103 protein-coding genes, 9 tRNA genes and 2 pseudogenes (1 of these 114 running past the window's edge) are annotated in these 115,343 nt (G+C 59.7%); 39 read left to right on the forward strand and 75 right to left on the reverse strand.

The genetic code is table 11. From position 1 onward, the window contains the following. Window positions 1-168: 168 nt before the first annotated feature. Window positions 169-1,866 carry a sulfatase-like hydrolase/transferase gene (locus CXF97_RS19095; RefSeq protein ID WP_101159858.1) on the reverse strand — a complete coding sequence of 566 codons (1,698 nt, stop codon included), beginning with the start codon at window positions 1,864-1,866 and terminating at the stop codon, window positions 169-171. Between the two features lie 387 nt (window positions 1,867-2,253). On the opposite strand from CXF97_RS19095, the gene CXF97_RS19100 reads away from it, so the two are divergent. The 16 genes from CXF97_RS19100 to CXF97_RS19175 are packed head-to-tail and all read left to right on the forward strand — an operon-like array spanning window position 2,254 to window position 20,113. After that, entirely contained in the window at window positions 2,254-3,606 is a 1,353-nt protein-coding gene (locus tag CXF97_RS19100; RefSeq protein WP_101159859.1) for a UDP-glucose/GDP-mannose dehydrogenase family protein, read from the forward strand. Then, the gene (locus tag CXF97_RS19105) at window positions 3,603-4,637 is read left to right on the forward strand and encodes an NAD-dependent epimerase (protein WP_101159863.1); all 1,035 of its coding nucleotides are present in this window, start codon (window positions 3,603-3,605) and stop codon (window positions 4,635-4,637) included. Before CXF97_RS19100 ends, CXF97_RS19105 begins: the two co-directional genes overlap by 4 nt. 14 nt (window positions 4,638-4,651) lie before the next feature. Continuing rightward, window positions 4,652-5,398: a sugar transferase gene (locus CXF97_RS19110; protein ID WP_101159864.1), complete on the forward strand. Its 747-nt coding sequence runs from the start codon at window positions 4,652-4,654 to the stop codon at window positions 5,396-5,398. Next, window positions 5,398-6,045, forward strand: a complete 648-nt coding sequence (locus CXF97_RS19115) for a CpsD/CapB family tyrosine-protein kinase (RefSeq protein ID WP_101159865.1) — start codon at window positions 5,398-5,400, stop codon at window positions 6,043-6,045. The genes CXF97_RS19110 and CXF97_RS19115 overlap by 1 nt, the downstream gene beginning before the upstream one ends. A 21-nt stretch (window positions 6,046-6,066) precedes the next feature. Then, window positions 6,067-7,089, forward strand: coding sequence for a polysaccharide biosynthesis/export family protein (locus tag CXF97_RS19120; protein WP_101159866.1), 1,023 nt, complete (start codon window positions 6,067-6,069; stop codon window positions 7,087-7,089). A gap of 16 nt (window positions 7,090-7,105) precedes the next feature. Beyond that, window positions 7,106-8,698 (forward strand): Wzz/FepE/Etk N-terminal domain-containing protein, encoded by a 1,593-nt coding sequence (locus CXF97_RS19125; protein ID WP_101159867.1) that lies wholly within the window; start codon window positions 7,106-7,108, stop codon window positions 8,696-8,698. Continuing rightward, entirely contained in the window at window positions 8,695-9,786 is a 1,092-nt protein-coding gene (locus tag CXF97_RS19130) for a glycosyltransferase family 4 protein (protein WP_101159868.1), read from the forward strand. The genes CXF97_RS19125 and CXF97_RS19130 overlap by 4 nt, the downstream gene beginning before the upstream one ends. Then, window positions 9,783-11,150: an O-antigen ligase gene (locus CXF97_RS19135; RefSeq protein WP_101159869.1), complete on the forward strand. Its 1,368-nt coding sequence runs from the start codon at window positions 9,783-9,785 to the stop codon at window positions 11,148-11,150. The genes CXF97_RS19130 and CXF97_RS19135 overlap by 4 nt, the downstream gene beginning before the upstream one ends. Next, window positions 11,147-12,115 carry a glycosyltransferase gene (locus CXF97_RS19140; protein ID WP_101159870.1) on the forward strand — a complete coding sequence of 323 codons (969 nt, stop codon included), beginning with the start codon at window positions 11,147-11,149 and terminating at the stop codon, window positions 12,113-12,115. Before CXF97_RS19135 ends, CXF97_RS19140 begins: the two co-directional genes overlap by 4 nt. Then, complete coding sequence (locus tag CXF97_RS19145) at window positions 12,108-13,244, forward strand: glycosyltransferase (RefSeq protein WP_101159872.1); 1,137 nt, start codon at window positions 12,108-12,110, stop codon at window positions 13,242-13,244. The genes CXF97_RS19140 and CXF97_RS19145 overlap by 8 nt, the downstream gene beginning before the upstream one ends. Window positions 13,245-13,257: 13 nt before the next feature. Next, window positions 13,258-14,259, forward strand: a complete 1,002-nt coding sequence (locus CXF97_RS19150) for a polysaccharide deacetylase family protein (protein ID WP_101159874.1) — start codon at window positions 13,258-13,260, stop codon at window positions 14,257-14,259. Then, window positions 14,256-15,563 (forward strand): oligosaccharide flippase family protein, encoded by a 1,308-nt coding sequence (locus tag CXF97_RS19155; protein WP_101159875.1) that lies wholly within the window; start codon window positions 14,256-14,258, stop codon window positions 15,561-15,563. The genes CXF97_RS19150 and CXF97_RS19155 overlap by 4 nt, the downstream gene beginning before the upstream one ends. Beyond that, on the forward strand, window positions 15,560-17,479 hold the full coding sequence (locus CXF97_RS19160; protein ID WP_101159876.1) for a hypothetical protein: 1,920 nt from the start codon (window positions 15,560-15,562) through the stop codon (window positions 17,477-17,479). The genes CXF97_RS19155 and CXF97_RS19160 overlap by 4 nt, the downstream gene beginning before the upstream one ends. A 60-nt stretch (window positions 17,480-17,539) precedes the next feature. After that, window positions 17,540-18,229, forward strand: a complete 690-nt coding sequence (locus CXF97_RS19165) for a GNAT family N-acetyltransferase (RefSeq protein WP_101159877.1) — start codon at window positions 17,540-17,542, stop codon at window positions 18,227-18,229. 4 nt (window positions 18,230-18,233) lie between these two features. After that, entirely contained in the window at window positions 18,234-19,424 is a 1,191-nt protein-coding gene (locus CXF97_RS19170) for a GNAT family N-acetyltransferase (RefSeq protein WP_101159878.1), read from the forward strand. Next, complete coding sequence (locus CXF97_RS19175; protein ID WP_101159879.1) at window positions 19,421-20,113, forward strand: N-acetyltransferase; 693 nt, start codon at window positions 19,421-19,423, stop codon at window positions 20,111-20,113. Before CXF97_RS19170 ends, CXF97_RS19175 begins: the two co-directional genes overlap by 4 nt. Before the next feature lie 136 nt (window positions 20,114-20,249). Here CXF97_RS19175 and CXF97_RS19180 read toward each other — a convergent pair. Both CXF97_RS19180 and CXF97_RS19185 read right to left on the reverse strand, forming a co-directional pair. Then, window positions 20,250-21,047 (reverse strand): annotated as a pseudogene (locus tag CXF97_RS19180) (methyltransferase domain-containing protein). Window positions 21,048-21,178: 131 nt separating this feature from the next. Next, window positions 21,179-22,078: a LysR family transcriptional regulator gene (locus tag CXF97_RS19185; protein WP_101159880.1), complete on the reverse strand. Its 900-nt coding sequence runs from the start codon at window positions 22,076-22,078 to the stop codon at window positions 21,179-21,181. A gap of 233 nt (window positions 22,079-22,311) precedes the next feature. Here CXF97_RS19185 and CXF97_RS19190 point away from each other — a divergent pair, with 233 nt between their 5' ends. Together CXF97_RS19190 and CXF97_RS19195 are read left to right on the forward strand one after the other, a co-directional pair. Continuing rightward, window positions 22,312-23,331 (forward strand): alpha/beta hydrolase, encoded by a 1,020-nt coding sequence (locus CXF97_RS19190; protein ID WP_101159881.1) that lies wholly within the window; start codon window positions 22,312-22,314, stop codon window positions 23,329-23,331. Between the two features lie 108 nt (window positions 23,332-23,439). Further along, on the forward strand, window positions 23,440-24,867 hold the full coding sequence (locus CXF97_RS19195; RefSeq protein ID WP_101159883.1) for a mechanosensitive ion channel family protein: 1,428 nt from the start codon (window positions 23,440-23,442) through the stop codon (window positions 24,865-24,867). Between the two features lie 46 nt (window positions 24,868-24,913). Here CXF97_RS19195 and ycaC read toward each other — a convergent pair whose 3' ends face one another. The 5 genes from ycaC to CXF97_RS19220 form a co-directional block, all read right to left on the reverse strand. Then, window positions 24,914-25,537 carry an isochorismate family cysteine hydrolase YcaC gene (gene ycaC / locus CXF97_RS19200; protein WP_016774080.1) on the reverse strand — a complete coding sequence of 208 codons (624 nt, stop codon included), beginning with the start codon at window positions 25,535-25,537 and terminating at the stop codon, window positions 24,914-24,916. A gap of 69 nt (window positions 25,538-25,606) precedes the next feature. Continuing rightward, window positions 25,607-27,445: an amidohydrolase gene (locus CXF97_RS19205; RefSeq protein WP_101159884.1), complete on the reverse strand. Its 1,839-nt coding sequence runs from the start codon at window positions 27,443-27,445 to the stop codon at window positions 25,607-25,609. Between the two features lie 41 nt (window positions 27,446-27,486). Next, complete coding sequence (locus CXF97_RS19210; protein ID WP_101159885.1) at window positions 27,487-28,113, reverse strand: antibiotic biosynthesis monooxygenase; 627 nt, start codon at window positions 28,111-28,113, stop codon at window positions 27,487-27,489. Then, a complete protein-coding gene (locus tag CXF97_RS19215) occupies window positions 28,106-28,519 on the reverse strand; it encodes a DoxX family protein (RefSeq protein WP_101159886.1) in 414 nt (137 codons plus the stop codon). The genes CXF97_RS19210 and CXF97_RS19215 overlap by 8 nt, the downstream gene beginning before the upstream one ends. 321 nt (window positions 28,520-28,840) lie before the next feature. Beyond that, window positions 28,841-29,764, reverse strand: a complete 924-nt coding sequence (locus tag CXF97_RS19220; protein ID WP_101159888.1) for a LysR substrate-binding domain-containing protein — start codon at window positions 29,762-29,764, stop codon at window positions 28,841-28,843. Between the two features lie 348 nt (window positions 29,765-30,112). Between CXF97_RS19220 and CXF97_RS19225 the strand changes: the two genes are divergently transcribed. Continuing rightward, entirely contained in the window at window positions 30,113-30,544 is a 432-nt protein-coding gene (locus tag CXF97_RS19225; RefSeq protein ID WP_101159889.1) for a helix-turn-helix domain-containing protein, read from the forward strand. Between the two features lie 134 nt (window positions 30,545-30,678). Further along, window positions 30,679-33,516 (forward strand): winged helix-turn-helix domain-containing protein, encoded by a 2,838-nt coding sequence (locus CXF97_RS19230; protein ID WP_101159890.1) that lies wholly within the window; start codon window positions 30,679-30,681, stop codon window positions 33,514-33,516. On the opposite strand, the gene CXF97_RS19235 is transcribed toward CXF97_RS19230, so the two are convergent. Both CXF97_RS19235 and CXF97_RS19240 read right to left on the reverse strand, forming a co-directional pair. Beyond that, complete coding sequence (locus CXF97_RS19235) at window positions 33,481-34,953, reverse strand: winged helix-turn-helix domain-containing protein (protein WP_101160139.1); 1,473 nt, start codon at window positions 34,951-34,953, stop codon at window positions 33,481-33,483. The two genes, CXF97_RS19230 and CXF97_RS19235, sit on opposite strands and share 36 nt — an antisense overlap. A 90-nt stretch (window positions 34,954-35,043) precedes the next feature. After that, complete coding sequence (locus CXF97_RS19240) at window positions 35,044-35,994, reverse strand: GlxA family transcriptional regulator (RefSeq protein WP_101159891.1); 951 nt, start codon at window positions 35,992-35,994, stop codon at window positions 35,044-35,046. 218 nt (window positions 35,995-36,212) lie between these two features. On the opposite strand from CXF97_RS19240, the gene CXF97_RS19245 reads away from it, so the two are divergent. After that, window positions 36,213-36,935: a pirin family protein gene (locus CXF97_RS19245; protein ID WP_101159892.1), complete on the forward strand. Its 723-nt coding sequence runs from the start codon at window positions 36,213-36,215 to the stop codon at window positions 36,933-36,935. Window positions 36,936-36,976: 41 nt separating this feature from the next. On the opposite strand, the gene CXF97_RS19250 is transcribed toward CXF97_RS19245, so the two are convergent. Together CXF97_RS19250 and CXF97_RS19255 are read right to left on the reverse strand one after the other, a co-directional pair. Beyond that, window positions 36,977-37,414: a hypothetical protein gene (locus tag CXF97_RS19250; RefSeq protein ID WP_101159893.1), complete on the reverse strand. Its 438-nt coding sequence runs from the start codon at window positions 37,412-37,414 to the stop codon at window positions 36,977-36,979. A 247-nt stretch (window positions 37,415-37,661) separates the two neighbouring features. Then, the gene (locus tag CXF97_RS19255) at window positions 37,662-38,537 is read right to left on the reverse strand and encodes a LysR family transcriptional regulator (RefSeq protein ID WP_101159894.1); all 876 of its coding nucleotides are present in this window, start codon (window positions 38,535-38,537) and stop codon (window positions 37,662-37,664) included. A 112-nt stretch (window positions 38,538-38,649) separates the two neighbouring features. On the opposite strand from CXF97_RS19255, the gene CXF97_RS19260 reads away from it, so the two are divergent. From CXF97_RS19260 to CXF97_RS19275, 4 genes are all read left to right on the forward strand, one after another. Further along, window positions 38,650-39,849, forward strand: coding sequence for a YbfB/YjiJ family MFS transporter (locus tag CXF97_RS19260; RefSeq protein ID WP_101159895.1), 1,200 nt, complete (start codon window positions 38,650-38,652; stop codon window positions 39,847-39,849). 61 nt (window positions 39,850-39,910) lie between these two features. Beyond that, complete coding sequence (locus tag CXF97_RS19265; RefSeq protein ID WP_101159901.1) at window positions 39,911-40,909, forward strand: NAD(P)H-quinone oxidoreductase; 999 nt, start codon at window positions 39,911-39,913, stop codon at window positions 40,907-40,909. Between the two features lie 113 nt (window positions 40,910-41,022). Next, window positions 41,023-41,967 carry an alpha/beta hydrolase gene (locus CXF97_RS19270; RefSeq protein WP_101159907.1) on the forward strand — a complete coding sequence of 315 codons (945 nt, stop codon included), beginning with the start codon at window positions 41,023-41,025 and terminating at the stop codon, window positions 41,965-41,967. 46 nt (window positions 41,968-42,013) lie between these two features. Continuing rightward, window positions 42,014-42,616, forward strand: coding sequence for a hypothetical protein (locus CXF97_RS19275; RefSeq protein WP_101159908.1), 603 nt, complete (start codon window positions 42,014-42,016; stop codon window positions 42,614-42,616). Between the two features lie 62 nt (window positions 42,617-42,678). Here CXF97_RS19275 and CXF97_RS19280 read toward each other — a convergent pair whose 3' ends face one another. After that, window positions 42,679-43,008, reverse strand: coding sequence for a hypothetical protein (locus CXF97_RS19280; protein ID WP_101159909.1), 330 nt, complete (start codon window positions 43,006-43,008; stop codon window positions 42,679-42,681). Between the two features lie 195 nt (window positions 43,009-43,203). Here CXF97_RS19280 and CXF97_RS19285 point away from each other — a divergent pair, with 195 nt between their 5' ends. Both CXF97_RS19285 and CXF97_RS19290 read left to right on the forward strand, forming a co-directional pair. Further along, window positions 43,204-43,479 (forward strand): hypothetical protein, encoded by a 276-nt coding sequence (locus tag CXF97_RS19285; protein ID WP_101159913.1) that lies wholly within the window; start codon window positions 43,204-43,206, stop codon window positions 43,477-43,479. Window positions 43,480-43,606: 127 nt separating this feature from the next. Then, window positions 43,607-43,822: a hypothetical protein gene (locus CXF97_RS19290; RefSeq protein ID WP_101159917.1), complete on the forward strand. Its 216-nt coding sequence runs from the start codon at window positions 43,607-43,609 to the stop codon at window positions 43,820-43,822. Window positions 43,823-43,898: 76 nt separating this feature from the next. Here CXF97_RS19290 and CXF97_RS19295 read toward each other — a convergent pair whose 3' ends face one another. The 3 genes and pseudogenes from CXF97_RS19295 to CXF97_RS19305 all read right to left on the reverse strand — a co-directional run bounded on the left by CXF97_RS19295 (window position 43,899) and on the right by CXF97_RS19305 (window position 46,621). Next, complete coding sequence (locus CXF97_RS19295) at window positions 43,899-44,186, reverse strand: hypothetical protein (RefSeq protein ID WP_101159918.1); 288 nt, start codon at window positions 44,184-44,186, stop codon at window positions 43,899-43,901. A 173-nt stretch (window positions 44,187-44,359) separates the two neighbouring features. Next, a complete protein-coding gene (gene rtcA, locus CXF97_RS19300; RefSeq protein WP_101159919.1) occupies window positions 44,360-45,385 on the reverse strand; it encodes an RNA 3'-terminal phosphate cyclase in 1,026 nt (341 codons plus the stop codon). 9 nt (window positions 45,386-45,394) lie between these two features. Continuing rightward, window positions 45,395-46,621, reverse strand: a pseudogene (locus CXF97_RS19305) (RtcB family protein). Window positions 46,622-46,815: 194 nt separating this feature from the next. Between CXF97_RS19305 and rtcR the strand changes: the two are divergent. Continuing rightward, complete coding sequence (rtcR, locus tag CXF97_RS19310; RefSeq protein ID WP_101159920.1) at window positions 46,816-48,420, forward strand: RNA repair transcriptional activator RtcR; 1,605 nt, start codon at window positions 46,816-46,818, stop codon at window positions 48,418-48,420. A 331-nt stretch (window positions 48,421-48,751) separates the two neighbouring features. On the opposite strand, the gene CXF97_RS19315 is transcribed toward rtcR, so the two are convergent. The 10 genes from CXF97_RS19315 to thrS all read right to left on the reverse strand — a co-directional run bounded on the left by CXF97_RS19315 (window position 48,752) and on the right by thrS (window position 57,004). Then, window positions 48,752-48,982, reverse strand: a complete 231-nt coding sequence (locus tag CXF97_RS19315) for a hypothetical protein (protein ID WP_101159921.1) — start codon at window positions 48,980-48,982, stop codon at window positions 48,752-48,754. Between the two features lie 569 nt (window positions 48,983-49,551). Further along, window positions 49,552-49,628: transfer RNA gene (locus CXF97_RS19325), tRNA-Pro, on the reverse strand. A gap of 89 nt (window positions 49,629-49,717) precedes the next feature. Beyond that, window positions 49,718-50,074, reverse strand: coding sequence for a MerR family transcriptional regulator (locus CXF97_RS19330; RefSeq protein WP_003179985.1), 357 nt, complete (start codon window positions 50,072-50,074; stop codon window positions 49,718-49,720). Next, window positions 50,055-50,357, reverse strand: coding sequence for an integration host factor subunit alpha (gene ihfA / locus CXF97_RS19335; RefSeq protein WP_002553164.1), 303 nt, complete (start codon window positions 50,355-50,357; stop codon window positions 50,055-50,057). Before ihfA ends, CXF97_RS19330 begins: the two co-directional genes overlap by 20 nt. Window positions 50,358-50,360: 3 nt before the next feature. Continuing rightward, entirely contained in the window at window positions 50,361-52,739 is a 2,379-nt protein-coding gene (gene pheT, locus CXF97_RS19340; protein WP_101159937.1) for a phenylalanine--tRNA ligase subunit beta, read from the reverse strand. Between the two features lie 26 nt (window positions 52,740-52,765). Continuing rightward, complete coding sequence (gene pheS / locus CXF97_RS19345) at window positions 52,766-53,782, reverse strand: phenylalanine--tRNA ligase subunit alpha (RefSeq protein WP_101159939.1); 1,017 nt, start codon at window positions 53,780-53,782, stop codon at window positions 52,766-52,768. 109 nt (window positions 53,783-53,891) lie between these two features. Further along, complete coding sequence (gene rplT, locus CXF97_RS19350; protein WP_002553161.1) at window positions 53,892-54,248, reverse strand: 50S ribosomal protein L20; 357 nt, start codon at window positions 54,246-54,248, stop codon at window positions 53,892-53,894. Window positions 54,249-54,275: 27 nt separating this feature from the next. Then, window positions 54,276-54,470 (reverse strand): 50S ribosomal protein L35, encoded by a 195-nt coding sequence (gene rpmI / locus CXF97_RS19355; RefSeq protein ID WP_002553160.1) that lies wholly within the window; start codon window positions 54,468-54,470, stop codon window positions 54,276-54,278. Between the two features lie 60 nt (window positions 54,471-54,530). Continuing rightward, a complete protein-coding gene (gene infC / locus CXF97_RS19360; protein ID WP_169432615.1) occupies window positions 54,531-55,082 on the reverse strand; it encodes a translation initiation factor IF-3 in 552 nt (183 codons plus the stop codon). Continuing rightward, window positions 55,082-57,004: a threonine--tRNA ligase gene (thrS, locus tag CXF97_RS19365; RefSeq protein ID WP_024012407.1), complete on the reverse strand. Its 1,923-nt coding sequence runs from the start codon at window positions 57,002-57,004 to the stop codon at window positions 55,082-55,084. Before thrS ends, infC begins: the two co-directional genes overlap by 1 nt. A gap of 370 nt (window positions 57,005-57,374) precedes the next feature. Here thrS and CXF97_RS19370 point away from each other — a divergent pair, with 370 nt between their 5' ends. Together CXF97_RS19370 and CXF97_RS19375 are read left to right on the forward strand one after the other, a co-directional pair. After that, window positions 57,375-57,677, forward strand: coding sequence for a hypothetical protein (locus CXF97_RS19370; protein WP_101159941.1), 303 nt, complete (start codon window positions 57,375-57,377; stop codon window positions 57,675-57,677). Between the two features lie 291 nt (window positions 57,678-57,968). After that, a complete protein-coding gene (locus CXF97_RS19375; RefSeq protein ID WP_003179963.1) occupies window positions 57,969-58,181 on the forward strand; it encodes a cold-shock protein in 213 nt (70 codons plus the stop codon). Window positions 58,182-58,245: 64 nt separating this feature from the next. On the opposite strand, the gene CXF97_RS19380 is transcribed toward CXF97_RS19375, so the two are convergent. Beyond that, window positions 58,246-58,563 carry an I78 family peptidase inhibitor gene (locus CXF97_RS19380; protein ID WP_101159943.1) on the reverse strand — a complete coding sequence of 106 codons (318 nt, stop codon included), beginning with the start codon at window positions 58,561-58,563 and terminating at the stop codon, window positions 58,246-58,248. Window positions 58,564-58,729: 166 nt separating this feature from the next. Further along, window positions 58,730-59,032 carry a hypothetical protein gene (locus tag CXF97_RS19385; RefSeq protein WP_101159945.1) on the reverse strand — a complete coding sequence of 101 codons (303 nt, stop codon included), beginning with the start codon at window positions 59,030-59,032 and terminating at the stop codon, window positions 58,730-58,732. 130 nt (window positions 59,033-59,162) lie between these two features. Between CXF97_RS19385 and CXF97_RS19390 the strand changes: the two genes are divergently transcribed. Further along, window positions 59,163-59,363, forward strand: a complete 201-nt coding sequence (locus tag CXF97_RS19390) for a hypothetical protein (protein ID WP_101159959.1) — start codon at window positions 59,163-59,165, stop codon at window positions 59,361-59,363. Window positions 59,364-59,397: 34 nt separating this feature from the next. Here the strand turns inward: CXF97_RS19390 and CXF97_RS19395 are convergent, their stop codons facing one another. The 8 genes from CXF97_RS19395 to CXF97_RS19430 all read right to left on the reverse strand — a co-directional run bounded on the left by CXF97_RS19395 (window position 59,398) and on the right by CXF97_RS19430 (window position 67,006). Then, entirely contained in the window at window positions 59,398-60,426 is a 1,029-nt protein-coding gene (locus CXF97_RS19395) for a nucleoside hydrolase (protein WP_101159962.1), read from the reverse strand. 31 nt (window positions 60,427-60,457) lie between these two features. Then, window positions 60,458-60,862 carry a D-ribose pyranase gene (rbsD, locus tag CXF97_RS19400; RefSeq protein WP_101159966.1) on the reverse strand — a complete coding sequence of 135 codons (405 nt, stop codon included), beginning with the start codon at window positions 60,860-60,862 and terminating at the stop codon, window positions 60,458-60,460. After that, complete coding sequence (rbsK, locus tag CXF97_RS19405; RefSeq protein WP_101159968.1) at window positions 60,859-61,776, reverse strand: ribokinase; 918 nt, start codon at window positions 61,774-61,776, stop codon at window positions 60,859-60,861. The genes rbsD and rbsK overlap by 4 nt, the downstream gene beginning before the upstream one ends. 24 nt (window positions 61,777-61,800) lie before the next feature. After that, complete coding sequence (locus CXF97_RS19410; RefSeq protein ID WP_101159970.1) at window positions 61,801-62,820, reverse strand: LacI family DNA-binding transcriptional regulator; 1,020 nt, start codon at window positions 62,818-62,820, stop codon at window positions 61,801-61,803. Window positions 62,821-62,823: 3 nt separating this feature from the next. Next, window positions 62,824-63,801, reverse strand: a complete 978-nt coding sequence (locus CXF97_RS19415; RefSeq protein ID WP_101159973.1) for an ABC transporter permease — start codon at window positions 63,799-63,801, stop codon at window positions 62,824-62,826. Further along, the gene (locus CXF97_RS19420; protein WP_101159974.1) at window positions 63,798-65,351 is read right to left on the reverse strand and encodes a sugar ABC transporter ATP-binding protein; all 1,554 of its coding nucleotides are present in this window, start codon (window positions 65,349-65,351) and stop codon (window positions 63,798-63,800) included. Before CXF97_RS19420 ends, CXF97_RS19415 begins: the two co-directional genes overlap by 4 nt. A 54-nt stretch (window positions 65,352-65,405) precedes the next feature. Further along, entirely contained in the window at window positions 65,406-66,362 is a 957-nt protein-coding gene (locus CXF97_RS19425; RefSeq protein ID WP_101159975.1) for a sugar ABC transporter substrate-binding protein, read from the reverse strand. Window positions 66,363-66,559: 197 nt separating this feature from the next. Next, on the reverse strand, window positions 66,560-67,006 hold the full coding sequence (locus CXF97_RS19430) for a hypothetical protein (protein ID WP_101159976.1): 447 nt from the start codon (window positions 67,004-67,006) through the stop codon (window positions 66,560-66,562). Between the two features lie 337 nt (window positions 67,007-67,343). On the opposite strand from CXF97_RS19430, the gene CXF97_RS19435 reads away from it, so the two are divergent. The 3 genes from CXF97_RS19435 (at window position 67,344) to CXF97_RS19445 (ending at window position 69,592) form a co-directional block, all read left to right on the forward strand. Further along, window positions 67,344-68,432, forward strand: a complete 1,089-nt coding sequence (locus CXF97_RS19435) for an asparaginase (protein ID WP_101159977.1) — start codon at window positions 67,344-67,346, stop codon at window positions 68,430-68,432. 196 nt (window positions 68,433-68,628) lie between these two features. Then, window positions 68,629-68,898, forward strand: coding sequence for a DUF1654 domain-containing protein (locus CXF97_RS19440; protein WP_101159978.1), 270 nt, complete (start codon window positions 68,629-68,631; stop codon window positions 68,896-68,898). A 4-nt stretch (window positions 68,899-68,902) separates the two neighbouring features. After that, window positions 68,903-69,592, forward strand: a complete 690-nt coding sequence (locus CXF97_RS19445) for an endonuclease (protein ID WP_024012402.1) — start codon at window positions 68,903-68,905, stop codon at window positions 69,590-69,592. 84 nt (window positions 69,593-69,676) lie between these two features. On the opposite strand, the gene CXF97_RS19450 is transcribed toward CXF97_RS19445, so the two are convergent. Next, a complete protein-coding gene (locus CXF97_RS19450) occupies window positions 69,677-70,042 on the reverse strand; it encodes an SPOR domain-containing protein (protein WP_101159979.1) in 366 nt (121 codons plus the stop codon). 250 nt (window positions 70,043-70,292) lie between these two features. Between CXF97_RS19450 and csrA the strand changes: the two genes are divergently transcribed. Then, window positions 70,293-70,487, forward strand: coding sequence for a carbon storage regulator CsrA (csrA, locus tag CXF97_RS19455; protein WP_003179932.1), 195 nt, complete (start codon window positions 70,293-70,295; stop codon window positions 70,485-70,487). Between the two features lie 219 nt (window positions 70,488-70,706). Here csrA and CXF97_RS19460 read toward each other — a convergent pair whose 3' ends face one another. Next, on the reverse strand, window positions 70,707-71,162 hold the full coding sequence (locus CXF97_RS19460) for a DUF2214 family protein (protein ID WP_101159980.1): 456 nt from the start codon (window positions 71,160-71,162) through the stop codon (window positions 70,707-70,709). A 462-nt stretch (window positions 71,163-71,624) separates the two neighbouring features. Then, a tRNA-Val gene (locus CXF97_RS19465) sits at window positions 71,625-71,701 on the reverse strand. Between the two features lie 183 nt (window positions 71,702-71,884). Between CXF97_RS19465 and CXF97_RS19470 the strand changes: the two genes are divergently transcribed. Further along, on the forward strand, window positions 71,885-73,168 hold the full coding sequence (locus CXF97_RS19470) for an FAD-binding oxidoreductase (RefSeq protein ID WP_101159981.1): 1,284 nt from the start codon (window positions 71,885-71,887) through the stop codon (window positions 73,166-73,168). A 44-nt stretch (window positions 73,169-73,212) separates the two neighbouring features. On the opposite strand, the gene CXF97_RS19475 is transcribed toward CXF97_RS19470, so the two are convergent. The 23 genes from CXF97_RS19475 to leuC form a co-directional block, all read right to left on the reverse strand. Beyond that, window positions 73,213-74,184, reverse strand: coding sequence for an XdhC family protein (locus CXF97_RS19475; protein ID WP_101159986.1), 972 nt, complete (start codon window positions 74,182-74,184; stop codon window positions 73,213-73,215). A 1-nt stretch (window position 74,185) separates the two neighbouring features. After that, the gene (locus CXF97_RS19480) at window positions 74,186-75,421 is read right to left on the reverse strand and encodes a cytochrome c (protein ID WP_101159988.1); all 1,236 of its coding nucleotides are present in this window, start codon (window positions 75,419-75,421) and stop codon (window positions 74,186-74,188) included. 2 nt (window positions 75,422-75,423) lie between these two features. After that, window positions 75,424-75,963: a (2Fe-2S)-binding protein gene (locus CXF97_RS19485; RefSeq protein WP_101159989.1), complete on the reverse strand. Its 540-nt coding sequence runs from the start codon at window positions 75,961-75,963 to the stop codon at window positions 75,424-75,426. After that, entirely contained in the window at window positions 75,956-78,787 is a 2,832-nt protein-coding gene (locus CXF97_RS19490) for a xanthine dehydrogenase family protein molybdopterin-binding subunit (protein ID WP_101159991.1), read from the reverse strand. Before CXF97_RS19490 ends, CXF97_RS19485 begins: the two co-directional genes overlap by 8 nt. A gap of 476 nt (window positions 78,788-79,263) precedes the next feature. Beyond that, a tRNA-Asp gene (locus tag CXF97_RS19495) sits at window positions 79,264-79,340 on the reverse strand. Between the two features lie 92 nt (window positions 79,341-79,432). Next, window positions 79,433-79,509: transfer RNA gene (locus CXF97_RS19500), tRNA-Asp, on the reverse strand. 55 nt (window positions 79,510-79,564) lie between these two features. Further along, window positions 79,565-79,640 (reverse strand) — tRNA-Val (locus CXF97_RS19505). Between the two features lie 166 nt (window positions 79,641-79,806). After that, complete coding sequence (locus CXF97_RS19510; RefSeq protein WP_101159992.1) at window positions 79,807-80,583, reverse strand: SDR family oxidoreductase; 777 nt, start codon at window positions 80,581-80,583, stop codon at window positions 79,807-79,809. Then, window positions 80,580-81,791 (reverse strand): O-succinylhomoserine sulfhydrylase, encoded by a 1,212-nt coding sequence (locus CXF97_RS19515; RefSeq protein WP_101159994.1) that lies wholly within the window; start codon window positions 81,789-81,791, stop codon window positions 80,580-80,582. The genes CXF97_RS19510 and CXF97_RS19515 overlap by 4 nt, the downstream gene beginning before the upstream one ends. Window positions 81,792-81,861: 70 nt before the next feature. Continuing rightward, window positions 81,862-83,367, reverse strand: coding sequence for an amidophosphoribosyltransferase (purF, locus tag CXF97_RS19520; protein WP_003226416.1), 1,506 nt, complete (start codon window positions 83,365-83,367; stop codon window positions 81,862-81,864). Window positions 83,368-83,408: 41 nt separating this feature from the next. After that, window positions 83,409-83,969 carry a CvpA family protein gene (locus CXF97_RS19525; RefSeq protein WP_016773942.1) on the reverse strand — a complete coding sequence of 187 codons (561 nt, stop codon included), beginning with the start codon at window positions 83,967-83,969 and terminating at the stop codon, window positions 83,409-83,411. Window positions 83,970-84,067: 98 nt separating this feature from the next. Next, the gene (locus tag CXF97_RS19530; protein ID WP_101159996.1) at window positions 84,068-84,718 is read right to left on the reverse strand and encodes an SPOR domain-containing protein; all 651 of its coding nucleotides are present in this window, start codon (window positions 84,716-84,718) and stop codon (window positions 84,068-84,070) included. Continuing rightward, window positions 84,702-86,009 carry a bifunctional tetrahydrofolate synthase/dihydrofolate synthase gene (folC, locus tag CXF97_RS19535; RefSeq protein ID WP_101159997.1) on the reverse strand — a complete coding sequence of 436 codons (1,308 nt, stop codon included), beginning with the start codon at window positions 86,007-86,009 and terminating at the stop codon, window positions 84,702-84,704. The genes CXF97_RS19530 and folC overlap by 17 nt, the downstream gene beginning before the upstream one ends. Beyond that, a complete protein-coding gene (gene accD / locus CXF97_RS19540) occupies window positions 86,006-86,926 on the reverse strand; it encodes an acetyl-CoA carboxylase, carboxyltransferase subunit beta (RefSeq protein ID WP_101159998.1) in 921 nt (306 codons plus the stop codon). The genes folC and accD overlap by 4 nt, the downstream gene beginning before the upstream one ends. 198 nt (window positions 86,927-87,124) lie before the next feature. Further along, window positions 87,125-87,757, reverse strand: coding sequence for a phosphoribosylanthranilate isomerase (locus tag CXF97_RS19545; protein WP_101159999.1), 633 nt, complete (start codon window positions 87,755-87,757; stop codon window positions 87,125-87,127). 63 nt (window positions 87,758-87,820) lie between these two features. Beyond that, window positions 87,821-88,645, reverse strand: coding sequence for a tRNA pseudouridine(38-40) synthase TruA (gene truA, locus CXF97_RS19550; protein WP_178081218.1), 825 nt, complete (start codon window positions 88,643-88,645; stop codon window positions 87,821-87,823). A gap of 242 nt (window positions 88,646-88,887) precedes the next feature. Continuing rightward, on the reverse strand, window positions 88,888-91,539 hold the full coding sequence (locus CXF97_RS19555; RefSeq protein ID WP_101160002.1) for a FimV/HubP family polar landmark protein: 2,652 nt from the start codon (window positions 91,537-91,539) through the stop codon (window positions 88,888-88,890). A gap of 209 nt (window positions 91,540-91,748) precedes the next feature. Beyond that, on the reverse strand, window positions 91,749-92,759 hold the full coding sequence (locus CXF97_RS19560) for an aspartate-semialdehyde dehydrogenase (RefSeq protein WP_101160004.1): 1,011 nt from the start codon (window positions 92,757-92,759) through the stop codon (window positions 91,749-91,751). 245 nt (window positions 92,760-93,004) lie between these two features. Further along, a complete protein-coding gene (gene asd / locus CXF97_RS19565; RefSeq protein ID WP_039762046.1) occupies window positions 93,005-94,117 on the reverse strand; it encodes an aspartate-semialdehyde dehydrogenase in 1,113 nt (370 codons plus the stop codon). A gap of 66 nt (window positions 94,118-94,183) precedes the next feature. After that, on the reverse strand, window positions 94,184-95,266 hold the full coding sequence (gene leuB / locus CXF97_RS19570; RefSeq protein ID WP_090282646.1) for a 3-isopropylmalate dehydrogenase: 1,083 nt from the start codon (window positions 95,264-95,266) through the stop codon (window positions 94,184-94,186). A gap of 54 nt (window positions 95,267-95,320) precedes the next feature. After that, window positions 95,321-96,088: a class I SAM-dependent methyltransferase gene (locus CXF97_RS19575; protein WP_101160006.1), complete on the reverse strand. Its 768-nt coding sequence runs from the start codon at window positions 96,086-96,088 to the stop codon at window positions 95,321-95,323. A 154-nt stretch (window positions 96,089-96,242) separates the two neighbouring features. Further along, a complete protein-coding gene (leuD, locus tag CXF97_RS19580; protein ID WP_101160008.1) occupies window positions 96,243-96,887 on the reverse strand; it encodes a 3-isopropylmalate dehydratase small subunit in 645 nt (214 codons plus the stop codon). An 11-nt stretch (window positions 96,888-96,898) separates the two neighbouring features. Further along, complete coding sequence (leuC, locus tag CXF97_RS19585) at window positions 96,899-98,317, reverse strand: 3-isopropylmalate dehydratase large subunit (RefSeq protein ID WP_016773930.1); 1,419 nt, start codon at window positions 98,315-98,317, stop codon at window positions 96,899-96,901. Window positions 98,318-98,456: 139 nt separating this feature from the next. Here leuC and CXF97_RS19590 point away from each other — a divergent pair, with 139 nt between their 5' ends. From CXF97_RS19590 to CXF97_RS19600, 3 genes are all read left to right on the forward strand, one after another. Next, complete coding sequence (locus tag CXF97_RS19590) at window positions 98,457-99,347, forward strand: LysR family transcriptional regulator (RefSeq protein WP_024012384.1); 891 nt, start codon at window positions 98,457-98,459, stop codon at window positions 99,345-99,347. Between the two features lie 63 nt (window positions 99,348-99,410). After that, window positions 99,411-102,689: a PAS domain S-box protein gene (locus CXF97_RS19595; RefSeq protein ID WP_101160011.1), complete on the forward strand. Its 3,279-nt coding sequence runs from the start codon at window positions 99,411-99,413 to the stop codon at window positions 102,687-102,689. 94 nt (window positions 102,690-102,783) lie between these two features. Continuing rightward, entirely contained in the window at window positions 102,784-104,475 is a 1,692-nt protein-coding gene (locus CXF97_RS19600) for a molecular chaperone HscC (protein ID WP_101160015.1), read from the forward strand. Here the strand turns inward: CXF97_RS19600 and CXF97_RS19605 are convergent. The 13 genes from CXF97_RS19605 to uvrB form a co-directional block, all read right to left on the reverse strand. After that, window positions 104,472-107,165 (reverse strand): DUF805 domain-containing protein, encoded by a 2,694-nt coding sequence (locus CXF97_RS19605; RefSeq protein ID WP_101160018.1) that lies wholly within the window; start codon window positions 107,163-107,165, stop codon window positions 104,472-104,474. The genes CXF97_RS19600 and CXF97_RS19605 overlap by 4 nt on opposite strands. Further along, a complete protein-coding gene (locus CXF97_RS19610) occupies window positions 107,162-107,857 on the reverse strand; it encodes a DUF1266 domain-containing protein (protein ID WP_101160020.1) in 696 nt (231 codons plus the stop codon). Before CXF97_RS19610 ends, CXF97_RS19605 begins: the two co-directional genes overlap by 4 nt. Window positions 107,858-108,045: 188 nt before the next feature. Then, on the reverse strand, window positions 108,046-108,492 hold the full coding sequence (locus CXF97_RS19615) for an Hsp20 family protein (protein WP_101160023.1): 447 nt from the start codon (window positions 108,490-108,492) through the stop codon (window positions 108,046-108,048). Between the two features lie 119 nt (window positions 108,493-108,611). Further along, window positions 108,612-109,571 (reverse strand): tRNA-dihydrouridine synthase, encoded by a 960-nt coding sequence (locus CXF97_RS19620; protein ID WP_101160026.1) that lies wholly within the window; start codon window positions 109,569-109,571, stop codon window positions 108,612-108,614. A gap of 131 nt (window positions 109,572-109,702) precedes the next feature. Then, window positions 109,703-110,152 carry a thioesterase family protein gene (locus tag CXF97_RS19625; RefSeq protein WP_101160029.1) on the reverse strand — a complete coding sequence of 150 codons (450 nt, stop codon included), beginning with the start codon at window positions 110,150-110,152 and terminating at the stop codon, window positions 109,703-109,705. 46 nt (window positions 110,153-110,198) lie between these two features. Then, window positions 110,199-111,032 (reverse strand): alpha/beta fold hydrolase, encoded by an 834-nt coding sequence (locus CXF97_RS19630; RefSeq protein WP_101160032.1) that lies wholly within the window; start codon window positions 111,030-111,032, stop codon window positions 110,199-110,201. A 30-nt stretch (window positions 111,033-111,062) separates the two neighbouring features. Then, on the reverse strand, window positions 111,063-111,602 hold the full coding sequence (locus tag CXF97_RS19635) for a TetR/AcrR family transcriptional regulator (protein WP_101160035.1): 540 nt from the start codon (window positions 111,600-111,602) through the stop codon (window positions 111,063-111,065). Between the two features lie 181 nt (window positions 111,603-111,783). Then, window positions 111,784-111,859 (reverse strand) — tRNA-Glu (locus CXF97_RS19640). Between the two features lie 80 nt (window positions 111,860-111,939). Then, window positions 111,940-112,015: transfer RNA gene (locus CXF97_RS19645), tRNA-Ala, on the reverse strand. A gap of 52 nt (window positions 112,016-112,067) precedes the next feature. Beyond that, a tRNA-Glu gene (locus CXF97_RS19650) sits at window positions 112,068-112,143 on the reverse strand. 79 nt (window positions 112,144-112,222) lie between these two features. After that, window positions 112,223-112,298: transfer RNA gene (locus CXF97_RS19655), tRNA-Ala, on the reverse strand. Between the two features lie 178 nt (window positions 112,299-112,476). Next, complete coding sequence (gltX, locus tag CXF97_RS19660) at window positions 112,477-113,958, reverse strand: glutamate--tRNA ligase (protein ID WP_101160037.1); 1,482 nt, start codon at window positions 113,956-113,958, stop codon at window positions 112,477-112,479. 197 nt (window positions 113,959-114,155) lie between these two features. Beyond that, window positions 114,156-115,343, reverse strand: partial view of an excinuclease ABC subunit UvrB gene (gene uvrB / locus CXF97_RS19665; RefSeq protein ID WP_101160040.1) — the 3' portion only. The gene runs 828 nt beyond the window's last position; only the last 1,188 of its 2,016 coding nucleotides appear in the window; its start codon lies beyond the right edge, outside the window; the stop codon is at window positions 114,156-114,158.

The following is a 115,343-nucleotide window of genomic DNA, read 5'->3' on the forward strand; positions in this document are numbered from 1 at the left end:
GCTCGCGAAAGCGTCCTGGCAGTTGCCGCTGCATTGACTGACCCAACCTCTTCGCGAGCAAGCCCGCTCTCACAGAAGAGCGACGGCTGGCCGGCCATCGGCGGCGCGACGTTTTCAGTGTGGGAGCGGGCTTGCTCGCGAAGAGGGCCCGCCGGGTTTATGCCAGACTCACTGGCCCGAAGCCACACTCGCCGGCGCCCGCTCCGGGGTGACGATGCGGCTCAGATCAATATGCTTCCATTCAGGCTTGGCCCCCAACCGCGCATTGAAACGGTAGTTGAAGGTGAAGTCATCAGCCGTCGGCACGCTCAACGGTTTGCCATACACCGCTTCAACGGCGGCCAGGTCGTAACCCATCACCTGCAACAGCGTCGGGAAGATGTTGTAGTGACTCGAGCGGTCCTTGTTTGCCGGCAGATTCGCCACCCAGTCCGGCGCCTGCAATCCACGGCCCTGAATCACCACCAGCGGCACCAGTCCCTCCTCCTCCACCGGGTTGCCGCCGCAATGGGTATTCAAGCCCGGGTTGCCGCGTTCATGCAGATCCTGGCCATGATCGGAGGTGTAGATCAGCAGCGCGTTGTTCAGATTGGCCTGGGCGAACACCCGTGCGAAGAACTCGCCGACGTTCCACAACAGTGTGTTCTTGTAGGCGTTGCGATACAGCAACCAGTCATCCGGCTGGCCGTTGAAACCGGCGCGTTCGCCCGTGTCGGCAACTTCGGTGAACTGCCCGCGTGGCAGCGTCGGCCGGTAGGCCATGAACGCATCGGGGTATTTGTCGTGCACCGGAAAATGCGCGCCAACCTTGTTGATCACGATCAGTTCTGGACGATCGTCATTGAGCAGTTCGATCAGCTTCGCCGCTGCGGCCATATCGCGGTCGCGCACGCTGGTCTGGTCGAATTGCACGAAACTGTCGATATCGTTTTTCTCGGCGACGGTCATCAGGTTCTGCAGGTTGCCGGCGGTGCGCTGGGCGTCGATGTAGACCGTGCCGAGCCCGGACTTTTTCGCGTACTGCCAGATCGACGGCAGCGTGCTGTTGATGCGTCTGTAATCGGCGCGGGTACCGCCGTAGCGCAAGGTGACATTGGTGTCGGCGCTGCAATTGGCAATGGACGCGGCATAACCAAAATTGAAGACATCGACCCCGGGCGGCGCTTGCTTGAGGTTGCTGTGCACGCCGAACGGCGCGTTGATGTCGAGGTAGTTGCCGGAAATGCTTTCGTCGATGATCAGCACGATGTCGTGGCCGACAGCAGGCGCGGCGCGCGCCAGCGTCACCGGTTCGCGAGGGCCAACGGTGTCGTGCAGTGCCTCATAGGCAAACAGGTTGAGGTAGGCCAAAGGCGTGTACATGATCGGCAGGCCCCGGGCGCCCTCGCCCGCGCGTAAAAAAAGCACTCCACTGAGCATCAACACACCGACGATAGGCGCCGCGACCCGCAGCGTGTTCGGTATGACCAGCGGATGACGCGGCTTGAGCCCGATGCCGAACAACAGCAGCAAGCCAATGAGCACCGCGCGCAGGATCGCGTCGCGGTACTGATACGCCGCTTCCTGGATGAAGCCGCCGGAATACACCAGCGAAACAAAATCGCTGTACCTCAGGTAATCCGCAGTGACCCGGGTGTAGACATCAAAAAAAACCGCGGCGGCAAACATCGCCAATGCGAATGTCTGTCGAACGAGAGCCTGACGTATATAGGCAGTTAGATATAACGCCACCGTTAGCGCCAAAAACATCGCGCCAAAAACAAGTGCATTGAAACTCCACCCGATAGCATTTAACCGCTCCAGGTAATAGTCGGAATACGACAACATGAAGACAACTAAGAGCAGTTCTTTGGCATATCTGAACATGGCGCTACCAGGTGGGCAAAAAAACACGATGTCAAAGGTTTGTCGGTCAGAACCTGACACTAGCACCCGCCCCTGAAAGCGCAAGAAATGATTGATAGCCGGATCAAGCGTCAAAAAAACGGTGCCTCAAATCTGACACACCAGCCACTAAATTCCTTTAAAACCAATACCTTCTACCGCTTGTCGCTTATTTTAAATCTGAACAAATCTGCAAAAAACGAACAATTTCAATCGCAGCAATGACTTGATGGCCAATCGCCAAAAAAGACTCAAGTGTTATACCCGTGCAACATGTCATTTTGCTGACACGTTTTTCCAACCCTGCGCTATACCCCTTTAACAATCTTATTCCGTAGTTAACTTTTTCGGTTTTATCGAGGTGCGCAGATGGACGTAAGCGTATTTGGCACTGGCTATGTCGGGCTTATACAAGCCGCCGCACTTGCTGATGTCGGCCATCGGGTCTTATGCATTGATATTGATCCGAGCAAGATCAGACAACTGCAACAAGCGGTACCGCCGATCAGTGAGCCAGGCCTGTCCGCAACACTTGAAGAAAACATCAAGGCCGGGCGCCTCTCGTTCAGCACTCAGGCCAGCGATGCGGTGACTCACGCCGAGCTGATCTTCATCGCCGTCGGCACACCGGCGGACGAAGATGGCTCCGCCGACCTCAGCCATGTGCTTAACGTCGCCCGACAGATTGCCGGCCTGATGGAAGGCGATCGCACACTGATCATCAAATCCACCGTGCCAGTCGGCACCGCCGACCAGGTTCTGGCCACGGCCACCAGCGAATTGCTGTTGCGCGGCAAAACCGAGCTGCAGGTGCGCGTGGTATCCAACCCGGAATTTCTCAAGGAAGGCAGCGCGCTCGCCGACTGCATGCGTCCGGACCGGATCATCATCGGCACCCGCGACGATGCTGCCCGCGAGCAGATGAGCGAGCTGTACGCGCCGTTCTGCCGCAACCACGAAAAGCTGATGTTCATGGACAACCGCAGTGCCGAACTGACCAAGTACGCGGCCAATGCGATGCTCGCCACCCGCATCAGCTTCATGAACGAATTGGCCAACCTCACCGAATTGCTCGGCGCCGACATTGAAGCGGTACGCAAAGGCATCGGCTCCGATCCGCGCATCGGTTACCACTTCATTTATCCGGGCTGCGGATTCGGTGGCTCGTGCTTTCCCAAGGATCTGCGCGCCCTGCTCCACACTGCCGAACACAACGGCATGCCGCTGAAACTGCTGCGCAGCGTCACCGACGTCAATGACAGCCAGCGGCATATCCTGTTCAGCAAATTGCGCGCGCAGTTTCCGCAAGGCCTGGCCGGCAAATCCATTGCAATCTGGGGTCTGGCGTTCAAACCCAACACCGATGACATGCGCGAAGCCCCCAGCCGTTATCTGATGGACGCGTTGTGGGCCGAAGGCGCCAGCGTGCAGGCCTACGATCCGGAAGCCATGTCCGAGTGCCGGCGCATCTACGGCTACCGCAACGACCTGCACCTGTGCGCCACCCGCGATGACACCCTCGAAGACGCCGACGCGCTGGTGATCTGCACCGAATGGAAAAACTTTCGCGTGGTTGATTTCGATCTGCTCGCCGAGAAGCTGCGTTCGAAGGTGATCATTGACGGCCGCAACCTGTACAACCCCGAACAAGTCGCCGCCGCCGGTCTGCATTACAGCGGCATCGGCCTGCGCCACATCGCCCCCGAAGGGCTGCGACCATGAAGATTCTGGTGACCGGTGCCGCCGGTTTCATTGGTGCCCATTGCGTCCTGCGCTTGCTGCGCGACGGGCATTCGGTGGTCGGCCTGGACAATTTCAACCACTACTACGACCCGCAGCTCAAGCACGACCGCGTGCAGTGGGTGCGCGAGCAGGTCGGCGATTTTCCGCTGGCCACAGTGGATCTGGCCCACGCTTCAGCCATCGACGCATTGTTTGCTCGCGAGCTGCCGCAAGTGGTGATCCATCTGGCCGCGCAGGCCGGGGTGCGTTATTCGCTGGACAATCCACGAGCGTATCTGGACAGCAACCTCAATGGGTTCCTGAACATTCTCGAGAGCTGCCGGCATCACCCGGTCGAGCATCTGATCTATGCCTCGTCGAGTTCGGTGTACGGCGCCAACCAACACACGCCCTACTCAGTGAAGGATGGCGTCAACCATCCGCTGTCGCTGTACGCCGCGACCAAGAAAGCCAACGAACTGATGGCACACAGCTACAGCCACCTGTTCGGCATTCCCTGCACCGGCCTGCGCTTTTTCACCGTTTACGGGCCCTGGGGCCGGCCAGACATGTCGCCGATTCAGTTCGCCCGGGCGATCAGCGAAGGCGAACCGCTGAAGCTGTTCAATTACGGCGAGCATCAGCGCGATTTCACCTACATCGACGACATCGTCGAAAGCATCGCCCGCCTGATCGATCAGCCACCGCAAGCCAACCCGCAGTGGGACCGCGAGCAGCCCGACCCGGCCAGCAGCATGGCGCCGTGGCGCTTGTTCAACATCGGCGGGCAACAACCCGTCGCGCTGAAAACCTACCTTGCGTTGATGGAAAAACACCTCGATCGCAAAGCCATTGTCGAGCTGCTGCCACTGCAACCGGGCGACGTGCTCAACACCTGCGCCGAGGCCAGCGATCTGGCCCAGGCCACCGGATTCCAGCCCCGGATAGAACTGGATGAAGGGCTGGGCCGCTTCATTGCCTGGTTCCGTAACTACTACCCCACTGCCCGTGCGCCGCTTGCGGCTGAATGAATGCGGAGGACGCCATGACTGGACATGAAAGAAGTGTGTCGATTGCACAAATGCGCCCTGACAAGCGCGTCGACCCGGAACATCGCATGCGCCTCGACGCGGCGATCCACCGTCAGGGTCGCGGCTGGCTCAGCGGCCGCGATGGTGGCCGCCCATGGCAGCTGTCGCGGACCAACCGAGTGGTCGCCTGCCTGGGCGCGCTGACGATTCTGCTGCTGATCTCGCCCGTGCTGCTGGGTCTGGCGCTGGCGATCAAATTCACCAGCCCGGGGCCGGTGCTGTTCGTGCAGAAACGCACCGGTTATCGCGGCCGCAAGTTCGGCATGTTCAAGTTCCGCACGATGGTCAGCAACGCCGAAGACCTCAAGGAGTCGCTGCGCCACCTGAACAAACACGGGGCCGACGCCATCGACTTCAAGATCGACAAGGACCCGCGCGTCACCGGCATCGGCAGCTTTCTGCGCCGTACCAGCCTCGACGAATTACCCAACCTGATCAACGTAGTGACCGGCGACATGCGCCTGGTCGGCCCTCGCCCGACCTCGTTCAACGCTTACCGCTACAAGGACAATCACCTCGCGCGTCTGGCGATCTACCCAGGCATGACCGGCCTGTGGCAGATCTCCGGACGCAGCAATATCGACTTCGACCAGCGCGTTGAGTTGGACCTCAGCTACATCGCCGAGCAGAGCCTTCTGCTTGATCTGAAGATTCTGTTGAAAACCCCCTTCAAAGTATTCAGCGGCCACGGAGCAAGCTAATGGACGGTTCAACCAATACAAGCCTGAGCATCGCCAGCCCCAGCGAATCGAATCTGACGTCGACCGTGCTGGATCTCGATCTGCGGATCCTGTTGCTGACCGCCGCCAACCCCGGCGCGGGCACCACCACCAGTGCCATGGCACTGGCCAGCCAACTGGCGCAAATGAGCAGCGGCCAGGTGCTGCTGGTCGATGCCAGCCAGTCGGCGAGCAACCTCACCCAGCAGTTGAACCTGAGCAAGGAGCGCGGCCTGCGCGACTTGCTGTTCAGCTCGGGCAACCCGCCACTGTTGCAGGACTGTGTGGTGCACACCTCCAGCCTGCCGTTCCATGTGCTGCCCAACGGCCGGCCGATCCGTACGCTGGAGCACCTGACCGCCGAGCGCCTGAGCCCGTTGCTCGACCAATTGGGCAGCCAGTACCGCTTTGTGGTGATCGATGGCGACGCGGTGTATTCCGACGCCGACACGCTGGTCATCAGCACGCAAGTGGACGGTGTGGTGTTTGTCGTCCGCGCCGAAGACACCCGCTGGGAAGTTGCCCAGGCCGCTTTGCAACGCCTGACCCAGGCCGGGGCGAAAGTGGTCGGCAGCGTGTTCAACCGGCGCAAGTACTACATGCCCAAATGGCTTTACAAAAACCTGTAAGCGAACGCAAAGGATGACGCCATGAACGCCAGAATGCTTGTCCTGCTGTTGCTGCCGCTTGCGGGCTGCTCCAGCACTTCCGAGACCCGCAACATGCCGGTGAATATTCTCACCGCCACACCGGCCAATGCTCAGGCCACCGACATGCCAAGGGTCGAACAGACCCTGCGCCCGAAAGACGTGCTGGATGTGATTTTTCACATCAGCACCAGTGGCTCGGATGCCTACCGCGTGCAATCGGGTGATCAGATCGGCCTGAACTTCACTGCCGCCAGCCAGCTCAACGGCACGCAACTGGTGCTGCCCGATGGCTCGATCGAACTGCCGGGTGCCAACACCTCGGTGAAAATCGCCGGTTTGACCAGCGATGAAGCCCGGCAGGAAATCCAGCGCGTCTATCAGCGCAAGCAGTTGTTCCAGCCCAACCGCAATCAGCTCTCGGTGCAGATTCTGAGCCCACTGAGCAACGAGCAGAACCTTAAAAGCGCGTTGAACCACCCGGCCACCGGCATGAGTCGCGAGATCACCGTCGGCACTGACGGCTACGCGAGTTTTCCGGAAATCGGCGCCGTGCCGCTGCAAGGCATGACCGTCAATCAGTTGGAAACCTTCCTCAATCAGCGATACGCGCAACTGCCAGGACGGATGACTGTGGACGTGCTGCTCAAGTCCACCGCCGGCAATGAGATCTATGTGCTGGGCGAAGTCGCGCAACCGGGTTCGTACCCGATCCGCCGGCCGGTGTCGGTGCTTGAAGCGCTGACCCTGGCGCGCGGCACCAACGTCAAGGCGCGGCTGGATTCGGTGGTGATCATGCGGCGCAACGGCAATCAGGTGCAGGCGATGAATTACGACGTCGAGAAAGCCCTGTCCGGGGAGGCGCCACAAATCGCGTATCTGCAGCCGGACGACATGCTCTACGTGCCAAAAACCAAACTGGCCAGCGCCGGCGAACTCGCCCGCCAACTGGCCGATGTGGTGCTGTTCCAGGGCGTCGGTTTCAGCTTCGGCTACCGCGTCGACAACAAAGGCAGTGACAACTGACTCTCAGGTGACCGACATGAACCCAAAAGAAAATTACCTGCATGAGTTCTTCAGGATTTTCTTCGCCAACAAGCAACTGGTGAAGCGCATCTTCCTGACCTTTGCAGTGATCGCCCTGCTCCTGCCGTTGCTGCTCAAACAGAGCTTCGATATCACCGCGCAGGTCATCGTGCAGTCGAAAAAGCTGTCTCAGGGCGATGCGACCACCTCGCTGACCCAGGACAATGCCACTTTCATTCCGCCATCGCTGGCAGACATGGAAACCGAAAGCAATATTCTGCGTTCGCCGGCGCTGATCCGTCAGACCATCAGCGAACTGCGCGACAACGGTGAATACAGCCCACCGCCGAGCGTATTCGCCAAATTGCTGGGCGAACCGTTCAAGCGCTACGTCTCGACACCGCTGCGCGAGTACGTGATCAACCCGCTGCGCAACGGGCTCGGGATGGAAACCGATCCGGTGCGTGACACCACCCTCGACGCCCTGACCCAGCAAGCCGTCGACAGCCTGAAAATCGAAACCCTGCCCGGCTCCAACGTGATCTCGATCACCTACAGTTTTCCGGATCCGCGCCAAGGCACGATGTTTGTCAGCGCGCTGTTGCAGAACTACCTGGTCAGCCGTCAGGCACTGCAATCGATCGACTTGCCGCAGTCGTTCTACGAGACCAAAAAGCACCAGTATCAAGTGCGTCTCGATGGTCTGGAAGGCAACCGCCAGGCACTGCTGGAAAATGTCGGCGCGGCGGATCCAAAGGAGGAAATCACCTTTCGCCTCAACGCGATCAACACCGAAGAGCAGGCACTCAACCTGTATCGTGATCGCTTGCTGCAAAGCCAGCGCTGGCTCGATTACCTGAAAACCAGCCTGGCCGCTGCCAACTCCAACAAACTCAACGACTACACCTTCCCGTTCACCTTCACCACGACGGTAGACAACATTGCGTTCGAGGACCGCGAGATCAGGCAGATGGGCGAGGCGCTGACTACTCAAGTCAGCCGCTATATGAATGACCTGGCGGTATTCCAGCCCGGCAGCGAGCCGATGTTGCTGGCCCGCGAGCAGATTGCCCGCACGCGCCAGCAGTTCCTTAAAGTGGTCAACAACCGCATCCAGGAACGTACGATCGACTTGTCGGTGGTGAGCCAGGTCATCGAGCAGAAAACCGCGCGCATTGCCGACTTCAAGAATCGTATCCATCAATTGCAGCAGACCCAAAGCAAGCTGCGCCAGATGGACACCGAGATCGGCGCGTTGCACGCAGCGTTTTCTACCTATGCGCAACGCTTTGCCGAAAGCAGCACAACCCGCGCGCTGGATAACGACTTGTCCAACGCCCGCGTCCTCAGTCCGCCGTATGAACCGACCGAGGCGGCTTTTCCCAAGCCGATGCTGATCATTCCGTTCGGGCTGTTCACCGGGCTGCTGCTGGCGATCGCCTTCGTCTACGTGCGTGAGTTCTTTGATCACCGCTTCAAGCATCCGGCGCAGATCAGCCATGAGCTGGGTCTGCCGGTCTTGCTGGTGCTCAACGAAGAAACCTCGCAGCTGGGCAATCCGCACAAGAACTGGACCATGCCGAGCCTGGTTCACTGGGTGCGCAATTGAACGCGGTGTCCACCCCAATCGTCGCCCTGCCGATCATTCATGTGCTCAGCAGCGGCGGCTTCTATGGGGCCGAGCGGATGTTGCTGGATCATTGTCTGGCCACGCCGGGGCAGCACCAGGTGCTGTTTCTCGACGCGCCGCCAGAACTGATCGCGCGCTTTCGTGAGGCCGGGGTGGACGCTCGCGCTTGTTCAGGGCTGGGCGAGCTGCTGCGGCACTTGCGTCAGCGCCGGGGCGACAAACCGTTGCTCAACACCCACAACTTCAAGGGGCTGCTGTTCGGCTGGCTCGGCGCAACATTGTTGCGCCTGCCGCTGGTGATCACTCAACACGGCTTCACACCGCGCAGTCGCAAGCAGAAGTTCTACACCTGGCTGAGCCTGCAACTGTGCCGCACGGCGTCGGTGAAAAGGGTGGTCTGCGTGGCGCAAAGCATCGCCACGCTGCACCTGGAGGCCAGCGTACGCGCGGAGAAGTTGCAAGTGATTCCCAACGGTTTGCCAGCAGCACCGGCGATGGCACCGGTGGCAGACCGGAAACGCTGGCTGGCCGGTTACGTCGGCCGCTTGAGCAGCGAGAAAGGTCCGGATCTGTTTCTCGATGCGCTGATTGCCTTGTGTCACCAGCATCCGCAACTGGACGCGGTGATGCTCGGTGACGGCCCGGAACGCGAAGCGTTGCAGGCGCGCATCGACGCTGCCGGTTTGCAGCAGCGGATTCGCCTGCCGGGCTATCAGACGGCGATGCAAGGCTGGTGGCAGCAACTCGATGCGCTGGTGATCAGCTCGCGCACCGAGGGCACACCGATGATTCTGCTTGAAGCGATGCAGGCCGGCGTGCCGGTGGTGGCGTTCGCGGTCGGCGGTATTCCCGATGTCCTGCAGCACGGCGTGAACGGGCTACTCGCCCCGCCAACCGATACCGCCGCCCTCGCCCGCCAGCTCGACACCTTGCTGGCCGAACCGAAGCTGGCCGCGCAATTGCGCGACAACGCCAGACGCACCCAACAGGAACGCTACGACCTCAAGGCTTTGGCCGAACGCTGGTCGCAGCTGTACATCCAAACGGCACGGGAGGCACGCGCATGATTTTCCCGCTCTCGATCGTCAGTCTGTTCGCCCTGGTCAGCCTCGGTTTGCTGGCCAGTCCCTGGCCCTATCTGGCGCCGGGGGCGGTAATTGGCCTGGTCGGTTTTACCGTCCTGTATCGCAAACCGGCCTGGGGTCTGCTCGGCATTGCCGCGCTGGTGCCGTTCGAAGGTTTTTTCAAGGACAGCTCGGTATCGGGCAGCAAATTGATCGGTGCCTCACTGGCGGTGATCGTGATGCTGCAACTGGCGCTGCATCAGATTCCGTCGCAGCGCCTACGCAGCAATCTTTGGCGCTACCTCATCGGCTTTATGGCGCTGTACCTGCTGAGCCTGTTCGCCAGCGACAATATGGGCATGTCACAGAGTCATCTGCGTGAACTGAGCGTAGGCCTGGTCCTGTTCGTCATCACCTTGTTGATCGGCCGCGAACTGAATCTGGACCTGTTCGCCCGACTGGTCACCTTGAGTGTCAGCACGACCTGCGCCATGGCGATGTTTTCCAGCAGATTCCAGGATAAGGGCCGCGCCGCCGGTCTGCTCGAAGACCCCAACGCCTTTGCCTTGCTGATCGCCTTTGCCGTGCCGCTGGGTCTACTGCTGGTGATCCGCAGCCCGAACCTGCTGCAACGTCTGTTCTGGGCGGGCTGCTGCCTCTTGTTGCTGGGCGGCATGACCAAAACCGAATCGCGCTCAGGCCTGGTGGTGCTGGCCTTGAGCCTGGCCATCGGTGTCTGGCATTACCGCCAGCAGCTGACACGCATTCGCCCACGGCATTTCGGCTTCGCCATGCTCGGCGCCGCGATCATTCTGCCCTTGGCAATCTATGCGATGCCGGCCGGGTATCTGGCACGCATCCAGTCGCTGAGTATCCTCAGCGCCGGGGCCAAGGCCCAGGACGAATCCCTTGGCCGTCGCGCCTCCTACATTGTCGTCGGCAGCCAGATCATCCGCGAGCATCCGCTGCTCGGCTCCGGCCCTGGCACCTTCCCGCTGCACTACGCGACCACCGGTTATGCCAAGGCCTTTTCCGCCAATCGCAAGATCGGCGACCTGTATCGCCGGGCGCACAACACCTATCTGGAGATCTTCAGCGAACTGGGCATTCCCGCCGGCCTGCTGTTTGTCGGCATGCTGGTGCAGGGTTTCTACAACCTGATGCGCGCACGGCGTGCATGGCTTGAGCGGCGCGAGTGGCAGCACGCGGATCTGGTGACCCATTTGGGGATGAGTTTTCTGTCGCTGACGTTGTTCCTGATGTTCCTCAGCGCGCCGAACCTGAAATACCTGTGGATCATGCTGGCGCTGACGTGGGTGCTGCGCCTGAAAGCCGAGCAGACACCGCTGACGGAGGCCAGAACATGAGCCAGATCAGCATTGTCATTCCGATGTTCAACGAGGCCCGGCACATCGGCCGCACGCTGCTGGCCGCCAGCAAGGCCGCGCACGCAGCCGATATCGACTGTGAACTGATTGTGGTCGACAACGGCTCCACCGACGACGGGCCACAGATCGCCCGCGCATTCGGCGCACGGGTTCTGGTGCTGCCCGGCCTGCTGATCGGCGCCTTGCGCAACCGCGGCGCAGCGGTTGCCCGCAGTGAATGGCTGGCGTTCATCGATGCCGATATCGAAATGCCCGAAGACTGGCTCAAGCAAATGTTCGCCCTGGCTGCGAGCGACCAGGGCGACGTCTTCGGACTGGACCTGCACACCCCTGCCGCCGCGCCATGGTTCGCCGCCGCCTGGCAGCGCCGCTCTTTGTCTGCATCGGGCCGCGCCACTCGCACCGTGCACTGGCTGCCCAGTGCCAACCTGCTGATGCGCAAGCAGTGGTTCGACAATGCCGGCGGTTTCAACGAAACCCTGCGCACCGGTGAGGACAAGGAATACACCCTGCGTCTGCACGGACACGGTGCGCGCCTGCTGTCGGTCAGTAGCAGCGTCGCCCTGCACTGGGGCTATGAAATGACCTGGCGCGAATGGATCGGCAAGGAACTGTGGCGTCAGGGCAGTCACCTGCAATTGCTCCGCGCCCATGGCATGAGCCTGCGTCTGCTGCGGTTTCCGCTGCTGTCATTGCTGGTGTGGTTGCTCGATGCTTTGGCGATTTTTGCGTTGCTGGGCGGTTACGCGCAGCAGGCGCTGATGCTGGTGATGCTGGGCCTGCTACCGAGTCTGCTGCTCAGCATGCGGCAAAGCATTGGCCAGCATAACGTCGGCCTGACCTTGCAACTCTGGGGCCTGCACTGGGTGCGCCTGCACCTGGCCAGCGCGGCATTGATTCTCAGTCTGTGTCATTGGAACGCAAGGAGGCCTGCCCGTGGCTGAACTCATATTTTGCCTGTGCCTGTTGTTGGCAGCGTACGCCTACATCGGCTATCCGCTGCTGCTGACCTTGCTCGCGCCACTGTTCCCGGCCTGGCGACATGCCCCCGCACCGCCGCTGACCATCAGCATCGTGATTGCCGCGCACAATGAGGCACGCCACATCGAGCACAAGCTGCGTACGCTGCTGGCTCAGGACTATCAGCCGGCCGCTTTGCAGATCATTCTGGCCAGCGACGGTTCGACCGATGACACCGTGGTTTGCGCGCACAACGTGATTGATCCGCGCATTACCGTGCTCGACCTGCCGCGTCAGGGCAAAGCCGCCACGCTCAATGCCGGAGTTGCCGTGAGCAGCGGCGACATTCTGGTGTTCACCGATGCCGATAACCAATGGTCGCGCGACACCCTCGGCCACTTGCTCGCGCCGTTCAATGATCCTCAGGTCGGGGCCTGCGCCGGACACATGGTGATCCCGGTCACCGGTGGCGGCCTGAGCATCGGCGACAGTCTGTATCGGCATTACGAAGGCTGGTTGCGCCGGGTCGAGAATCGCACCGGCTGCATGGTCTCCGCCGACGGCGCGCTGCTTGCGCTGCGCCGCGAGTTGTTCCAGCCCGTGCCGGCAGAGGTCAACGATGATTTCTTCATCAGCACCTGCGCACCGGTGGCACGCAAACGCATCGTCTACGTGCCCGAGGCCCAGGTGATCGATCAGGGCGTCGACGAAGCGGACAAGCAATGGCGTCGTCGCCAGCGAGTCACGGTCGGTGGCCTGCAGAGCCTGGCGCAACGCCGCGAACTGCTCAACCCGTTCAAGCACGGACTGTATTCGGTTGCGTTGATCAGCCACAAACTGATCCGTCGACTGGCGCCGGTGCTGCTGCTGCCGCTGCTGCTGAGCAATTTCTGGCTGTGGGACGAACACGGTTTCTATCGCCTGAGTCTGGTCGCGCAACTGATCGGTTATTCGATTGCCATCGCCGGCCTGCTGGATTCGCAACACCGTTTGCCCAAACCGTTCCGCCTCGCGGCCTTCCTGCTGGTAACGCTGGCAGGCATGAGCGTCGGCCTGTGGCAGTTCCTGCGCGGGCAACGGTACGCACAGTGGAATCCTGATCAGAATCGTTGAGAGGGCGCATGCCATGGCTATCAAACAATTGCTCAAACGCACCAGCGGCTGGCTCTATCTCAACTCGTCAGTGGGGCGCAGCCAGTTGCACGGGGCCGGGGTCATCCTGATGCTCCACCGGGTGCTGGCCAACGACCGTGCCGCCAACCTGCCGCACCGCAATGAACTGTGCGTCGGCCCGCAGGCGTTCGAACACTTGCTGATATGGCTGCGCAAGCATTTCGATTGCGTGCCGCTGATGGAGTTGTTGCAGCCCAACGCCCTGCGCACCGAACGCCCGCGCGTGGCGCTGACCTTCGATGATGGCTGGCGTGACAACGCGGTGAACGCGTATCCGCTGCTGCAGAAATACCAAGTGCCGGCGAGCATTTTTCTCTCCACCGATTTCATTGGCAGCCGGCAACGGTTCTGGTGGGAAAGCGTCGGGGAAACGCTGTGGGGCAGCCATGGCGAAAAGGCGCGCATGCACCTGATCGAGCACCTGCGCATCACCGGTCATCCGCTGCCGGTGTTGCTCGACGATATCGACGTCGACCGGCGCAGCCTGGCCCTGCTGCATTATCTGCAAGGGCTGAAGAGCCTCGATCCGCAGGAGCTTGAACGTCTGACCAATGAGTGCCCGCCGGATTCCTTGCCGCAAGCGCTGGACTGGCATCAGGTGCGCGCCATGGAAGCATCCGGTCTGGTGCGCTTCGGCCCCCACGGCGCCAGTCATTCGATCCTCACCGGGCTGGATGACGGTCGCTTGCACGAAGAAATCAGCCGCAGCCGCGGTGCCCTGCAAAACGGCTGCAATCGGCCCTTGCCGGTGTATTGCTACCCCAACGGTGACAATGATGAGCGCGTGCGTGAGCAGGTTGCCAATCACGACTATCCGTTTGCGCTTGGCACGTCCACCGGGCTTTATCGCGGCGCCGGCGATCCGCTGAACCTGCCGCGCTTCGGCGTCAGCCAGCGCACCGCGCGCAATCCGGAACTGCTGTCGTTACGGATCTTTCGCGGGGCACGGCCATGAGTCGCGGTAGTTACATCAGGCACTTGGCCCTGAGCATGGGCACCAAACTGGCGATGATCGCCTTGCGCCTGCTGCGCAATGTGTTGCTGGCGCGGATTCTCGGGCCGAGTGAACGCGGCTTGTTCGCCCTGCTCAGCACCCTGCCGGATCTGATCAGCGCGGCCACCAGCGGCGGCTTGAACTCAGCAGTCGGTTATCAAGCGGCCAACCAGCGGCCGATGGGGCTGTTGCTCGCTCAGGTGTTGGTGTTCGGCTGCCTGTTGGCCGGGCTGCTGACATTGCTGGTGGTGGCGCTGGCGCGAGAATTCGGCAGCGAACTCGATGTCACGATGCAGCTCGGTCTACTGGCGTGGCTGTTGTTGCTGGCGGTGCCGCTGACGGTGCTCAAAAGCGGCCTGCTGACCTTGCACAACGCCTCGGGCGGTGTGGTCGCCTTTAATGTCCTGCGTCTGATCGAATCGCTGGCGCCGCTGCTGTTGTTTGTCGCGCTGTTCTGGATGTGGAAAGAGGCGGCACTCGAAGCCGCGCTGATCAGTTGGCTGGCCGGTATCAGCCTGGTGGTGCTGGTGGGGTGGATGTGGCTCAAATGCGCACAGCCGTTGCAGTTGCAATGGGATCGGGCGAGCCAGAACGAGTTGCTGCGATTCAGTGCGCGCAGCCATCCGGACCTGCTGTTTCAACAAGTGATTCTGCGCTCCGATTATTTGTTTATCGGCGCCCTGCTCGGTAGCAGCGCGCTCGGTCACTACGCCATGGCCAGCGCCGCCGCCGAACTGCTGCTGATCGTTCCGGAGGCGGTCACTACACCGCTGATGAAGCGTCTGCTGCAACAGGACAAGGGCATGGACAAGGTCACGCCGCTGGCGCTGCGCCTGACCGCGACGGTAATGCTCTGCGCCTGCATCACCATGGCGCTGATCGGCGAATGGCTGATCATCACCCTGTTCGGCGTCGCCTACCAACCGGCGTATCCGGCGCTGCTGGCTTTGCTGCCGGGGCTGTTGGGCCTGTGCTACGCAAGCATTCTGCGCCTGGACCTGATCGGCAAGAATCGCCCCGCCAGCGTCTCGCTCATGATGGGGGTGGGTGCGCTGCTCAATCTGGGCCTGAACCTGCTGCTGATCCCCAGCTACGGCATCGTCGGCGCAGCGGCGGCGTCCTCGATTGCCTATCTGGCAGTGACCCTGGCGATGCTGGTGCTGTATTGCCGGCTGAGCGGCGTACCGTTCTGGCACACGCTGTTCATTCTGCCCGGTGACCTCAGCCCGATGTGGCTGATGCTGCACCGCAGGAAAGCCGCATGAAGCGCCTGGCCCTGCTGCTCGGACTCGGCCTGACGCTGAACGCCTTCGCTGCGCCAATGCAGTGGGGCGACATCCGCGACGGCAGTCTGTATCTGCAAGCCGATCACCCGGACACAGTCACCGTGCGCTGGGTCCCGGCGTGGCAGGCCGAGGCCAATGAAGAGCATATCTACCTGCTCGACGGCCACGGCCGATTGCAAGGTGACCGGTTCATCAAGGCCAGTGAGGTTCGCGGCTCGCAGCGCTGGCCACTGGTGCCGGGCGCTGCCGCTTATCGCCTGGAAATTCCCGGCTACAGTTTCCGCAGTTACCGCGTCGAGCATGACGATAAAACCGTGGCGCTGTTCAGTCCGGCCAAGGTGCATTTCAGCGTCGAAACCCGCCGTGGCGATGAGCTGTTTTTCCAAGTGGCACCGGGCGAGCGTGCGGTGCTTAACGGCAAATACCACGGCGGCGTCAACGCGCTGCAAGCGCAGCGCATGGACGATGGACAACAGCTGTCGCTGCCCCTCAAGCCCTACCGCGCCTATTGGCAATTCGATCAAGTGGCCTTGCCGGTCAGCGACCAGGCTCAGGTCTGGCGCTTGCGTCTGCTGGGCAGCGGCAAGGCAGCGTTCTGGCTCGACGGCACGGCCAACCTGTTTGCGCAGAACCCGCAGCAGCTTGAGCCATTGCGTGAAGCGTCGGGCCAGGTCCGCCTGACACTGCACGATAAGGTGCTCGGGCGCACCCCGGATCTGGGCATCGCACTGCCCAATCTCATGCCGCCCGCGACTAGTCACGCCGCGTTGGATGCCTTGAAACCGAGTGCGGCGAGTTATTACAGCTACGTTGACATAACGTCGAAAAGTGCTCGCGTCGAAGACCCGGTTCGTCAGCTCTATCAGACGCGCTTCGGCATTCGCCAAGACATCACCCTGCTCGCCGGCACCGGGCGTCAGGCCAATCTGCGCGCCGACGTGCAAAGCAGCAACGGCCTCGATGCCTGGCTCGCCAGCACGCGCGCATTGAGTGGTCACGGCACGCATTACATCGGCTTCGCCGACGAGCCGAACCTCAACTATTCAAGCTACGAGGATTATCGGGCGATTTTTGTCAGCATGGCCCGCCAGGTGCGCAGCGATCCGGCCAATGCCAGGGCCGGTGTGCGCATTGCCATGCCGGCCAGCTCACGACTGATCAACGGCCCGTTCGCCGATAACGCCGCAGACAAACGCGGGATTGATTGGGCACGGCGTCTGCTCAGTGAAGCGCCCGATCAGATTGACGCGTTGGCCTGGCACGAATGGATGATCCGCGACCTGCTCGCCACTCGCGTCTACCGCGACAGCGTGCGCCGTGCCGCGGAGCTGGTCGGCCTCGACGCAAAGGGTCAGCCGCGCAAGGCCTTGCTGCTCGATCAGACCAACCTGTCCAGTGGCTCGAGCCTGAGCCCATACGACCAGGAAACTCATTACGCCGCACTGTGGTGGACCTCGGTGGTCATCAACGCCTCGCAGGACGGCTTGCTGAGCATGCTCAACTGGTTCCAGGCAGCCGATGAACCGCCCTACGCCAAGGGCATGGTGCGCATATTGGGCGGCGATCGCTTCGAGCTGAAACCGGTGGGCCTGGCCCAGCAATTCATCGCCCGGCATTGGTTGCCGCACGTGCTGCAACTGGATAACGACGCTTTCGAAGTGGATGTGCTGGCGATGGCCGGCGACGAACAGCGCACCTTGCTCGGGGTGAACAAAGGCACACGCCTGCAACGCGTTGATCTGAGCGGCGCCCAGTGCCCGCTGAACCACGGCGCCCTGCGTTTGTTTGGCGTTGACAATCGCGCCCGCGACGCACCGTTCACCTGCGAAAACGGGCGAGTGCGTTTCGAATTACCCGGGCAAGCCCTGTTTGCCCTGAACTGGAACGCTTCATGAACCGCCCCTCTGCCCGTGAGCATCACGCTGCGCGCGGCACTTTTACCAGGAGATGAAACCATGGATATCTTGCAAAAACTCAGCGGACATATTCGTCGCAAAGGCCTGCGAGCGACCTTGGCGAAGATCCGCAGAATGTACATTTTTGCCCATCGGCAATTGCTGTGGATGGAGCGTGATCTGGTCAGTCCCGTGCCGCCGCATAGCCTCAAACCTTATCCACCGCTGCGGGTAATGAACATCACCGCAGACAACGCCAGCGCCTTCACCCGTTACTTCGGCGACCGGGTCGGGGTCATGGCCGAGCTGGCCGATGAAGGTCACACCGGGCATATGCATGTCGACGCGCAAGGCGATGCCGTGGCGTTTATCTGGGGCACGCCGCGCGATTATGTTGATCGGCATTACTACGGTTGCCGGTTCCCGGTGAAACCCGGTGAGTTCTTCGAGTTCGGCGGCGAAATGGCTCGCGCCTACTGGGGTACCGAATTGTCGGTCGATGTGCAAGTGCGCCTGTGGAAAGCCATGGCCAGGCAAGGCTGCAGCAAAGTGGTTGATGTTTGTGACTCGAGCAACATCCCGGCGCTCAAGCTGCACCTGCGCATGGGCTATACCGAACAACAGCGGGTCACCAATATCTACACGCTGTTTGGCCGCTGGCGCTTCTACCGCGAAACCCGCTACAGCGGTTCGCGTTTGACAGCGCTGCGCAAAACTTCCCGTCCACCTGTCAAAGCAACGGCGGCCTGAACCCATGGCGATGCGATTCGAATGGCGTACGTCCCTGTGCGCTGCCGACTTTCCGGCAACTGCCTACGAAGCACTGCGCGTGCGCGTAGCCGATCACACGCCGTTCAACAACCTTGCCTGGTTGTGCGCGGCAGAGCAGGCGCTGGGCGGGGATCAGCGCCTGCACATGCTGCTCGGCTGGGAAGCAGAATCACTGCGCCTGTGCCTGCCCTTGGTGTCGGGCCGCGAACGCTTCGCGGGCGTGTCATTTCGCGTCTTGCGCCACTTGGGTTATCCGCTGGCCGATCGGTTGGCCCTGCTGTCGTTGCTCGGCGCAGAGGATATGCGCGATGCGCTGATGCTGATCCGTCAGCGCCTGCCCCATGCGCTGCTGCAACTCAACGAACTGTCGGAACCTGCCGGGGAAGAAAGTGCCCTCACCGATTGGATGGCGCGTAGCTCCACGGCTGAACGGCGCCTGAGTTGCCGGGTACCGGTGCATCTGATCAGCGACGCCGACCAGCAGGAAGTTTCCGGCGACCCGCGTTACAAACTGCGTCGGGCGCGCAAGCGGATTGCTGCATGCGGCGCCCAGGTTCGGCGAATCACCCCCGATGCGCTGTCGATGCCTGCGGTTCTACATGAGCTGGAGCAAGTCGAGTCGGTCAGCTGGAAAGGTGACGAGGGCGTCGGGATCTTCGCCACCGAACGCAGTCGTCAGTGGATACAAAGCGCTTTCACCGCCCTCGCCGCTCAAGGGCTGGTGCGCGTCGTTACGCTGGAGCTGGACGGCCGCTGCATCAGCTATCGGCTGGGCCTGCTCGAGCAGGGCCGACTTTACGACTACAACCTTGCGTTCCTGCCACAGCATGCGGATCTGGGCAGCGGTCGAGTGCTGCTGGAGGAATGGATTCGCTGGGGCCTGGACGAGCAATGGCACTGGATCGATGCATCGCGGGTCAGTCTGGAAAACTCCAGCCATCAACTGCACGAGCGCATGACCGGGCAACTGGAACACTGGCGCTGGAGCTTCTACTCATGGCGCCCCAGTGGTTTGCTGCTGGGGCTGGGGCTACGTCTTTGGTACTGCGTCAAACCGGCCCTGCAAAAAAGGCGCGCACAGCGTGCGGGCAACCCGACGGCAACAAATACAACTGCAATTCAACCGGCAACATCATCCCCCACACCTGGGCTAGCGCCTCGGAGAGCATCATGAACGTCATCGAAGAACTGCTTCTGCGCATCAAACAAAAAGGCCTGCGCCGTACCCTTGGTGCGCTGGGCAAACGTTACGTTTTTGCTCACCGTGAATTGCTCTGGATGGAGCGCGATCTGGTCACACCGATTGCCCCGAACAAACTGCGCCCCTGTGAGGGTTTGCGCAGAGTCGACATCACCGAGGACAACGCCAAAGCCTTCGGCAAGTACTTTGGTGACCGCGTGCAGACCATGGCCGAATTGGCCGCTGAAGGGCACACGGGGCACATGTACCTGGACCAGGAAGGCCACACCGTCGGGTTCGTCTGGGCCAGTACCCGCGACTATTACGATCGGCACTTCTACCGCTACACGTTCACGATCCAGCCCGGTGAGTACTTCCAGTTCGGTGCCGAAATTGCCAGGCCCTATTTCGGCAGCACCTTGACCGTTGACGCACAGACCGCACTTTGGCAAGTCATGGACGCCCGGGGGTTCAAAAAAGTCGTAGATATCTGCGACAACGCCAATATCCCGGCTCTGAAGATGCATGTGCGCCTGGGCTACAAGGAACAAGGGCGGATCACCCATGTTTACGACCTGTTCGGCCACTGGCGCTTCTTCCGCGAAACGCGCTACAGCGAATCAAGGCTTGAGGCGCTGCGCAAGCCGGAAAGACCGGTAGTGAGTGCGCCCGCGCAGGCTTGATTCAGGCTGAATATTTGCGGCGGTTTTGATACGCCATCGCGAGCAGGCTCGCTCCCACACTCGACAGTCGCCATACGCGAAACCAATGGGGGAGCGAGCCTGCTCGCGAAGAGACCAGCCGTCGCAATACAGCGTTTCAGGCCTTGCTCGCCACCAGGCTAAAGCACATCGGCAACTGCGCCGTCTGGTTCAGGTAGCAGTCATAAACCTCTTCCCGATTCGAATGCGCGTACTCCTGAAAGTCCACGATGTTCAGCCCCGCTGCAATGGCGCCGCTGAAAATCGCCCCCAGCGTATGCACGAACCAGTACGACTTTGCCGCCGGCTGCTCGACTTTACCTACGTAAACGATCGGTTCTTGCTGCACAAACGGCTCGGCACGGAAATACGAGCTGACGAGGCGCAACGGATCTTCAGCCTGGGGATCAACCATCTCCAGAAACGGATGGGTTTCGTAGATCACCAGTTTGCCGCCCGGCTTTAGCACCGGTGCGACATGACGAAAGAATTCGCCGATGTCGGGCATCCAGTTGAGTACCCCAATGGTGATCAGGGCGACGTCGAAGCGGTTATGCAGCGATGCGGGCAGATGGTGGATGTCGCTCTCGACGAATTCGGCAGTGTGCGGCGAGCGACTGTTCAGCTCGCGGGCCTGTGCGAGAAAGGCTGCCGATTAATCCACGCCGACGACACTGCGCGCACCCAGCGCAAACAGCGACAGGCTTTCCCGACCGTTATTGCAGCCCAGTTGGATTACGTCTTTGCCGTCGACGTCCAGCAAGCTGTGCAAGGTATCGTCGAGGCAGCAAAACTCCGCCTGCACGACATCGCTGAGCAATATCTGCCAGTCCGGCGAGTCCTGATGATGACGGGCGGAATCGTTCCATGCCTGACGATTGCTCTCGACGGCGGTTTTGGGGTTGGGCACTTCCATGGCGCACTCCGGATGAGGCTCTTGATTGAGCGGATCCGAGTCTAGATCAGCCTGGTCACTTCGGTTGTTGCAAACATGTAAGCCGGTTCCTGCGTGAACTTTGTGCTCCTACAGCTTAGTCAGCGTAAGGCTCAAAGATTCACGTGGCTCTGATTAAGCTTCTCGCGCAAAAAGTCCACCAGCGCCTGCACCGGCCGCGAAGCCTGGCGATGCTGCGGATACACCGCCGATAAGGTCAGTGGCTCGGGACGTAAATCATCCAGTACAGGCATCAGCCGCCCGTCCTTCAGCGCTGCACCGACAATGAAAGTCGGCAGATAGGTAACCCCCATCCCCTGCACCGCCGCGTCCCGCAGCAGTTCGCCGTTGTTCACCCGCATGCGTCCGGTGACGTTGACCAGCACCGGTTTGCCCGGCGCTTCGTTGAAGCGCCATTGCACCGAGCGCCCGTGGCCGTACGGCAGGCAGTCGTGGCTGTGCAGGTCTTCGGGTTTGCGTGGTGTGCCGCGTTCGGCAAGGTACGCGGGGCTGGCGCAGTAGACGCGTTCGATGCTGGCGATGCGCCGGGCGATCAGTGTCGAGTCTTCCAGCACGCCGATGCGCAGGGCGAGGTCGTAGCCCTCGCCCAGCAGGTCGACCGGGCGATCGCTCAAGTCGACCTCGACAGTCACCTCGCGATAACGCTGCAAAAACAACGGCAACAGACAGCCCAGGTGCGCTACGGCGAACGACAGCGGTGCGCTCAGACGAATCGTGCCGCGCGGCTCGGCGGTTTCACCGGCGATGCCCTGCTCGACCTGCTCCACCTCGCCGAGCAAACGTAGCGCCGATTCGTAATAGCTCTGCCCCAATGGGGTGACGTCGAGCCGCCGTGTCGAGCGGTTCAACAGACGCACACCGAGGCGCTCTTCGAGTTGCATCAAACGACGGCTGACGAACTGCTTGGACAGGCCCAACTGATCGGCCGCGGCGGTGAAGCTGCCGGAGTCCATGACCTGGCAAAAAATACGCATGTCTTCGAACGGGTTCATTGTCACTCTCTGGTGGACAGTTAAACGCTTTATAGCCGCTTTTTCGCTTTTCAGCAGCCCATTAATCTGTGCTCACGGTTTGAAAACAACCCTGAACAGGTAGGAACTGCCGCAGGCTGCGATCTTTTGATCTTGATCTGCAGTGACGCTGGAAATGGCAAAACAGGATCAAAAGATCGCAGCCTCCGGCAGCTCCTACACGAACGTATAAATACTCAAAAATGGAATTGAACATGAGCATCAAGAAAACCCTCGCCGCGTCCCTGCTTGCCCTGTCCGTCAGCAGCGCTTTCGCCGCTGGCAGTCCTGGCGTCGAACACAACACTCAGGCGTTTCTCGATGCGCTCGCCGCCGGCGGCGGTCGTCCGCTGGAGCAACTGAGCCCGAAAGACGCCCGTGCAGTGCTGACCGGTGCCCAGGCTTCGGTGAAGGTTGATCTGTCCGGCGTGGAAGTCAGCGACAAGGCGATCAAGGTCGATGGCCAGACCATCAACCTGAAAGTGGTGCGCCCGGCCAAGGTCAAAGGCGAGTTGCCGGTGTTCATGTTCTTCCACGGCGGCGGCTGGGTGCTGGGTGACTTCCCGACACACCAGCGTCTGATCCGTGATCTGGTGGTCGGCTCTGGCGCTGTGGCGGTGTATGTCGACTACACACCATCGCCGGAAGCGCAGTACCCGACCGCGATCAATCAGGCTTATGCCGCAACCAAATGGGTGGCCGAGCACGGCAAGGACATCGGCGTCGATGGCAAGCGTCTGGCGGTGGCCGGCAACAGCGTCGGCGGCAACATGGCGGCGGTCGTGGCGTTGATGGCCAAGGAACAGAAAGCCCCGGCCCTGCGCTTTCAGCTGTTGATGTGGCCGGTAACCAATGCGCAGTTCGATGACGGTTCGTACCAGCAATTTGCCGAGGGTCACTTTCTCACCAAAGGCATGATGCAGTGGTTCTGGGACAACTACACCACCAACCCGGCCGAGCGTGCGCAGATCCACGCATCGCCACTCAACGCCAGCGCCGAACAGCTCAGGGGCTTGCCCGCTGCGCTGGTGCAGACCGCCGAGTTCGACGTGCTGCGTGACGAAGGCGAAGGCTATGCGCGGCACTTGGATGCGGCTGGCGTGCCGGTGACTTCGGTGCGCTACAACGGGATGATTCATGACTTCGGCCTGCTCAATCCGCTGAGCCAGATTCCAGAAGTGAAGGCTGCGGTGCGTCAGGCTGCGGCTGAACTGAAGACTCATCTGAATCCATAAAAGCAAAAGATCGCAGCCTTCGGCAGCGCCTACCCTGGAATACGGTTCCCTGTAGGAGCCGCCGAAGGCTGCGATCTTTTTTCTCACCAGCGTCGCGGAGTACCGGTCATGACTCTTTTCTACGCCCACCTGCTCTCCTGGAGCGCCGTACTGTTGCTGCTCGACGCCGCACTCTGGCATTTCTCGCCCTTCAGCCATCGCGCACCGCGAGTCGGCGTACGTCTGGCATTGTTTCTGGCGTTCAGCGCGTTGGTGATCAACGCCGGTGTCAGCCCGTTGCAGGCGCCGCTGTTCGGCGATGATCGCGTGGCGCAACTGGGTGCGACGGCGCTGGGGATTCTCTGGTGGCTGTACGCAGCACGAGTGCTGACCGAAGTGATCGGCCTGGCGTTGATGCGCCGCATCGGTCACAGCGGTCGCTTGCTGCAGGATGTCATCGGCGCGCTGGTGTTTCTGGTCGCGATTGTCGCAGCCGCCGGCTACGTGCTGGAGCTGCCGGTCAAAGGTCTGCTGGCCACTTCCGGGGTGGTCGCCATCGTCGTCGGTCTGGCGCTGCAAAGCACACTCGCCGACGTGTTCTCCGGCATCGTCCTCAACACCACCAAGCCCTATCAGGTGGATGACCTGGTGATGATCGACGGCGTTGAAGGCAAGGTCTTCGATATCGACTGGCGCGCCACGCACCTGCTGACCAGCGCCGGCACCATGGCCGTGGTACCGAACTCGGTGGCGGCCAAGGCAAAGATTGTCAACCTGAGCCGTCCGAGCAACATGCATGGGGTGTCGATCAGCATCCAAGTACCGAACCATATTCGTCCGCGTCGGGTGCTCGATGCCCTTGATCGGACCTTGCAGGGCAGCAGTTCGCTGCTGCTCAGTCCCGCGCCGAAAGCCGTGCTCAAAGAGGCCGGCGAAACCATGTCGGAATACGTCGCCAGCGGTTTCATCGCCGAGCTCGGCAAAAAAAGTGAAGTGCGCAATCAACTGTTCGACCTCGCCCACCGCCATCTCGAAGCGGCGGGAATTTCTCGGCATCCCGACGGCGTGATCGAACCGTCGAGCCGCGCCCGTGCCTTGCTGGATGAGGTGAAGATTTTCCGCTCGCTGAGCAGTGACGAACGCGATCGCCTGGCTGCGTCGATGGTCGCGCAACAGTACACGGCGGGTCAGGTAGTGCTGGACCTGGATGAAGTGCCGGACAGCCTGTTCGTGATCGCCACGGGTGTGGTCAGCGCGACGGTGCCGGATGGCAACGGCCAGACCGAGGCCGGGCGCATGGGGCCGAGCGAGGTCATGGGTGAGCAGAGCATTCTCGCCGATACGCCGTCGCAGGCGACGTTCACGGCGCTGACGTCGAGCATCATCTATCGTCTCGACAAACAGTTGACCCGTGAGTGCATGGACAAGCGCAGCGAAGTCGGCCGGGCCTTGAACAAATTGCAGGCGGTGCGTCAGCAGAACAGTCGCCTCGCATTGATGGCCAAACCGGTGGCGGTGAAGAAGGGAGGTTTTTTGGGTTGGTTGCAGAAGCGCTAACAGCAAAAGATCGCAGCCTGCAACAGGCTGCGATCTTTTGATTTTCTTACTTGGCAGTGAACTTGGTGTAGCTGTTGATCAGGTTGCGATAGTTAGGCAGACGCTCGGACAGCAGATGCGCCAGACCTTCCATATCGTTGCGCCAGTCACCTTGCAGCTCGCAAGCTACCGCGAACCAGTTCATCAGGTGGGCACCGGCGGCCGACATCCGCGCCCAGGCGGCTTGTTGCACGGTGGTGTTGAAGGTGCCCGACGAGTCAGTCACAACAAACACTTCGAAGCCTTCAGCAATCGCCGACAGCGTCGGGAAAGCTACGCAAACGTCGGTTACCACACCGGCGATGATCAGTTGCTTGCGGCCAGTAGCCTTGATCGCTTTGACGAAGTCTTCGTTGTCCCAGGCATTGATCTGGCCAGGACGCTGAATGAACGGCGCGTCGGGGAATTGCTCGAGCAGTTCAGGCACGATCGGGCCGTTGGGGCCTGCGTCGAAACTGGTGGTCAGAATGGTCGGCAGCTTGAAGAACTTGGCGATGTCGCCCAGTGCCAACACGTTGTTCTTGAACTCGTTCGGCGAGAAATCCTGCACCAGCGAGATCAGGCCGGTCTGGTGATCGACCAACAGGACGACGGCATCATCTTTATTCAGACGCTTGTAAGGAACGCTCATGGCAAAACTCCTGGAGGGATGGTTGTTGCTTGAAGCGCCGGCCGTGATGACCGGCGCTTTTTTTCGAACTCAGAAGGCGAAGCAGGAACAGCCGAACGCGCCCCAGAAACCGGCGAAGTCGCTGACCGGCGCATTCGACATCCGCGCTTTTTCATGGCTGTGGGTGTGCACCGCGCACGGCCCGCTGCACTGGTGAACCTGCGCCTGCAGTGGCGAATTCGGGCGCCAATGGCCCGGAACCTTGACCACGGGCGACCAGTCCGGCAGCACCGGAATCGAACGCGGGCCGAGGTCTTCGAAGTCGCCGGCGGCGTAGACAATCTTGCCGCCGACCACGGTCATCACCGACTCGATCCACTTGATCGCTTCCTCTTCAACGCTGAAGAAGTCGGCGCTGAGGGCTGCCAGGTCCGCCAGTTGGCCGACGCGGATCTGGCCTTTCTTGCCCTGCTCCGAGGAGAACCAGGCGCTGCCGTGGGTGAACAGCTCCAGTGCGGTGCTGCGTGGCAAACCTTCTTCGTACAGCGCCAGACCGCCAACGGTGCGGCCGCTGACCATCCAGTACAGCGAGGTCCACGGGTTGTAGCTCGACACTCGGGTGGCGTCGGTGCCGGCGCCAACCGGCACACCTTCAGCGAGCATGCGCTTGATCGGCGGTGTGGCTTCGGCGGCTTGTTTGCCGTAGCGATCGACGAAGTATTCGCCCTGAAACGCCATGCGATCCTGAATCGCGATGCCGCCGCCCAACGCCTTCACGCGCTCAATGTTTTGCGGGGTGATGGTTTCCGCGTGGTCGAAGAACCACGGCAGACCGTTGAACGGAATGTCGCGGTTGACCTTCTCGAACACGTCGAGCATGCGGCTGATCGATTCGTTGTACGTGGCGTGCAGACGGAACGGCCAGCGCTGCTCGACCAGGTGGCGCACCACCGGCTCCAGCTCCTGTTCCATGGTCTGCGGCAGGTCCGGGCGCGGTTCGAGGAAGTCTTCGAAGTCGGCGGCGGAGAACACCAGCATCTCGCCGGCGCCGTTGTGGCGCAGGAAGTCATCGCCCTGATGCAACTTGACGCTGCCGGTCCAGTTCTGGAAATCGGTCAGTTCTTCTTTCGGCTTCTGGGTGAACAGGTTGTAGGCGATGCGCACGGTCAACTGGTCGTCTTTGGCCAGTTGCTCGATCACTTGGTAATCATCCGGATAGTTCTGGAAACCACCACCGGCGTCGATCGCACTGGTCAGGCCGAGGCGATTGAGCTCGCGCATGAACTGACGGGTCGAGTTGACCTGATATTCCAGCGGCAGCTTCGGCCCCTTCGCCAGTGTCGAGTAGAGAATCATCGCGTTCGGCCGCGCGACCAGCATGCCGGTCGGGTTGCCATTACTGTCACGGACGATCTCGCCACCCGGCGGGTTCGGCGTGTCGCGGGTGTAACCGGCGACGCGCAGGGCGGCGCGGTTGAGCAGTGCACGGTCGTAGAGGTGCAGGATGAACACCGGGGTGTCCGGCGCCGCCTGGTTGATTTCTTCCAGGGTCGGCATGCGTTTTTCGGCGAACTGGAATTCGTTCCAGCCACCGACCACGCGCACCCATTGCGGGGTCGGCGTGCGATCGGCCTGATCCTTGAGCATGCGCAGCGCGTCGGCGAGCGACGGCACGCCTTCCCAGCGCAGTTCGAGGTTGTAGTTCAAGCCGCCGCGAATCAGGTGCAAGTGCGAGTCGTTGAGGCCTGGGATGACGCAGCGGCCCTTCATGTCGACCACTTGCGTGGCGCTGCCCTTGAGGGCCATGGCCTCGGCATCGTTACCGACGGCGACGAAGCGGCCATCCTTGATCGCCACCGCACTGGCCAGTGGTTTTTCGCGGTCTACGGTATGAAATTGGCCATTGAATAAAATCAGATCGGCGCTCATCGCAGTTCCTCAAGCAAAAGTGAAAAGAAGCAAACCCCGCGTTAACGCGGCGAGGTTTCTTGGGAATCGAGGTGTTCATGGGCCTGGCTGGCTTCCAGCCACGGGGTGAACAAACGGGTGACCGGCGGCATGACCACGTAGACCACCGAGAGAACGATGGTCAGGGTGATCAGGAACGTGGCAACCACGTAGTTGGAAAGAATCGGATGCAGCGCCAGCAGCGGACCCCAGATCAGCGGCACCAGCAGGGTATGCGGCAGAATCACCAACAGGGTGACAACAGCCTGCTTCCAGCGCGGCGGCGGCGAGCCGGCTTCGGCCAGCGGTGTGAACCAGAACTCGTTGACCGGTGCGACCTCGGTCTGATCACCGTCAGCCAGCATCGGTGCGGCTTCGGCGATCAGCGCCTGACGCTCGGCGGATCCCAGCCAGCCTTGCATGGCCTCGGTGGAGCTGAAGCGCAGCACGCAGGTGTAAAAATCCAGACGCCCGCGCTTGCCGCGCACCACGTCCACACCCAGATGCCCTTCGCGTTGCCCGGCGACGCGCACGATGTTGCGCAGCCACGCTTCGTAGGCCAATTCGAAACCGGCCTTGACCGAGTGCTTGATGATCAACGTGACGGTCTCATCGGCCCCCAGTGCTTGTTGATTAAGGACTTCAGGCATAACGCAGCACTCCGGGCAAACGAACAGGAATCGCCAGCCGTCCCGGCCCGGCGATCAATACAGTGGTGAAAAGAATCAACAGCAACCAGCCAAACTGCCCTTCGGCCACACTCCATTGCGGATGCACGACCAGCAACGCAACGAGCAGCACAAAGAGAATAGGCAAGCAGGCCAATCGCGCCAGCACGCCGGCGATGATCAGCAGCGGGCAAAGGACTTCAGCGAAAATCGCCAGGATGAGAGTGAGGTGGGCGCCGAGGTGGAACGGGTCTTCGATCAGTTGCAGTTGCGCAGTGAAGTCCAGCAGCTTGGGCAAGCCGTGCACCCACAACAGAAACAACCCGCCGCTGACCCGCAGAAACAGCAACCCGATGTTGCGCGCCTGTTCATCCCTCGACACCATCATGACCCGACCCCTTGAATGTCATTGACGGGAATCATGCCAAGACCAGGGCGGGAGAAATTGGATGGGTGTGCTTAGTTGTTTTTCAGACCACGGACAGTCCGCCTCCAACGACAGACAAGGTGGAGCTCCCACAGGGATTGATGGCATTCACTCAATTGGCGGGCCGCCCAAAACCATGTGAGAGTGAGCTTGCTCGCGGAGGCGTCAGGTCAGTCACATCCGCGACTGGCATACCGATTTCGCGAGCAAGCCCGCTCCCACAGGGGTTGGTGGCGTGCACTCAGTTGGCAGGCTGCCACGTGGTTGTGTGATCGCGATGGGTTAAAGCGCCGAAATATCCAGCGGCGCCGCCATGAACTGGCTGATGCGCGAGCGTAGCCATTTCTCCGCCGGGTCGTTGTCGTGCACCCCGCTCCACGCCATCGACAATTGCGCGGCATCGATCGGGAACGGCGGGTCTTCGGCGCGCAGGGCGCAGCCTTCGACCAAGGCACAGGCAGCGTAATCCGGCACGGTGGCGATCATCTCGGTACCGGCGAGCAAGGCACGCAAGCCGCTGAATTGCGGCACACCGAGCACTACGCGGCGGCATCGGCCGATCTTGGCCAGATCCAGGTCGATATTGCCGCTCAGGTCACCAGAGAACGACACCATCGCATGCGGCCGCTCGCAATATTCATCCAGCGTCAGCGGCCCCGGACGGTCATCGCCGCGCAGCACTTTGCAAGGGATGTCGCGCAGCTTCTTGCGCTTGGCATTGGCCGGCAGATCCGTGGTGTAGCTGACGCCCACTGAGATTTCTCCCGAGGCCAACAGCGCCGGCATCAGTAGATAATTGGCACGGCGCACCACCACGACAATCCCCGGCGCCTCCAGCTGAAGCTGGCGCAACAGCGGCGGAAACAGACCGAACTCGGCGTCATCCGACAGACCGATGCGGAACACGTCGCAACTGCTCGCCGGTTCAAATTCCTTGGCGCGGCTGACCGCCCCGGAAATCACATCCATTGCCGGTTGCAGCTCCTTGAGAATCGCCAGCGCCCGCGCTGTCGGCTCCATGCCGCGACCGTTGCGCAGCAGCAACGGGTCGTCGAACAGATCACGCAAACGCCCCAGTGCAGCACTGACCGCCGGCTGGCCCATGAACAGTTTTTCCGCCACACGGGTCAGGTTCTTTTCGAACATCAGCGCTTCGAAAATCACCAGCAGGTTCATGTCGACGCGGCGCAGATCATTACGGTTCATGGGCGTGGTTTCCTTGTCGGTGTCAGGCACTTTTTGCCACAGGCGCTGGGCACTTTACTCGATCAACGGCACTTTCGCCGCGCGTTTGCAGGGGCCGTACTCCCGCTTGTCATTGCATTCCCCTTGTACCTGGCCGACGGCGGCCATGCTTTGTCGACATCGTCGCGCAAAACGCCGGGCGGTGACTTGCAAGGATGTGCTGAGTTCCAGCCTGAGCAGGGAAATTAACAACGATTAACTCGTCAGCCTCACGCCACGGCCCAACAATGAAGTCCTCTGCGCAGCGTTGCTGTTTTGACCTGAGGGAATGCGCCGACCATGCCTTCCCCACCGACACGGACCTTGGCCATGGCTTATCTACAGCGAACCGTCGCCCTCGCCCCTGCCTGCGAACCGCGTAAAAACGCGACTGGCGGACTCAGTCCACAGCGCGAACGCCACATCAAACAGTTAATCCTCGACCGCTTGGGCGAAAGCCTCGAAGTGGCTGAGCTGGCCCGTGCCTGCTCACTGTCCCGCAGTCATTTCTCCCGCGCCTTCAAATGCAGCACCGGCCTGTCGCCGCAGGACTGGATTCGCGCCCAGCGTCTGGCGCGGGCCAAGTTGCTGATCCAGCACACCGACCTCAGCCTGACGCAGATCAGCCTGGAGTGCGGCTTCTGCGATCAGGCGCACTTCTGCCACATGTTCACCCGCAGCGAGGGCATCAACCCCTTCGCCTGGCGCTGTCGAGCCATGGGCAAGCTGAAAAGCAGCGCCGCGCAGCCTGCGGTTTTTTGACTGCTGCCGTTACGCCACCCGTTGCACTGATGCTCAAACCTGAGGATTATGCCCGGACACCCCGGATCAGACGGCCTGCGCACGCGCCAGGCACCGATTCGCCCTGTCCGCCGCATCACCGCAGGAGCGCGCTGTTGAGTTTTCCCCCGAATCAGGCCATTGCGTTTGGCCCCTATCGGATTCATCCCGGGCAACGACTGCTACTTGAAGGCCAACAGCCTTTGCGCCTGGGACGGCGGGCGATGGACATCCTCCTGATTTTGCTGGCCCACGCCGGTGAAGTGGTGAGCAAGCAGCAACTGATGGCCGGGGTCTGGCCAGACAGTGTCGTTGAAGACATCAATCTACGCGTGCACATGGCGGCGCTGCGCAAGGCGCTGGGCGACGGGCAGAACGGCCAGCGCTACATCGTCACGGTCGCGCAACGTGGCTACAGCTTTGTCGCTCCGATCCTGCTCGACAGCCTCGAACAAAAACCTGCGGTTGCCGTCGCCAGACACAATCTGCCGCTGCGCCGTACGCGGATGATTGGCCGCCAGCCGGTCGTCGATCATTTGATTGCGCAACTGCCACGCCGACGCTGCATCACCCTGGTCGGCCCCGGCGGCATCGGCAAGACCACCGTCGCCCTGCGTGTCGCCGAGCAATTGATCGGCCAGTATCGCGACGGCATACGCCTGGTGGATCTGGCACCCATCGCCGAGCCTGCGCTGATCGGCACGCATCTGGCGGCGCTGCTCGATCTATCTGCGCCCGACGGCGATGCGCAGGGTTGTCTGGTCGATGGTTTGCGTGAGCGACAAATGTTGCTGGTGATTGATAACTGCGAGCACCTGATCGATGCGATCGCGTCGCTCAGCGAGCAGATTCTGCGCGGCGCGCCCAAGGTGCATATCCTCGCGACCAGCCGAGAAAGCCTGCGCGCCGAGGGCGAGTTCGTGCTGCGTCTGGAATCGCTCGAATGTCCGTCCATGTCGACGTCGATGGCGCCGAGCGAGGCGCTGAGTTTTGCTGCGCTGCAACTGTTTGTCGAGCGCGCCACTGCAGCCCGCGAAAGCTTTGAACTGAGCCCTGCGCAGTTGCCGCAAGCAATCGAGATCTGCCAGCGCCTGGACGGTATTCCGCTGGCGCTGGAACTGGCCGCCGCTCAGGTCAGCGAATTGGGCATGGACGGGTTGCTCAAACAATTGCGCAAAGGGCTGCCGCCATTGTCGGCCGGACAGCACAGCAGTGCCGAACGCCACTTGACCCTGCGCGCGACGATGGACTGGAGCTTCAACCTGCTCAATGCCTGCGAGCAAACCTGCCTGCGGCGACTGGGAATCTTCCGCGGCAGCTTCACCCTCGCCTCGGCGGCGGCAGTGGTCATCGGCCAGCAGATCGATCCCGGCGCGGTGTTCAGCGCTGTCACGCAACTGGTGGCCAAATCCCTGCTTAGCGTCGAAGTCGGCGACGAAGATGTTTTCTACCGTTTGCTCGACACCACGCGCCACTACGCACTGGAAAAACTCGAACAGGCCGACGAGCTCAGTGCAACCCGCCAACGCCACGCCGAGCGCTGCCTGACATTGATGCAGCAGGCGCAAGCGGATTGGGACAATACCCCGACCGTATTATGGATGGAGCGCTATGCCCGGGGTCTGGAGGATCTGCGCGCGGCGCTGGATTGGAGCCTCAACGGGCCGGGACCAGATGAACTGGGTGTACAACTGACAGCCGCTTCAGCACCGTTGTGGCAAGAGCTGTCGCGGCTGCGCAATTACAGCCGTTATGTGCGTCGGGCACTGAGTCTGCTCGAGGAAACCGCCGAGCCCTGCCCTCGTCTGCAAATCGCCTTGAAACTGGCGCTCGGCAGCGCCAGCTATCACACCTGGGGCGGCACGCCACAGACCATCCAGGCCTTCGTCGATGCCTGCCAATTGGCTGAGAAACACGGCGATCTGGCGGGACAACTGCGCGCGGTGTCCGGGCACATGGCGGTCAATCTGAGTTGCGGGCATTACCGCACGGCGCTGGCCCAGAGTGAGCAATTCGATCGCATCGGCCTGCACGGCGAGCCACTGCTGTCACTGAGCACACATCGCTTGCGGGTGCTGGCCCTGCATTATGCCGGCGACCAACCGCAGGCACGCGTGCACGCCGAGCAGGTGCTGCAACGCATGGCCCACAGCGGTCATCTCAATCGCTTCACCCATGGTTTTGGCGTGCAATACGACCAGAGTGTTGCTTCGCTGACGGTGCTGGCTCGCGTGCTGTGGCTGCAGGGTCTGCCCGAGCAGGCATGGCGCGCAGCACGACAGGCGCTGGACATTGCCGTGCAGATCAATCATGGAACGTCGATCTGCTACACCCTGGCGCTGGCCAGTTGTCTGATCGCCCATTACAACGGCGACCGCGCCAACGCCCGCGCTCTGCTGCAGTTGCTGCTGGAGCAATCGCAGAAGCATTCGGTATTGCTGTTCAATAACTGGGGCCGGCACTACGCGCAGGTGATCGATCCGGACAATGCCGCGCCTGTGTCAGCGCAGAGCAGCGGTTTGATCCGGGAAGTGATGGTTACGCTCGATGAACGCTTTGTCGACGAAACACTGGTGGAGCGGGCGCGCAATGGCGATGCGGGGTGGAGCGCGGCGGAGATATTGCGCGCGCACGCGGCGGCATTATTGAAGGAATCCGAGAAGCCGATTCTCGAACCTGCTGGCGAATCGGCCCGCGCAGGCGCCACCAAAATCCTGCAAGCCGAACAAACGCTGCAACAAGCCTTGACCATCGCCAGAAGCCAAGGCGCGCTGGCCTGGGAGTTGCGCAGCGCCACGGATCTCGCTGAACTGTGGCAAAGCCAGTCCCGACAGCGCGAAGCCCTGGATCTGCTCACCCCGATCTACCAGCGCTTCACCGAAGGCTACGCCACTGCGGACGTGCGCAAAGTGCGCCGGCTACTCGACCGTCTGCGCGACCAGTGCCCGGCCTGACGCGTTGCGCGTTCGGCTGAGATAGCGCGCATGGCGCTGCTCCAGCTCGAGCCTCTCGTCGGTTCGCTCGAGTTGATCACGCGCATAGCGGCGCACGGTATTAAGCATCCAATAGCGGAGCGTTGCTTGAACGGGTTGCTGAATCAGCAACGATTTGCGCGCCAGACCTTCGATTATCGCGACGAGCCTGGAGCCAGCCAGATCCGCGCTGCTGATCACACTCAGTGCGGCCTCAAGGGTAAAGCCCATGCTGAACACCGACAGACGCAGCAGCACACGCTGTTCCATTGCAGTCAGGCGCTGAACGCTCCAATCGATGGCAGCACCCATCGACTGATGGCGCGGCACCGCGGTGCGCCGGCCTTGGCCAAGCAACTGCAGACCGTTTTCAACCTGGGCCTGCAAACCGATCAAGCCCAGCGCGTCGATCTGCGCCGCTGCGAGCTCGAGCGCCAGTGGCAAACCGTCCAGTTGACGGCAGATCTCGCGCACGCCTGGCAAATCCTGTTGACGTAAGCTGAAGCCATGCTGTCGCGCCCGCGCGCGATTGACGAACAACTGCACCGCCGGATAGCTCATGGCCTCTTCAACGGTATTCAATGTCGAGCGCTTGGGAATCGCCAACAGCGGCACGTATTGGATGGTCTCCTGCGCGACTTGCAGGGCTTCTCGGCAGGTCACCAGAATCGACAGGCGAGGCGCAGCCTGCAACAGGGTTTCGACCAAAGCCGCGCAGCTCTCGCGCTGATGATCGCCGTTATCCAGTAGCAACAAGGCGTGGCGACCCGTCAGTGTTGAAAAATCTGTCTTCAGGGCGTGCAACAGCTGCTCAAGCAGCGGCAGGTCATCTTCAAGGCTGGCAAGGTCGACCCACCAGGCGCCATCGCGAAAATATTGCAGCAGCAGTTCTGCCACGCGCAGCGCCACCGTGGTTTTGCCGACACCTGGCGCACCGGTAATCGTCATCAGGCGGCACACCGGCATTTGGCGAACCAGACTACCGACCAAGGCATCGCGCCCACTGACTGGGGTCAGTCGTGCCGGAAGATTGTGCAGTGGCCTGAGCGCGGCGGCGGGCATGGGCAGCACGTCACGTGGGTTCTGCTCCACCGGGGCGACAAAACTGTAGCCGCAATGCGCCACGTGAATGATGTAACGCTGCCCATTGGTGCCGTCGCCCAGTGCGCGGCGCAACGCTGCGATGTGCACCCGCAGGTTGATCTCTTCAACGATCGATGTCGGCCACACACGAGCAATCAACTGCTCTTTACTGACTACCTCGCCCGCGTGCTCAAGCAGCACCAGAAGAATATCCATGGCGCGCCCGCCCATGCGCAGCGGCTGCTCTCCTTCAAGAACCAGACGCTGGCGCACGTGAAAGACGTAAGGGCCAAATCGCAGCACCGAGCCGGGGTGGGTGTCGTTGTGATTATTCATGCCAGACATCTTGGCACTCTTGCGTGACGATACAACCGCCACAGCCGACGCAGTACGGACATCCAGCTGCGTCAGACGGACTGAACCGCTCTAGCTGAACTGTTCCCGGTATTGTATCGGCGTTAGGCCGAGCTTTTCGGCGAACAGCGAGCGCATGTGCCGGACGCTGCCGAAGCCACTTTTATACGCAATTGTCTTCAGCGGCAGATCACTGGTTTCCAAAAGGTTTCGCGCGCAGTCAATTCTGGCATTCTGCAAAAACTCCATCGGCGTCATGCTGATGTCGCGGGCGAACAGGCGAGCAAAGTGCCGTGCGCTCATATTTGCCAATCCCGCCATTCGCTCGACGGTGAAGGCCTCGTCCAGGTGCTCAAGCACATAATTCTGTACGCGAGTGACTGGCGTCTCTTGCGGTGAGATTGCGGCCATCAAAGGACTGAACTGCGCCTGCCCGCCTTGGCGCTTCATGACCACCAACAAGACCTTGGCGACGTCCTGAGCGATCTTCTTGCCGTGATCTTTGGCAACTACGGCCAGCGCGAGATCGATGCCGGCGGTCACGCCACCCGAGGTGATGAGATTACGATCCTCGACGTAGATCTGATCGGTGGTCACCGTGGCTTTCGGAAAGGCTTTGATCAGGCGTTCGGTGTAATTCCAGTGCGTGGTGACGCGATAGCCATCAAGCAGGCAGGCATGGCCGAGGATGAAGGCGCCAGTGCAAATCGAACCGTAGCGTTCGGCGCGCGGTACGGCGTTGTTCAACCAGGCGAACAGCCCGGGAAATCTCTGGTTGTAGGCGCCAGGCCCGCCGGGCACCAATAACAGGTCATAGCGCTCAGCCGCTTCGTCGATGTGCAGATCAGCCTGCACCTGCACGCCATTGGAAGCTCTGAGCAGGCCGCGCTCGATGCCTAACGTCGTCAATTGATAGTGCAAATCAGGTTTCAGATAACGGTTGGCGACTGAAAACACTTCCAGCGGCCCGGCCATGTCGAGCATCAGAAAGTCAGGAAACAGCACCATTGCCACGGTTTTCATGGGAGGCATCACACATTTCGGGAATCAATACGCACGCTGAACCGGGGCATTATGGCTAACTCAGGCTAAATCAGCGCACACGAATGGGTGAACCATAGCGCAAAACTGTCAACCTGAGCAGGACAGTCTTTCAATTTCCATCTACTTATTGCCTTGTCTGGTAACCAGTAACCTTCTCCTCACTCGGACGAATTCACGTCCCGCCAGGAGATTTCATCATGCTGACACTTCGCAAAGCCTCCGACCGCGGCCTCGCCAATCACGGCTGGTTGAAGTCGTTTCACACCTTCTCTTTCGCCAATTACCGCAACCCGCGAGAACAAGGATTCTCCGATCTGCTGGTGATCAACGACGACCGTGTCGCTGCCGGCAAAGGCTTCGGCCAGCATCCGCACCGTGACATGGAGATCTTTTCCTATGTGCTCGAAGGCGCGCTGGAACACAAGGACACCCTCGGTACTGGCTCGGTGATCCGCCCCGGCGATGTGCAACTGATGAGCGCCGGCAGCGGCGTGGCACACAGTGAGTTCAACCACTCAGCCACCAAGCCCGTGCACTTTTTACAAATCTGGATCGTGCCGGACGTCAGCGGTGCCAAACCGCGCTATCAGCAGGAGCACTTCAGCGCGGCGAAAAAACGTGGTCGCCTGCAACTGATCATCTCGCCGGACGGGAGCAACGGTTCTCTGAAAGTCCGTCAGGATGCGCGCGTCTTTGCGGGGTTATTCGACGGCAAGGAAAGTGCCACGCTGAAATTGCCGGCCAATCGTTACGCCTATGTGCACGTTGCGCGCGGCAGCGTCGAGTTCAATGGCCAGGCGTTGCAGGAAGGCGACGGCGTGCGGGTTCGTGAAGAGCAGCTGCTGAGCTTGAGCAATGGGGTCGATGCCGAAGTACTGGTGTTCGACTTGCGGCCACAGGAGTTGCCAGAAATGCCATGACCTGGCGCGATTCGGAACGGCCTTCCAATGAAGGCCGTTTTTTATTGCGGCGACACCGGCGCAGATCGTTCGACAGGTTTGGGGACGGACACTTCTTTACCAATCTGAATCGCCGCCAGCGTGGTTTGTATCGTAGTCAACACCGCCGCCTGATTGGCGAAATGCGCGCCAACCAGCAATGAAGCCACGCCGAGAAAATGCACAGTGGTAGCAGCCCAGTAATTGGCCTTTACCGTCGATGCCTGTCTGATCGCTTCCCGCGATTCGTCGGCCATTTTCTGCACGCCCATCCACATCAGGTCATAACGCTTGTCCCGTTCTTGCAGGGCCTTGTCCCGCTCAAGATAGACCTTGTCCCGCTCTGCCTGGGCAGCGAGAAACCCACGAATGTCGGCGCGCATTTCTGCCACGCGGCCATCCATTCTCGTCTCGATGGTCTCTATCCTGGCATCGAATTCTTCGCGGCTTATGGTGCTCATGATGTGCCTATCCCGACCCGTTTCCGATCTGTCCGTGACTGCATATCGATTCACTTCCCTGATTTTCAATGCGACACCTTCATGGCTACGAGGCCTTCCCTGGCTCTTCGTTTGGATGCGGGACTGAAATCCGCATCGAACTGCCGTCACAATAGATTTCATCGCTCTCGGCGACAAGCCGGCCCATTCTGCCTCGGACGTAGGCTGTTTCGTCAGGCGTTGTAGCCTTGGCAAAACCCGAGATCACTTATTCGTTTTCCAGCGCAAAGGCCTCCACGATCTGCTCGATCACGGCCCGCACCCGCGCGGTATGGCGCAGGTCAGCGTGGGTGACCAGCCACACTTCATACGGCAATGGCCGGGTCCGCTCCGGCCAGAGTCTGACCAGACCGTCACGCTCGCCCATATACACCGGGATCTCCCCTACTCCGAGGCCTGCGGCAATTGAGCGACGCACTAGAAGGCTGGAGCTGAGCGTCGCCACGATACGCCCACGGCTTAACGGCTCGGATACCAGTGTGAGGTCTTTTTTGCTCTGTAAATACGGCTGATACACCACCAGATCATGGCCCTCGAAAGCACTGCCGGGCTGCGGTCCACCATGGCGCTCGACGTAGGCCTGCGCTGCGAAAAGTCCTACAGGCCAACGGGCGATTCGTCGGGCGATGAGATCCGGGTTATCCGGCCGGGTATTGCGGACGGCGATATCCGCCTCGCGCTTGGCCAGACTGAGGATCTGCGTCGACGCATCCAGCTGAATCTGCACATCCGGATGCTGATCATGCAGGCGCGCCATCGCCGGGATGATGAAATCGATGGCCAGCGAGTCGGTGGTGCTGACCCGTACATGACCGGTCAGACGATCATCCAGCCCGTGGATGTGTCGCTCCAGTTCCAGCGCCGAGTGCTCCATTTTTTCCACACTTTTGAGCGCCGCCTCACCGACGGCGGTCAGCGCGTAGCCGTCGGATGTGCGCAGGAACAGCGTCGCGCGCAAAGATTTTTCCAGCGCGGTGATGCGCCGTCCTACTGTGGCCTGGTCGACGCCCAGAACCCGCGCAGCCCCACGCAATGTCGACTCGCGACAGACCGCCAGAAACACCCGCGCATCATCCCAATTCATGCTGATCCTCACCGAAGCAATTTTGCATCATCGTGCCGCTTAATCGCTGCATATGCGCAGCAACAATAGCCGATAAGGTGAGTGCCATACACCTCTTGCGAGATCGCTAAACATGCGTACTTCAAACTCTTCCGGCCTCTGGCTGCCAATCTTCGCCGGGCTTTGCGCCAGTCTGGTCAGCATTGGCCTGGCGCGGTTCGCCTACACGCCACTGATCCCTTCGCTGATTCAGGCGCAGTGGTTTTCAGCCAATGATGTCGTTTACCTCGGCGCGGCCAATCTGGTCGGCTACTTGATTGGCGCCCTCCTCGGTCGGCCTATGGCCCATCGATTGGGTAATCGCAACGCTTTGCGCCTGATGATGCTGGCTGTTACGGCAGCATTTTTTGCCTGTGCTTATCCGCTGTCGGTGAGCTGGTTCTTCGGTTGGCGCTTGCTGTCCGGCATTGCGGGTGGCGCGATCATGGTGCTGGTTGCGGCAACCGTGCTGCCTCACGTTCCGGCGGCGCGCAGAGGCTTGGCCAGTGGCGCGATCTTCCTTGGCATCGGCCTCGGCATCGCCGGTTCCGGAACCATCGTGCCCCCGCTGCTGACGCTTGGCTTGCAGGCAACGTGGCTGGGGCTGGGCGCGCTGGCGTTGTTGCTGACCGCATCGAGCTGGTTTGGCTGGCCTGCGGATACCGCGCACGCCGCGGCTGTGCATGGCCCGTCGGCTGATGAGCCGACACCGCCGGGTGTTTACCTGTTGTTCGCTCAATATGCGTTCATGGCCGCCGGGCTCGTGCCCGCCATGGTGTTTCTGGTCGATTACGTAGCTCGAGGGCTGGGGGCCGGGGCGCATGTCGGCGCAACGGTCTGGGTCATGTATGGCCTGGGGGCGATTGTCGGGCCGGTGACTTACGGCTTCCTGGCTGACCAGCTTGGCGCACGCGCAGGCATTCGAATGGTGCTGGTCGTGCAAGCCATCGCCCTCGGCTTGCTGGCCGTCACACATTCGTTTCTGGCGCTGGCATTACTGGCGGTGATTCTCGGCTCTTTCCCGCCGGGCATCGTGCCGCTGGCGCTGGCCCGGGTGCATGAGCTGGTGCCGTCGCATCACCGTCAACAGATTGCCTGGAGCCGCGCTACGGTGTCTTTTGCCACTTTCCAGGCGTTGGCCGGGTTTGCCTATTCGGCGCTGTTCAATGCTTCGGGCGGCCAGCATTCGCTGCTGTTTATGATCGCCGCCGGCGCGATCGGCGTTGCCCTGCTGCTGGAGCAAGCCATGCGCTGGCTGCCTGCTGCGACTCAAACTGGTTGCGCGGCGAACTGAAGGGAATCATTGCGCGTTGCCTGCGCTCCCATCTACACGACCTTTTTCACAGGAATCGACAATGTCACTGCCCAATGAAATGACCCGTATCGAAATAACTGAACCCGGCGGCCCTGAAGTGTTGCAAGCCAGGCGCGTGGCCCTGCCAACCGTTGCCGAGGGCCAGGTGCTGATCCGCGTTCACGCTGCCGGAATCAATCGTCCGGATGCCTTGCAGCGCGCCGGCAAGTATCCAATGAAACCCGGCATGGACCCGATTCCCGGGTTGGAAGTGGCTGGTGAAGTGGTCGCACTCGGCACCGGAGTAACGCGGTTCGCTGTCGGCGATCGTGTGTGCGCGCTGACCAATGGCGGTGGCTATGCCGAATATTGCGCCGTGCCAGCGGGGCAAACGTTTCCCGTGCCGGACGGTGTCGACTGGATTCAGGCCGCCGCGATTGCGGAAACCTTTTTCACTGTATGGGCCAACCTGTTCGGTCTCGGCGGTGCCAAGGTCGGCCAGCGCGTGCTCATTCACGGTGGCACCAGCGGCATCGGTACCACCGCACTGATGCTCTGTCGTGAATTTGGCATTGAGGCCTTCGCCACCGCTGGCAGCGCTGAAAAATGCGCGGCGATTCGTCAGCTTGGCGGGCAACCGATCAACTATAGGGACGAAGATTTCACCAGGGTCATTGCCGAAAAGACGGCAGATCAGGGCGTGAACGTGATTCTCGACATCATGGGCGGCTCGTATCTGAACGGCAATATCAGCGCACTGGCTCTGGACGGGCGCCTGGTGATGCTCGGCTTCCTCGGCGGTGCCCGCGCCAACGATATCGATTTGCTGGCGATCCTAGGCAAACGCGCGGTGGTCACCGGCTCGCTGCTGCGCGCGCGCACCGCTGCGGAGAAAGCCGCCATCGCCGATCAATTGCAGGAACACGTTTGGCCTGCCCTTGGCGCCGGACGCTGCCTGCCGATCATCGACAAGGTCTACCCGCTAGCTGACGCGGCTCAGGCCCATGCCCGCATGGAGGGAGGCGACCATATCGGCAAGCTCGTGCTGCAAGTAACGTGAGCGATTGCAGCATCTTGTAATCGTTGCGCATGCACGGTGGTCGAAAATAATCACGCGCAGACTGAGGCATCTGGTAAAAAGCGTTCTTTGTCTGCGCCGTGGTGAAACGATTAATGTTCCTGTCCTTACTGACTCGTCTGCGGCGCCGCCGGTTCGCGTTCGCCATGATGGCCGCGCTGATTATTGGCGTGCCGACGAGTTGTGCGGTGCTGGAACACACCGAGCGCAAACTGTTGTTCCGCATCGAACCGGGTACGGCCGGCTGGTATCGCGGTCTGCCCGGCAGCGTCCAGGAACTCGATCTGCAACCGAAAAGCTTCAGCGCCGGACAGAACATCCATGCCTGGTGGTGGCCGGCAGAACGTGCCAATGCGCCAGCGATTCTGTATCTGCATGGCGTGCGCTGGAACCTCACCGGACAACTGTTCCGCATCGAACAGCTGCGAGCGGCGGGGTATTCAGTGCTGGCCATCGACTATCGCGGGTTTGGCCAAAGCAAGGGCGACCTGCCGTCGGAGCGCAGCGTTTATGAAGATGCTCGCGTTGCGTGGGAACGCTTTCAACTGCTGCAGCCAGATCCGGACAAACGGCTGATCTACGGCCATTCTCTCGGTGGCGCAGTGGCGATCGATCTGGCCGCTGAACTTGGTCAGACAGCCGCGCGCAATCACACACCTCTGCCCGTGCGCGGCCTGGTTATTGAGTCGACCTTTACCTCGCTCGCCGATGTCGCCGCCGCCGTGGCTGACACCTCGCTTCCGGTGCGTTGGCTACTGTCACAGAAATTCGATTCCATCGACAAGATCGCCGACATTCATATGCCGCTGCTCGTCGTGCATGGCCTGGCTGATGCCTTCGTGCCGCCACGCTTCAGCGAGCAACTCTTTAACGCCGCTGAGCAGCCCAAGCGGCTGTTGCTGGTGCCTGGGGCGACGCACAACAACAGCATGGCGCTTGGTGGCCAGGGTTATCGCAAGGCGCTGGATGCGTTGATGCAGACCAAACCGTTGCCGCGGGTTGCCGGGCCGGCAGTGGCAAAACGATCTCGCGACTCTTGATTGAAGCACTGGCATACTGGCGCCCCTTCCGACATCACAACAAGGAATGAGTGTGTTAACCCGCCCCAATGCCCTCTGGATCTACTACCCGATTTGCTGGCTTGCTGTAGGTTCGGTTGTACTGCACAGCGCTTTTTATGACTGGTATCTGCTCACTCCGATCGACGTCGGCGGTACCTTTATGGGCGGAATGGGCGGCCAGTTGTTCGCCATTGGCTGGGTCGCCGCTACCGTGGCTTTGTTGTTGGCTCTGCTGGTGCGCATGCCGGGAGCGATTCATGCCTGCATACTGGCGGGCGTTATGCCTTTGGCCATAGGCGTCTGGTGGCAAATCAATTATCCGGACGACGCGGAACAAAGGATCTATAGCATCAGCCCTCATGAAATCGGCAGCGCGATGCTGATCGGTGCGGTGTTGTTGGGGCTCGGTCTGTTTTTGCGTTCAAGGCTCAAGAAGCAAGGCGCTCCCTCGCTTTGGGCGATGATCGCCAGATCGGTCATGGCGATAGTGATAGCGTCAGTGTTTATTGGCGTGCCCATTTATATCGCCAGACAGATGTCGTTGCCGCATTGCGCGTTTACCAAAGATGGCCAGCAGTTGACAGTGTGCTTGAGTGACGACGACAACGAACGCGTGATCGTCGACTGAATGCTCCGCCAAAATCCAAAAAGTACAAAAAAAGCCCAACCACTTCAGGTCGGGCTTTTTGCTTATCGCCGTGCCAACTCGTGGCGTACGCATTGTTCGTAATAGGTTTGCTTGACCGCCGCCGGTTTAAGCTTCGAACTGCTGTTGTAGGTCTGCTCGGTAATCCCCATCGCAGTCATGCGCATCCAGGGCTGCTGGAACCGGCGAACCTGCAGTTGCTTACGCGCGCCGTACAGCGAAACTCCCGACAGCTTGGATCGCTGCGCACCGGCAGCAATATCCGAACCCCAGGTGCAGGCGAAGCGATGGCCCTTGCTTAACTCTTTTGCCTGCACACCCGAAGCGATCCAAGCCAGGGAAAGCGTCGCAACGGTGATGACAATCGTCCGCATATAGCCAACCTAACCTTTTGAAAAAACGCGATTTTGCCGGGGTGCATTATCTCTGGGGGCCAGCAATTTGCCTGCTGTCGGGAATTTTTTATCAGGGGAGATACAGAGCAGTCTTCGCCGCTCGTCCAATGGCGCGCACCTTTGGCAGGCGAACCTATCCAAAACAGTACATTCCTTGCGTAGAAGGCCCACGAGATGAACAAGAAAATCTTTGCTCTGTCGTTTTTCAGCCTGTGCCTGATCGGCCCATTCCACGCTTCGGCTGCCGAGACGACAGCGGGCGCCGCCACCCCTGCTACCGCTCTGCCCGGTGTTAATCAGGCAGAAAGCTCTCGCGATCATGATGAGAAGGCGAACAAGAAAGGCGAAGAGTCCTCGGGCGCCAACTCAGGCTCCCAGCCGCATGAGACGGAAAAAGATGCTGCGACGTCGAGCGACTCCAGTGACCTGGACAAAAAACCGGTTCAGTAACAAGGATATTGCTATTTGTGAATAAAATTCAGATGCCGAAACTAGGCAGCGCAGGGTGATATCAATATGATGCGCGCACTGGCCACCATAGAGGGTGGCCAGAGGAAAATACACCCAAGGAATGCAAATGAAAGATTTCGTCATCGGCGTCAACAACATCGTCCTCTACATCGCACTGGCGGTCATCCTGATCGTGTCCCTGTTCATGATGAGCCAGAGCTTTCTTTCGGGTCTCGGGATGTTCGTAGGCGGCACCTTGAGCTGGTGCATCATCTCCGGCTTCTGGTTCGTGCAATCGGCAACTTATGAAGAACTGCGCAAGCTGAATTCGAAGACCAACTGATCCAGGTATTCGTTAATAAAAAGGCCAATGTCATCGACATTGGCCTTTTTATTTCAGCTGCGAAGGAACTGATTCGTCATTGTTTGGTGCACTGAGCGCCCAGGCCCATACCCATGGAACCCAGAGCAACCATCGGCCCGCTCGGCAACTCGCAAGTGTACTCGCCGTTTTCGGTTTGAGCGTTGTAGAAGGTTGTGTTGAAGTCGTTGCGGATGTTGGAAACCTTGATAACCGGTTTGCCGATGGTGGTCTGTGCCCGATTCTTGAGATCACTCTCTCCCGGTTTGACAGTCTGGCATCCACTGACCGCGAGTGCCAAAGTTGCGAATAAAGCGAGACCCGGGATTGTCCTTGATGAGTTCATAGCAGATCGACCTTTTGATTTTCATACCAAAGAAGTTTGACAGTCAGCTGCCAAGCGAAAGGACTTTAAAGTCGAGTCGGTACAGGGGCAATTAGGTCAGATGTGCTAGTGGCTGAAGGCTAGCGGCGCTCTCAGGGAGGTTTTGCGACGACTTTCGGGATTGCAGGCCGGTACTAATCAGTCTGTAAAATCTCTATTCGCAATCGAGCAGCGCCCTCCTCTCGACAATCAAAACAAACCGGCAAAAACAGCTGGATAACTTCGATGTTACTGCGCAGATGATCCGTCATGCGCGGCGTGGTCAACGTTCCGCCACCAGCCAGCGCCATCGGCAACAGCAACTGATCGGCCAGATGCTCTGCCACCGCAGCATCACTGCGCAGCCAGTCGACAGCCTGATTGATTGCGGTATCGGCCACCTTCTCGGCACGTAACGACACTTGGCCAAACGCACTGAACACCTCAGTGACGTGCTCAAAAACGTACTCCAACAACAGCACATTTCCCGGACCGCGCGCCGGCTCAATGGTCATCTGTTGCAGCGCATCCGACGGCCAATTCAGACGCTTGGCGACATGCGTGAGTTCACGCTGAGCAACGGTAGGCGCAAGTCCGGCAGTCAGTGCCAGAGCCTGTCGTGAAATTGACTTGCCGCGCTCACACAGATTCAGCCGCGTCAGGTGTGACGGCTGCACCCTTACTGCAATCTCGCCACCGCCAGCCGGCACAAAACCATGACGCACCAAGTCCAGTTCGACATCGCCGCCCATGCGCCGCAGCAGCGGTAGCCAACTGCGCGAGAGAAAATCAGTCGGCGGCGCCAGCGGATTGTGCGTGCCGCCAGTGATCGTCACCCGACTCGCCTGCGGTGCTCGCATCAACGCGGGCAACAGTGTCTGCAACACCAAAGTACAACTGCCCGCTGTGCCGATGGCGAATTGAAAATCGCCTGCACGGATTGCGCCCGGTTCAAAGCTCAAGGCCTGCGAACCCAAATGCGCACCGGATATCTGCGCACCGCAAACCTCGGCCGCCGCCATTACTGCCGTCAGATGCTGACGCAGCAGTCCCGGACGGCTGCGTCTGGCGCGAATCTGTTTAATCCGAAACGCCCGGCCTGTCACCATCGACAGGCTCAGCGCACTGCGCAACACCTGACCGCCGCCGATTGCACCGTCCAGTTCAATGATTTCTTTCATTGCACATCCTTATCCTTTAACGCACACCACCTGACGCAGCGTGTGCAGCACTTCCACCAACTCGCGCTGGGCGTGCATGACTTTGTCGATGTCCTTGTAGGCCATCGGAATTTCGTCGATGACCGCTTCGTCCTTGCGGCATTCCACATGCGCAGTGGCGCGAATCTGGTCAGCGACGGTGAAGGTACTCTTGGCCTTGGTGCGACTCATGGTGCGCCCGGCGCCGTGGCTGCAGGAACTGAACGACTCTTCATTGCCCAGCCCGCGCACAATGAAACTCTAGGCGCCCATCGAGCCCGGAATGATCCCCAGTTCGCCCTTCTTCGCCGACACCGCACCTTTACGGGTGATCAGGACGTCTTCACCGAAATGCCGCTCTTTCTGCACGTAGTTGTGATGGCAATTCACCGCTTCCAATGCGACTTCGAAAGGCTTGCGAATGACCTGCCGCGTGGCCTGAATCACCGCGCGCATCATCAGTTCACGATTCTGTCTGGCGAAGTCCTGCGCCCAGCCCACTGCCTCCACATAGTCATCAAAATGTCGGCTGCCCTCTTCGAAATAGGCCAGATCACGGTCCGGCAGATTGGCGATGTGCTGACGCATATCCGCTTGCGCCATCTGAATGAACAGATTGCCAATCGCATTGCCGACACCACGCGAACCACTGTGCAGCATGAACCAGACCCGATTGGCTTCATCCAGGCACACTTCAATGAAGTGGTTGCCGCTGCCGAGTGTCCCCAAATGCCCACGGTTGTTGGTGTTGGCCAGCTTCGGATACTTGTCGGTGATCAATCTGAAGCGTGGCTGCAAACCCGCCCAGGCCTGATCGGCTTGCTGCGGAATCTTGTCCCAGGCGCCTTTGTCTCGCCGCGAACGATCCGAACTGCGGCCATGGGGGACCGCTTGCTCGATGGCGCTGCGCAAACCATGCAGGTTGTCCGGCAGATCCGCAGCGGTCAGTGATGTACGCGCTGCGATCATGCCGCAGCCGATGTCGACCCCCACCGCCGCCGGGATGATCGCGCCAACCGTTGGTATCACGCTGCCGATGGTTGACCCTTTCCCCAGGTGCACGTCCGGCATCACGGCCAGATGTTTGAAGATGAAGGGCATCTTCGCGGTGTTCATCAACTGTGCACGGGCTTCGTTTTCTACCGGAACGCCTTCGGTCCAGAGTTTGATTGGCTTGCCGTCGGCGACTTCGAGAAGTTGGTAGCTCTGATCATTCATATTGTGGTGTCCCTGTTCGTTTATCCAAGCATTGCAGCCGCTGTGCCAGATTCGAGCGCAGACATGATTTTTTATTTATGTTCTTGATTTATATCGTTTTTATTCTCGAAAAAGATTGAATTCTTAAATCAGAAAAGACAAAACCCTCTCTAAAAATTATTATTGCCTATCGTTATTTATCTTATGAGATAAACATGTCTGGTAAGCGCACCGTCGTCATTGGATTCATCGGAGCCACCCTGGATCGTGTCGGCAAAGGCGCCAACCGTTGGAATCACTGGCGGCCAACCGTGGGCCTTTGCCAGCAAGCAGATTTGCCAGTCCATCGGCTTGAACTGATTCACGGCCTCGATGCTCGCGACGTGAGCCTCGCCGAGCGCGTCCGAGCCGACATCCAGCAGCAATCTCCAGCGACCGACGTGCGCCTGCATCCGATGTCGCTGCGCAACCCTTGGGACTTCGAAGAGGTCTACGGCGCCCTGCACGACTTCACCACCACTTACCATTTTGACACCGAGCACGAGGATTACCTCGTCCACATCACTACCGGCACCCACGTCGCGCAGATTTGCTGGTTTCTGCTCACCGAAGCGCGCTATCTGCCGGCCAGACTGGTCCAGACCTCCCCCACCAAACGCAAGAGCGATGACGAGCCCGCCTGCGGCACGCATACGCTGATCGATCTCGACCTGTCGCGCTATGATCGCATCGCCTCACGCTTCGCCAGCAAACGCCTCGAAGGCTTGGCATTTCTCAAGTCCGGTATCGCTACACGCAACGCCGCATTCAACCGCTCCATCGCGCAAATCGAGCGCGTGGCCCTGCGCTCAAGAGCGCCCATGCTGCTGATCGGCCCGACAGGCGCGGGCAAATCCTTCTTGGCGCGACGCATCTACGAACTCAAGCGCAGTCGCCATCAAATGCAGGGACGCTTCGTCGAAGTCAACTGCGCCACCCTGCGCGGTGACGGCGCAATGTCGGCCCTGTTCGGCCACGTCAAAGGTGCCTTCACAGGCGCGCAAAATCCTCGCGATGGCTTGTTGCGCGCTGCCGATGGTGGAATGTTGTTTCTCGATGAAATCGGCGAGCTCGGCGCAGACGAACAGGCGATGCTGTTGAAGGCAATCGAAGAGAAACGCTTCTTCCCATTGGGTTCGGACAAGGAAGTCGAGAGCGACTTCCTGATCATCGCCGGCACACACCGCGATCTGCGAAGTCGAGTCGCCGAAGGCTTGTTTCGCGAAGATCTGTATGCGCGCATCAACTTGTGGACGTTCGATCTGCCCGGCCTCGCCGGTCGCCGCGAGGATATCGAGCCAAATATTGATTTCGAGCTGGAACGCCATGCTCACGAACAGGGTGAGCGGGTGCGCTTCAATCTCGAAGCACGCCGGCGCTACCTGACCTTCGCCAGTTCACCTGAAGCAGCCTGGCTGGGCAACTTTCGCGAACTGTCCGCATCGATTACCCGAATGGCGACTTTGGCCGATAGCGGGCGCATAGATGAAGCGCAGGTAGAGGAGGAGATCGATCGGCTGCGGTATGCGTGGAGACTGGCGCAACCCACTGCAGCATCAGCCGACTTGCCGGGGGACGGCGAGAACATGGATTTGTTCGACCGCTTGCAGCTGAAAGCGGTTATTGAGGTATGCCGACGGGCGGATAGCCTTTCCGATGCCGGCCGGCAGCTCTTCGCTGTCTCTCGACAGGCCAAAGCGCAGCCCAATGACGCCGATCGCCTGAGGAAGTATCTAGGGCGGTTCGGACTTGAATGGAGCGAGGTCGTGGGCACGAAGTGAAGTATGACTTGGCATTTCATGCCCACACGACCTTAATGATTGCCGTAGAAAAAATGAATTAGCTGCCTGATCCCTCGGTCAAGAATTATGAACGCAGTAAATCTGACGAGGTGACAGCAATGACTATCCAGGCAGAGACACTCGTACAACTGACCAAAGCGCTTGAAAAGCGTGGCATGAAGATGGTGTCAGACGTTCATTTCACTAGAGCGCCTTACCGATACAACCACCGCTGGATCTGCATCGTAGAGTAGACATGCTTGTTGCCGGCGCCTGGACAAAGCATCCAGCCGCCGGCGCCGCTCAGCTTCGACTCTTAAAAGCTGCTTGCTCAAGCCCAGATGACCGTCTCCGTATTGATCTCCGCCACTTCGGTAGCGTTGAACTGCCGCTGGCGGTGAAGGTCGTCTCGCATGTCCGTAAAGTTGATTTTCTTGATAGTTAGTTCTTTCAGAACCAAGCCCGAAATTCTATAAATGCCGCAGTCCGAACAATCGATAAGTTCGCCGCCATGAGCTTCTTCCGCTACCTTCGCCTCGAGGCCGCATAGATAACATTTCATTTTTGAACTCCTGTTTGCCGGTGTTCAACAGATCGTCTCGTCGACAAGGAAGTTTCAATCGAAAAGCGTCACCAGCGCAGAGCGATTGTGGATCGGATCCTTAACCACGATTCGGCAGCAATAAAAAACCCGGCGCGAGGGCCGGGTCTTGTGCGAGATGAGTTCATTGCGCTTTTTTCGCGCCGCCGTTGTCGCGGCCCGTCTGGGCATCTTGATCAGAGCCAGGATTGCCAGGTGGAGGATTCCAGTCTTCTGGGCGTTCGTCGGTACCCTGCTTTGGCTCGGAGACAGCCCGCTCCAGACCAGAATCGTGCCCCTCGCCAGATTCAGGCGTTTGCTCGCTTGGCCCTGGATATGGCGCTTCAGGGCCGTTGTTGTCTTCTATCATCATCTTCTCCCGTCAGTGGCGCACAGGCTGCGCTTAGTAATTAGAGAAATGTGCAGACAAGGAGTGCGATTTACTTGACGAGCGGGCATAAAAACACGACACACCCTAAGAAGACAGGTTCCAGAATCATCCTGCCAGAAACAACAAAGCCGCTCGAAAGCGGCTAAGTCGTTGAATTGTATGGTCGGGACGGAGTGATTCGAACACTCGACCCCTAGCACCCCATGCTAGTGCGCTACCGGACTGCGCTACGCCCCGACTGATGTTGCGTTTCGTTCTCCACCTTGAAGAACGCTCAAGAATATATCGCAAGCGTTTGAAAACTGGAAGTATTCAAACGCAGCTTTTTATTTCTTGAGTACAACCAGCACGTCTTCCAATTCGGCAATCATCTGCCGAATCATCTGTTTGTACTGGGTAGTGTCGTCTTTGGCTTCGTCGCCGGACAAGCGCAAACGTGCACCGCCGATGGTAAAACCCTGATCGTAAAGGAGCGCGCGAATTTGCCGGATCATCAGCACATCCTGGCGCTGATAATACCGGCGGTTTCCGCGGCGTTTGACGGGATTGAGCTGAGGAAACTCCTGCTCCCAGTAGCGCAGCACGTGTGGCTTTACGGCACACAGCTCACTGACTTCACCAATGGTGAAGTAGCGTTTGCCCGGGATGACGGGGAGTTCGTCGTTATGACTTGGTTCCAGCATAAGCCTCAACTCGGGCCTTCAACTTCTGCCCTGGACGAAAGGTGACCACACGGCGAGCCGTGATCGGGATTTCTTCCCCCGTTTTCGGGTTGCGGCCAGGCCGCTGGCGTTTGTCCCGAAGGTCGAAATTGCCGAAACCGGACAATTTTACCTGCTCGTTGTCTTCAAGAGCGTGCCTGATTTCCTCGAAAAACAGTTCAACCAATTCCTTGGCTTCCCGCTTGTTCAGGCCCAGCTCTTCATACAGACGTTCCGCCATCTCAGCTTTCGTCAAAGCCCCCATACGTCACTTCCTTAACGTGGCGTTCAACCTTTGTTCGAGCGAGGTGAGGATATTTTGCGTCGTCGTGTTCACCTCATCGTCATTAAGAGTGCGCGATGGATGCTGCCAGGTCAAGCCGACTGCAAGGCTTTTTCTATCAGGATCAATACCTTTACCCTGATATACGTCAAACAGCCTGAGCTCTGTGAGCCATTCGCCTGCATTTTCACGGATTACGTCCAGCACCGCCGAGGCCGCGACGTCTTTGTACGCGATCAGTGCAAGGTCACGACGCACTTCAGGAAAGCGCGACAACTCGTGGAATTTCGGCATTTTACCGAGCGCCACCTCCGCCAGAACCAGCTCGAAGACGAACACCGGACGATCCAGGCCCAGCGCTTTCGACAATTCAGGATGAATGGCGCCGATGAAACCGACTTCACGACCTTCGCGTTCGATGCGCGCGGCTTGGCCCGGGTGCAACGCCGGGTGTTTGCCCGGAGCAAAGGTGAACGAATCCAGCGCACCGGCGAAGCCCAGCACCGCTTCCACGTCAGCCTTGACGTCGAAGAAGTCCACCGTATCGCGACCCTGTGCCCAGCCTTCCGGCAGGCGGCTGCCACACACCACACCCGACAACATCGGCTCTTGCTTCAGACCTTCGAGCTGGCCGATGAATCGCAGTCCGCTTTCGAACAGACGCACTCGATCCTGTTGGCGATTGAGGTTGTGTTGCAGCGCCTTGATCAGGCCCGGCCACAACGACGAACGCATGGCAGCCATGTCATTGGAAATCGGATTGGCCAGCAACAGAGGCTCGACGCCCGGATTGAACAGTTCGAACTGACGCGGCTCGATGAAGCTGTAAGTGATCGCCTCCTGGTAACCACGAGCAACCAGCAGACGGCGCAGCTCAGGCAGATCGCTGCGCGCTTCTGCCTTGGCTTGTGGTGCCAGACGCGCTTGCGGGTAACGAACCGGCAGACGGTTGTAGCCATAAAGACGGGCCAGCTCTTCGATCAGATCGACTTCCAGGCTGATGTCGAAGCGATGGCTTGGCACTTCAACGCGCCACTGCCCTGCTCCATCGGCGGTAATCTTCAGACCCAGCCCGCTGAGCAGGCTTTCAACCTGAGCTGAATCCATTTCCATCCCGAGCATTTGCGCGATGCGCTGGGCACGCAGAGTGATCGGAGCGATCGACGGCAGATGTTGCTCGCTGACAGTCTCGATGATCGGACCAGCTTCGCCGCCAGTGATTTCCTGCAGCAGGCCCGTGGCTCGCTCCATGGCTTCACGGGCCAGTTGCCAGTCAACGCCACGCTCATAACGATGCGAAGCGTCGGTGTGCAGGCCGTAGGAACGGGCCTTGCCGGCAACAGCGATCTGATCGAAGAACGCGGATTCCAGAAACACATCGCGCGTGGTCGCGCAAACACCGCTGTGCTCGCCACCCATGACACCGGCGATCGCCAAGGCGCGAGTATGGTCGGCGATGACCAGCGTATCGCTACGCAGGCTGACTTCCTGACCATCGAGCAGAACCAGCTTCTCACCCTCTTCAGCCATGCGCACGCGAATGCCGCCATTGATTTCGGCGAGATCGAACGCATGCAGCGGCTGACCCAGCTCGAGCATCACGTAGTTGGTGATGTCGACGGCAGCGTCGATGCTGCGCACGTCGGCGCGACGCAGACGCTCAACCATCCACAGCGGCGTCGGCTTGGACAAATCAACGTTACGGATCACACGACCCAGATAACGCGGGCACGCGGCTGGCGCGAGCACTTCGACCGAGCGCACTTCGTCATGAGCGGCAGGAACGGTGGCCACCACCGGACGCGTTACCGGCGCGGCGTACAGCGCGCCGACTTCACGGGCCAGACCGGCCAAGGAGAGGCAGTCACCACGGTTCGGGGTCAGATCGACCTCGATGCTGGCGTCTTCCAGATCCAGGTACACACGAAAATCTTCGCCCACCGGCGCATCGGCCGGCAGCTCCATCAGACCGTCGTTGCCTTCACCGACCTGCAACTCGGCCTGCGAGCACAGCATGCCGTTGGACTCGACGCCGCGCAGCTTGGCTTTCTTGATCTTGAAGTCGCCCGGCAGTTCTGCGCCGATCATGGCGAACGGAATTTTCAGGCCCGGACGCACGTTTGGCGCTCCGCATACGACCTGGAAAGTTTCCGCGCCATTGCTGACCTGGCACACACGCAATTTGTCGGCGTCGGGGTGCTGTTCGGTGCTCAGCACCTCACCCACCACCACACCGCTGAATACACCGGCGACCGGCGTAACGCTATCGACCTCAAGACCGGCCATCGACAGACGGGCAACCAGCTCGTCGCGATCTACCTGCGGGCTAACCCAGCCACGCAGCCATTGTTCACTGAATTTCATCCTGCTCTCCTAAGAATTCGTTACGACTAGCGAAATTGCGCGAGGAACCGCAAGTCGTTGTCGAAGAACAGACGCAAGTCGTTCACGCCGTAACGGAGCATGGCCAGACGCTCGACGCCCATGCCGAAAGCAAAGCCGGAGAACTCTTCCGGATCAATGCCAGACATGCGCAGCACGTTCGGGTGAACCATGCCGCAGCCCATCACTTCCAGCCAGCCAGTCTGCTTGCAGACGCGGCAGCCCTTACCGCTGCACATCACGCATTCCATATCGACTTCGGCGGATGGCTCGGTGAACGGGAAGTAGGATGGACGGAAACGTACCGCCAGCTCTTTCTCGAAGAACACTCGCAGGAATTCTTCGATGGTGCCTTTGAGATCGGCAAAATTGATATCGCGATCAACCAGCAGGCCTTCGACCTGGTGGAACATCGGCGAGTGAGTAATATCGGAGTCGCTGCGATACACGCGGCCTGGGCAGACGATGCGGATCGGCGGCTGCTTCGATTCCATGGTGCGAACCTGTACCGGCGAGGTATGGGTGCGCAGCAGCATGTTGGCATTGAAATAGAAGGTGTCATGCATCGACCGGGCCGGGTGATGGCCTGGGATGTTGAGCGCTTCAAAGTTGTGGTAGTCGTCTTCGACCTCAGGGCCTTCGGCAATGCCGTAGCCAATGCGGGTGAAGAACTGCTCGACGCGCTCCAGCGTCCGTGTGACCGGATGCAGGCCGCCAGAGGTCTGACCACGGCCCGGCAATGTCACGTCGATGGATTCTGCAGCCAGTTTGGCAGCCAGTTCGGCTTCTTCAAACAGGGCCATGCGCGCATTGAGAACGCCTGTAACACGTTCCTTGGCAACGTTGATCAGCGCGCCGACTTGCGGACGCTCTTCTGCCGGCAGATTTCCCAGGGTCTTCATCACCTGAGTCAATTCGCCCTTCTTGCCAAGGTATTGAACCCGGATTTGCTCCAGGGCATTGATATCTTCAGCGCTTTGCACAGCCTCTAGTGCTTGAGCGACCAGCGCATCCAGGTTTTCCATGTACAGACTCCAGATACAAAATAGGGGAAGAGCTTGAAGGCTCTTCCCCTATTTATGACGTTTAACACCTGACCTCACAAAGGTGAGGCCGGGTGACTGTCGGGGGTACTTAAGCCAAGGTGGCTTTAGCTTTCTCGACAATCGCAGCAAACGCCGCTTTTTCGTTCACTGCCAGATCAGCCAGAACCTTGCGGTCGATCTCGATGGACGCTTTTTTCAGGCCAGCGATGAAACGGCTGTAGGACAGACCGTTAACACGAGCACCGGCGTTGATACGAGCGATCCACAGAGCGCGGAACTGACGTTTTTTCTGACGACGGTCACGGTAGGCGTATTGGCCTGCCTTGATTACCGCTTGCTTGGCAACACGGAATACGCGGGAGCGTGCGCCGTAGTAGCCTTTAGCAAGTTTCAGAATTTTTTTGTGACGCTTACGGGCAATGACGCCACGCTTTACACGAGCCATGAGTTACTTCCTCTATTCTTGACTAAATTAACGAAGGCGCAGCATGCGCTCGACTTTTGCCACGTCAGACGGATGCAGCAAGCTGCTACCGCGCAGTTGACGCTTACGCTTGGTCGACATTTTAGTCAGGATGTGGCTCTTGAAAGCGTGCTTGTGCTTGATGCCGTTAGCAGTTTTCAGAAACCGCTTGGCAGCACCACTTTTGGTTTTCATTTTTGGCATGTTCGGATACTCCGCATTCAGTTGATAAACATAATCAGAAGGCCTGCCGTGCCCTGTTGATTACTTCTTCTTTTTCGGGGCGATGACCATGATCAGCTGGCGTCCTTCCATCTTAGGATGCTGTTCGACCGAACCGTACTCGAGCAGGTCTTGTTCAACCCGCTTGAGGAGTTCCATCCCCAGCTCCTGGTGGGCCATCTCACGGCCGCGGAATCGCAAGGATACCTTGGCCCTGTCCCCGTCACTCAGGAAACGTACCAGGTTGCGCAGTTTTACCTGGTAATCCCCTTCCTCCGTCCCTGGACGAAACTTGATTTCTTTAACCTGAATCTGCTTCTGGTTTTTCTTCGCCGCGGCAATCTGTTTCTTCTTCTCGAAGATCGACTTGCCGTAGTCCATCACCCGGCAAACAGGCGGGACTGCGTCTGCGGAAATTTCCACCAGATCAAGCTTTGCTTCTTCAGCGATACGAAGCGCTTCATCAATCGAGACGATGCCAATCTGCTCGCCATCAGCGCCAATTAACCGAACCTCGCGTGCCGAGATATTCTCGTTGATCGGGGCTTTCGGTGCAGCTCGTTTATCTTGTCTCATTTCACGCTTAATAATAATTACTCCGAATCTGGGCGACCACGCCGGGAAACCGCTTGCGCGAGAAACTCAGCGAACTGGGCGACGGGCATCGAGCCCAGGTCAGCACCTTCACGAGTACGCACAGCGACAGTCTGCATCTCGACTTCCTTATCTCCGATAACCAAAAGATAGGGAACCTTGAGCAAAGTATGCTCGCGGATTTTAAAGCCGATCTTTTCATTTCTCAAGTCGGACTTGGCACGAAATCCGCTTTCGTTGAGAGTTTTTTCAACCTCTGCAACAAAATCTGCCTGTTTATCAGTGATATTCATGATCACCGCCTGCGTTGGCGCCAGCCAGGCAGGGAACGCACCTTCGTAGTGCTCGATCAGAATCCCGACGAAACGCTCGAACGAGCCGAGGATCGCGCGGTGCAGCATCACCGGGTGTTTGCGGCTGTTGTCTTCGGAGACGTATTCAGCGCCCAAACGGACAGGCAGGTTAAAATCGAGCTGCAAGGTACCACATTGCCAGACGCGACCGAGGCAATCTTTTAGCGAGAACTCGATCTTGGGCCCATAGAAGGCACCCTCGCCCGGCTGCAGATCGTACGGCAGACCAGCAGAATCAAGGGCTGCAGCCAATGCAGCTTCAGCGCGATCCCACAGCTCGTCGGAACCGACGCGTTTTTCCGGACGAGTGGACAGTTTCATTTCGACTTCGGTAAAACCGAAATCGCGATAGACGTCCATGGTCAACTTGATGAACGCAGCGGACTCGGCCTGCATCTGCTCTTCCGTGCAGAAGATATGCGCGTCGTCCTGAGTGAAAGCTCGCACGCGCATGATGCCGTGCAAAGCACCCGACGGCTCGTTACGGTGGCACGCACCGAACTCGGCCAGACGCATCGGCAACTCGCGGTAGCTTTTCAGGCCCTGATTGAACACCTGCACATGGCACGGACAGTTCATCGGCTTGATGGCGTAGTCACGGTTTTCCGACTGGGTGGTGAACATGTTGTCGGCGTAGTTGGCCCAGTGCCCGGATTTCTCCCACAGGCTGCGATCGACGACTTGCGGAGTTTTGATCTCAAGGTAGCCGTTGTCACGCTGGATCTTGCGCATGTACTGCTCAAGCACCTGGTACAGCGTCCAGCCGTTCGGATGCCAGAACACCATGCCCGGCGACTCTTCCTGCGTATGGAACAGGCCCAGACGCTTGCCGATCTTGCGGTGGTCGCGTTTCTCGGCTTCTTCGATGCGCTGGATGTAGGCCGCCAGCTGCTTCTTGTCAGCCCAGGCAGTACCGTAGACGCGCTGCAATTGCTCGTTCTTGGCATCGCCACGCCAGTAGGCACCCGACAGCTTGGTCAGCTTGAAGGATTTCAGAAAGCGCGTGTTCGGGACGTGAGGACCCCGGCACATGTCGACGTATTCTTCGTGATAGTACAGACCCATGGCCTGCTCGTTCGGCATGTCTTCGACCAGGCGCAGCTTGTAATCTTCGCCGCGAGCCTTGAACACTTCGATCACTTCAGCGCGCGGAGTGACCTTCTTGATGACGTCGTAATCCTTCTCGATCAGCTGCTGCATGCGCTGCTCGATGGCGGCCATGTCTTCCGGCGTGAAAGGACGCTCGTAAGCGATGTCGTAATAGAAGCCTTCGTCGATGACCGGGCCGATGACCATCTTCGCAGTCGGGTACAGCTGTTTGACCGCGTGGCCAACCAGGTGCGCGCAAGAGTGGCGAATGATCTCCAGCCCCTCTTCATCCTTTGGCGTAATGATTTGCAGGGTCGCGTCGCTGCTGATGATGTCGCTGGCGTCGACCAGTTGGCCATTGACCTTGCCGGCGAGCGTGGCTTTGGCGAGCCCTGCACCAATGGATGCGGCGACCTCGGCTACGGAAACCGGGTGATCGAATGAACGTTGACTGCCGTCGGGAAGAGTAATAGTTGGCATGGCGCCTCCTCTCCTAGTGGTGACCCCTACCAAAGGTCACGTGGGTTGGGATGAGCCAGTACAAGATCCGATCCAGGCCATTCAATGACGAACGCCTGCCTTACAGCGGCAGGAGCCTTGCGGCCAACCGGAAAACCGAACCAGAGTGACTGGGATTCAAATCGGAAATATTCGCACGCCGACCGCTTCGTGACTGAAGGTCATCCGAAGCCTGAGAACGCTTGAGCCCGGCATGCTAGCACAGATGAGCGGTCGCTTACGCCCTGATTTGGCTGAAGGCAGATTGTCCGTTTTTATGCCAGAGTGCTGAACTTGATCGGCCATTGCGCCCTCAGATAACAAGACATTGACCCACAAGGAGCATCCTCGCATGCGTCTGAAAAGCTTATTCGCTGTCGTCGCCCCCGTCGTTCTGCTGCTACCACTGAGCGCCCATGCCGACTGGCCCAAAGGCGAGCGCGAAAAGTACATGGCCCAGTGCACCCAGGCTGCCACCCAACAGATCGGTGCTGCCGCAGCGAAGTCCCACTGCGCTTGCGGTGCTGACGCTATCAAGTCCTATCCGGCCAGCGATATTCAGGCACTGATGGACAACAAGGCAACGCCTGAACTGCAACAGAAAGCCCTTGGCCAGATCGCCAAATGCAAGGCAAATACCCCAGCGAAAAAATAATCAAACCGAGCATTCTGATCGGCTGAAAGGCGAAAAAAAGTGTTGGAAATGAGCCTTTTCAGACGATTTATGCAGGTTTTACAGGTTTTTTTATCGTCTTTACGTTTCGCTGCAAGCCTTTCAAACCGGGGCTTACAGCAAAAACAGGCGATGAAGAAAACACGACTGATTGGCAAACAGCACGTCCGGGGGGGCTACCAAAGCGAACATTTCGACTATGATACCCGGGTGTGCCCAGTTGGCCTGAGCAGCACAGTACTACTGAAAATATATGTTTCTTGGAGATACACCATGTCTAATCGCCAAACCGGCACCGTTAAATGGTTCAACGATGAAAAAGGCTTCGGCTTCATCACTCCTCAAGGTGGCGGTGACGACCTGTTCGTACACTTCAAAGCTATCGAATCCGACGGTTTCAAAAGCCTGAAAGAAGGCCAGACCGTCTCTTTCGTGGCTGAGAAAGGCCAAAAGGGTATGCAAGCTGCACAAGTCCGCCCAGAGTAATTTCTTGGCGCACTAAAAAAACCCCGTCCTGGTGACGGGGTTTTTTATGCCTGAAACAAAGTGCTCAGCCGCAGTTGACTCGGGTAACCACCAGATTGTTGTCAGTGTTCAGATTCAGGCGATCGGAGCGATATTCCAGAGTGATCATGTCGTTTGGCTTGAGGAAGCGCGCGTTTTGCGCCCCAGCCTTGGCGCGCGCCTGATCCAGCAACTCAGGGGACGCCTTTTTGCCGATGGCAAATTGTGCTGCCGATGCTTCGCAGCGGCTATTACCTGAAACAGCCGCCACGGGCTCCTTTGCCGACTCGCTGGAGGTTGTGCTGCAACCGGCCAACAGAGCAGCGGCCATAAGTGCACCCAGTGTCGCGAACTTCAAAGGCATGAAGCCTCCTTGTTTTCAAATGTTTAAGCAGAGATCGTGCGACCGCCAGCTCGGCGTTTGGTTTCACTGCCGAAGCCATGTCTGCCCCACGAGCGGAAAAATGCCGAGTGTGCCTGAGCAGCACCGCCTGACTCAGCAAACAATCGTGACTGAATATTAATGCAGCTCAATAAACGTCGATGTAGTCATCGGACGGATTTGGCCAGTTGTCCTTAAGCGCGTTGAAGATCTGCATAACCCAGACCTCATCGCTGGCTGCGACATTGCCCACATAGCCCGAGCCCTTCGCCCACGTTTCCAGGCGAAACAACAGACCGTCGATATCCTGTCCGCCGGTCACGGTGGACAGATAAGCGATGCCACCTTTAGTCACGCGCAATTGGTTGTGTACGTCATCGCTGGCCGAGGCCAATAGTTGGCGTACAGCCTCAAGAGTCAGGCCATCGGGAGAATTCAAGTCAATCTGCACAGCGGTGTCCCTGAAAAACCGTGAAAGACCAAGTGTCGCATAGTGCCCCGCTCATGCCTAAGTCGCAGTGCCTAACGACGCGCAAAATGGTTAACTCGAAAACATACATCCCGACCTTTCGAGCCTCCTCATGACCAGCCTCAGTATCGACGCCGCCATTAACGCCAAATGGGCAGACGGACACAGCTCTTACAGCCCCGGCACGACGGAAGAGCTGGCGTTGATCGGCATTGATCTATTGGTCAAGGAGCTGGGAATCGAGGCGGCGCAGCAATTTATCAATCAGGTATTCGAACGATACCCGATCGTACCGGCCGAGCAGGCACAATGAAAACCCGCAGGCCGTGGCCTGCGGGTTAGCAGGCTTATTTAAGGCGTTTCAGGCGCTCGGTCAACAGATCAAAGAAACCTTGGGCGTCACCATTTTCAACCCAGAACGCGTTCTTCGGTGCTTTCAATCCGTCGTACCAGTCAACGATGGTCTGCCCGAATGTCGGCCCTTCCCTGCTATCCACCACGACATTGACCGCTCGTCCGGTAAACAGCTCCGGTTTGAGCAGATACGCCACAACAGTGGCGTCATGCACCGGGCCACCCGGAATACCGTAGTGCTCCATATCGCCCTTGATGTACTCGTTGAGAATGTCGCCTACGATCTTGCTTGCATTGTTGTTCAGCGCAGCAATCTGCTTCAGCCGCGCATCACTGGTGAGGATCTTGTGCGTCACGTCCAGCGGCAGGTACGTAAGCTTCACGCCGCTCTTGAGAACCACTTCAGCAGCCTGCGGATCAGCGAACAGGTTGAATTCGGCAACGGGGGTGATGTTGCCACCGTTGAAATGCGCCCCGCCCATGATCACCACTTCCTTGATGCCTTGAACAATCTCAGGCTCCTGGATCAATGCCAGCGCCAGGTTGGTCTGCGGACCGAGCATGGCAATGGTGATGCTGTGCGGCTTGGCGGACTTCAGGGTGTCGATCAAATAGTTGACCGCATTCCCTTTCGCCAGGCCTTTCTTCGGCTCGTGAACCGTGACGCCCGACAAGCCTTCCTTGCCATGAATGTTCTCGGCGTAGATCGGCGTGCGCATCAGTGGTTTCGGCGCGCCGGCGTAAACCGGCACGTCTTCGCGCCCCGCCCATTCGCGAGCCAGCCGTGCGTTACGGGATGTTTTGTCCAGTCGCACATTGCCGGCAACGGTCGTCAGCGCACGGATATTCAGTTCATCAGGTGACGCCAGAGCAAAGAGCAAGGCGACCACGTCGTCAGCGCCGGGATCGGTGTCGATAATCAGGTCGATCTTTTCCGCCGCCTGAGCGCCGGTCGCAGTTATCACGGACAAAAGCAGCAGGCTCCGGATCAGTTGGTGGAACTTTTCAGCATAGCGTTGCATGGCGCATTCCTTGTGCAGGTGAAATCGGAAATCAGAATGTAACCCCGGCGACCAGAACGATGTTGCAGTACGGCTGACATTCTCCTGTACGAATGATCGCCCTTGCCTGTCGGCTAAGCACTTTGAACTGCTCATGGGTGAGCAGATCCCTGCGCCCCAGCGCACCCTCTTCATTCAATGCATCGAGATCAGCTAGCGCCGTCGGTTGCTTGTCGAAGATCTCCCTGGCCAGTACATGGCTTTCCACCTGCATTTCGCTGAGCACGACTTTCAGTGTGCTGACGAATTCAGGGATGCCATGGGTGAGCGCCAGATCGATCAATTCAACACCCGGTGGCACCGGCAAACCGGCGTCACCGATCACCAGCATGTCACCGTGACCGAGAGACGCGATCAGTCGCGACAGCGCGACGTTGAGCAGAGGAGTCTTTTTCATGCGGGTCTGAACGCCTGTACTTCGGACATGGTTGGAATGGACGGTTGCGCACCGGCACGGGTAACCGACAGCGCAGCGGCGATCTGACCGTAGCGAATCGCCTCGGCCTCAGACTTGCCACTGGCCAGCGCCGCGGCGAAACCGCCAACAAAAGTGTCACCCGCTGCCGTGGTATCTACCGCCTTCACCGTCGCTGCGGGGAAATGCTCGAAGCCCTCGCCATTGGCGAACAACGATCCTTGCGCGCCCAAGGTGACGATGACTTTGCCGGCACCCATGGCAATCAAATGAGTGGCAGCCGTTTCAGCCGTCTGCAGCGAGTCGACCGCCAACCCGCTTAATGCAGCCGCTTCGCTCTCGTTGGGAATCAGGTAATCAATCGCGGCAAACCAGTCTGCTGGCAAGGGACGACTGGCCGGCGCCGGGTTGAGGATTACGGTTTTGCCCAACTCACGCGCACGCTTGAGCGCATGCCCGACTGTCGCATCGGGGATCTCAAGCTGACAGATCACTACATCGGCAGTCTGCAAGACTGCATCAAAGCGGTCGATAACTGCTGGGGTCATCGCCCCGTTGGCACCGGCGACAATCACAATGGCGTTCTGGCTGTTGTCATCGACTACGATCAGCGCCACGCCACTGCAACCCTCTACGACACTGACGGCCCGACAGTCGATGTGCTCGGTCAATAACGCCTCGCGCAGTTGCACGCCATAGTCGTCATTGCCCACACAACCGATCATCGCCACCCTCGCGCCCAAGCGCGCAGCAGCAACCGCCTGATTGGCGCCCTTGCCGCCCGACACGGTAGCAAAAGAATGACCGATCAGCGTTTCACCGCCGCGTGGCAGCCGTGGCGCCCGGGTGACCAGGTCCATGTTCAGGCTACCTATTACCACTACATTTGCTGGCATACATCACTACTCATCAATTCGGTTTCAGCGATATTCGGTGAACACGCCGGACAGCGGCGCAGTCGATTCGCGCAGCACAATGCTCGGGGTTACGATGCGTTGATCGGCACCTGAGTCAGGCGCAGCGATTCTGCGCAACAGCACCTCGGCGGCCATCTCGCCCAGTTGCAGTATCGACTGGCCTACCGTGGTCAGCGCCGGATAGACATAACGGCTCATTTGAATGTCATCGAAGCCGATCACCGACAGCTCAGCCGGCACCCGCACGTTTCGTTCGGCCGCTGCGCGCAGCACACCGATGCCAATCATGTCATTACCGGCAAAAATCGCGCTGGGCGGACTGCTTTCGAGTAGCCGGGCAGCGGCGTTGTAACCACCGGTACTGGTGAAATCGCTGTCCAGCATGCGCTCTTCGCGCACCTCTATCCCCGCCTCTTGCAGCGCTCGGCAGTAACCGGCCTGACGCATTTGCGCCACGCTGGTACTGGCCGGACCGCCGATGGTGGCGATGTCGCGGTGCCCCAGCTCTAGCAGGTGACGGGTGGCCAGATAAGCGCCGTATTCGTGGTCGATGCGCACCAGATCGGCATTCACACCTTCCAGGCCCCGGTCGACGATGACCATCGGCGTCTTCACCCCCGCCAGCCCTTCCGCCAGACCACTGTCACCGCCCGCGGAGGCGACGATCAAACCGTCGATGCGTTTTTCCAGCAACACGCGCAAATAACTGCGCTGCTTGTCCGGATTGTCGTCGGAGTTGCAGAGGATCACGCAGTAGCCGTTACGCTCGCAGTAATCCTCGATTCCCCGCGCCAGTTCAGCGAAGTACGGGTTGAGGCTATTCGGCACCAGCAGGCCGATGGTGGCGGTGGTCTTGGCTTTCAGCGAGCGCGCCACGGCACTGGGTACGTAGTCGAGGCTTTTGATCGCCGCCTCAACTTTGCGCCGCACTTCCTGACTGACCGGCCGGGTGTTGTTCACCACGTGCGACACGGTTGTATAGGAAATGCCCGCGAGCGCCGCTACATCCTTGATCGTTGCCATGGTTCAACCCCGGCGACTGGCGCGTTGACTGCGATAGGTGTCGAGCACCACGGCAATGACGATCACCGCACCGGTGATGATGCGCTTGGTTGGCTCAGTCGCACCAATCTGCGCGAGACCGGCTGCCAGAACGGAAATGATCAACACGCCGAAGAAAGTGCTGATCACCGAACCGCGCCCGCCCATCAGGCTGGTGCCGCCGATAACCACCGCTGCGATCACCTGCAGTTCCAGGCCCGAACCTGCGTTCGGATCAGCCGCTTCCAGACGCGAAATCTGAAACAGCGCAGCGATGCCCGCCAGCACACCCATCAGACTGAACACCAGAATCTTGTATGGTTTAGGATTGATCCCGGCCAGACGTACAGCCTCTTCGTTGGTGCCTATGCCGATCAGGTAGCGGCCAAAAACAGTACGGGTCAAAACTGCTTGCGCGATGAAAATAATCAGCAAAGCGATGATGAATGATGGGGAAATGCCGAACGCGATCGGATTCGACAGCCAGGCAAACGCATCGCCAATGTACGCAGTACGCGACCCGGTCATCTGATACGCCACACCGCGGGCCATCTCAAGCACGCCGAGGGAGACGATAAACGACGGGATTCGCCAGGCCACGGTGATCGAGCCGGTGATGGTGCCAGCCAAAGCCGCCACCGCCATGCCGAGCAGAGCCGCCGGCAAAACGCTCCAGCCCCAGCCGAGAATCGCAACGCTGACGGTCGACGCGGCCAGCGCCAGCACCGAGCCGACGGACAGGTCGATGCCGCCGATGATCAATACAAAGGTCATGCCCACCGCGAGCACCATCAGGTCAGGAATCTGGTTGGCCAGGGTGCTGAAAGTGTTGTACGAGAGGAAATGGCTGCTCAGGACCGAGAACAGCGCAATCATCGCCAGCAAGGCACCGGCCAGACCCAGATAAGTACCCAGGCCGAAAAAGTTGCCGCTACGTTTACTGGCAGAAGATGCAGTTTTCATGGGAGATCCCTAGGCGCTGCTTCGTTGAGCAACGCATCACGTTTTTGGTAGCCGGCGAATGCGGCAGCAAGCAAATCATCCTGGGTCCAGCTGTCGCGCTCGAAGGTGTCGATCAGACGCCCCGCCGAGAGCACGCCGATCCGGTCGCAGATCAGCATCAACTCGCGCAGGTCACTGGACACCACTACCAACGCCTTGCCCTGACGGGTCAATTCGCCGAGCAAGCCATAAATATCGAATTTGGCGCCGACATCGATACCGCGAGTGGGCTCGTCGAACAACAGTACTGAACAGTCGCGCTCCAGCCAGCGGCCGATCACGACCTTCTGCTGATTACCGCCAGACAGTTGCGAGACCAGTTGCGTCGGGCTCGAACTGCGGATGCGCATGGCCTCGATCTGACGCTGTGCCAGGGAGATTTCATCGCCATTGTTGACGAAGCCGCCACTGGAGATTTCAGGCATGTTGCCCAAGGCGATGTTGGCGCTGATCGACTGACTGAGCAGTAGCCCTTCGCCCTTGCGATCCTCAGTGATCAGAGCAATGCCGTTGCGCACGGCGTCGACAGGCGAGCGAACGTTTACAAGCTTCGCCGGTGAGCCGAGCGCGATGGTGCCGCTGTCGGCGGCATCGGCCCCGAAGATCAGCCGCAACAACTCCGTACGCCCTGCCCCGATCAACCCGGAAATGCCGAAAATCTCCCCGGCTCGCACTTCGAAGGAGACGTCGCGGACTTTGTCCGAACGAGTCAGGCCCGTAACCGTCAGCGCCGGAGCGCCGATCTTGCGCGGCCCCATGTCGATGTGTTCGCCCAGCTCGCGACCGACCATCAGGGTAACCAGTTGCTCGCTGTTGTAGTTGGCCATCGGCTCGACGCAGACCAGATTGCCGTCACGCAGCACGGCGATACGCTGCGCCACCCGCGCCAGTTCTTCGAGGCGGTGGGAAATGTAAATGATGGAAACGCCGCGAGCCTGCAAACGCGTGATCTGCTCGAAGAGCATTTCGACTTCGCGCGCCGTGAGCATCGCCGTGGGCTCATCGAGGATCAGTACGTGGCAATCGCCGATCAGGTTACGCGCGATTTCGACCATCTGTTGATGACCGATACCCAGCTCACCGACCAGCGTGTCCGGGTCGATTGCGTCGAGGCCGACTTGCGCCATGGCTTCGATCGCCGCCTTGCGCAGTTGCTTGCGGCTGATCCAGCCAGCGCTGCTCGGCAAATTATCCAGAAACAGGTTTTCCGCCACCGAAAGCGTCGGCAACAGATTGAGTTCTTGCATGACCATGCGCACGCCAAGCTCTTCTGCCTGGGTACGGCTGCCCGGACGGTAGTCCTTGCCCTGAAATTGCATCTGGCCGGTTGTAGGCGTAACCAGACCGCCAATGATCTTCGACAGGGTACTTTTGCCGGCACCATTCTCGCCGGTCAGCGCCAGTACTTCACCGCGCATCAGCGTCAGATCGATGCCGGTGAGCACCGGTTGCGCATAGGTCTTGCCGATACCGCTGACCGAGAGGACAGCGTTCGGGGCGGAAACTGACATAGAAATCTCCATGCGCTCGCCCGAACGGACGAGCGCCATTGTGTCGCAGATGACTTACTGGGTGACCAGCTCGACCGGTGTTTCGATCACGCCGTTGGCACCGCTGTCGACTTTTTCGCCTTTGATGATCTTCAGTGCGGTTTCGATGCCGAATACGGCCTGCTTGGCTGCAAACTGGTCAGCCGTCGCCAGCACACGACCGTCCTTGAGCATTGGTTTGATGGCATTGATGTTGTCGTAACCTACGACCTGAACCTGGCCAGCCCCACCGGCGGCGCGGACTGCGGAAACGGCGCCGACTGCCATGCTGTCGTTACCGGCAAGCAGTGCCTTGATCTGTGGATACTCGCTGAGCATCGAGGAGGCAACCTGGTTGCCCTTGTTGATTTCCCAATCACCGGATTGCAGCGAGACTACTTTGATCTGCGCGGCTTCCATCGCATCCTTGAACCCGGCCGTACGCGCCTGCGCGTTGGTGGTGGTGGACACACCTTCGATGATGCCGACTTCGTCGCCCGCCTTCAGTTGCTTGGCCAGATATTCACCAACCAGGCGTGCACCCTTGCGGTTGTCCGGACCTACGAAAGGCACATTGATGTTTTTGCTTTTGACCACGGCCGGGTCGAGCTGGTTGTCGATGTTGATCACCGTGATACCGGCGTCAACGGCCTTTTTGATTACGGGCACCATGGCCTTCGAGTCAGCCGGCGCGATCACCAGAGCATCGACTTTCGAGACGATCATCTGTTCGACGATACGGATCTGGTTGGCAGTGTCGGTTTCGTCCTTGATGCCGTTGGACACCAGATCGAAATCGGCGGAGTGTTCTTTCTGGTAGGCCTTGGCGCCGTCTTCCATGGTCAGCAAGAATTCGTTGGCCAGAGATTTCATGACCAGCGCGACTTTGGGTTTTTCCGGGGACTCGGCGAATGCCGAGGAGACAGGTAGTGCAGCGGCTGTAGTAGCCAGCATAGCGACAGCAAGAAGACGTGCGGCGAAGGGCAGCTTCATGGATTCACTCCGATCTTATGATTATTGTGAGCAACGTTTGCGCTGACGTAAGCTACATCACGGCTGCATGGGCGTCCGACCCGCTAAAGCCGCGCAAACGTTTGCGTAGATCGAACTATGGGAATCCCGCCGACATTTGTCAATAATCAGAAATCGTCATTTATCGCAGGGCTAATTGCCGATTGGCCCCATCGACATCATGCGGTGGTGTTGACCAGGCCACCACTGGCGCCCTTGGACATTTCCTTCACCAGTGCACCGGCGACTTCCATCATTGCCGCGCTGGTCTGCGCGATCTGCCCCTGAATGGACATAACTGCCTGGGCCTTGGCTTCGGGCGTTGGATAGCGTGCAGCCTGCGCTGCTGCCAGTTGCTGCTGCTGTTCCTGAAGCTGTTTCTGCAGTTCCTGCATGCGCTTGAGCAGTGTTTTAACGGCGACGCTCTGATTCCCGTCGCTCTCGGCCTTGCTGTCCTCCTGAACAGGACCGCCACCGGTTCTGACCTGATTTTTTTCAGTCTTCTCGGTACCCAGCGCCTGACTCGATGCCTCATTGGTCGCGTCGTTCAGGGTGGTGATCGTCGCTGCAGTTTTACCGCCGATGATGACTGCAGCAGGATTGGCAAAACCGACCGTCAGTGACATGTGAGCTCCTAAGATTTGGTTTCCTTGAGGACGCATCGGCCTGAAGGCACATTTCTTTAGCGGTAATTTGTCACGCGGCCGGCAATTCAAAATATTGCCTATCGGCGAGCCGAACAAGAATCCGCCTGTTGTTCGGAATCCCGGATGGACGAGCCCGCAGCAAGACCCTGACCCTCGACAAATGTTGATGTAAATCATCGAGTTAAACATTTTCCGCTGGCACATTACGCATGGTATGAATCCTGCTCTCCTCCCTACACCTCAAGCGTTCAGATCGGCTTGGGGCGCATCTAGATGAACCTGCACCAGCACCGTCTCACAACTAGAGAGAAAAATAATGAAATCTGCTTTCAATACCTTTATTCCGGGCGCATTGGCCCTCCTCCTGCTCCTGCCCACTGCCATTCAGGCAAAAGAAGTCGAAACCCAGACCAAACTGGCCAACGTCGTTGTCCTGGCCACGGGCGGCACCATCGCCGGCGCCGGCGCGAGTGCCGCAAACAGCGCCACCTATCAGGCAGCGAAAGTCGGCGTCGAACAACTGATCGCCGGCATTCCCGAGTTGAGCAAACTGGCCAACGTACGTGGCGAACAAGTGATGCAGATCGCTTCGGAAAGCATCACCAATGACAACCTGCTGCAATTGGGTCGTCGCGTTTCGGAACTGGCTGACAGCAAGGACGTCGACGGTATCGTCATCACCCACGGCACCGACACTCTCGAAGAAACTGCGTACTTCCTGAATCTGGTCGAGAAGACAGACAAGCCGATCATCGTCGTCGGCTCGATGCGTCCAGGCACTGCGATGTCGGCGGACGGCATGCTCAACCTGTATAACGCCGTCGCCGTAGCAAGCAGCAAAGAAGCGCGCGGCAAAGGCGTGCTGGTTACCATGAACGACGAGATCCAGTCCGGTCGCGACGTCAGCAAAATGATCAACATCAAGACCGAAGCGTTCAAAAGCGCCTGGGGTCCGCTGGGCATGGTGGTCGAAGGCAAATCCTACTGGTTCCGCATGCCGGCCAAGCGTCACACCATGGACTCGGAATTCGACATCAAGGACATCAAAAGCCTGCCTGATGTAGAAATCGCCTACTCCTACGGCAATGTCAGCGATACCGCTTACAAGGCACTAGCGCAATCTGGTGCCAAAGCCATCATCCACGCCGGCACTGGCAACGGCTCGGTCTCCTCCCGCGTGGTTCCGTCCCTGCAAGCACTGCGCAAGGATGGCGTACAGATCATTCGTTCGTCCCACGTCAACGCCGGCGGTTTTGTCCTGCGTAACGCCGAACAGCCTGACGACAAATACGACTGGGTTGTCGCTCACGATCTGAACCCGCAAAAAGCCCGCATCCTGGCAATGGTCGCGCTGACCAAGACCAACGACAGCAAAGAACTGCAACGGATGTTCTGGGAATACTGATTGATCTTCGCCTGATCAGTCCTTGATCAGGCAATTGCTCACCACCTGCCGGACTTGGCAGGTGGTGCCTCGCTTACACCCTCAAGCATTTCTCCCACGAAAACTCGCCAAGCCTTACACCAAAATCGGAAACCTGGTGTCAGAGGATTTTCTTGAATTTTAAGCGGTTGCGAAATTGCTTACAGTTAAATACTGTATGCACGTACAGCTTAATAAGGATAACCTCGTGGTCACCTCTCCTGCTGCTCCTGACGCTTACGAACGCATGGGTATGCGCGTTCAGAAAATCATCAATTCCCCCACCGCGCAAAAGGCCAAAGCCGCACTGATTTTCCGTTTACCGGATGAGCCGATGGATGACTGGGAGCGCCTGCTCGAGGAGATCGACGAGAACGACAACGTCACCCTCGCTTATCGCGATGACGGTGGCGTGCAGATTTTTTGGGTTGTGCCGAAGGAAGATTGATTCAATGAGTGTCCGCTGTGTTGCTTTGCTGTTGTTGTTTTTCGCCATGGGCGCCCAGGCTGGCGCCCCACGAACCTTTTCGGAAGCCAAGAAAGCCGCGTGGAAACTTTATGCTCCGCAGTCAACCGAGTTTTACTGCGGCTGCAAGTACACCGGCAACAAGGTCGATTTGAAAGCTTGCGGTTACGTGCCGCGCAAGAACGCCAAGCGCGCTTCAAGAATCGAGTGGGAGCACATCGTGCCGGCCTGGCAGATCGGTCACCAGCGACAATGCTGGCAGCAAGGCGGACGCAAGAACTGCACACGCTACGATCCGGTGTATCAAAAAGCCGAAGCTGACTTGCACAACCTGGTGCCGAGCATTGGGGAGGTCAACGGCGACCGCAGTAACTTCAGCTACGGCTGGCTGCCGGTGCAATCCGGCCAGTATGGATCCTGCCTGACTCAGGTCGACTTCAAGGCCAAGAAGGTCATGCCCCGCCCTTCGATTCGCGGCATGATAGCCCGTACGTATTTTTATATGAGCAAACAATACGGGTTGCGTCTGTCGAAGCAGGATAGGCAGTTGTACGAAGCGTGGGACAAGACTTACCCGGTGCAGGATTGGGAGCGCCAGCGCAACCAAAGCGTGGCGTGCGTGATGGGGCGCGGCAATGAATTTGTCGGCTCGGTGAATCTGAAAGCCTGCGGCTGATCGCAGCACAAATACAAAGGCCTCGAGCGTTATGCTCGAGGCCTTTTTCATGTCCGTGTCTCAGCTGTGTTGAAGGCGCGTCGTTTATGGCGTGAGCGGATGCTCAATCACCACCGATTCAATATTTTGTTTCTTGGCTTTTACCAATGCTGCATCCACCTGCACCTTGCGCGCCTCGGCGTCAGCCTGGGAGTTGAACGGACCGATCAGAATTCGTGTTTTACCGCTGCCATCCTTGACGACTGTCGGAACGAAAGCGTGCTCGATCAACCAGCCGCTCAGATCACTGACCGCCTGAGGGGTTTCACCACGCACTTCCAGATCCCACTGGGGCGCAGCGGCCGCCGACGCTGCCGCGACCTTCGCCTCAGGCTTGGGCGCATCTACATTCTTGCCTTCACCGCAGCCTGCCAATGCCAGTGCCGCTACCAGCCAAACCAATTTGCGCACAACGCTTTCCTCGGAATTCGTAAAGCGGCGATCTTATCATTCATAAATACTTCGCGAGCCCCGCAAAATGGGCACAAAACAACGAGAATGATGATTGCAGCCTCTGTATAGTTACGCCCTGGGAATTAATGTCGCATCTGCGCGTCAGAAAGAGGCACCCAAACCGTGAGACTTCGCACTAATCTATAGATACCACCGACCTCTGCACTGTCTGAATCAGGTGCCCTACAAAGCAATCAAGGAGAAGACCATGCTGATACTCACCCGCAAAGTCGGTGAAAGCATAAACATTGGTGATGACATCACGATCACCATCCTCGGAGTCAGCGGCCAACAGGTGCGCATCGGCATCAACGCTCCGAAAAACGTGGCAGTGCACCGTGAAGAAATTTACCAACGCATCCAGGCCGGCCTTACCGCTCCGGACAAGCCGCAAACGCCCTGAGCCACACCGCCTCACGTAGCCAGTCCTTTTGCCCCTGCGCAAGACTGGCTAAAGATTCACGCGCCGTTTAGCCATCCGCATTCCACACCGCTGGGCACGGCGCCTGAAGCATGCTGACTTTCCTCGCTTGCCCACTTTTCCCCCCTTGCGCCGATGTTACCTTTCACTCCCGAAGCTGGCTGTCGGACGTTTCTGATAGAGCGCGGAGAATTTCGCCTTCTAAGCAAATACCACTCCGCGCGCCATGCCTGTCGCGGCGACCATCATCAACATCAGAAGCAGCGCCTCAACGTGACTGATGCGCGCGTACAATTTCCCCAGTCCGATATCAGGCGCCGTACCGCGCGATGTCGCGATGCGCCATTTGATCAGAGTGATCATCGGTGCAAGCTCTAGCAGAAGAATCAGCACCAACAGTGTCATCTTAAGGTGGAACAGCGGTTGGTGAAGGTAATAGTCAGAGCCTTTCTCGTAGCCACCAAAGGCACGCATCGCTCCCGTGATCAGCAGCGTCAAAGCTGAAAGCCCCCACAGGTTATCCGCGAGCAAAATACGCTTCACGCCCCCTGCATCCACCGAGAGCTGACTTAAAGCTCTGCCGCGCGTCAGCACCGCCCAGAAAGCCAAAGCAAACGCGAATAGATGAACAGCCGCAAGAACCCAGTGACTCAGCATCGACACACCCCTCTGAAAGAACTGAAAATCGGCCAGTCAGTAGTAGACGAAAAGATCACGCCTCGCTCGGAGGTGAAGAAGGGATGGATGCCAAAGCCAAATCGCAGGCAAAAAAAATCCCAAGCAGCTGATGGAAGCTTGGGATTTAAAAATGCATAAACCGTGGTGGTGAACGCGGGGTGAATGTTACTTAAATTCACAATACGCGACAAGACCTTTTCCGATAACCGGTTGGAGAAAAAGAACTGTAAGCCTTTAAATATTCAGGTTTTTTCCAAGACGGACTCGAATCAATGCGCACCAAAATGGCGCTTGATCATTTAGCCGATACAGTACTGAATGCAGAGCTGACAGAGCGAGGCGACATTTACTGGAAACAACGCGAGCGCAAATCCAAGACAACAAAAAAGGGCCCACCTTTCGGTGAGCCCTTCTAGACCGCCCAGCAGAGCGGATTTTGTTTGGTAGGCGCGATTGGACTCGAACCAACGACCCCCACCATGTCAAGGTGGTGCTCTAACCAACTGAGCTACGTGCCTGCTGTGAGGCGGCATTCTACGGAATTCCGGAGGGGTGTCAACACCTTTTTTTCACCTAACCCTATGAATATGCAAAATATTTAATTCCGGCTCAGCAAAGAACATTTTCCGGTGGCTGGCGGAGGTTTTTCAACTCGGGTAGGATCGGCGCACTCGTAAAATATATTAAACAGAGGCGGCAGGATGGCGAACACCCAATACCCAGAGTCTTATTACGCTGCGTCGGCCAATGCCGTGCCGCCACGTCCTGTGCTGCAGGATGACGTGGAGACGGACGTCTGTGTGATCGGTGCCGGGTATACCGGGCTGTCCTCCGCTTTGTTTCTGCTGGAGAACGGTTTTCGCGTAACGGTACTGGAAGCGGCCAAGGTCGGTTTTGGTGCGTCGGGGCGCAATGGTGGGCAGATCGTCAATAGCTATAGCCGCGACATTGATGTAATCGAACGCACCGTGGGGCCCAAGCAAGCGCGACTGCTGGGTGAAATGGCCTTTGAAGGCGGCCGCATCATTCGCGAGCGCGTTGCCAAATACGATATCCAGTGCGACCTGAAAGACGGTGGCGTGTTCGCCGCCCTTTCCGCCAAACAAATGGGTCACCTTGAATCGCAGAAACGGCTGTGGGAACGCTTTGGCCACACGCAGCTGGAGCTCATGGACGAGCGCCGCATCCGTGAAGTCGTTGGCTGCGAACAATACGTCGGTGGCATGCTCGATATGAGCGGCGGCCATATCCATCCGCTGAATCTGGCGCTCGGTGAAGCGGCGGCAGTCGAGTCTCTCGGCGGCACCCTCTACGAGCAATCACCTGCCGTGCGCATCGAGCGCGGCGCCAATCCGGTTGTGCATACACCGCAAGGCAAGGTCAGGGCCAAGTTCATCATCGTCGCCGGCAATGCCTATCTCGGCAATCTGGTACCGGAACTGGCGGCCAAGTCGATGCCGTGTGGCACTCAGGTGATCACCACCGAGCCACTGGGCGATGAGCTGGCGAAGGCGTTATTGCCGCAGGATTACTGCGTGGAGGACTGCAACTATCTCCTCGACTACTACCGCCTGACCGCCGACAAGCGCTTGATCTTCGGCGGCGGCGTGGTTTATGGCGCGCGCGATCCGGCGAACATCGAAGCGATCATCCGCCCGAAGATGCTTAAAGCCTTCCCGCAACTCAAGGATGTGAAGATCGACTACGCCTGGACCGGCAACTTCCTGCTGACTCTGTCGCGGTTACCGCAGGTCGGGCGCCTGGGCGACAACATCTATTACTCGCAGGGCTGCAGCGGTCACGGCGTCACCTACACGCACTTGGCGGGCAAGGTCCTCGCCGAAGCGTTGCGAGGTCAGGCGGAGCGTTTCGATGCCTTTGCCGACCTGCCGCACTACCCCTTCCCCGGCGGGCAGTTGCTGCGCACACCGTTCGCCGCGCTGGGCGCCTGGTATTACGGCCTGCGCGATAAATTCGGGATGTAAAAAAGGGCCGCAAATAGCGGCCCTTTTCATTTTACGTACACACTTCAAAGCTGATACCGAGCGATCCCGCTGCGAATCCGCAGGATATCTGCCAACACCGCCAGCGCAATTTCCGCCGGCGTCTTGCTGCCGAGATTGAGACCGATCGGCGCATGAATCCGCGCCAGCTCAGCCTCACTCAATCCACCAATGCGCTTTAAGCGCTCGAAACGTTTTTGCGACGTCTGCAGCGATCCCATCACACCAATGTAAAACGCCTCGGTGCGCACCGCCTCCATCATCGCCAGATCGTCGATACGCGGATCGTGGGTCAGCGCCACCACGGCTGTATCGCGATGGCAACCACCGTCGGCAATGAACACCGAAGGCAACTGCCGACGGATTTCCACGCCATTGAGCACCACACCTTCGAGGACTTCATCGCGCGGATCGCAGAGAATCACTTCGAAGCCGAGCCCAACTGCGAACTCGGCGCACGCCTGCGCCACACTGGAGTAGCCGGCCAACAACAAACGCTGCGCTGCGCCAATACGAATGCGCACCCGATCGATCTCACGCTTGATCCGTGCGCCCTGCTCGCGATCAGCAAAAATAGCGCGCGCACCGCTGGCCAAACCGACCTCGCGAATCACACGACGCTGCCCCTGCAGCGCCGACTCCAGTTCACGCAGATGCGCCTGCACCTCGCAGTCGGCGTCAAGTTTCTCCACCAGCACGTCGAGAATGCCACCGCAAGGCAAACTGACCCGCGAGCGCGGATCATCGCCTTCGCCGTAACGCACAACGCAGATCGTTTCGAGAAACGCACCTTCGGCGACGCGCTCAAGAAAATCCTCCTCGACGCAACCGCCCGACAGCGAACCGATCCACTGCCCGCCCTCGTTTACCGCCAGCAGCGAACCCGGCGCGCGCGGTGCCGAGCCATAGGTGCTCAGCACGGTGCACAGCCAGATGCGCTGTCCCGCTACCGACCACTGCAACGCCCGGCGCACCACTTGCAGATCGAGATACTGCATATCAGTGGGCCTTGTGCTCGGCGCTCGGCGCGTCGGCTTGCAGCTTCTGCACGTCACTCACCGCCAGCTCAGCACTCTGGCCACCCCAACCCTGACGCAGGTAGTTGAGCAGATCAGTCAATTGCTCAGGACTGAGCTTGTCGGCGAAACCCGGCATCGGTTGCATGCGCTCGAACCCGGAGAATTTCTGTTCGCCGATGCCGTCTTCGATCACTCGCAACAGGTTGCGCGGATCTTCCAGGCGCAACGTGGTGTTGCCGCGCATGGCCACGGCGATGTGCGACTTGCCTTCACCGCCAGCGGCGTGGCAACCGGCGCAGACGTTCAGGTATTCTTGGCGGCCGCGCTGAGCGCTTGCGCTGAGCTTGTCCAAGGACACCTCGACGAGCTCCTTGGCTGGCGGCGGTTGCTCGCCGAGCAGGAACGTCGCCATGGCCGCCAGATCAGCATCGCTCAGACCTTGAGTGCTGTTGTGAAACACCGGGAACATTTCGTTGAACATCGTCCCTTGCGCGCTCATGCCATGCTTCAGAAACGTGCTCAGATCCTGCTGATTCCAGCCGCGCGCGGCCAAGTCGGTGGCCAGCAGGCTCGGCGCCAGATAACCATTGAGGATGCCGCCGGTCATCCGCTTGTCCATCTGCATCGCGCCCGGCAGGCCGCGTGGCGTATGGCATTCGCCGCAGTGACCGAGAACATCGACCATGTATTGGCCGCGCTTCCACGCCTCACTTTTGCCTTCGGCCGGCTCCAGCTTGACGTCTTTGCCGTAGAGCATGTTCCAGCCGGTCAGGCCCAGACGCACGTTGAACGGAAAGCTCAGGCTGGTCACCGGCGCGGCGCGCTCGATCGGCTCGATGGTTTTCAGATACGCGTGAATCGCATCGGAATCGGCGCGCGGCATAAGGTGATACGAGGTGTACGGCATCGCCGGATACAGATTCGCACCGTCGCGCCGTTTACCTTCGGTTAGCGCAGCGAAGAACTCGTCATCGCTGTACAGACCGATGCCGTGCTCTTTGCTCGGGGTGATGTTGGTGCCGTAGATCGTGCCGAATGGCGAGACGATCGGCAGGCCGCCGGCGTACGGCGCGCCACCCGGTGCGGTGTGGCAGGCCATGCAGTCGGCGGCGCGGGCGAGGTATTCGCCGCGCTTGACCTGATCGTCGGCGTGCGCCCCCAACAGCGGCGCAGCCATTGCGACAGCAAAAGCCAGGCGGGTCAGTAAATGCTTCATGCTCAACCCTCCTTGACCAAGCCGAGATCGGTCAGCACGTTGCGCGTCGCGTTGTAATAACGCACGTAGCCGGTGCAGCGGCAGACGTGATGGCCAAGACTGTCCTCGATGACTTGCTCCAGCTGACTTTTGACGATCGGCTGACGCTGCAGCTTCTCGACCAGCACGGTCGCAGCGTTGACGAAACCCGGTGCGCAGTAGCTGCACTGGAAGGCGAACTCGTCGACGAAGCGCTGCTGGATCGGGTTCAGCTCGGTGACCTGGCCTTGCTCGTCGCGACTGGCGTGACCTTCGATGGTGCGAACTTTCTTACCCTCGAAGTAATGCGCGCCGGTAATGCAGGTACGCACCTCCTCGCTGGTGCCGTCCGGGTTGTCGACGATCACTACGCAGGCGTGGCAGATGCCCTGGCCACAGCCCAGACGCGAGCCGGTGAGGTTTTTGTATTCGTGCAGGTAGTCGATCATCGGCAGGTCATCAGGGATGTCCACCGGGCCGACGGATTGACCGTTGAGGGTCAGTTGAAGCGGACGGTTAGCCATTGAGGGCCTCCTTGATGCGCGCAGCGGTGATAGGCAAGTCCCGAACACGTTTACCGATGGCGTGCGCCACGGCGTTACCGATGGCACCGACAATCGGGATCATCACCACTTCGGCGATGCCTTTGGACGGATCGCTCGGTGACAGCGGCGGCAGAATTTCCGCGGTCTGCTTCCACACCGCAACGTGACGGGCCATCGGCAGACGGTAACGGTTGAAGTTCCAGTCACCCTCCCCCGGCCCGCCTTCATAAAGCGGCATCTCCTCCATCAGCGCGTGACCGATACCCATGGCGATGCCACCTTCGAGCTGGCCCTTGACCAGCTCTTCAACCAGCACACGACCGCACTCGATCCATGAGTGGTGGTTGAGCACCTGAACTTCCGCCGAACCCTTGTTGACCTTCAGCTCGACCAGGGTGGCGACAGGGCTGTAATAGGTCACCGCTGCGTTGTTCAACTGCACAACCGGGTAACTGACGTTCTGCCGATCAAGCAAATGGAAGCCTGCGCTGTTCATTTGCGCTTTCTTGGCTTGCGGCGCGCCATCGCCGTATTTCACTGCCAGACCGTCGAGCGGCAGGCGCTCGCGCACGCCGTCGATGCTGTACTCGGCCTCGGCCCAGCTCCAGCGGTTAAAACCGTGCACCGTGGCGCCGGTCACCAGACCGCGCTCGTGGGCGCGCTTGGCCAACTCTTCGAAGCTCAGCGGCTGCATACCGTTGGCAGTGAGTTTGCCATCGACCCAATGCGCATCTTCGCGACGGACCACATAAGGGTTGGCCTGGCCGCCATACGGGCCCTGACGCCAGATCTCCAACGCCGCCGGCCACAGACCGTGATTGAACAGCACACGCGCCGCTTCACGGGTCGCATGGCTGAAGTAATAGGCGGAGTTGGTCGCCGACGAGGCCGAAGCCAGCTTGCCCACCCAGCGCGGATTGCGCAGCAGATTGTCCTGCTCGGCCTGGCTCATGATGTACGGGTTGCCGCTGGTGATCAGCTGCATTTCCTTCCATTCGGTTTCGCCAGTCTTCACATCATGCGCCGGGCTGCCGAGAAAATCGGCGACGACCAAGGCTTGCGAGGTGGACATGCCGGTGCCAATTTCGATGCCGATGTGACGCAGGGTGATACGGCCGTCAGCGGTGAATTGGATGCTGGCCATCGGCGCTTCGGAACCGGTGCCGAAGTCTTTCTGGCAGATGGCGAAACCAACGCCGTACCAGTTATCCGGATCTGCCGCTTCACGTTGCTGCTTGATCGCGTCGCGGTTTTTCCAGACCTCATGCACCGAGGCCTTGTCGAGAATTTCGTGCAGGCGCAGTGCACCGGCCGGGATCGCGCCCTGGGTATTTTTCATCCCCGAACGCAAGGCGTTCCGACGGCGCAAATCGATGGCGTCGACACCCAGGCGATTGGCGATCTCGTCGACCATCATTTCGGTCGCTGCCATGCTTTGCAGGGTGCCGTAACCGCGCATCGAACCCGCCTCGACCGCGCGCGAGTGATACGCCGTAACCTGCAGATCGTTCTGCGGCATGTAGTAGATCGACTGCGCCGCAGTGGCACCAACTGCTGCCACAGATGGGCTGTAGTTGACCCGACCGCCACCGTCGACGCTCATTTCAGCGCGGAAAATCTTGAAGGTGTAATCGTTCTTGTCCACCGCCAACTGGTAGCGGATATCGAACGGGTGACGCTTGATGCCGCTCTGGAACTGCTCGTAGCGGTCGTTGGCCAGACGCACCGGCACACCGGCGCCGTACAGCGCGGCCAAGGCTGCGTAGTAGACAAAGATGTTGTGGTCTTTGGAGCCGTACCCGACGGTGTAGCCCGGGTGCATGTTCAGATTGGCCAGGCCAAAACGCGACGGCCCGATCATCTTCGCGGTTTCGGTCGCGACTTCTAGCGGGCACTGGGTCGCCACAACGAAATGCAGTGTCTTGGTCTTCGGGTCGTACCAGCCGTTGCCGTTGTCCGGCTCGAGGGCAGCCGGTTCGATCGACGGGGTTTTGTAGCGCTCGTCGAACACCAGCCAGTTGTCCGGCGGCGTGTCGATTTCCTGCTTCATGCGGTCGGCGTAAAACAGCCCGCGCTCGGTGAGATTACCGTGCAGGTTCGGCGATGCATTCCACACCGGACGGCGGTTCTTCAGCATCGGGAACAGGATCGAGTCCTTGAGACTGGCGAACTCGTCCTCATCGGCAGAAGTCGCACCGCCGACGCGCACGTAGCGGAAACTGCCGTAGGGATCACCTTCGTAAAACGGCACCTTGGCACCGTAACGAATCGCTTTGTCGTTGAATTTGAGTTGATTCTTGGCCTGACGGAAACGCTCGAAATCGTTCCAGATCAGAATCGCCACCGGGTGACCGATGAACATCGGCACTTTGCCTTGCGGCAGCAATGGATCGGGAGCGTGCTCTTCAGGAAAGACGATACCGTCCTTGTCCAGGTCGGCAGCGGTGACGATGCGGTCCGGCTGCAGATCAGCGCCGAGCCACGACAAGTCGTAGCCTGCGTAAATGCGGTCGGCCTTGATGGTTTTCAGCAGCATGGCGTGACCTTGTTGCTCAGGCCAGCCGGGCATGTCCTTGGCGCGGATGTCGCGAGCGAAGACTTTGCTCCCGCAGACCTTGGAAAGGGCGTCGTTGCGTTGACGCGCCTTGCCGTTATTGCCGAGCCATTTCTCGGACGGCACGGTGACGCTGTTTTCCATCAAGGCAGCCAGCGCCTGACTGCTGAGCGGCGTAAGCGTAACGCTCACACCCGCCACCAGCCCGCCCTGAAGGAACGAGCGCCGGGATATTTCACGGTTGGACATGGATCATCCTCTGGACGGTTATAGGTCCGCCCTTGTGGTTATGTACTGGGGATCTCGAGTCGTGCAGAAGCTCTTTCTGGCGAAGCAAAGAGCTGTGTTGACAGTGCAAAGCTGACCGAAAGGTTAACTTTAAAGCTTTCTGCGTCCGCAGCAAACAACCAGTTACAAAAACCTGACTAATTAATCAAAAAAATCAATGCGACGTGGTAGCGCAGAAGGCTTGCCGAGATTCTTGTAGGAGCTGTCGAGTGAAACGAGGCTGCGGTCTTTTGATCTTGCTTTTTTTAACCAAGATCAAAAGATCGCAGCGTACCGCAGCTCCTACAGGGCGATGTGCGCAGGAGTTAGGGAGAGGATTAGCCAGATTTCAGACACAAAAAACCCCGGTCTTTCGACCAGGGTCTTTGCTATCGATCCGATTCAGCCGGTGGCTGGTTTCGGCGCTTCAAGGCGTTCAGTGGTCCTTGAAGCAGATATGGCGCAGCGGACGGGACTCGAACCCGCGACCCCCGGCGTGACAGGCCGGTATTCTAACCGACTGAACTACCGCTGCGTATCGCTTTGAGCTTGCACTCAAGTAACTCGTTTGATTGCAGGCTTCGGTGCCTTGCAATCGCGAACCAGATAAATCTGACTCGTAAAATATGGCGCAGCGGACGGGACTCGAACCCGCGACCCCCGGCGTGACAGGCCGGTATTCTAACCGACTGAACTACCGCTGCGCGTCGGTGCAGGCACTTTCAGCCTACTCTCTTGCTTGCGCAAGCTTCTCGGGAGTGGTGGGTGATGACGGGATCGAACCGCCGACATTCTGCTTGTAAGGCAGACGCTCTCCCAGCTGAGCTAATCACCCGTTTGCATCTCCGAGGCCGCGAAATTTACGCAGGTGGCGAAGCTAAGTCAATAGCAGGATTGGAGTTTTTCTGAAAAAGACGAAATTGCTTCATTCCTGAACAAGCCATCGACCGATGGACCGCATTCGCGAGCAGGCTCGCTCCTACAGAACGCGGCTTCGCTTGTTATTCGGCGTAGATCATCTTCTTGGTCATGCCGCCATCGACAACGAATTCCTGCCCGGTGACAAACCCGGCGTTGCGCGACAGCAACCACGCCACCATCGCCGCCACGTCCTCGACCGTGCCCACCCTGCCCGCCGGATGCTGGGCGTGATCGGCATCGGCCAAAGGTTCAGCGCGACGCACCGAGGGATCACGCGCATCGATCCAGCCTGGACTGACGGCGTTGACCCGGATTTCCGGCCCCAGACTGATCGCCAGCGCATGGGTCAGCGCCAACAACCCGCCCTTGCTTGCGGCGTAAGCCTCGGTATCCGGCTCCGACTGCCCGGCGCGAGTCGAAGCCAGGTTGACGATCGAGCCGTTATGCGCACGCAGGTACGGGGCACAGTGCTTGGCCAGCAACATCGGCCCGCTCAGATTCACTGCCAGCACCCGATTCCAATAAGCCAGATCGAGGCTTTCCAGGGTGATGTTGTGCGGATCGGCCACCGCCGCGTTGCAGACCAGCGCATCGAGGCGACCAAACTGCCCCAACACCTCGGCCACGCCCAACGCGACCTGATTTTCATCGGCGACGTCCATGGCGATGAACCAGGCACTCTCGCCCAGCACTTTGGCCACTTTCGAACCGCGCACCCGATCGAGATCGGTGAGCACTACCTGCCAGCCTTCGCTGATCAACCAGGCCGCAATGCCCAGACCGATACCGCGTGCGGCGCCGGTGACCAGCGCCACGCGACCATGGGTATTGGCCACCGGTGTGGACAATTCGATCACAATGCCGCCAGACCGCGCGTCAGGTCAGCTTGCAGGTCAGCCACATCTTCCAGACCGACCGCCACGCGGATCAGGCTGTCACGAATGCCTGCCGCTTCACGCTCCTGCGGCGCCAGACGGCCATGCGAGGTGGTGCTCGGATGGGTGATCGTGGTTTTGCTGTCACCGAGGTTGGCGGTGATCGAAATCAACCGCGTGGCATCGATAAAGCGCCAGGCACCCTCTTTGCCGCCCTTGACCTCGAAGCTGACTACCGCACCGAAGCCCTTCTGCTGACGCTGAGCCAACTCGTGCTGTGGATGGCTCTTGAGGCCGGCGTAATGGACTTTCTCGATGCCGTCCTGCTGCTCCAGCCATTCGGCCAGCGCCTGGGCATTGGCACAATGCGCCTTCATGCGCAGGTTGAGGGTCTCGAGGCCTTTGAGGAAGATCCACGCATTGAACGGGCTGAGGGTCGGCCCGGCGGTACGCAGGAAACCCACCACCTCCTTCATTTGTTCGCCGCGACCGGCAACAACGCCACCCATGCAGCGGCCCTGACCGTCGATGAATTTGGTCGCCGAATGCACGACAATGTCCGCGCCGAGCTTCAGCGGCTGTTGCAGCGCCGGGGTGCAGAAGCAATTGTCGACCACCAGCTGCGCGCCCTTGGCGTGGGCGATTTTTGCCAGCTCGGCGATGTCCACCAGTTCGGCCAACGGATTGGACGGCGATTCGACAAAAAGCAGCTTGGTGCTGGATTTGATCGCCGCGTTCCAGGCCGACAGATCGGCGAGCGGCACGTAATCGACTTCAACGCCGAAGCGCTTGAAGTATTTCTCGAACAGGCTGATGGTCGAGCCGAACACGCTACGCGACACCAGCACATGATCGCCGGCACTGCAAAGGCTCATCACCACGGCCATGATTGCAGCCATGCCGGTTGCCGTGGCGACGGCCTGCTCCGCGCCTTCCAGCGCGGCAATACGCTCTTCGAACGCACGCACGGTCGGGTTGGTGTAGCGCGAATAGACGTTGCCTGGCACTTCGCCGGCAAACCGTGCCGCAGCGTCGGCAGCGGTGCGGAACACGTAGCTGGAGGTGAAGAACATCGGATCACCGTGTTCACCTTCCGGCGTGCGGTGCTGACCCGCACGAACGGCCAGGGTATCGAACGCTACGCCTTCGAGGTCGCTGTCCAGCCGACCGGCATCCCATTCCTGACTCATGCTGTCTCTCCTTGCTGTGTTCTTGAAAAAATGTCAGATACAAAACCGGCCCCTCAGGGCCGGTGGAAACTCAGTTGTTGTACAGATCGATGATCGCACTGACCGCCTGGGTCTTGACCTTCGAGGCATCGTTGCGCGCCTGCTCGATCTTGTCCAGATAAGCCTCGTCGACGTCACCGGTCACGTACTTGCCATCGAAGACGGCACAATCGAAGTTTTCGATTTTGATCTTGCCGCCGCCGACTGCTTCGATCAAGTCAGGCAAGTCCTGATAGATCAGCCAGTCAGCGCCGATCAGATCAGCTACGTCCTGGGTCGAACGGTTGTGTGCGATCAGTTCGTGAGCGCTCGGCATGTCGATGCCGTATACGTTCGGGAAGCGCACCGCAGGGGCCGCCGAGCAGAAGTAGACGTTTTTCGCGCCGGCTTCGCGGGCCATCTGGATGATCTGCTTGCAAGTGGTGCCGCGCACGATCGAGTCATCGACCAACATCACGTTCTTGCCACGGAATTCCAGCTCGATGGCGTTGAGCTTCTGGCGTACCGACTTCTTGCGTGCAGCCTGGCCCGGCATGATGAAGGTGCGGCCGATGTAACGGTTCTTGACGAAGCCTTCGCGGAATTTCACACCCAGGTGATTGGCCAGCTCCAGCGCGGCAGTACGGCTGGTGTCCGGAATCGGGATGACCACGTCGATGTCGTGCTCAGGGCGCTCGCGCAGGATCTTCTCGGCGAGCTTCTCGCCCATGCGCAGACGCGCTTTGTACACCGACACGCCGTCGATGATCGAATCCGGACGCGCCAGGTAGACGTGTTCGAAGATGCACGGGGTCAGCGACGGGTTGGTTGCGCACTGACGGGTGTGCAGCTTGCCGTCTTCAGTGATATAGACCGCTTCGCCCGGCGCGAGGTCGCGAATCAGGGTGAAACCCAGCACGTCCAGCGAAACGCTTTCCGAAGCGATCATGTACTCGACGCCTTCGTCGGTGTGACGCTGGCCAAACACGATCGGGCGGATGCCGTGCGGATCGCGGAAACCGACGATGCCGTAACCCGTGATCATCGCCACAACAGCGTAACCACCGACGCAGCGGTTATGCACGTCGGTCACGGCGGCGAACACGTCTTCTTCGGTTGGCTGCAGCTTGCCGCGCTGGGCCAGCTCGTGGGCGAACACGTTGAGCAACACTTCCGAGTCGGAACTGGTGTTGACGTGACGCAGATCGGATTCGTAGATCTCTTTGGCCAACTGTTCAACATTGGTCAGGTTACCGTTGTGCGCCAGGGTGATGCCGTATGGCGAGTTGACGTAGAACGGCTGGGCTTCGGCCGACGTCGAGCTGCCGGCAGTCGGGTAACGGACGTGGCCGATACCCATGTGACCAACCAGACGCTGCATGTGACGCTGCTGAAACACGTCACGCACCAGGCCATTATCCTTGCGCAGGAACAACCGGCCATCATGGCTGGTCACGATACCGGCAGCGTCCTGGCCGCGGTGCTGGAGCACGGTTAGCGCGTCATACAGCGCCTGATTGACGTTCGACTTACCGACGATACCGACGATGCCACACATGCGACGCAACCCCTACTTAATGGATCTGAACTGAACAACACTCACTGAGGCGTTTTCGCCGTCGGCAAGAGTTGCTCCTTGAACGGAATCTCAGCGGGTACGCTGATTCCGCTGGCAAGCCACTGACTGCTCCACCCGAGTATCAGGTTTTTGGACCAGTCGGCAACCAATAGAAACTTGGGCACGAGCTGTGATTCTTTCCACCACCCGTCCTGCTGTACCGGCCCCAGGCTCAACAGCCCGACCGCCACGACCACCAGCAACACGCCACGCGCTGCGCCGAAGGCCATGCCGAGGAATCGATCGGTCCCGGACAACCCGGTGACGCGAACCAACTCGCCGATAAGATAATTGATCATTGCGCCCACGATCAGTGTGGCGACAAACATGATGGCACAGCCCGCGATGACGCGAGCCGATGGGGTTTCGATGTATCCGGCGAGGTACTCGGACAGTGAGCCACCAAACATCCAGGCAACCGCTCCTGCGATGATCCAGGTCAGCAGCGATAACGCTTCCTTTACGAAGCCGCGGCTCAGACTGATCAAAGCGGAGATGGCGATGATTGCAACGATCGCCCAGTCAACCCAGGTAAATGGCACAGTGCAGCCTACAGACGGATAAGGCGGCGCATTTTAGCAGAGCGCATGGCTGTCGGTAAGCTGCGATTGTCAGTGCTTTTCAATCGAGGTGATAGATTTCAGCCACGTTCAGGCTGGAAACGGACAACAAAGCCCTTGAGGTTCTGCTGTCGGCTCAGCAGATCGCGCAGACGATCGGCTTCGGCGCGCTCGATCAGCGGCCCGACGAACACCCGATTCTTGCCATCGGCCGAGCGAATGTAGGCGTTATAGCCTTGGCTGCGCAGGTTTTTCTGCAGGCTTTCGGCGCTGGCACGACTCGACAGACTGGCCAGTTGCACCGACCAGCTCACCGACAGACCGTTGGCATCGACGCGGCTTTGCGTAGCGTCAGGCTTGTTCGCGGCTGAGGTGATCGGCTGGGCCGGCGCAGGTATAGGCTTGGCCACTGGCGGCGGCGTTGCCGGCCGGGCAATTTGAGCAGGGATGGTCGGCGCCGGAGCAGCCGGAGCAGCAGGCGCCGCTTCTTCAGCGACTTCTTCGTCAGTCGGCACAGGCTCTTGCGGTAAAGCCTGCGGCTCAGGAACGGCAACCGGGTCCATTTGCACTTGGGGCATGGCCGAAGGCTGAGGCGCAGCCGGGGCCTCGACGGTCACCTGACGCTGCTCGTCCTGACGGGAAAACAGCATCGGCAGGAAGATCACCGCCAGCGCCACCAGCACCAGCGCACCAACCATGCGCTGCTTGTACGCTTTATCCAGCAAAGCCATTTGCCGCTTCCTCCGTGGAGCACCGAGCCAGCCATTCAAGGGCTTCGGCGACACAATAAAATGATCCGAACAAAAGAATCTCGTCGTCGCTGGTAGCTACCGCACACTGCCCTTCCAGAGCCGCCGCGACGCTGTCGTAAGACGCAACCGAAGCACCAAGGTTCTGCAGCGCTGCCTCAAGCTCAGCCACGGGGCGCGAGCGCGGCGAATCCAGCGGCGCGACAGCCCAGTGCGCGACACTAGCATTCAACTCGCCAACAACACCATCGAGATCCTTGTCCGCCAGTAGCCCGAACACCGCCAGGCGCCTGCCAGCTGGCGGCCGCGCCGCCAGACGCCGAGCGAGGTATTCAGCGGCATGCGGATTGTGGCCAACATCCAGCAGGACATTCAGGCGCTTGCCGTGCCATTCGAACGAACGACGATCGAGGCGCCCGACCACGCGCGTCGCCTGCAAAGCCGCACCAATCTGCACCGCATTCCAAGGCAAACCTGTCAGCAGGTAAGCTTGCAGCGCCAGCGCGGCGTTCTCCATCGGCAGGTCTAGCAACGGCAAGTCGTGCAGCTCGACTATTTGGCCCTGCACATCGGTGCCGCGCCACTGCCAGTGCCGCTCGGTGATGCCGAGGTCGAAATCGCGACCGCGGAGGAAAAACGGGCAAGCCAGTTCACGTGCCTTGTCGAGCAGCGGTTGCGGAGGATTCAGATCGCCACATAACGCAGGCTTGCCCTGACGGAAAATTCCAGCCTTCTCGTAGGCTACGGATTCGCGGGTATCGCCCAGATAATCGGCATGATCGACGCCAATGCTGGTGACCAGCGCGATATCGGCATCAACCACATTGACCGTGTCCAAGCGCCCGCCCAGACCAACCTCAAGCACCACAGCGTCCAGCGCAGACTGCTGAAACAGCCAGAACGCCGCCAGGGTGCCCATTTCGAAGTAAGTCAGGGAAGTGTCGCCGCGGCCCGCCTCGACCGCAGCAAAGGCTTCGCACAGCTGCGCGTCAGTGGCTTCGACGCCATTGAGCTGCACCCGCTCGTTGTAACGCAGCAGGTGCGGAGAATTGTAGACACCAACGCTCAGGCCCTGCGCACGCAGCAAAGAAGCCACGAAAGCGCAGGTTGACCCCTTGCCGTTGGTGCCGGTGACCGTGATCACCCGAGGCGCCGGCTGGCCCAGCCCCATGCGGGACGCTACCTGTTGCGAACGCTCCAGGCCCATGTCGATGGCCGACGGATGCAACTGCTCGAGGTAGGCGAGCCATTCACCAAGGGTGCGCTGGGTCATACGTTGGCAGGCACCGGCGGCACCACGATCGGCTCGATTGGCGCGGCGACGAATTTCGGCGTCGGTTTACCGGTCATCTGTGCCAGCAGGTTACCCAGACGCGGGCGCAGCTCCTGACGGTGAATGATCATGTCGATCGCGCCGTGCTCCAGCAGGAACTCGCTACGCTGGAAGCCTTCCGGCAGTTTCTCGCGCACGGTCTGCTCGATCACACGCGGGCCGGCGAAGCCGATCAGGGCTTTCGGCTCGCCGACGATGACGTCGCCGAGCATCGCCAGACTGGCGGAAACACCGCCGTAGACCGGGTCGGTAAGCACCGAGATGAACGGAATACCTTCTTCACGCAGACGTGCCAGCACGGCCGAAGTCTTGGCCATCTGCATCAGCGAGATCAGCGCTTCCTGCATACGCGCGCCACCGGAAGCGGCGAAGCAGATCATCGGGCAGCGGTTTTCCAGCGCGTAGTTGGCAGCACGAACGAAGCGCTCACCGACGATGGCGCCCATGGACCCCCCCATGAAATTGAATTCGAACGCCGAAACCACTACAGGCATGCCCTGCAACGTACCGCTCACCGAGATCAGCGCGTCTTTTTCGCCGGTCTGCTTTTGCGCGGCAACCAGACGATCCTTGTACTTCTTGCCGTCGCGGAATTTCAGACGGTCAACCGGTTCCAGGTCAGCACCCAGTTCGTTGCGGCCTTCCGGGTCGAGGAAGATGTCGATGCGCGCACGTGCGCCGATACGCATGTGATGGTTGCACTTGGGGCAAACGTCCAGGGTCTTTTCCAGCTCCGGCCGGTACAACACCGCCTCGCAGGATGGGCATTTGTGCCATAGACCTTCAGGCACCGAGCTCTTCTTGACCTCCGAGCGCATGATCGAAGGGATCAGTTTGTCTACTAACCAGTTGCTCATGCTTTCTTTCTCCAGTACCGGCGGCCCGAACGCTCTGGTTCGCAGCCCCGTGTATGCCCTTGAGCTAAATTCATGTGTTGGCGATGGTTGATAAAGGGTCGCGGTCAGCGCGAAACATGACCTGCGTACGCTTCAGCAACCCTCAGCCGCGCCTGCTTTGTGCAAGTGCATTGATGGACGGCGGCAGACTGCCAGCCGTCACATCGGCGATGTATTGCCGCGCACCGCGTTGATGAATGCGCGAATCTTGTGGTGATCCTTGATGCCTTTGCTCGCCTCTACCCCGCCGCTGACATCCACTGCGTAAGGCTTGACCCGCGCTACCGCGTCGGCAACGTTCTGCGGGGTCAGACCACCGGCCAGAATCAGCGGCTTGCTCAGGTGTTGCGGAATCAGTGACCAGTCAAACGCCTCGCCGGTTCCGCCGGGCACCCCTTCGACAAACGTGTCGAGCAGCACGCCACTGGTGCCGGGAAAGGCATCGCAGGCAGCGGCAATGTCATCACCCGCTTTCACACGCAGCGCTTTGATGTAGGGACGGTGCCAGCCTTCGCACTCCTGCGCGCTTTCGTCGCCATGGAACTGCAGCAGATCCAGCGGCACGGCATCGAGAATTTCTCCAAGCTCACAACGACTGGCATTGACGAACAATCCCACGGTGGTGACGAACGGCGGCAACGCCTTGATGATCGCCCGCGCCTGCTGCACATTCACCGCTCGCGGGCTCTTGGCGTAAAACACCAGACCGATCGCATCGGCACCGGCTTCGACGGCGGCCAGCGCATCTTCGATGCGGGTAATGCCGCAGATCTTGCTGCGAACGGCTGACATGTCAGGAAAACCTCAAGGCAAAATCGAAAACGTCCCGGATGGTAACAAAAGCGTTCAAGGGCGTCAGCCGTCAAGTTCGGAGAAACCCGTAAGGAAATGTGGCCCGATAAAACGCTCGGGCAACGGGAATTCGTCGTGGTACTCGACCTGAACCAGATACAGCCCGTATGGATGCGCAGTCACCCCGCCGGAGCGGCGCTCGCGACTTTCAAGCACTTCCTTCATCCACTCCACCGGTCGCTCACCGGCACCGATGGTCATCAGCACACCGGCAATATTGCGCACCATGTGGTGAAGGAAAGCATTGGCACGGATGTCGAGCACGATCATCTTGCCGTGACGAGTCACACGCAGGTGATGCATTTTCTTGATCGGCGACTTGGCCTGGCACTGACCGGCCCGGAACGCGCTGAAGTCGTGGGTACCGATCAGGTACTGCGCGGCCTCGGCCATGCGCGCAGCGTCGAGCGGACGGTGATTCCAGGTGATTTCTTCGTTGAGGTGCGCAGGGCGAATCTGATCGTTATAGATCACATAGCGATAACGCCGGGCGATGGCTTTGAAGCGGGCGTGAAAATGTGCCGGCATGACCCTGGCCCAACTGACACTGATGTCGTGGGGCAGATTGATGTTGGCGCCCATGACCCAGGCTTTCAGCGAGCGATCGACCAAGGTGTCGAAGTGCACCACTTGACCGCACGCATGCACGCCAGCGTCGGTACGCCCGGCGCACTGCAGCGAAACCGGCGAATTGGCGACTTTGGACAAGGCCTTTTCAAGCTCTTCCTGCACCGTCGCCACGCCGGTCAGTTGGCGCTGCCAGCCGCTGTAACGCGAGCCTTTATACTCAACGCCCAGCGCGACGCGGTAAAAGCCGTCGGGCGCCATTTCGGCGACCGGGTTATCTATGTTTGCCAAGGTGGGCCAGCCTGCTGATTTTGCAAAGGCGGGCATTATAAGGCGGTGGGCCGGGGATGCCAGTTTCAGATCAAAAGATCGCAGCCTTCGGCAACTCCTGCACGGGAATGCGCCCTCTGCAGGAACTGCCGAAGGCTGCGATTTTCTGATTCCAGTGACTCAAACAAAAACGGCAGCCCCACCGGGCTGCCGCTTGTTGTTTACCGCTGAACTTACGCCAGACTGGACAGCATTTCCTTGGCCTCGCCCCGCTGCTTCTCGTCACCCTCGGTCAAGACTTCGTTGAGAATGTCACGCGCACCGTCGGCATCGCCCATGTCGATATAAGCCTGAGCCAGATCGAGTTTGGTCGCCGCTTCGTCAGTACCGGCGAGGAAGTCGAAATCGTCCTCGCCCAAATCATCACCCAACGCTGCGTCCGCTTCAGTGAAGCTCGGTTCGGCCATGCTTTGCGACAGGCGATCCAGCTCGGCGTTGACGTCGTCCAGCTCGGCCGCAAAGGCATCCGGCTCGGCGGCTGGGTTGCTGTCCATTTCGTCGGCCAGCGACAAGTCGAAATCGGCAGGCAACTCCAGATCGTCCTGAGGCACGTCAGCAACTACCGGCGTCTCGACCGGTGGCAAGTCCTTCACGCCGTCATCCAGATCCAGCAGGAAGTCATCTTCAGCCAGCGTAGTTGGCGATGGCTCGGCGCCGAGATCCATGTCCAGATCGAAGTCCGACAGATCGTCGAGATTCTCTTTCATCTCGGTCTGTTCTTGCAGCACCGAGGCGAAACTCAGATCGTCTTCCGCCGGAAATGCATCCAGCTCGACCGGTGCTTCTGGCTCAACCACTGGCGCAGGGTCGACCGGGGTGATGTTGTCGAGATCGTCCAGGCTCAAATCGAACGCGGTGTCCAGATCATCAGCCGCAGGCTCAGGCGTTTGCGGCTCGTCCTGCAGCAGTTCCTTGACGTATTGCGCATCGAGCTCTGCGGCGACGGCGGCAGCCGCAAGCCCACCGGCAGCGACCACGGCCATGGCCGGGAAGCGGCTTTTCAGCGCTTCGACCTTGGCAAAGTTGTCGCCGTTGGCGACCAACTGACGCTCTTGCGCGACGAACGCATCGCGATCGCCCTGCTGGCCGTAGACTTCCATCAGTTTCAGGCGCAGATCACTGCGTTCCGGCTCGAGGCTGACACCTTCTTCCAGCAGCGCGGCGGCCTGGTTCAGGCGACCGGCATTGATGTGCGATTGCGCCTTGTCGAGCACGTCGTCCGAGCGCTCACCCGCCGGAGCCACCAGAGGCGCGGCGATCGGAGTGGTCATCACCACCGGAGCAACGACCGGTGCAGGAGCAGGAGCAGGAGCTGGCGTATTGAGCTTGACGCTGGCTGCCGGAGTTTCCAGGCCCGAAAAACTGCTTTCCGGCAGATCCTGCTCAGCGGAGAACTCCTGCTCTTCAGCCAGAGCGCGGGCCATGCGCAGGTGCTTTTCGGCTTCCTGCTGAGCTTTGCGGCGACGCGCCAGCAGCAATAGCAGGAGCAGCAGAACCACCGCACCGCCGCCGATCAGGCCGAGCAGGATCGGATTGGTCAGCAGTTCGTTGAAAGCTTTGTCATCGTCAGCAGCAGCCGGTGTGGTTTCGACCACTGGCTCGACAACCGGCTCAACCGGTGTTTCCGCTGGTGGCGCAATGGCCGATTCCGGGGTGGGTGAAGCCGCTGCAGCGTCGGCCGGGGTGGCTGGCGGAGTCGCGGCCAGTTCGGCAGTAATCGCCGGTACCGGCGGCACGGCAGCATTGGCGCCAGGCGCAGCGCCCGCGCCGTCAGCCTGCATCTTCGCCAGTTGATTGTTCTTCAGCTCGATGAGCTTTTGCAGCTTGTCCAGTTGGCTCTGAAGATCAGCCATGCGGCTTTTCAGTTCCTCGTTGTCACGACGGGTCGTGTCGAGGTTTTCCTGAGTGATCGCCAGTTTGTTGCTCAGCGCCTTGGCGTCGCCCGCCGGGCCTTTCGCGCCGGGCTTGGCGCTTTCGGCCGAGACCAGGCTCAGGTTGTCCTGAGTGTTCGACGCCGCACCAGCATTGCCACGGCCGCGATTGGTCGCATCCAGCTGCTGCTGACCGGTGCCAGGCTTGGCCACATAACGACGGCCCTGACGCCAGGCTTCGTTCTGCGCTGCCACTTCAGCGATGGCGGCCGATTGCGGCAGCGCCGTGCTTTGCACCGGGTCCGGCAGACGCAGCACTTGGCCGGTCTTCAGACGGTTGATGTTGCCGTCGATGAATGCATCTGGATTGAGTGCCTGGATCGCCAGCATGGTCTGCTGCACCGAGCCGCCGTTGCGCGCTTTCGCGGCGATTTCCCACAGGGTGTCGCGCGGGGTGGTGGTGTACTGATTGCGATGGGTAGCGCCAGTGGTCGGCGCAGTGATGGTCTGCGACGGCGCCGGTTGCGCGGCGGCATCAGCGGTCTGCGGCGAGAACTTCGACGGATCGAGCAGTACGCTGTAGTCACGCAGCAAGCGGCCATTGGGCCACATCACCTGCACAAGAAACTTCACCATCGGTTCCGACAGCGGCTGGCTCGACGTCACGCGCAACACGCTTTTGCCGTTGGCGTTGAGCACCGGAGTGAACGTCAGATCATTGAGAAAGGCCTGACGATCAACGCCTGCCTTGGCGAAGTCTTCAGGTGAAGCCAGGCTCGGCACCACCTCGGCGGCGGTGAGATCCTTGACGTCGAGCAGCTCGATTTCAGCCACCAACGGCTGGTTCAGGGTCGACTTCAGGGTCAGCTCCCCGAGCCCGAGGGCATGCGCCATACCGGAGGACAGCGCCGAGGCGGCCGCTATTGCTAACACCAGTTTGCGAACTTGAACCATAGCCTCATCCTTTGTTTGAACGTTCCTCGGCCAGCGAGAAGCTTTTGAATACCGCTGCCGTAAGGCATTGCACGCGACGACGGAAGTCGCCGCGCGCGATCATTTCTGTGCTGCCCCGGAAAGTCCCGGAGGGTGACTCGTCATCGACGCGCTCCGGGCAAGCATAGCGCTCACCTAGAATCAGTCGACAAATTGTTGCCAAGTATCTTTTACAGCAGGCCTTTTATCAACAACTCAGCCAGTTGCACGGCATTGAGGGCCGCGCCTTTGCGTACGTTATCTGACGTCAGCCAGAGATTTAGTTCCGCCGGGTCGTCGACGCCGCTGCGCACGCGGCCGACATAAACCACGTCCTGCCCCACCGCATCGCCGACAGCGGTCGGATAATCGCCAGCCTCAACCAGTTCGATACCCGGTGCGGCCTCGAGCGCTGCGTTGACCTTTTCCAGGTCAACAGCGCTGCCCGACTGCAAGGTCACGCTAAAGCTATCGCCAAAAAACACCGGGGCTTGAACGCAAGTGGCAGAAATCTTCAATAAAGGTTTCGCCAGGACCTGGCGCAGCTCACGCACCAGACGTTTTTCCAGCAGCGTATGGCCTTGCGCATCCGGCGTGCCGACCTGCGCCAGCAGGTTGAAAGCCATTTGCCGATCGAAGAAGGTCGGTTCCAGCGGGCGCATGTTCAGCAGTTCGGCGGTCTGTCGCGCGAGCTCGGTTACCGCCTCGCGACCTTGCGCAGAAACGGCCAGATTGGCGCTGACGTTGACGTATTGCAGATCGAGCAGACCAAGCAGCGGCGCCAGCACCACGGCAAGCGCAGTGGCCGACGGGCTTGGGCTGCTGACCTGGAATGGGCTTTTCAGACTGGCGAGAATATCGGCATTGGCCTCCGGCACCACCTGCGGCGCCTGATCGGCCGGCAAGGCGCCGGACAGGTCGATCAATGAGCACCCGGCGGCATGGGCGCGCGCCGCATAGCTCAGCGACACCGCAGCGCCGGCAGCGAAGAACGCCAGTCTGACTTTGCTGAAATCGAACTCGTCGACCTCGCGCACGCGCACATTCTTGTTGCGGAACAGCACCGAGCTGCCGGCCGATTCACTGCTGGCCAAGAGGTGCAGATTGCCGACCGGAAAGTCGCGCTCTTCGAGAATCTGTACGAGGGTTTCGCCGACAGTACCGGTGGCGCCGATAACGGCGATATCGAAAGTCTGGGTCATGGAGCTACCTCTGGCAAAACGGGGGGAGCGGCACTTTACCGGGTGGCTGCCATGCAGGCAATTTCTGCAGGGTTTGCGGTGGCCGTTCGGACGCCTTCGCGAGCAAGCCCGCTCCCACACTTCAATTGCATTCCCATGTGGGAGCGGGCTTGCTCGCGAAGAGGCCGGCACACTCACCCGACAAATTTCGGGCATAAAAAACCCGCGCCTTTCTCAAGGCACGGGTTTTTCATTGCTTAAAGCGATCAACGCTCCAGCAGAATCCGCAGCATGCGGCGCAGCGGTTCGGCCGCGCCCCACAGCAGCTGGTCGCCAACGGTGAAGGCACCGACGAATTGCGACCCCATGTTCAGCTTGCGCAGACGACCGACCGGGACATTCAGAGTGCCGGTGACCTTGGTCGGGCTCAGCTCCTGCATGCTGATCTCGCGGTTGTTCGGTACCAGCTTGACCCACGGATTGTGCTGGCTGATCAGCCCTTCGATATCGGCGATCGGTACGTCTTTGTTCAGCTTGATGGTCAGCGCCTGGCTGTGGCAGCGCATGGCACCGATGCGCACGCAGATGCCGTCGACCGGGATCGGGCTTTTGAAGCGACCGAGAATTTTGTTGGTCTCGGCCTGTGCCTTCCACTCCTCGCGGCTCTGACCGTTCGGCAGTTCCTTGTCGATCCATGGGATCAGGCTGCCAGCCAGCGGTACGCCGAAGTTTTCGGTTGGGTACGCTTCGCTGCGCATGGCGTCGGCCACGCGACGATCGATGTCGAGGATCGCACTGGCCGGGTCGGCCAGTTGGTCGGCGACAGCGGCGTGAGTCGCGCCCATCTGCTTGATCAGTTCACGCATATTCTGCGCGCCGGCACCGGAAGCCGCCTGATACGTCATGGCGCTCATCCACTCGACCAGACCGGCTTCGAACAGACCGCCCAGGCCCATCAGCATCAGGCTGACGGTGCAATTGCCGCCGATGTAGTTCTTGGTGCCCGCATCCAGTTGCTGGTCGATGACCTTGCGGTTGACCGGGTCGAGAATGATCACCGCGTCGTCGTTCATGCGCAGGCTCGACGCCGCGTCGATCCAGTAACCCTGCCAGCCGGCTTCGCGCAGCTTGGGGAATACTTCGCTGGTGTAGTCGCCGCCCTGGCAGGTCAGGATCACGTCGAGGGTCTTCAGCTCGTCAATGCTGTAAGCATCCTTGAGCGGAGCAATGTCCTTGCCCACGGACGGGCCTTGGCCACCGACATTGGACGTGGTGAAAAACACCGGCTCGATAAGATCGAAATCCTGCTCTTCCAGCATCCGCTGCATGAGCACGGAACCGACCATCCCGCGCCAACCGATCAGACCTACACGTTTCATCGCAACTACACCTTCTTGAAAAGTGGGCCGCTGCTTTGTATTGAATTTCGCAGCGGGCCCGAGAGATTACAGATTCCGCAGCGCGGCGACTACTGCGTCGCCCATTTGCTGCGTACCGACTTTGGTACAACCGGCCGAATGGATATCGCCGGTGCGCAAGCCCTGATCGAGCACAACGCTGACGGCTTTCTCGATGGCATCGGCGGCGTCGTGCAGATTGAAGCTGTAACGCAGCATCATCGACACCGAAAGGATGGTCGCCAACGGGTTGGCAATGCCTTGGCCTGCGATGTCCGGAGCGGAGCCGTGGCAAGGCTCGTACATGCCCTTGTTGTTGGAGTCCAGCGAGGCCGACGGCAGCATGCCGATGGAGCCGGTGAGCATCGACGCTTCGTCGGAGAGAATGTCGCCGAACATATTGTCGGTGACGATCACGTCGAACTGCTTCGGTGCACGCACCAGTTGCATGGCGGCGTTGTCGACGTACATGTGGCTCAGCTCGACCTCTGGATAGTCTTTGGCTACTTGCTCGACCACTTCACGCCACAGTTGGCTGGACGCCAGCACGTTGGCCTTGTCCACCGAGCACAGCTTCTTGCCACGAACCATGGCCATGTCGAAACCGACACGAGCGATGCGGCGGATTTCGCTTTCGCTGTACGGCAGGGTGTCGTAGGACTGACGCTCGCCGTTGTCCAGCGTACGGGTGCCGCGCGGCGCACCGAAGTAAATACCGCCGGTCAGCTCACGGACGATGAGGATGTCCAGGCCGGCGACGATTTCCGGCTTCAGGCTCGAGGCGTCGGCCAGTTGCGGATACAGGATGGCCGGGCGCAGGTTGCCGAACAGGCCCAGTTGCGCACGGATCTTCAGCAGGCCGCGCTCAGGACGGATGTCACGCTCGATGGTGTCCCATTTCGGGCCACCGACCGCCCCCAGCAGCACGGCGTCGGCAGCGCGGGCGCGATCCAGGGTTTCGTCGGCCAATGGCACGCCGTGCTTGTCGATGGCCGCGCCACCGATCACGTCGTGACTCAGCTCGAAGCCCAGGCTGTACTTGTCATTGGCCAACTCCAGCACCTTGACCGCTTCGGCCATGATTTCCGGACCGATACCGTCACCCGGGAGAATCAGAATCTGCTTGCTCATGCTTTCCTCGTGTCTTCAAGCGGTGCGCCTTCACCGGCGCGCCCGGAAAAATGCTTATCGCTCAGCCATCAGTACGATTACATCGGTACTGAACGAGCCATCGGCATCAATTTCAAAATACTCGCGCACTTCGTTGCCCATCGACTGCTGCAACTGGCGGATCGCTGCGCGCATGACATCGGGCGTACGCATGCGCTCGACCCAACTGCTGTACTCCAGACGCAGGCGCTGACGCGTGGTGCTGCGCACATGCAGACCGGCCTCGCTGACCTGGCGCAGCCACTCGGCGGCGCAGTAGTCGCGGACATGACTGGTGTCGCGCAGCACTTCAACGCTTTGCAGGTAAGTGTCGAACAACGGGCTGCCCGGTGACAACACATCAACGAACGCTGCCACCCCGCCCGGTTTGAGCACCCGGCGCACTTCGCGCAAGGCCAGGCCGAGGTCGCTCCAGTGATGCGCCGAATACCGGCTGAACACAAAATCGAACTCGCCATCGGCAAACGGCAAGCGCTCGGCTGCGCCGTTGACGGTAACGATGTTGCTCAAGCCGCGATCGACGGCGGCGCCGGCAACCACATCGAGCATTTGCTGCGACAGATCGTAAGCCACCACTTCCCTGACCAGCGGTGCCACATGAAAACTCACATGACCGGCACCGCACCCCAGATCGAGCACGCGCGCCCCGCCCTGCCCGGCCAGCTCAGCCTGCAGCAGCGCGAATTCACTGCCTTGGGCGTGAACGGCGCTGCTCAGGTAAGCGGCGGCCTGGTCGCCGAATTGCTTCTGGACGACCTGGGTGTGCTGGGCGGTCCTGGTCATGGTCATTTCCTGGCATTTGTGTTGTTTGAGCTACCGCCTTCGCGAGCAGGTCGAATCGTCGCACCGTCGCTCCCATCTTTGAAATGCGTTCCCCTGTGGGAGCGGGCTTGCTCGCGAAGAGGTCAGCCCTGACTGCATCAATCTCAAATCTTGCTTACGCGTCGCGAAACAACCACGGCTGGCTGACCCGATGCTTGGCCTCGAACGTCGCGATCGCATCGCCGTCCTGCAGGGTCAGGCCGATATCGTCCAGACCATTGAGCAGGCAGTGCTTGCGGAACGCATCAATCTCAAAGCTGTAGACCTTGCCGTCCGGACGGGTCACGGTCTGCGCTTGCAGGTCGACGTGCAATTGATAACCCGGCTCGGCTTCAACCTGCTTGAACAGTTCATCAACTTCCGCATCGCTGAGGATGATCGGAAGCAGGCCGTTCTTGAAGCTGTTGTTGAAGAAGATGTCGGCGTAGCTCGGCGCGATGATGCTACGGAAACCGTACTCTTCCAGCGCCCACGGCGCGTGTTCACGGCTCGAACCGCAGCCGAAGTTCTCGCGGGCGAGCAACACGCTGGCGCCTTGATAACGCTCGGCGTTGAGCACGAAATCCTTGTTCAACGGGCGCTTGGAGTTGTCCTGATACGGCTGGCCGACATCCAGATAACGCCACTCGTCGAACAGGTTCGGACCGAAGCCAGTGCGTTTGATCGATTTCAGGAACTGCTTGGGAATGATCTGATCGGTGTCGACGTTGGCACGATCCAGAGGCGCGACAAGACCAGTGTGCTGGGTAAAAGCTTTCATGCTGCGCTCCTTTAGATCAATTCACGAACGTCGATGAAACGGCCGTTCACCGCTGCTGCCGCCGCCATGGCCGGGCTGACCAGGTGAGTGCGGCCACCAGCGCCCTGACGGCCTTCGAAGTTGCGGTTGGAGGTCGAGGCGCAATGCTCGCCGGACTCCAAACGGTCCGGGTTCATCGCCAGGCACATCGAGCAACCCGGCTCACGCCATTCGAAACCGGCTTCGAGGAAAATCTTGTCCAGACCTTCGGCTTCAGCCTGCGCTTTCACCAGACCCGAGCCCGGCACGACGATTGCCTGCTTGATGGTCGAGGCCACCTTGCGGCCCTTGGCGATCACTGCAGCGGCGCGCAGATCTTCGATGCGCGAGTTGGTGCAGGAACCGATGAACACGCGATCGAGCTGAATGTCGGTGATCGCCTGATTGGCGGTCAGCCCCATGTATTTCAAGGCGCGGACGATTGAGTCGCGCTTGACCAGATCCATCTCTTTAGCCGGATCAGGCACGTTCTGATCAACGGCCAAAACCATCTCCGGGGAAGTGCCCCAGCTGACTTGCGGCTTGATTTGCGCGGCGTCGAGCTCGACCACGGTGTCGAATTTCGCGTCGGCGTCGGAGACCAGATCTTTCCAGGCTTCGACGGCCATGTCCCACTGCTCGCCCTTCGGCGCGAATGGACGACCTTTGACGTAGTCGATGGTCTTCTGGTCCGCCGCCACCAGACCCACGCGGGCGCCGGCTTCAATGGACATGTTGCAAATGGTCATGCGGCCTTCGACGGACAGATCGCGGATCGCGCTGCCGGCGAATTCGATGGCGTGGCCGTTACCGCCGGCGGTGCCGATCTTGCCGATCACCGCAAGGACGATGTCCTTGGCGGTCACGCCGAACGGCAATTGGCCTTCGACGCGCACCAGCATGTTTTTCATTTTCTTGGCGACCAGGCACTGAGTAGCGAGCACATGCTCGACCTCGGAGGTGCCGATGCCGTGTGCCAATGCACCGAATGCACCATGGGTGGAGGTGTGCGAGTCGCCGCAGACCACGGTCATGCCCGGCAAGGTCGCGCCCTGCTCCGGGCTGATCACGTGGACGATGCCCTGGCGAACGTCGTTCATCTTGAACTCGACGATGCCGTATTCATCGCAGTTGTCGTCGAGGGTCTGCACCTGCAAACGCGAAACCTGATCGGCAATGGCTTCAATGCCGCCCTTGCGCTCCGGCGTAGTCGGTACGTTGTGGTCCGGGGTCGCGATGTTGGCATCGATGCGCCACGGCTTGCGCCCGGCCAGACGCAAGCCTTCGAAGGCTTGCGGCGAGGTCACTTCGTGAATGATGTGACGGTCGATGTAGATCAGCGCAGAGCCATCGTCGCGCTGCTTGACCAAATGCGAATCCCAGAGCTTGTCGTACAGCGTTTTGCCGGCCATCAGACGGTTCCTCATCAGCTTGTTTCTATGCCCTGGGCTTATCAATAACCCTTTGGCTTGTGAGGCCGATCCTATGGGGTTAGATTAAATAACTCAAATTCATATTTTTTATGCTTTGGATAACCAACTGGAATGCGACATGGATCTGGCTAACCTGAACGCTTTTATCGCCATCGCCGAGACTGGCAGCTTCTCGGGCGCTGGCGAACGCCTGCACCTGACCCAACCGGCAATCAGCAAACGCATCGCCGGGCTTGAGCAACAATTAAAGGTGCGCCTGTTCGACCGACTGGGCCGCGAAGTTGGCCTGACCGAGGCCGGCCGCGCCCTGTTGCCAAGGGCTTATCAGATTCTCAACGTGCTTGACGACACCCGCCGGGCCCTGACCAACCTCACCGGCGAAGTCAGCGGTCGCCTGACCCTGGCCACCAGTCACCACATCGGCCTGCATCGCTTGCCGCCCTTATTAAGGGAGTTCACCCGCCGCTACCCACAGGTCGCGCTGGATATTCAGTTCCTCGATTCGGAAGTGGCCTACGAGGAAATTCTCCACGGCCGTGCAGAACTGGCAGTTATCACGCTGGCGCCGGAGCCGCACACGCTGGTCAAAGCCACCCCGGTTTGGGACGACCCGCTGGATTTTGTCGTGGCGCCGGAGCACTCGCTGATCAACAACGGCGCCGTCAGTCTGGCCGACATTGCCGGCCATCCGGCGGTTTTCCCTGGTGGCAACACCTTTACCCATCACATCGTCCAGCGTTTGTTCGAAGCCCAAGGCCTGACGCCGAACATCGCCATGAGCACCAACTACCTGGAAACCATCAAGATGATGGTCTCCATCGGCTTGGCCTGGAGCGTGCTGCCGCGCACCATGCTCGACGAACAAGTGGCAAGCATCGCATTGCCGGGCATACAGCTCACTCGCCAGCTAGGCTATATCTTGCACACCGAACGGACGCTATCGAACGCAGCAAGAGCCTTCATGGCCCTGCTGGACGCACAAATCGATCGGCCAGGGATCCCGGCCTGACTTGTGCTACTCCTATAGAGCCGCTCCTGTGCCTCACGCCACTCAGCTCAAGGCCCGCTGACAATGCCGAAATCTGTTGACCGAATTCCGCCGATGCCGCGAATCCAGGCTGTTGATCCGCGCCATTCCGAGCAGAGCTGGGAAAGCGCGCCGCAATTGCTCGCCGCGCTCAACGGCGCGCGGCTCGGTGCCTGGTATTGGGACATCGAGCGCGGGCAGATCAGTTGGTCGCGCGGCACGCAGGCGTTGTTCGGTTTCGATCCACGGCAGCCGCTTCCGGCAGACCTTGAATACCTCGACCTGTTGCCGCCGGAAGACCGCGCGAAAACCGTGCGCGCCTTCCACGCGGTAATCGCCGGCGCACCGCTGGAGCAGGCGATGCACCACCGCATCCGCTGGCCCGACGGCAGCCTGCACTGGCTGGAGATCAGCGGCAGCCTGCTGCCGGACAAAAACGGCCGGCCCCGAATGATCGGGGTGATTCGCGAAATCACCCACCAACGCCAACGCGAGCAAGCCCTCAGCAGCTCGGAGAAACGTTTCGCTACACTTTTCCATCTATGCCCGAACATGGTTCTGCTCACCCGTCAGGAGGACGGTCTGATCAGCGAGGCCAATCAGTATTTCGAAAGCCTGTTCGGCTGGCCGGTGCAAAGCGCCATCGGCCGCACCACGCTGGAGCTTGGCTTGTGGGTGCACCCGGAACAACGCGCCGAACTGGTGAAGAAAACCAAGGCCAAGGGTGAACTGATCAGCATGGAAGTGCAGTTCCGTGCCAGCAACGGCCAGGTCCACGATGGCATCCTCAGCGCGCAAAAGGTCGAGCTCGAAGGCCAGCCCTATCTGCTCAGCACGTTCCTCGACACCACCGAGCGCAAAGCCGCCGAACTGGCCTTGAAGGACAGCCAGGAACGCCTCGACCTGGCGCTGGATTCAGCGCAACTCGGCACCTGGGACTGGCACATCCCCAGCGGCATGCTTTACGGCTCGGCGCGCGCCGCGCAATTGCACGGGCTGGAACCGATTCCGTTTCACGAGTCATTCGAGGAGTTTTTCGAAGGCGTACCGGGCGACGAGCGCGACACCATGCGCGATGCCTACCGAAGCCTGCGCGAAGGCCCGGCGGGCAATTATCAACTGACCTATCGCGTGCAATTGCCCGACGGCAGCTCGCGCTATCTGGAAAGCCGCGCGCGCCTCTATCGTGACGAAAACGGCGCGCCGCTGCGCATGGCCGGCACGCTGTTGGACATCACCGATCAGGTCGAGCGCGAGCAGCGGCTGGTGGCCTCGGAAGAGAAATTCGCCACGTTGTTTCAGGTCAGCCCCGATCCGATTTGCGTAACGCGTCAGGAAACCGGGGAATTCATCGAGATCAACTCCAGCTTCAGCCAGACCTTTGGCTGGAGCGCCGCCGATGTGATCGGCCACACCGCTGAAGAAATCGGCCTGTGGGACGCCTCGGCAAAAAGCCTGCAACGCATCGAACGGGTCATTCGTGAACAAGGCCTGAGCAACGTGGCCATTCTGGTTCAGCACAAGGACGGCCAGTCGCTGACCTGCGTGATTTCCAGCCGGCAGATCAGCGTTGGTGATCAGCCGTGCATCGTCACCACCTTGCGCGACATCACCCAGCAACAACGCTCGGAAGCGGCACTGAAGGCCAGCGAGGAAAAATTCGCCAAGGCGTTTCACTCCAGTCCCGACGCCATCACCATCACCGAGCGCGACACCGGGCGATATCTGGAGGTCAACGACGGCTTCTGTCGCCTCACCGGTTACCGCGCCGACGAAGTGGTGGGCAAAACCGTTTACCAGGTGGGCATCTGGGCCGAAGAAAAACAGCGCTCGACGCTACTCGCCGAACTGCAGATCAAGGGCCGCGTGCATCATCAGGAAATGCTCGGGCGCAACAAGCGCGGCGAACTGCTCACGGTGGAAGTCTCGGTCGAGCCGATCACCCTTAACGAAACCGCGTGCCTGCTGCTGACCGCGCGCGACGTCAGCCTGTTGAAGAATGCCGAAGCGCAGATTCGTCACCTGGCCTACCACGACCCGCTGACCAACCTGCCCAACCGCGCCCTGCTGATGGATCGCCTGAGCCAGCAGATCGCCCTGCTCAAGCGCCATAATCTGCGCGGCGCCTTGCTGTTTCTCGACCTCGATCACTTCAAGCACATCAACGATTCCCTCGGTCACCCGGTCGGCGACACCGTGCTGAAAATCATCACCGCGCGGCTCGAAGCCAGCGTGCGCATGGAAGACACGGTAGCGCGCCTCGGTGGCGATGAGTTCGTGGTGTTGCTTAGTGGGCTTGAGGGTTCACGCAGTGAAGTCAGCGAACAAGTGCGCGCGCTGGCCGACACCATTCGCGAACTGCTTTCGGAGCCGATGTTCCTCGACGGTCAGCGCCTGCAAGTAACGCCGAGCATTGGCGTGGCGCTGATTCCCGATCATGGTTCGACCCCGACCGACCTGCTCAAACGCGCCGACATCGCCCTGTACCGGGCCAAGGATTCCGGGCGCAACACCACGCAGATGTATCACAACACCATGCAGAAAGCGGCCAGCGAGCGCCTGCGCATGGAGACGGACCTGCGTCTGGCGCTGTCTCGCGGCGAGTTCAACGTGCACTTTCAACCGCAGGTCGATGCCCGCGACAATCGCATCATCGGCGCCGAAGCGCTGGTGCGCTGGAATCACCCCGAACTCGGCGCGCAATCGCCCACCGAATTCATCAAAGTGCTGGAAGACAGCGGCCTGATTCTCGAAGTCGGCACCTGGATCCTCGATGAAGCCTGCAACGCCTTCAAACAACTGATCGCGTTGAAACGGGTCGACCCGCTCAACTTCAGCCTGTGCGTGAACATCAGCCCACGGCAGTTCCGGCAGAACGATTTCGTCGAACGCATCGAACACAGCCTGAGCAGTCACGGCCTGCCCTGCTCGCTGCTGAAACTGGAGATCACCGAAGGCATCGTCATTCAGAACCTGGAAGACACCATCAGCAAAATGCGCCGTTTGAAAAAGCTCGGAGTGAGTTTCGCCATGGACGATTTCGGCACCGGTTATTCATCGCTGACCTATCTGAAACGCCTGCCGGTAGACACGTTGAAAATCGACCAGTCGTTCATCCGCGACGCGACCACCGACTCCAACGTCGCGGAGATCATTCGGGCAATCGTCGCAATGGCCCGCAGCCTTGAGCTGGAAGTCATTGCCGAAGGCGTGGAGACGCCGGCGCAACTGGCGTTTTTGCAAGAATTGGACTGCCACTTGTATCAGGGCTATCTGCATAGCCGGCCGGTGGCGCTCAAGGATCTGAAAAAAATGCTGCCCTGAATCGGCGGTTGCACAGCCTGGCAACAGAGCAACAATTGCCACAGTTTGCGGCAGCCTGTAGGGTCGCGGTTTTTGCGCCGTTTCGAGAGCAACCATGCAGGATGCAACCCTTCTCCGCCCGGCCTTGCTGGGCATCGACCTTGGTACCACCAACAGCCTGATCGCCGTCTGGCGTGAGGGCCGCGCTGAACTGATCGCCAACGCCCTCGGCGACGTACTGACACCGTCGGTGGTCAGTCTCGATGAAGACGATACGATTCTGGTCGGCAAAGCCGCCCGCGCCCGCCTGACCACGCACCCGGAACGCACCACTGCCGCGTTCAAGCGCTTCATGGGCAGCGACCGACAAATCCAGCTCGGCACACGCCGGTTCAGCCCGGAAGAATTGTCGGCGCTGGTGCTTGGCTCACTCAAGCAGGACGCGGAAGCGTTTCTAGGCCAACCGGTTACAGAAGCGGTCATTTCCGTACCGGCGTATTTCAGTGACGAACAGCGCAAGCGCACCTTGTTCGCCGCCGAACTGGCCGGGCTGTCCGTGACGCGCCTGATCAATGAGCCGACCGCTGCCGCCATGGCGTACGGCCTGCACGAGCAGAAATTCGAACGCACGCTGATTTTCGACCTCGGCGGCGGCACATTCGACGTCACCGTGCTCGAATACGCGCTGCCGTTGATCGAAGTGCATGCCTCCACTGGCGACAACTTTCTCGGCGGCGAGGATTTCACTGCCGCCCTGCTGCAGGCCTGCCTGAAACACTGGCAACTCACACCTTCATCGATCGATGCGCAAGCCATGGCCAGTCTCGGTGATGCGCTGGAACAGCTGAAATGCAAACTCGGTGAAGGCGCGCAGCAGTTGAGCTGGCGCCACGCCGAGCGAACGTTCGAATGGGAACTGGATGAAGCCGCTGCGGTGAAGATCTGGGAGCCGTTGCTGGCCCGCTTGCGCGCACCCATCGAACAGGCCTTGCGCGATGCCCGACTGAAACCACGCGACCTCGACAGCCTCGTGCTGGTCGGTGGCGCCACGCGCATGCCGGCGGTGCAGCAGATGGTTGCCACGCTGTTCGGACGCCTACCTTATCGGCATCTCGACCCGGACACCATTGTGGCGCTGGGCGCGGCGACGCAGGCGGCATGCAAGGCGCGGGACGGTGCGGTTGAAGAACTGATCCTGACGGATGTCTGCCCCTATACGCTGGGGATTGAAACCATGCGCGGCAAGGATATCGACGGAGCATTTTCGCCAATCATTGAGCGCAACACTATTATTCCAACCTCCAGAGTCGAGCGTTACTACACCACTCATCCTCGACAAACGGTGATCCGGATTGCGGTTTATCAGGGGGAAAGACCATGGGTGCGTGACAACATTCTGATCGATACTTTCGATGTCACCTTGACGCCCAGCGAAGAGATACAAGCGTTGGACGTGCGCTTCAGCTATGACATTAACGGCCTGCTTGAAGTCGACGTAACCCTGCTCAATACCGGCGAACGCCACAGCCATAGCATCGATCGCAGTCCCACTGGGCTGGACGAGCAGGCTCGGCAGGCCAGTCACAACCGTCTTTCGACATTGAAGGTGCATCCGCGCGACGCCCTGCCCAACCGTACCTTGCTGGCACGACTGGAACGGGCATGGATGCAGAGTCTGGGCAGCCAGCGCGAGCAAATTGCCGAATGGCTGGACAGCTTCACTACCGTGCTCGGCGGCCAGCAATCTGCAGAGATCGCCAGCCACCGCTCAGCGCTGAACAATGCGCTGGATCAACTGCGTCTTTAGCCGTTCAGTCGCCGTAAAGCGGCCTGCAGCCCGCCGGACAACACGTGTTCCCCGCTGTCCGGCGGCACGCCATAGCGATTGGGCAACTTGTCTCCAGCGAAACCGAACAACACCAGCGGCAGGAATGGCAGAAACGGCGTCAGCCCAAGCATTATCAGCAGCGTGGGAATGCCACGGCCCATATCATGCAATCGCCGTAGAACCGCCGCAAACAACAGCAGCGCGCCGAGTAACATGATGACGATCCCGCCAATCGTTGTGCCCGTTATCAGCCCGGCGATTGGCGTTAGCACGACACACCCCAAGACCTGTGCGATAAAAGCCTTGCGCCCCAACCGTGTTCCGAGGCGCCAGAAAGCCCTGGCCGGTACTGGCTGAACATCACCGCTGGCCAACAATAAACGCTCCGACCATGACAGCAACGCGCACAGTGCCAAGCGCAAGCCGACGCTGTTCTGCACGTCATCCTTACCCTGCTGCAGTTGCCGTAACACTCGCGTTTTCGGTACACCGGCGGCGCCGTAACGAATCAAACCCTTGAGCGCATCCAGCGCTTCATAAGCCAACAGTTTGTCGACACCGAAATCCGTCAACACTTTGCGCGGTGGCCACACCGGTTCGCCCTTGATCAGACCGTCGCGAAAGCCTTCAAACCAGTCATCCTCACAGCTGACCGCTGCAATCGATTGCAATAACGTCCGGTGTTGCTCGGCGCTCAGGCCTGGATCGTGGTAAAGCACGCTCCAGAACATCAACAAGCCCAGCAGATCGTCGCCGCACGCCGCTCGGTCACTTTCGACGCAGGTGTAAAGCAGTGTATTGGCGGGCAGCCTGGCGCTGTCGAGGGCCTGTTCGACACTGAAGAGTTGTTGCACCAGCAAACCGTGTACCGGATCGTCGCCCTGCAACCAGCCCAGCAAACCGGCGCAATTACCCTGCTCACGCAGCAAGCGCCGCAATAGTGGCTGCAGCCGACTCAAGGGATGCGCAGGATTGAACGACAAGCGTTCCAGGCACTGCGCATCAATCAATTGCAACCAGCGCTCCGGTTGCTCCAGCAATGCCAGCAAAAACGCGGTTTGAGCGTGCCAATCCCAGATCGCCGCGCCTAACCCGATCGGCGGTAACCCCGTCGCGCGACGACTCAGTTGGAGCATCAGATCGAGCTCTGTCAGGTCATTGCCGTCTTTGACTGCACGCAGTTCGAACGCGTCCGCAATGCGCGCGAGCGCGGTGTCGCTGTAGGGTCGCAAGCGCTGCAACCACAGCCGACAAACCTTGTGCAGTTCGCCTTCGGACAACGCCGACGGCCATTGCGGTGAGAGTGCCCGCGAGTCAGTGAAAGCGCTCATGGCCTGCGCTACAGGCGCACTCTCCAACCAGCGCAGATGTTGCCGAGCCTGATACTTGAACTCGCTCAACACCAGGCGTTCCAGCGCGTCAACAGGGAGCGGTTCGTCGACAAGCTGCTGCAACAAGGCCGAATCACCGCGGTGCAGCGCCCAGGCGTGCCGGTACAGACGCAGCAAACGGCTGTCGTGGTGCTCGCCGAGTAATTGCGCGAGCAATGGCAGCTCATCGCCCACCATCCGCCAGTCAACAAAGCTACGCGCCAGTCCATCAAGCGTGAGCCGCCCGACACCCAACCAGCGAGTCAACGTCTCGGGGCGTTGTGACGGACTGCCAAACACCTGGCACTCATCGCCCAGATCATCCGACCAACCGGGGCAGTCTTCCAGGCGGTCGAAGGCCTGAATCAGCAACGGTAGAAAGGTCGGCTGACGCTTGGCGCACAGCTCCAGCAAACGATTTTCGGCCATGGGATGACGATGTTCGCTCCAAAGCCGAATCCAGCATGTAAACGCTTGATCGTCGCGTCCCGACAAGCTGTATTGACACGCCAGCAGGTACAGCCAGTCGACGTTATCCGGCGCGGCATCGTGTTGTTCGACACAACGGTGCAAGAACGTCGGGGTGCCAATCCCCGCTTGGGTGAACTGCACCAGCAAACGCTTGAGGTAGGCGGCATCATTGGGCAACGGCACGCACGTGTGCCGCGTGACAAAATCGGCAAACTCATGCAGGGGTCGGTGGGTGAAGATGTAGTCAAGGCTGCGGGCATACCACAGCGATTCGGTCTGTGCTGGCTCTGGCCATGTACTCATCAGATCCGTATCAAAGGGGTCAGGCGTCTTGATGCGCTGCAAAAAGGTTTCTACCGCTTGCGCGTCATGGAATCCCAGAGCCAGCAGTTGCTGGTCCCAGGCCATGCGTTGCGCCAACAGATTCGCGCAACGGTAGGACAACGGACCGGCGTCGGCCATTCGGTGATACAAGCCCCAACTCAGATCATCGAGCACTTCCAGCGACAAGTCGTCGAGGCTGCGGACGAATGTTTCCCATGCCGCGAAGTGGAACCGGCGAGCGGGATCATCCAGCAACGCACAGAAATCCACGAACGCCCGCGGAACCTCAACAACATTGGCTTGTGCAGCGTCAATCTCGTCTTCGGCCTCTTCCTCCTCCCCTTCACGCGCCAGACGCAGGGCGTTTTCATAGGCCATGCGTAGCGCCTGAAACCCTTCCGGGTCGCTTTCCGGATGGTGCGCCGGCAGACGGGCGCGGTAGGCGGTGCGAATCAGGGTTTCGTCGGTAGTCGGCTCTATGCCCAGTCGAATCCAGCAACTCATGACCAGTCGAACTCCCCAAGCGATGCCGGACGAGGCGGCGCATCAATGTCCATGTGCCAAGGCAGATCGGCGAGAAAGTGTGGAATGTTCTGCGCAAGCCCACGAGCAATCCTGGTGTTGAAAGCGCTGGCGCCCTCGCGACTCATCTCGACCGCCAGTTCATCATCGCTTTTGCTCAAGCAGCACCAGAAGGTTCGCCCTATCAGAAAGCCGCTGAAATAAGCCATCCAGTTGCCGTAATGAAACTGTGCCCTCAATGCCAATCGACTGTGCAACCAGTTGCTCTCGGCCAGATCGATCCATTGATTACGCACTGCGCAGCGCAGCAGAAATCCCATGCGGCCATAATCCCAGGACAGGATACCGCCGGGACCACAGCTGGCGAAGGTACGACTGGCAAACTCATGGAGGACACGTTCACGCGGACTGAGATCTTCGAGCAACGCTTGCCATTCACTCGGCAAACAACGCTGCCATGCCCAATAGGCCGAACTGAGGTGTTTGGCATGACCGTCGTCAGTCATCCGCTCGAGCATGTCGAACAATTGCTGCCGATCATCGATTCCCCAACTCTCTTTGAGGTCGATATAACGGTCGTCGCAGAACGCAGGGTCGTCATACCCGGCGCCGGTGTTGAGCGCGGCCATCGGTGCGGACAAGGCGCACAGCCAGCGCTGTTTGATTTCGTCCATGAACAAAGGCTCCAGGCCGACTGCCGGAAAATGGGGGTCGGCAAAATTGTGCAGATTGTAAAGAGCCCCGACAGCAGCAGCAAACGCCGCATCGCTTTTTCTGCGCACACAAAAAAGGCCCCGACGTTTCGGGGCCTTTCGTTCAACGGCTTATCGTCGGTTCAGACGATTGTGTGTCAGCACGTGAATCAATGCTGCAACGCCGGTTGCTGCGCTCCATTGATCGGGATGCGCTTGGCTTTCGCTTCTTCCGGGACCACACGCAGCAGATCGATGCTCAGCAGGCCGTTGCGCAGTGCAGCGTCCTTGATCTCGATGTGATCGGCCAGACGGAACGACAGCTTGAAGGCTCGCTGAGCGATGCCCTGGTGCAAGAACGTGACGCTCTCGTCAGTGTCGCGCTTGCCGCCACTGATGGTCAGCACACCCTTTTCGACTTGCAGGTCCAGGTCTTCTTCCTGGAAACCGGCGGCCGCAACGACGATACGGTATTGGTCATCACCGTGTTTTTCGACGTTGTAAGGTGGGTAGCTGCTGCCTGGCTCGTTACGCAGCGCAGTTTCGAACAGATCGTTGAAACGGTCGAAACCTACCGAGGAACGGAACAGTGGCGCGAGAGAAAATGCAGTACTCATGATTCAAATCTCCTGAAAACAATCAGCAAGGTTTTGTGTCTCCGCGACCCGAATTCGGCATCGCGTAACCCTTAGATAGGGACCGCTGTTTTGATTTCAAGAGATTATTTTAAGATTTTTTACGCGGCCTCGACGAGCGGCAATCCGAGCAAACGGGAGACCTGATCAGGCTCGGTTTCGCGCCGCAGAACGGTGAACAGCTCGGCGGCTTCGCAGTAGTTGCGCGTCAACATGGCCAGCCATTGCTTGAGGCGGCCGGGCGATTGCCGCGCGGTCATCTGCGCTTTGGCCTGCAGCCAGAAATCCTGGATCAAAGGCATCAGTTCGGCCCAGGTCATCTCGACGACCTCTTCACCAGCGCGAGCGGCGGCGATCTGCCGGGCCAGATCCGGGCGGGAAACCAGACCGCGGCCGAGCATGATGTTTTCTACGCCGCTGATTTCCCGGCAACGGCGCCAGTCTTCAACGCTCCAGATGTCACCGTTGGCGAACACCGGCACCTTGACCACGTCCTGTACGCGCGGGATCCACTCCCAATGGGCCGGCGGCTTGTAGCCGTCAACTTTGGTTCGGGCGTGAACAACAATGTGCTCGGCGCCGCCCTCGGCCAGCGCCGTGGCGCAGACCAGCGAACCGTCGGGGCTGTCGAAACCCAGGCGCATTTTCGCGGTGACCGGGATATGCGCCGGTACGGCGCGACGGACGTGCTCGACGATCCGGTTGAGCAGCTCCGGCTCCTTGAGCAGCACGGCACCACCACGGGATTTGTTGACGGTCTTGGCCGGACAGCCGAAGTTGAGGTCAATCACTTCAGAACCGAGTTCGCAAGCCAGCGCGGCGTTTTCCGCCAGGCACACCGGATCGGAACCGAGCAACTGCACGCGCAGCGGCACACCAGACGCAGTGCGGGCGCCATTGAGCAGCTCGGGGCCGAATTTATGAAAGTACGCCGGGGTGAGCAACTGGTCGTTGACCCTAATGAATTCGGTCACGCACCAGTCAATGCCGCCAACGCGGGTCAGCACGTCGCGCAGGATGTCGTCGACCAACCCCTCCATGGGCGCCAAAGCAATTTGCATGGGAAAGACTACTTGAGGAAAAAACGTCCGGCAGTTTACTGGATATCGCAGAAAACCGCAGATCCCCTGTAAGAGCTGCCGAAGGCCGCGATCTTTGGTCTTGATCTGCAAAAAGCAAAATCAAAAGATCGCTACCGGACCGGGTCAGGCTGGAGCCAGATCGCCGAGCCATAGCCGTCGATAAACTCGGCCGGCATGCGCTTGGGCTTGCCTGTCGACAGTTCGATGCAGACAAAGGTGGTCTGGGCGCGCAACAGGGTGGCATTGTCACTGGGGCGCTTGAGCTGGAAATGCCGGGTCATTTTCAGGCGCTGATCCCAATCGACGATCCAGGTCGCCAACTGCAACTCATCGCCCTCATAAGCCGCAGCCAGATAATCGATTTCATGGCGAACAACGGCCATCGCCCGATCCAGCCGCCGATACTCGACCAGGTCCAGCCCCAGGCGTTGCGAGTGGCGCCAGGCGCAGCGCTCGAGCCAAGTCACGTACACCGCGTTATTGGCGTGCCCGAGCCCGTCGATGTCCTCAGCGCCTACTTGCAGATCAATGGTAAACGGCGTTGCCCGATCCCAGCCCATGCCCCACTCCCGGTCAAAGTTTTCAACCGGGGCAGTGTAACGGAGCTCAGGCCGATTGGCGCGCCTGAAGGCTGCGCCCGGCCAGCAGTGATAACACGCCATCAATCACTCGAGGGTCGGCCAGCACGCGTTGATGACCGCCACTCTCCAAACGCAGCAGGCGGCTGTCGAACCAGGCTTCGTGAATCAGCTGCGATTCCTTGACCGAGACGAAATTGTCGTCCTCGGCATGCACGATCAAGCCCGGCATATCCAGCTGATACTGCGCCACATCGAGGGTCGCGGCGCGCATGCCGACGTCCTGTTCGACCTGACGAATGAACGCGGATCGCGCTCGCGGCGGCATGCCGACCATGCGCGCGAAACCGCGCAGCACGCCGAGAATGCGCGACGGAGCGGCAATGCTCACCAGGGTTTCGGTGCGCAGGCCCAGTTGCACGGCGAGCATCGCACTGGCACCGCCCATGGAATGGCCGATAACCGCTTGCAGCGGCGGCAATTCGGCAGCGGCTTCAAGCATGGCGCGGGCGAACAGCACCACATTGGCTTCGCGCCCGGGCGAGCGACCATGGGCCGGGCCGTCGAGTGCGACGACGGTATAGCCGGCTTCGACCAGAGCATTGATCAGCGAGGCGAATTGCGTGGGCCGTCCTTCCCAACCGTGCATCAGCAACACCGTAGGGCCCTGGCCCCAGCGCAGCGCCGACAGGCCGAAGCGCAAAGTGATGCGCTCGGAGCTCGCCAGCAATGGCAGCTCCCAGTCCCGCAGCGGCAGCGCGCGAGGCGTCATGAACGCCAGACGCATTTTGCTCGCCACCTGTTTCGGTGCAATCCAGCCCAAGGTGCCGTTAACGCCACGAACCCACTTCAACGCGTTCATCGCTCTCTCCTCAGGCTTGTTGCCTTCAGGTCAACGCACAGCCGACTTGGCAGCGCGCAGCAATCGATCGGATAACTCTCCCGGACCCAGCGCTCTTGCCAGGGCCAGACCACCCACCATCAGCGCGACATCGGCCAAAGCCTTGTCGGTGTCTTCAGGACTGGCTGCCAGTTGCGCCACCATCAACTCCAAATGCTCGTTCAGCGCGATGCGGAACGACTCGGGCAGACGGCCAAGTTCGCCAATCGACGCCGGAATCGGGCACGCGGCTTCGCTGGAATCCCGGTGTTTGCGTGACAGATAGAACGCAGCCACCAAGGCGCGACGTTCTTCGCCAGTCAGATCGGCATCCATGTCGGCAATCAGGTCGCGACGCCGGCCCAGCAATTGCCTGAACGCTTCAAGCATCATCGCGTCCTTGCTTTCGAAGTGCGCATAGAAGCCGCCGACGGTCAGGCCGGCTGCGCCCATCACTTCACCCACGCTCGGGTCTGCCGGTCCGCGTTGAATCAGTGCGGCGCTGGCTGCCTTGAGGATACGTTCGCGGGTTTGAGCTTTTTTATCGTTCATCGTCGCCTCCGAATATTACGACTAGAATATTATTCGCATAATAATATTCCGCAAGTCATGAATATGACCGCTGGTCTGAAGCACAGTGTAAGGAAAATGGAGAATTGGCCAAACGCCAGACAAACAAAAGGGCCATTCAATAATTGAATGACCCTTATAAATCCCGCAGAGCGGGTAATCGTGGCGTCCCCTAGGGGACTCGAACCCCTGTTACCGCCGTGAAAGGGCGGTGTCCTAGGCCACTAGACGAAGGGGACACAAACCCTTCTATACAATTGATCAGTGCTGAGAGCTGATCGATTCAAGGCCGGTGTGGCCAGACCTTGAACTGTAAAATTGGTGGAGCTAAGCGGGATCGAACCGCTGACCTCCTGCATGCCATGCAGGCGCTCTCCCAGCTGAGCTATAGCCCCGGATTTTCGCCTCGCGGCGGAGTGATCTCTTGCAACATCACTTCTGTAAAACTGGCGTCCCCTAGGGGACTCGAACCCCTGTTACCGCCGTGAAAGGGCGGTGTCCTAGGCCACTAGACGAAGGGGACGCAAACCCTTCCATACAACTGATCAACGCTGAGTGTTGATCGCTTCAAGGCCGGTGTGGCCAGACCTTGAAGTGTAAATTGGTGGAGCTAGACGGGATCGAACCGTCGACCTCTTGCATGCCATGCAAGCGCTCTCCCAGCTGAGCTATAGCCCCTCATCGCTGAGGACGGGGCGAATCTTAAGGGCGTATCGAAAGCCTGTCAAACTTATTTTTGAAAAATTTCAAAATTTTTTGTCGGGATAACAATCACTTACCGCCCTCCCCCGTAAACTCGGGAGAAACGCCGAAGGCAGGATCAAAAGATCGCAGCCTTCGGCAGCTCCTACAGCGTTCAGGCGATGGCGCCGAGCAGCTTTTCCCACTCTTTGTTTTCTTTCTTCGACACGCCGCCCAGCAGGTCGATTGCCTGGCGCAGGCGATAACGGGTGAGGTCCGGCCCGAGAATTTCCATCGCATCAAGCACTGACACCGAACTGGCCTGCCCGGTGATCGCCGCAAACATCAACGGCATCGCGTCGCGCAGTTTCAACTCGAGGGATTCGACCACCGCCTGAATCGTCGCGGTGATGCTGTCCTTTTCCCACTGCCGCAGGCTTTCCAGTTTCCACAGGATCAACTGCATCAACTGACGAACCTGATCGCCGGAGAGCTTTTTCGACTCAAACAGCTTGGCGTCCGGGTTAACGCCGCCAGCGAAAAAGAACCCTGCCAGCGGTGCGACCTGGCTGAATGTTTCGACGCGGCCCTGCACATGCGGCGCGATCTTCATCATGTATTCAGAGTTGAGCGCCCACTTCTGCACGCGCGCGGCGAACTCTTCCACCGGCAGATCGCGCAGCCACTGGCCATTGAGCCACGACAGCTTTTCAATGTCGAAGATCGGCCCGCCGAGGGATACGCGCTTGAGGTCAAAATTGTCGACCATTTCCTGCAGCGAGAACTTCTCGCGCTCATCCGGCATCGACCAGCCCATGCGCCCGAGGTAGTTGAGCATGGCTTCCGGCATGAAGCCCATGCGCTCGTAGAACGTCACCGAAGTCGGGTTCTTGCGCTTGGACAGCTTGCTCTTGTCCGGGTTACGCAGCAGCGGCATGTAGCACAGCTCTGGTTGTTCCCAGCCGAAGTACTCGTAAAGCAGAATCAGTTTCGGTGCCGATGGCAGCCATTCTTCGCCACGCAGGACGTGGGTGATACCCATCAGGTGATCGTCGACGACGTTGGCGAGGAAGTACGTCGGCAGGCCGTCGGTCTTCATCAGCACCTGCATGTCCATGCGATCCCACGGGATCTCGACGTCGCCACGCAACATGTCCGGCACCACGCAAACGCCTTCGCTCGGCACTTTCATGCGGATCACGTGCGGTTCGCCAGCGGCCAGGCGCGCGGCGACTTCTTCCTTCGACAGCAACAGTGCGCGGCCGTCATAACGCGGAGTTTCGCCACGGGCCATTTGCTCGGCGCGCATCTGATCAAGCTCTTCAGCGGTGCAGAAGCACGGGAACGCATGGCCCATGTCGACCAGTTGCTGGCAATACTTCTGATAGATATCGCCACGCTCGCTCTGCCGGTAAGGGCCATGCGGGCCGCCGACATCCGGGCCTTCGCTCCAGTCGATGCCGAGCCAGCGCAGGGCGTCGAAGATCTGCTGTTCGGACTCGCGGGTCGAACGCAACTGATCGGTGTCTTCGATGCGCAGGATGAACTCACCGCCGTGCTGCTTGGCAAAGCAGTAATTGAACAATGCGATGTAAGCGGTACCTACGTGGGGGTCCCCGGTAGGCGATGGCGCGATGCGAGTGCGGACGGTGGTCATGGCATGTCTCGAAAAGAATGAAAAGCAAAACAATCAAGCGGCGAATGGTAACAGGCGACACCCGCCCCGCTCCAGCGGGCAGGGTATTTAAGCCGGAACCGGGACTCGCTTATACCGAGTCGCCCCCATTCGCGAGCAAGCTCGCTCCCACAGGGATACACAATGATCGTTCCCACGCGCTGCGTGGGAACGATCCCTTAAACCGTAAGCAATCGTTCGCGCAGTTTGGCAATCTCGTCGCGCATCTGCGCCGCCGCTTCAAACTCCAGATCCCGCGCCAGTTGGTACATTTTCTCTTCCAGCGCGCGGATGCGTTTGGTGATTTCGCTTGGCGAGCGCAGTTCGGCTTCGTACTTGGCGTTCTCTTCGGCAGCCTTGGCCATGCCTTTGCGCTTCTTGCTGCGCGAACCGGGCACGGTGGCGCCTTCCATGATGTCGGCGACGTCCTTGATCACGCCTTTTGGGGTAATGCCGTGTTCAAGGTTGTAGGCGATCTGCTTCTCGCGACGGCGCTCGGTCTCGCCGATGGCCCGCTCCATCGAACCGGTCATGCGATCGGCGTAGAGAATCGCGCGACCATTGAGGTTACGCGCCGCGCGGCCGATGGTCTGGATCAGCGAGCGCTCGGAACGCAGGAAGCCTTCCTTGTCGGCGTCGAGAATCGCCACCAGCGACACTTCCGGCATGTCGAGACCTTCACGCAACAAGTTGATGCCGACCAGCACATCGAACACGCCGAGGCGCAAGTCGCGGATAATCTCGACGCGTTCAACGGTGTCGATGTCCGAGTGCAGGTAACGCACGCGCACGCCGTGGTCGGCGAGGTAGTCGGTCAAGTCTTCGGCCATGCGCTTGGTCAGCGTGGTGACCAGCACGCGCTCCTCGATCGCCACACGCTTGGTGATTTCCGAGAGCAAGTCGTCGACCTGGGTCAGCGCCGGCCGCACTTCAACCTGCGGGTCTACCAGGCCGGTCGGCCGCACCACTTGCTCGACCACGCGGCCGGCGTGTTCGGCCTCGTAATTGCCCGGCGTCGCCGAGACGAAAATGGTTTGCGGGCTGACCCCTTCCCACTCGTCGAAACGCATCGGCCGGTTATCCAGCGCCGAAGGCAGACGGAAGCCGTATTCGACCAGCGTCTCTTTACGCGAGCGGTCGCCTTTATACATCGCGCCGACCTGCGGCACGCTGACGTGGGATTCGTCGATGACCAGCAAGGCGTCGGCCGGCAAGTAATCATAAAGCGTTGGCGGCGCCGCGCCGGCCGGGCGCCCGGACAGGTAGCGCGAATAGTTTTCGATGCCGTTGCAGTACCCCAGTTCGAGAATCATCTCCAGATCGAAACGGGTGCGCTGCTCCAAACGCTGGGCTTCTACCAGTTTGTT

This window comes from Pseudomonas sp. Choline-02u-1 (assembly GCF_002836515.1).
In the GTDB taxonomy this organism is placed as follows: Bacteria; Pseudomonadota; Gammaproteobacteria; order Pseudomonadales; family Pseudomonadaceae; genus Aquipseudomonas.

Bases quoted from the DNA above. Each gene is read 5' to 3' on its own strand.
- CXF97_RS19095 (WP_101159858.1), bottom strand. From the start codon at position 1,866: ATGTTCAGATATGCCAAAGAACTGCTCTTAGTTGTCTTCATGTTGTCG.
- CXF97_RS19100 (WP_101159859.1), top strand. From the start codon at position 2,254: ATGGACGTAAGCGTATTTGGCACTGGCTATGTCGGGCTTATACAAGCC.
- CXF97_RS19105 (WP_101159863.1), top strand. From the start codon at position 3,603: ATGAAGATTCTGGTGACCGGTGCCGCCGGTTTCATTGGTGCCCATTGC.
- CXF97_RS19110 (WP_101159864.1), top strand. From the start codon at position 4,652: ATGACTGGACATGAAAGAAGTGTGTCGATTGCACAAATGCGCCCTGAC.
- CXF97_RS19115 (WP_101159865.1), top strand. From the start codon at position 5,398: ATGGACGGTTCAACCAATACAAGCCTGAGCATCGCCAGCCCCAGCGAA.
- CXF97_RS19120 (WP_101159866.1), top strand. From the start codon at position 6,067: ATGAACGCCAGAATGCTTGTCCTGCTGTTGCTGCCGCTTGCGGGCTGC.
- CXF97_RS19125 (WP_101159867.1), top strand. From the start codon at position 7,106: ATGAACCCAAAAGAAAATTACCTGCATGAGTTCTTCAGGATTTTCTTC.
- CXF97_RS19135 (WP_101159869.1), top strand. From the start codon at position 9,783: ATGATTTTCCCGCTCTCGATCGTCAGTCTGTTCGCCCTGGTCAGCCTC.
- CXF97_RS19140 (WP_101159870.1), top strand. From the start codon at position 11,147: ATGAGCCAGATCAGCATTGTCATTCCGATGTTCAACGAGGCCCGGCAC.
- CXF97_RS19150 (WP_101159874.1), top strand. From the start codon at position 13,258: ATGGCTATCAAACAATTGCTCAAACGCACCAGCGGCTGGCTCTATCTC.
- CXF97_RS19155 (WP_101159875.1), top strand. From the start codon at position 14,256: ATGAGTCGCGGTAGTTACATCAGGCACTTGGCCCTGAGCATGGGCACC.
- CXF97_RS19160 (WP_101159876.1), top strand. From the start codon at position 15,560: ATGAAGCGCCTGGCCCTGCTGCTCGGACTCGGCCTGACGCTGAACGCC.
- CXF97_RS19165 (WP_101159877.1), top strand. From the start codon at position 17,540: ATGGATATCTTGCAAAAACTCAGCGGACATATTCGTCGCAAAGGCCTG.
- CXF97_RS19170 (WP_101159878.1), top strand. From the start codon at position 18,234: ATGGCGATGCGATTCGAATGGCGTACGTCCCTGTGCGCTGCCGACTTT.
- CXF97_RS19175 (WP_101159879.1), top strand. From the start codon at position 19,421: ATGAACGTCATCGAAGAACTGCTTCTGCGCATCAAACAAAAAGGCCTG.
- CXF97_RS19185 (WP_101159880.1), bottom strand. From the start codon at position 22,078: ATGAACCCGTTCGAAGACATGCGTATTTTTTGCCAGGTCATGGACTCC.
- CXF97_RS19190 (WP_101159881.1), top strand. From the start codon at position 22,312: ATGAGCATCAAGAAAACCCTCGCCGCGTCCCTGCTTGCCCTGTCCGTC.
- CXF97_RS19195 (WP_101159883.1), top strand. From the start codon at position 23,440: ATGACTCTTTTCTACGCCCACCTGCTCTCCTGGAGCGCCGTACTGTTG.
- ycaC (WP_016774080.1), bottom strand. From the start codon at position 25,537: ATGAGCGTTCCTTACAAGCGTCTGAATAAAGATGATGCCGTCGTCCTG.
- CXF97_RS19205 (WP_101159884.1), bottom strand. From the start codon at position 27,445: ATGAGCGCCGATCTGATTTTATTCAATGGCCAATTTCATACCGTAGAC.
- CXF97_RS19210 (WP_101159885.1), bottom strand. From the start codon at position 28,113: ATGCCTGAAGTCCTTAATCAACAAGCACTGGGGGCCGATGAGACCGTC.
- CXF97_RS19215 (WP_101159886.1), bottom strand. From the start codon at position 28,519: ATGATGGTGTCGAGGGATGAACAGGCGCGCAACATCGGGTTGCTGTTT.
- CXF97_RS19220 (WP_101159888.1), bottom strand. From the start codon at position 29,764: ATGAACCGTAATGATCTGCGCCGCGTCGACATGAACCTGCTGGTGATT.
- CXF97_RS19225 (WP_101159889.1), top strand. From the start codon at position 30,113: ATGGCTTATCTACAGCGAACCGTCGCCCTCGCCCCTGCCTGCGAACCG.
- CXF97_RS19235 (WP_101160139.1), bottom strand. From the start codon at position 34,953: ATGAATAATCACAACGACACCCACCCCGGCTCGGTGCTGCGATTTGGC.
- CXF97_RS19240 (WP_101159891.1), bottom strand. From the start codon at position 35,994: ATGAAAACCGTGGCAATGGTGCTGTTTCCTGACTTTCTGATGCTCGAC.
- CXF97_RS19245 (WP_101159892.1), top strand. From the start codon at position 36,213: ATGCTGACACTTCGCAAAGCCTCCGACCGCGGCCTCGCCAATCACGGC.
- CXF97_RS19250 (WP_101159893.1), bottom strand. From the start codon at position 37,414: ATGAGCACCATAAGCCGCGAAGAATTCGATGCCAGGATAGAGACCATC.
- CXF97_RS19255 (WP_101159894.1), bottom strand. From the start codon at position 38,537: ATGAATTGGGATGATGCGCGGGTGTTTCTGGCGGTCTGTCGCGAGTCG.
- CXF97_RS19260 (WP_101159895.1), top strand. From the start codon at position 38,650: ATGCGTACTTCAAACTCTTCCGGCCTCTGGCTGCCAATCTTCGCCGGG.
- CXF97_RS19265 (WP_101159901.1), top strand. From the start codon at position 39,911: ATGTCACTGCCCAATGAAATGACCCGTATCGAAATAACTGAACCCGGC.
- CXF97_RS19270 (WP_101159907.1), top strand. From the start codon at position 41,023: ATGTTCCTGTCCTTACTGACTCGTCTGCGGCGCCGCCGGTTCGCGTTC.
- CXF97_RS19275 (WP_101159908.1), top strand. From the start codon at position 42,014: ATGAGTGTGTTAACCCGCCCCAATGCCCTCTGGATCTACTACCCGATT.
- CXF97_RS19280 (WP_101159909.1), bottom strand. From the start codon at position 43,008: ATGCGGACGATTGTCATCACCGTTGCGACGCTTTCCCTGGCTTGGATC.
- CXF97_RS19285 (WP_101159913.1), top strand. From the start codon at position 43,204: ATGAACAAGAAAATCTTTGCTCTGTCGTTTTTCAGCCTGTGCCTGATC.
- CXF97_RS19290 (WP_101159917.1), top strand. From the start codon at position 43,607: ATGAAAGATTTCGTCATCGGCGTCAACAACATCGTCCTCTACATCGCA.
- CXF97_RS19295 (WP_101159918.1), bottom strand. From the start codon at position 44,186: ATGAACTCATCAAGGACAATCCCGGGTCTCGCTTTATTCGCAACTTTG.
- rtcA (WP_101159919.1), bottom strand. From the start codon at position 45,385: ATGAAAGAAATCATTGAACTGGACGGTGCAATCGGCGGCGGTCAGGTG.
- rtcR (WP_101159920.1), top strand. From the start codon at position 46,816: ATGTCTGGTAAGCGCACCGTCGTCATTGGATTCATCGGAGCCACCCTG.
- CXF97_RS19315 (WP_101159921.1), bottom strand. From the start codon at position 48,982: ATGAAATGTTATCTATGCGGCCTCGAGGCGAAGGTAGCGGAAGAAGCT.
- CXF97_RS19330 (WP_003179985.1), bottom strand. From the start codon at position 50,074: ATGCTGGAACCAAGTCATAACGACGAACTCCCCGTCATCCCGGGCAAA.
- ihfA (WP_002553164.1), bottom strand. From the start codon at position 50,357: ATGGGGGCTTTGACGAAAGCTGAGATGGCGGAACGTCTGTATGAAGAG.
- pheT (WP_101159937.1), bottom strand. From the start codon at position 52,739: ATGAAATTCAGTGAACAATGGCTGCGTGGCTGGGTTAGCCCGCAGGTA.
- pheS (WP_101159939.1), bottom strand. From the start codon at position 53,782: ATGGAAAACCTGGATGCGCTGGTCGCTCAAGCACTAGAGGCTGTGCAA.
- rplT (WP_002553161.1), bottom strand. From the start codon at position 54,248: ATGGCTCGTGTAAAGCGTGGCGTCATTGCCCGTAAGCGTCACAAAAAA.
- rpmI (WP_002553160.1), bottom strand. From the start codon at position 54,470: ATGCCAAAAATGAAAACCAAAAGTGGTGCTGCCAAGCGGTTTCTGAAA.
- thrS (WP_024012407.1), bottom strand. From the start codon at position 57,004: ATGCCAACTATTACTCTTCCCGACGGCAGTCAACGTTCATTCGATCAC.
- CXF97_RS19370 (WP_101159941.1), top strand. From the start codon at position 57,375: ATGCGTCTGAAAAGCTTATTCGCTGTCGTCGCCCCCGTCGTTCTGCTG.
- CXF97_RS19375 (WP_003179963.1), top strand. From the start codon at position 57,969: ATGTCTAATCGCCAAACCGGCACCGTTAAATGGTTCAACGATGAAAAA.
- CXF97_RS19380 (WP_101159943.1), bottom strand. From the start codon at position 58,563: ATGCCTTTGAAGTTCGCGACACTGGGTGCACTTATGGCCGCTGCTCTG.
- CXF97_RS19390 (WP_101159959.1), top strand. From the start codon at position 59,163: ATGACCAGCCTCAGTATCGACGCCGCCATTAACGCCAAATGGGCAGAC.
- CXF97_RS19395 (WP_101159962.1), bottom strand. From the start codon at position 60,426: ATGCAACGCTATGCTGAAAAGTTCCACCAACTGATCCGGAGCCTGCTG.
- rbsD (WP_101159966.1), bottom strand. From the start codon at position 60,862: ATGAAAAAGACTCCTCTGCTCAACGTCGCGCTGTCGCGACTGATCGCG.
- rbsK (WP_101159968.1), bottom strand. From the start codon at position 61,776: ATGCCAGCAAATGTAGTGGTAATAGGTAGCCTGAACATGGACCTGGTC.
- CXF97_RS19410 (WP_101159970.1), bottom strand. From the start codon at position 62,820: ATGGCAACGATCAAGGATGTAGCGGCGCTCGCGGGCATTTCCTATACA.
- CXF97_RS19415 (WP_101159973.1), bottom strand. From the start codon at position 63,801: ATGAAAACTGCATCTTCTGCCAGTAAACGTAGCGGCAACTTTTTCGGC.
- CXF97_RS19420 (WP_101159974.1), bottom strand. From the start codon at position 65,351: ATGTCAGTTTCCGCCCCGAACGCTGTCCTCTCGGTCAGCGGTATCGGC.
- CXF97_RS19425 (WP_101159975.1), bottom strand. From the start codon at position 66,362: ATGAAGCTGCCCTTCGCCGCACGTCTTCTTGCTGTCGCTATGCTGGCT.
- CXF97_RS19430 (WP_101159976.1), bottom strand. From the start codon at position 67,006: ATGTCACTGACGGTCGGTTTTGCCAATCCTGCTGCAGTCATCATCGGC.
- CXF97_RS19435 (WP_101159977.1), top strand. From the start codon at position 67,344: ATGAAATCTGCTTTCAATACCTTTATTCCGGGCGCATTGGCCCTCCTC.
- CXF97_RS19440 (WP_101159978.1), top strand. From the start codon at position 68,629: ATGCACGTACAGCTTAATAAGGATAACCTCGTGGTCACCTCTCCTGCT.
- CXF97_RS19445 (WP_024012402.1), top strand. From the start codon at position 68,903: ATGAGTGTCCGCTGTGTTGCTTTGCTGTTGTTGTTTTTCGCCATGGGC.
- csrA (WP_003179932.1), top strand. From the start codon at position 70,293: ATGCTGATACTCACCCGCAAAGTCGGTGAAAGCATAAACATTGGTGAT.
- CXF97_RS19460 (WP_101159980.1), bottom strand. From the start codon at position 71,162: ATGCTGAGTCACTGGGTTCTTGCGGCTGTTCATCTATTCGCGTTTGCT.
- CXF97_RS19470 (WP_101159981.1), top strand. From the start codon at position 71,885: ATGGCGAACACCCAATACCCAGAGTCTTATTACGCTGCGTCGGCCAAT.
- CXF97_RS19475 (WP_101159986.1), bottom strand. From the start codon at position 74,184: ATGCAGTATCTCGATCTGCAAGTGGTGCGCCGGGCGTTGCAGTGGTCG.
- CXF97_RS19480 (WP_101159988.1), bottom strand. From the start codon at position 75,421: ATGAAGCATTTACTGACCCGCCTGGCTTTTGCTGTCGCAATGGCTGCG.
- CXF97_RS19485 (WP_101159989.1), bottom strand. From the start codon at position 75,963: ATGGCTAACCGTCCGCTTCAACTGACCCTCAACGGTCAATCCGTCGGC.
- CXF97_RS19490 (WP_101159991.1), bottom strand. From the start codon at position 78,787: ATGTCCAACCGTGAAATATCCCGGCGCTCGTTCCTTCAGGGCGGGCTG.
- CXF97_RS19515 (WP_101159994.1), bottom strand. From the start codon at position 81,791: ATGAGTCAGGAATGGGATGCCGGTCGGCTGGACAGCGACCTCGAAGGC.
- purF (WP_003226416.1), bottom strand. From the start codon at position 83,367: ATGTGTGGCATCGTCGGTATCGTCGGTAAGTCGAACGTCAATCAGGCG.
- CXF97_RS19530 (WP_101159996.1), bottom strand. From the start codon at position 84,718: ATGGCTTTGCTGGATAAAGCGTACAAGCAGCGCATGGTTGGTGCGCTG.
- folC (WP_101159997.1), bottom strand. From the start codon at position 86,009: ATGACCCAGCGCACCCTTGGTGAATGGCTCGCCTACCTCGAGCAGTTG.
- accD (WP_101159998.1), bottom strand. From the start codon at position 86,926: ATGAGCAACTGGTTAGTAGACAAACTGATCCCTTCGATCATGCGCTCG.
- CXF97_RS19545 (WP_101159999.1), bottom strand. From the start codon at position 87,757: ATGTCAGCCGTTCGCAGCAAGATCTGCGGCATTACCCGCATCGAAGAT.
- truA (WP_178081218.1), bottom strand. From the start codon at position 88,645: ATGGCGCCCGACGGCTTTTACCGCGTCGCGCTGGGCGTTGAGTATAAA.
- CXF97_RS19555 (WP_101160002.1), bottom strand. From the start codon at position 91,539: ATGGTTCAAGTTCGCAAACTGGTGTTAGCAATAGCGGCCGCCTCGGCG.
- CXF97_RS19560 (WP_101160004.1), bottom strand. From the start codon at position 92,759: ATGACCCAGACTTTCGATATCGCCGTTATCGGCGCCACCGGTACTGTC.
- asd (WP_039762046.1), bottom strand. From the start codon at position 94,117: ATGAAACGTGTAGGTCTGATCGGTTGGCGCGGGATGGTCGGTTCCGTG.
- leuB (WP_090282646.1), bottom strand. From the start codon at position 95,266: ATGAGCAAGCAGATTCTGATTCTCCCGGGTGACGGTATCGGTCCGGAA.
- CXF97_RS19575 (WP_101160006.1), bottom strand. From the start codon at position 96,088: ATGACCAGGACCGCCCAGCACACCCAGGTCGTCCAGAAGCAATTCGGC.
- leuD (WP_101160008.1), bottom strand. From the start codon at position 96,887: ATGAAAGCTTTTACCCAGCACACTGGTCTTGTCGCGCCTCTGGATCGT.
- leuC (WP_016773930.1), bottom strand. From the start codon at position 98,317: ATGGCCGGCAAAACGCTGTACGACAAGCTCTGGGATTCGCATTTGGTC.
- CXF97_RS19590 (WP_024012384.1), top strand. From the start codon at position 98,457: ATGGATCTGGCTAACCTGAACGCTTTTATCGCCATCGCCGAGACTGGC.
- CXF97_RS19595 (WP_101160011.1), top strand. From the start codon at position 99,411: ATGCCGAAATCTGTTGACCGAATTCCGCCGATGCCGCGAATCCAGGCT.
- CXF97_RS19600 (WP_101160015.1), top strand. From the start codon at position 102,784: ATGCAGGATGCAACCCTTCTCCGCCCGGCCTTGCTGGGCATCGACCTT.
- CXF97_RS19605 (WP_101160018.1), bottom strand. From the start codon at position 107,165: ATGAGTTGCTGGATTCGACTGGGCATAGAGCCGACTACCGACGAAACC.
- CXF97_RS19610 (WP_101160020.1), bottom strand. From the start codon at position 107,857: ATGGACGAAATCAAACAGCGCTGGCTGTGCGCCTTGTCCGCACCGATG.
- CXF97_RS19615 (WP_101160023.1), bottom strand. From the start codon at position 108,492: ATGAGTACTGCATTTTCTCTCGCGCCACTGTTCCGTTCCTCGGTAGGT.
- CXF97_RS19620 (WP_101160026.1), bottom strand. From the start codon at position 109,571: ATGCAAATTGCTTTGGCGCCCATGGAGGGGTTGGTCGACGACATCCTG.
- CXF97_RS19625 (WP_101160029.1), bottom strand. From the start codon at position 110,152: ATGGGCTGGGATCGGGCAACGCCGTTTACCATTGATCTGCAAGTAGGC.
- CXF97_RS19630 (WP_101160032.1), bottom strand. From the start codon at position 111,032: ATGAACGCGTTGAAGTGGGTTCGTGGCGTTAACGGCACCTTGGGCTGG.
- CXF97_RS19635 (WP_101160035.1), bottom strand. From the start codon at position 111,602: ATGAACGATAAAAAAGCTCAAACCCGCGAACGTATCCTCAAGGCAGCC.
- gltX (WP_101160037.1), bottom strand. From the start codon at position 113,958: ATGACCACCGTCCGCACTCGCATCGCGCCATCGCCTACCGGGGACCCC.